97 protein-coding genes, 18 tRNA genes and 1 other annotated feature (1 of these 116 cut by a window edge) are annotated in these 96,409 nt (G+C 40.8%); of the genes, 24 read left to right on the forward strand and 91 right to left on the reverse strand.

Features of this window, described 5'->3' with window-relative positions; all coding sequences use genetic code 11:
* Together PGLA_RS02290 and PGLA_RS02295 are read right to left on the reverse strand one after the other, a co-directional pair.
* A protein-coding gene (locus tag PGLA_RS02290; protein WP_068528047.1) for a hypothetical protein crosses the window boundary here: on the reverse strand, positions 1-29 show its 5' portion. It extends 232 nt beyond the left edge of the window; only the first 29 of its 261 coding nucleotides appear in the window; the start codon lies at positions 27-29; the stop codon falls past the left edge of the window.
* 506 nt (positions 30-535) lie between these two features.
* Complete coding sequence (locus PGLA_RS02295; RefSeq protein ID WP_068528050.1) at positions 536-1,156, reverse strand: undecaprenyl-diphosphatase; 621 nt, start codon at positions 1,154-1,156, stop codon at positions 536-538.
* A gap of 409 nt (positions 1,157-1,565) precedes the next feature.
* Here PGLA_RS02295 and PGLA_RS02300 point away from each other — a divergent pair, with 409 nt between their 5' ends.
* Positions 1,566-3,113, forward strand: a complete 1,548-nt coding sequence (locus PGLA_RS02300) for a flavocytochrome c (RefSeq protein ID WP_068528053.1) — start codon at positions 1,566-1,568, stop codon at positions 3,111-3,113.
* Between the two features lie 236 nt (positions 3,114-3,349).
* Here PGLA_RS02300 and PGLA_RS02305 read toward each other — a convergent pair whose 3' ends face one another.
* Entirely contained in the window at positions 3,350-3,784 is a 435-nt protein-coding gene (locus PGLA_RS02305; RefSeq protein WP_245699663.1) for a hypothetical protein, read from the reverse strand.
* 66 nt (positions 3,785-3,850) lie between these two features.
* Between PGLA_RS02305 and PGLA_RS27810 the strand changes: the two genes are divergently transcribed.
* Positions 3,851-3,997 carry a hypothetical protein gene (locus PGLA_RS27810; RefSeq protein WP_161487824.1) on the forward strand — a complete coding sequence of 49 codons (147 nt, stop codon included), beginning with the start codon at positions 3,851-3,853 and terminating at the stop codon, positions 3,995-3,997.
* Between the two features lie 128 nt (positions 3,998-4,125).
* Here PGLA_RS27810 and PGLA_RS02310 read toward each other — a convergent pair whose 3' ends face one another.
* The 3 genes from PGLA_RS02310 to PGLA_RS02320 form a co-directional block, all read right to left on the reverse strand.
* Entirely contained in the window at positions 4,126-4,971 is an 846-nt protein-coding gene (locus tag PGLA_RS02310) for an AraC family transcriptional regulator (protein ID WP_068528056.1), read from the reverse strand.
* A 317-nt stretch (positions 4,972-5,288) separates the two neighbouring features.
* Complete coding sequence (locus PGLA_RS28720) at positions 5,289-5,987, reverse strand: CD3324 family protein (protein WP_068528058.1); 699 nt, start codon at positions 5,985-5,987, stop codon at positions 5,289-5,291.
* A gap of 11 nt (positions 5,988-5,998) precedes the next feature.
* Positions 5,999-6,706, reverse strand: a complete 708-nt coding sequence (locus PGLA_RS02320; RefSeq protein ID WP_084410664.1) for a hypothetical protein — start codon at positions 6,704-6,706, stop codon at positions 5,999-6,001.
* A gap of 368 nt (positions 6,707-7,074) precedes the next feature.
* On the opposite strand from PGLA_RS02320, the gene PGLA_RS02325 reads away from it, so the two are divergent.
* Positions 7,075-7,473, forward strand: a complete 399-nt coding sequence (locus PGLA_RS02325; protein ID WP_211269486.1) for a site-specific integrase — start codon at positions 7,075-7,077, stop codon at positions 7,471-7,473.
* A 196-nt stretch (positions 7,474-7,669) separates the two neighbouring features.
* On the opposite strand, the gene groL is transcribed toward PGLA_RS02325, so the two are convergent.
* From groL to PGLA_RS02360, 7 genes are all read right to left on the reverse strand, one after another.
* Positions 7,670-9,301 carry a chaperonin GroEL gene (groL, locus tag PGLA_RS02330; RefSeq protein ID WP_068528063.1) on the reverse strand — a complete coding sequence of 544 codons (1,632 nt, stop codon included), beginning with the start codon at positions 9,299-9,301 and terminating at the stop codon, positions 7,670-7,672.
* 53 nt (positions 9,302-9,354) lie between these two features.
* Positions 9,355-9,636 carry a co-chaperone GroES gene (groES, locus tag PGLA_RS02335; protein WP_068528071.1) on the reverse strand — a complete coding sequence of 94 codons (282 nt, stop codon included), beginning with the start codon at positions 9,634-9,636 and terminating at the stop codon, positions 9,355-9,357.
* 467 nt (positions 9,637-10,103) lie between these two features.
* Positions 10,104-10,880, reverse strand: a complete 777-nt coding sequence (tatC, locus tag PGLA_RS02340) for a twin-arginine translocase subunit TatC (RefSeq protein ID WP_068528075.1) — start codon at positions 10,878-10,880, stop codon at positions 10,104-10,106.
* Between the two features lie 91 nt (positions 10,881-10,971).
* Positions 10,972-11,196, reverse strand: coding sequence for a twin-arginine translocase TatA/TatE family subunit (gene tatA / locus PGLA_RS02345; RefSeq protein WP_145939459.1), 225 nt, complete (start codon positions 11,194-11,196; stop codon positions 10,972-10,974).
* Between the two features lie 153 nt (positions 11,197-11,349).
* Positions 11,350-11,835 carry a MogA/MoaB family molybdenum cofactor biosynthesis protein gene (locus tag PGLA_RS02350; RefSeq protein WP_068528080.1) on the reverse strand — a complete coding sequence of 162 codons (486 nt, stop codon included), beginning with the start codon at positions 11,833-11,835 and terminating at the stop codon, positions 11,350-11,352.
* Positions 11,836-11,871: 36 nt separating this feature from the next.
* The gene (gene moaC / locus PGLA_RS02355; RefSeq protein ID WP_068528083.1) at positions 11,872-12,345 is read right to left on the reverse strand and encodes a cyclic pyranopterin monophosphate synthase MoaC; all 474 of its coding nucleotides are present in this window, start codon (positions 12,343-12,345) and stop codon (positions 11,872-11,874) included.
* Positions 12,323-12,979: a 5-formyltetrahydrofolate cyclo-ligase gene (locus tag PGLA_RS02360; protein WP_145939454.1), complete on the reverse strand. Its 657-nt coding sequence runs from the start codon at positions 12,977-12,979 to the stop codon at positions 12,323-12,325. The genes moaC and PGLA_RS02360 overlap by 23 nt, the downstream gene beginning before the upstream one ends.
* Positions 12,980-13,248: 269 nt before the next feature.
* Between PGLA_RS02360 and PGLA_RS02365 the strand changes: the two genes are divergently transcribed.
* Complete coding sequence (locus PGLA_RS02365; protein WP_068528085.1) at positions 13,249-15,195, forward strand: ABC-F family ATP-binding cassette domain-containing protein; 1,947 nt, start codon at positions 13,249-13,251, stop codon at positions 15,193-15,195.
* An 856-nt stretch (positions 15,196-16,051) separates the two neighbouring features.
* On the opposite strand, the gene PGLA_RS02370 is transcribed toward PGLA_RS02365, so the two are convergent.
* The 7 genes from PGLA_RS02370 to PGLA_RS02400 all read right to left on the reverse strand — a co-directional run bounded on the left by PGLA_RS02370 (position 16,052) and on the right by PGLA_RS02400 (position 22,346).
* Positions 16,052-17,593, reverse strand: coding sequence for a 2-isopropylmalate synthase (locus PGLA_RS02370; protein ID WP_068528088.1), 1,542 nt, complete (start codon positions 17,591-17,593; stop codon positions 16,052-16,054).
* A 1,152-nt stretch (positions 17,594-18,745) separates the two neighbouring features.
* The gene (gene tsaD / locus PGLA_RS02375; protein ID WP_068528090.1) at positions 18,746-19,798 is read right to left on the reverse strand and encodes a tRNA (adenosine(37)-N6)-threonylcarbamoyltransferase complex transferase subunit TsaD; all 1,053 of its coding nucleotides are present in this window, start codon (positions 19,796-19,798) and stop codon (positions 18,746-18,748) included.
* Between the two features lie 20 nt (positions 19,799-19,818).
* Positions 19,819-20,310 (reverse strand): ribosomal protein S18-alanine N-acetyltransferase, encoded by a 492-nt coding sequence (gene rimI, locus PGLA_RS02380; protein ID WP_425415331.1) that lies wholly within the window; start codon positions 20,308-20,310, stop codon positions 19,819-19,821.
* A 19-nt stretch (positions 20,311-20,329) separates the two neighbouring features.
* Positions 20,330-21,124, reverse strand: coding sequence for a tRNA (adenosine(37)-N6)-threonylcarbamoyltransferase complex dimerization subunit type 1 TsaB (gene tsaB / locus PGLA_RS02385; RefSeq protein WP_068528095.1), 795 nt, complete (start codon positions 21,122-21,124; stop codon positions 20,330-20,332).
* Positions 21,121-21,609 (reverse strand): tRNA (adenosine(37)-N6)-threonylcarbamoyltransferase complex ATPase subunit type 1 TsaE, encoded by a 489-nt coding sequence (gene tsaE, locus PGLA_RS02390; RefSeq protein WP_068528394.1) that lies wholly within the window; start codon positions 21,607-21,609, stop codon positions 21,121-21,123. Before tsaE ends, tsaB begins: the two co-directional genes overlap by 4 nt.
* A gap of 288 nt (positions 21,610-21,897) precedes the next feature.
* On the reverse strand, positions 21,898-22,083 hold the full coding sequence (locus tag PGLA_RS02395) for an H-type small acid-soluble spore protein (protein ID WP_068528098.1): 186 nt from the start codon (positions 22,081-22,083) through the stop codon (positions 21,898-21,900).
* Between the two features lie 23 nt (positions 22,084-22,106).
* Positions 22,107-22,346 (reverse strand): hypothetical protein, encoded by a 240-nt coding sequence (locus PGLA_RS02400; protein WP_068528100.1) that lies wholly within the window; start codon positions 22,344-22,346, stop codon positions 22,107-22,109.
* Positions 22,347-22,519: 173 nt separating this feature from the next.
* Here PGLA_RS02400 and ku point away from each other — a divergent pair, with 173 nt between their 5' ends.
* On the forward strand, positions 22,520-23,416 hold the full coding sequence (gene ku, locus PGLA_RS02405; protein WP_068528103.1) for a non-homologous end joining protein Ku: 897 nt from the start codon (positions 22,520-22,522) through the stop codon (positions 23,414-23,416).
* Between the two features lie 62 nt (positions 23,417-23,478).
* Entirely contained in the window at positions 23,479-24,372 is an 894-nt protein-coding gene (gene ligD, locus PGLA_RS02410) for a non-homologous end-joining DNA ligase (protein ID WP_068528105.1), read from the forward strand.
* Between the two features lie 54 nt (positions 24,373-24,426).
* On the opposite strand, the gene PGLA_RS02415 is transcribed toward ligD, so the two are convergent.
* Complete coding sequence (locus PGLA_RS02415; RefSeq protein WP_068528397.1) at positions 24,427-25,269, reverse strand: YitT family protein; 843 nt, start codon at positions 25,267-25,269, stop codon at positions 24,427-24,429.
* A 163-nt stretch (positions 25,270-25,432) separates the two neighbouring features.
* Positions 25,433-26,863, reverse strand: coding sequence for a cardiolipin synthase (gene cls, locus PGLA_RS02420; protein ID WP_068528108.1), 1,431 nt, complete (start codon positions 26,861-26,863; stop codon positions 25,433-25,435).
* Between the two features lie 223 nt (positions 26,864-27,086).
* Between cls and PGLA_RS02425 the strand changes: the two genes are divergently transcribed.
* Positions 27,087-28,073, forward strand: a complete 987-nt coding sequence (locus tag PGLA_RS02425; RefSeq protein ID WP_068528111.1) for a M23 family metallopeptidase — start codon at positions 27,087-27,089, stop codon at positions 28,071-28,073.
* Between the two features lie 180 nt (positions 28,074-28,253).
* On the forward strand, positions 28,254-28,667 hold the full coding sequence (locus tag PGLA_RS02430; RefSeq protein WP_068528114.1) for a bactofilin family protein: 414 nt from the start codon (positions 28,254-28,256) through the stop codon (positions 28,665-28,667).
* 143 nt (positions 28,668-28,810) lie between these two features.
* On the opposite strand, the gene PGLA_RS02435 is transcribed toward PGLA_RS02430, so the two are convergent.
* The 8 genes from PGLA_RS02435 to PGLA_RS02470 all read right to left on the reverse strand — a co-directional run bounded on the left by PGLA_RS02435 (position 28,811) and on the right by PGLA_RS02470 (position 36,898).
* Positions 28,811-29,605: an ABC transporter permease gene (locus tag PGLA_RS02435; RefSeq protein WP_068528117.1), complete on the reverse strand. Its 795-nt coding sequence runs from the start codon at positions 29,603-29,605 to the stop codon at positions 28,811-28,813.
* Complete coding sequence (locus PGLA_RS02440) at positions 29,598-30,509, reverse strand: ABC transporter ATP-binding protein (RefSeq protein ID WP_068528122.1); 912 nt, start codon at positions 30,507-30,509, stop codon at positions 29,598-29,600. The genes PGLA_RS02435 and PGLA_RS02440 overlap by 8 nt, the downstream gene beginning before the upstream one ends.
* Positions 30,510-31,000: 491 nt before the next feature.
* The gene (locus PGLA_RS02445) at positions 31,001-31,459 is read right to left on the reverse strand and encodes a DUF1854 domain-containing protein (protein ID WP_068528125.1); all 459 of its coding nucleotides are present in this window, start codon (positions 31,457-31,459) and stop codon (positions 31,001-31,003) included.
* A 168-nt stretch (positions 31,460-31,627) separates the two neighbouring features.
* The gene (locus PGLA_RS02450) at positions 31,628-32,566 is read right to left on the reverse strand and encodes an LCP family glycopolymer transferase (RefSeq protein WP_068528128.1); all 939 of its coding nucleotides are present in this window, start codon (positions 32,564-32,566) and stop codon (positions 31,628-31,630) included.
* Positions 32,567-32,776: 210 nt separating this feature from the next.
* Positions 32,777-34,117 carry a UDP-glucose dehydrogenase family protein gene (locus PGLA_RS02455; protein WP_068528130.1) on the reverse strand — a complete coding sequence of 447 codons (1,341 nt, stop codon included), beginning with the start codon at positions 34,115-34,117 and terminating at the stop codon, positions 32,777-32,779.
* 79 nt (positions 34,118-34,196) lie between these two features.
* Entirely contained in the window at positions 34,197-34,895 is a 699-nt protein-coding gene (locus tag PGLA_RS02460; RefSeq protein ID WP_084410668.1) for a sugar transferase, read from the reverse strand.
* Positions 34,892-35,797: a UTP--glucose-1-phosphate uridylyltransferase GalU gene (gene galU, locus PGLA_RS02465; RefSeq protein ID WP_068528133.1), complete on the reverse strand. Its 906-nt coding sequence runs from the start codon at positions 35,795-35,797 to the stop codon at positions 34,892-34,894. Before galU ends, PGLA_RS02460 begins: the two co-directional genes overlap by 4 nt.
* A 696-nt stretch (positions 35,798-36,493) precedes the next feature.
* On the reverse strand, positions 36,494-36,898 hold the full coding sequence (locus tag PGLA_RS02470; RefSeq protein WP_068528136.1) for a hypothetical protein: 405 nt from the start codon (positions 36,896-36,898) through the stop codon (positions 36,494-36,496).
* 236 nt (positions 36,899-37,134) lie between these two features.
* On the opposite strand from PGLA_RS02470, the gene PGLA_RS02475 reads away from it, so the two are divergent.
* The gene (locus PGLA_RS02475) at positions 37,135-37,500 is read left to right on the forward strand and encodes a helix-turn-helix domain-containing protein (RefSeq protein ID WP_068528140.1); all 366 of its coding nucleotides are present in this window, start codon (positions 37,135-37,137) and stop codon (positions 37,498-37,500) included.
* A 90-nt stretch (positions 37,501-37,590) separates the two neighbouring features.
* Here the strand turns inward: PGLA_RS02475 and PGLA_RS27815 are convergent, their stop codons facing one another.
* The 4 genes from PGLA_RS27815 to PGLA_RS02490 form a co-directional block, all read right to left on the reverse strand.
* Complete coding sequence (locus PGLA_RS27815) at positions 37,591-37,737, reverse strand: hypothetical protein (protein ID WP_161487826.1); 147 nt, start codon at positions 37,735-37,737, stop codon at positions 37,591-37,593.
* 245 nt (positions 37,738-37,982) lie between these two features.
* On the reverse strand, positions 37,983-42,581 hold the full coding sequence (gene gltB / locus PGLA_RS02480) for a glutamate synthase large subunit (protein WP_068528143.1): 4,599 nt from the start codon (positions 42,579-42,581) through the stop codon (positions 37,983-37,985).
* Positions 42,582-42,923: 342 nt separating this feature from the next.
* On the reverse strand, positions 42,924-45,266 hold the full coding sequence (locus tag PGLA_RS02485; protein WP_068528146.1) for a YhgE/Pip domain-containing protein: 2,343 nt from the start codon (positions 45,264-45,266) through the stop codon (positions 42,924-42,926).
* A gap of 145 nt (positions 45,267-45,411) precedes the next feature.
* On the reverse strand, positions 45,412-46,005 hold the full coding sequence (locus PGLA_RS02490; RefSeq protein ID WP_068528149.1) for a TetR/AcrR family transcriptional regulator: 594 nt from the start codon (positions 46,003-46,005) through the stop codon (positions 45,412-45,414).
* A 319-nt stretch (positions 46,006-46,324) separates the two neighbouring features.
* On the opposite strand from PGLA_RS02490, the gene PGLA_RS02495 reads away from it, so the two are divergent.
* A complete protein-coding gene (locus tag PGLA_RS02495; RefSeq protein WP_068528152.1) occupies positions 46,325-47,485 on the forward strand; it encodes an MGDG synthase family glycosyltransferase in 1,161 nt (386 codons plus the stop codon).
* Positions 47,486-47,684: 199 nt separating this feature from the next.
* Here the strand turns inward: PGLA_RS02495 and PGLA_RS02500 are convergent, their stop codons facing one another.
* Positions 47,685-48,473: a cell wall hydrolase gene (locus PGLA_RS02500; RefSeq protein ID WP_068528155.1), complete on the reverse strand. Its 789-nt coding sequence runs from the start codon at positions 48,471-48,473 to the stop codon at positions 47,685-47,687.
* Between the two features lie 86 nt (positions 48,474-48,559).
* Positions 48,560-49,141, reverse strand: coding sequence for an RNA 2',3'-cyclic phosphodiesterase (gene thpR / locus PGLA_RS02505; protein WP_068528158.1), 582 nt, complete (start codon positions 49,139-49,141; stop codon positions 48,560-48,562).
* A 457-nt stretch (positions 49,142-49,598) separates the two neighbouring features.
* Between thpR and PGLA_RS02510 the strand changes: the two genes are divergently transcribed.
* Complete coding sequence (locus PGLA_RS02510) at positions 49,599-50,570, forward strand: D-2-hydroxyacid dehydrogenase (protein ID WP_068528161.1); 972 nt, start codon at positions 49,599-49,601, stop codon at positions 50,568-50,570.
* A gap of 67 nt (positions 50,571-50,637) precedes the next feature.
* Here the strand turns inward: PGLA_RS02510 and PGLA_RS02515 are convergent, their stop codons facing one another.
* The 3 genes from PGLA_RS02515 to PGLA_RS02525 form a co-directional block, all read right to left on the reverse strand.
* On the reverse strand, positions 50,638-52,422 hold the full coding sequence (locus PGLA_RS02515; RefSeq protein WP_068528164.1) for an ABC transporter ATP-binding protein: 1,785 nt from the start codon (positions 52,420-52,422) through the stop codon (positions 50,638-50,640).
* Between the two features lie 18 nt (positions 52,423-52,440).
* Positions 52,441-52,848 (reverse strand): hypothetical protein, encoded by a 408-nt coding sequence (locus PGLA_RS02520; RefSeq protein ID WP_068528167.1) that lies wholly within the window; start codon positions 52,846-52,848, stop codon positions 52,441-52,443.
* Between the two features lie 171 nt (positions 52,849-53,019).
* Positions 53,020-54,429 carry a deoxyguanosinetriphosphate triphosphohydrolase family protein gene (locus tag PGLA_RS02525; RefSeq protein WP_068528170.1) on the reverse strand — a complete coding sequence of 470 codons (1,410 nt, stop codon included), beginning with the start codon at positions 54,427-54,429 and terminating at the stop codon, positions 53,020-53,022.
* A 359-nt stretch (positions 54,430-54,788) separates the two neighbouring features.
* Between PGLA_RS02525 and PGLA_RS02530 the strand changes: the two genes are divergently transcribed.
* Complete coding sequence (locus PGLA_RS02530; protein ID WP_068528172.1) at positions 54,789-56,603, forward strand: 5'-nucleotidase C-terminal domain-containing protein; 1,815 nt, start codon at positions 54,789-54,791, stop codon at positions 56,601-56,603.
* Between the two features lie 94 nt (positions 56,604-56,697).
* Here PGLA_RS02530 and PGLA_RS02535 read toward each other — a convergent pair whose 3' ends face one another.
* The 5 genes from PGLA_RS02535 to PGLA_RS02555 all read right to left on the reverse strand — a co-directional run bounded on the left by PGLA_RS02535 (position 56,698) and on the right by PGLA_RS02555 (position 60,512).
* A complete protein-coding gene (locus PGLA_RS02535) occupies positions 56,698-57,000 on the reverse strand; it encodes a hypothetical protein (RefSeq protein ID WP_068528175.1) in 303 nt (100 codons plus the stop codon).
* Positions 57,001-57,031: 31 nt separating this feature from the next.
* Entirely contained in the window at positions 57,032-58,204 is a 1,173-nt protein-coding gene (locus PGLA_RS02540; protein WP_068528178.1) for an anti-sigma factor, read from the reverse strand.
* Entirely contained in the window at positions 58,197-58,706 is a 510-nt protein-coding gene (locus PGLA_RS02545) for a sigma-70 family RNA polymerase sigma factor (protein WP_068528182.1), read from the reverse strand. The genes PGLA_RS02540 and PGLA_RS02545 overlap by 8 nt, the downstream gene beginning before the upstream one ends.
* Positions 58,707-58,866: 160 nt before the next feature.
* A complete protein-coding gene (locus PGLA_RS02550; protein ID WP_068528184.1) occupies positions 58,867-60,018 on the reverse strand; it encodes a transglutaminase domain-containing protein in 1,152 nt (383 codons plus the stop codon).
* Between the two features lie 41 nt (positions 60,019-60,059).
* Complete coding sequence (locus tag PGLA_RS02555; protein WP_068528187.1) at positions 60,060-60,512, reverse strand: hypothetical protein; 453 nt, start codon at positions 60,510-60,512, stop codon at positions 60,060-60,062.
* Between the two features lie 266 nt (positions 60,513-60,778).
* Between PGLA_RS02555 and PGLA_RS02560 the strand changes: the two genes are divergently transcribed.
* A complete protein-coding gene (locus PGLA_RS02560) occupies positions 60,779-61,960 on the forward strand; it encodes an MFS transporter (RefSeq protein WP_068528190.1) in 1,182 nt (393 codons plus the stop codon).
* Positions 61,961-62,047: 87 nt separating this feature from the next.
* On the opposite strand, the gene PGLA_RS27820 is transcribed toward PGLA_RS02560, so the two are convergent.
* On the reverse strand, positions 62,048-62,194 hold the full coding sequence (locus PGLA_RS27820; protein ID WP_161487827.1) for a hypothetical protein: 147 nt from the start codon (positions 62,192-62,194) through the stop codon (positions 62,048-62,050).
* 302 nt (positions 62,195-62,496) lie between these two features.
* Here PGLA_RS27820 and PGLA_RS02565 point away from each other — a divergent pair, with 302 nt between their 5' ends.
* Complete coding sequence (locus tag PGLA_RS02565) at positions 62,497-62,844, forward strand: toprim domain-containing protein (RefSeq protein ID WP_068528193.1); 348 nt, start codon at positions 62,497-62,499, stop codon at positions 62,842-62,844.
* 111 nt (positions 62,845-62,955) lie between these two features.
* Here the strand turns inward: PGLA_RS02565 and PGLA_RS02570 are convergent, their stop codons facing one another.
* Both PGLA_RS02570 and cyoE read right to left on the reverse strand, forming a co-directional pair.
* The gene (locus PGLA_RS02570) at positions 62,956-63,573 is read right to left on the reverse strand and encodes an SCO family protein (RefSeq protein ID WP_068528195.1); all 618 of its coding nucleotides are present in this window, start codon (positions 63,571-63,573) and stop codon (positions 62,956-62,958) included.
* A gap of 60 nt (positions 63,574-63,633) precedes the next feature.
* A complete protein-coding gene (cyoE, locus tag PGLA_RS02575) occupies positions 63,634-64,569 on the reverse strand; it encodes a heme o synthase (RefSeq protein ID WP_068528198.1) in 936 nt (311 codons plus the stop codon).
* A gap of 216 nt (positions 64,570-64,785) precedes the next feature.
* Here cyoE and PGLA_RS02580 point away from each other — a divergent pair, with 216 nt between their 5' ends.
* Positions 64,786-65,775: a metal-dependent hydrolase gene (locus PGLA_RS02580; protein ID WP_068528202.1), complete on the forward strand. Its 990-nt coding sequence runs from the start codon at positions 64,786-64,788 to the stop codon at positions 65,773-65,775.
* A 177-nt stretch (positions 65,776-65,952) separates the two neighbouring features.
* Here the strand turns inward: PGLA_RS02580 and PGLA_RS02585 are convergent, their stop codons facing one another.
* On the reverse strand, positions 65,953-66,168 hold the full coding sequence (locus tag PGLA_RS02585) for an alpha/beta-type small acid-soluble spore protein (protein ID WP_068528205.1): 216 nt from the start codon (positions 66,166-66,168) through the stop codon (positions 65,953-65,955).
* A gap of 119 nt (positions 66,169-66,287) precedes the next feature.
* On the opposite strand from PGLA_RS02585, the gene PGLA_RS02590 reads away from it, so the two are divergent.
* On the forward strand, positions 66,288-66,473 hold the full coding sequence (locus PGLA_RS02590) for a hypothetical protein (RefSeq protein WP_068528207.1): 186 nt from the start codon (positions 66,288-66,290) through the stop codon (positions 66,471-66,473).
* Here PGLA_RS02590 and trpS read toward each other — a convergent pair.
* Positions 66,470-67,465: a tryptophan--tRNA ligase gene (gene trpS, locus PGLA_RS02595; protein WP_245699664.1), complete on the reverse strand. Its 996-nt coding sequence runs from the start codon at positions 67,463-67,465 to the stop codon at positions 66,470-66,472. The two genes, PGLA_RS02590 and trpS, sit on opposite strands and share 4 nt — an antisense overlap.
* A 50-nt stretch (positions 67,466-67,515) precedes the next feature.
* Positions 67,516-67,769 (reverse strand) — a binding site (T-box leader).
* A 136-nt stretch (positions 67,770-67,905) separates the two neighbouring features.
* Here trpS and PGLA_RS02600 point away from each other — a divergent pair.
* Both PGLA_RS02600 and PGLA_RS02605 read left to right on the forward strand, forming a co-directional pair.
* Positions 67,906-68,877, forward strand: a complete 972-nt coding sequence (locus tag PGLA_RS02600; RefSeq protein ID WP_068528213.1) for an aldose 1-epimerase — start codon at positions 67,906-67,908, stop codon at positions 68,875-68,877.
* A gap of 136 nt (positions 68,878-69,013) precedes the next feature.
* On the forward strand, positions 69,014-69,256 hold the full coding sequence (locus PGLA_RS02605) for an alpha/beta-type small acid-soluble spore protein (RefSeq protein WP_068528216.1): 243 nt from the start codon (positions 69,014-69,016) through the stop codon (positions 69,254-69,256).
* A gap of 96 nt (positions 69,257-69,352) precedes the next feature.
* On the opposite strand, the gene PGLA_RS02610 is transcribed toward PGLA_RS02605, so the two are convergent.
* Positions 69,353-69,757, reverse strand: coding sequence for an O-methyltransferase (locus PGLA_RS02610; RefSeq protein WP_068528403.1), 405 nt, complete (start codon positions 69,755-69,757; stop codon positions 69,353-69,355).
* 250 nt (positions 69,758-70,007) lie between these two features.
* On the reverse strand, positions 70,008-71,807 hold the full coding sequence (locus PGLA_RS02615) for a M3 family oligoendopeptidase (protein WP_068528220.1): 1,800 nt from the start codon (positions 71,805-71,807) through the stop codon (positions 70,008-70,010).
* A 122-nt stretch (positions 71,808-71,929) separates the two neighbouring features.
* Between PGLA_RS02615 and PGLA_RS26485 the strand changes: the two genes are divergently transcribed.
* Together PGLA_RS26485 and PGLA_RS28725 are read left to right on the forward strand one after the other, a co-directional pair.
* The gene (locus tag PGLA_RS26485) at positions 71,930-72,097 is read left to right on the forward strand and encodes a YycC family protein (RefSeq protein ID WP_084410670.1); all 168 of its coding nucleotides are present in this window, start codon (positions 71,930-71,932) and stop codon (positions 72,095-72,097) included.
* Positions 72,094-72,324, forward strand: a complete 231-nt coding sequence (locus PGLA_RS28725; protein ID WP_068528223.1) for a hypothetical protein — start codon at positions 72,094-72,096, stop codon at positions 72,322-72,324. The genes PGLA_RS26485 and PGLA_RS28725 overlap by 4 nt, the downstream gene beginning before the upstream one ends.
* A gap of 87 nt (positions 72,325-72,411) precedes the next feature.
* Here the strand turns inward: PGLA_RS28725 and PGLA_RS02625 are convergent, their stop codons facing one another.
* Entirely contained in the window at positions 72,412-73,119 is a 708-nt protein-coding gene (locus PGLA_RS02625; RefSeq protein WP_211269487.1) for a DUF2225 domain-containing protein, read from the reverse strand.
* 525 nt (positions 73,120-73,644) lie between these two features.
* On the opposite strand from PGLA_RS02625, the gene ylbJ reads away from it, so the two are divergent.
* The gene (ylbJ, locus tag PGLA_RS02630) at positions 73,645-74,889 is read left to right on the forward strand and encodes a sporulation integral membrane protein YlbJ (protein ID WP_068528228.1); all 1,245 of its coding nucleotides are present in this window, start codon (positions 73,645-73,647) and stop codon (positions 74,887-74,889) included.
* A gap of 80 nt (positions 74,890-74,969) precedes the next feature.
* Positions 74,970-75,773: an NAD kinase gene (locus PGLA_RS02635; protein WP_068528405.1), complete on the forward strand. Its 804-nt coding sequence runs from the start codon at positions 74,970-74,972 to the stop codon at positions 75,771-75,773.
* Between the two features lie 138 nt (positions 75,774-75,911).
* Here the strand turns inward: PGLA_RS02635 and PGLA_RS02640 are convergent, their stop codons facing one another.
* Entirely contained in the window at positions 75,912-76,223 is a 312-nt protein-coding gene (locus PGLA_RS02640) for a YutD family protein (protein ID WP_145939455.1), read from the reverse strand.
* 42 nt (positions 76,224-76,265) lie between these two features.
* Positions 76,266-77,138, reverse strand: a complete 873-nt coding sequence (lipA, locus tag PGLA_RS02645; RefSeq protein WP_145939460.1) for a lipoyl synthase — start codon at positions 77,136-77,138, stop codon at positions 76,266-76,268.
* A 198-nt stretch (positions 77,139-77,336) separates the two neighbouring features.
* Between lipA and PGLA_RS02650 the strand changes: the two genes are divergently transcribed.
* Complete coding sequence (locus tag PGLA_RS02650) at positions 77,337-78,410, forward strand: M23 family metallopeptidase (RefSeq protein ID WP_068528234.1); 1,074 nt, start codon at positions 77,337-77,339, stop codon at positions 78,408-78,410.
* A gap of 136 nt (positions 78,411-78,546) precedes the next feature.
* Here the strand turns inward: PGLA_RS02650 and yunB are convergent, their stop codons facing one another.
* From yunB to PGLA_RS02695, 9 genes are all read right to left on the reverse strand, one after another.
* Entirely contained in the window at positions 78,547-79,365 is an 819-nt protein-coding gene (yunB, locus tag PGLA_RS02655) for a sporulation protein YunB (RefSeq protein ID WP_084410672.1), read from the reverse strand.
* 106 nt (positions 79,366-79,471) lie between these two features.
* A complete protein-coding gene (locus PGLA_RS02660; protein ID WP_068528240.1) occupies positions 79,472-79,672 on the reverse strand; it encodes a hypothetical protein in 201 nt (66 codons plus the stop codon).
* Entirely contained in the window at positions 79,669-81,084 is a 1,416-nt protein-coding gene (locus PGLA_RS02665) for a sensor histidine kinase (RefSeq protein ID WP_068528243.1), read from the reverse strand. Before PGLA_RS02665 ends, PGLA_RS02660 begins: the two co-directional genes overlap by 4 nt.
* Positions 81,081-81,788 (reverse strand): response regulator transcription factor, encoded by a 708-nt coding sequence (locus PGLA_RS02670; RefSeq protein WP_068528246.1) that lies wholly within the window; start codon positions 81,786-81,788, stop codon positions 81,081-81,083. The genes PGLA_RS02665 and PGLA_RS02670 overlap by 4 nt, the downstream gene beginning before the upstream one ends.
* A 38-nt stretch (positions 81,789-81,826) precedes the next feature.
* On the reverse strand, positions 81,827-82,222 hold the full coding sequence (locus PGLA_RS02675; protein WP_245699671.1) for a prolipoprotein diacylglyceryl transferase family protein: 396 nt from the start codon (positions 82,220-82,222) through the stop codon (positions 81,827-81,829).
* Positions 82,223-82,321: 99 nt separating this feature from the next.
* Positions 82,322-82,564 (reverse strand): DUF2933 domain-containing protein, encoded by a 243-nt coding sequence (locus PGLA_RS02680; RefSeq protein ID WP_068528252.1) that lies wholly within the window; start codon positions 82,562-82,564, stop codon positions 82,322-82,324.
* Positions 82,565-82,577: 13 nt separating this feature from the next.
* On the reverse strand, positions 82,578-82,775 hold the full coding sequence (locus PGLA_RS02685) for a DUF2933 domain-containing protein (RefSeq protein WP_068528255.1): 198 nt from the start codon (positions 82,773-82,775) through the stop codon (positions 82,578-82,580).
* 208 nt (positions 82,776-82,983) lie between these two features.
* Positions 82,984-83,772 carry a TrmH family RNA methyltransferase gene (locus PGLA_RS02690; RefSeq protein WP_068528258.1) on the reverse strand — a complete coding sequence of 263 codons (789 nt, stop codon included), beginning with the start codon at positions 83,770-83,772 and terminating at the stop codon, positions 82,984-82,986.
* Between the two features lie 31 nt (positions 83,773-83,803).
* Entirely contained in the window at positions 83,804-84,466 is a 663-nt protein-coding gene (locus PGLA_RS02695; RefSeq protein WP_068528261.1) for a potassium channel family protein, read from the reverse strand.
* Between the two features lie 122 nt (positions 84,467-84,588).
* On the opposite strand from PGLA_RS02695, the gene PGLA_RS02700 reads away from it, so the two are divergent.
* On the forward strand, positions 84,589-84,822 hold the full coding sequence (locus PGLA_RS02700) for a small acid-soluble spore protein SspI (protein WP_068528273.1): 234 nt from the start codon (positions 84,589-84,591) through the stop codon (positions 84,820-84,822).
* Between the two features lie 51 nt (positions 84,823-84,873).
* Here the strand turns inward: PGLA_RS02700 and PGLA_RS02705 are convergent, their stop codons facing one another.
* The 28 genes from PGLA_RS02705 to PGLA_RS02840 form a co-directional block, all read right to left on the reverse strand.
* Positions 84,874-86,457, reverse strand: coding sequence for a peptide chain release factor 3 (locus PGLA_RS02705; RefSeq protein WP_068528409.1), 1,584 nt, complete (start codon positions 86,455-86,457; stop codon positions 84,874-84,876).
* Positions 86,458-86,571: 114 nt separating this feature from the next.
* Entirely contained in the window at positions 86,572-88,113 is a 1,542-nt protein-coding gene (gene zwf, locus PGLA_RS02710; protein WP_068528277.1) for a glucose-6-phosphate dehydrogenase, read from the reverse strand.
* 174 nt (positions 88,114-88,287) lie between these two features.
* Positions 88,288-89,046 (reverse strand): YwmB family TATA-box binding protein, encoded by a 759-nt coding sequence (locus PGLA_RS02715; protein ID WP_068528280.1) that lies wholly within the window; start codon positions 89,044-89,046, stop codon positions 88,288-88,290.
* A gap of 268 nt (positions 89,047-89,314) precedes the next feature.
* The gene (locus tag PGLA_RS02720; RefSeq protein WP_068528284.1) at positions 89,315-89,971 is read right to left on the reverse strand and encodes a response regulator transcription factor; all 657 of its coding nucleotides are present in this window, start codon (positions 89,969-89,971) and stop codon (positions 89,315-89,317) included.
* The gene (locus tag PGLA_RS02725; RefSeq protein ID WP_068528287.1) at positions 89,943-91,025 is read right to left on the reverse strand and encodes a sensor histidine kinase; all 1,083 of its coding nucleotides are present in this window, start codon (positions 91,023-91,025) and stop codon (positions 89,943-89,945) included. Before PGLA_RS02725 ends, PGLA_RS02720 begins: the two co-directional genes overlap by 29 nt.
* A 20-nt stretch (positions 91,026-91,045) precedes the next feature.
* The gene (gene liaF / locus PGLA_RS02730) at positions 91,046-91,693 is read right to left on the reverse strand and encodes a cell wall-active antibiotics response protein LiaF (protein WP_068528290.1); all 648 of its coding nucleotides are present in this window, start codon (positions 91,691-91,693) and stop codon (positions 91,046-91,048) included.
* A 131-nt stretch (positions 91,694-91,824) separates the two neighbouring features.
* Entirely contained in the window at positions 91,825-92,523 is a 699-nt protein-coding gene (locus tag PGLA_RS02735; RefSeq protein ID WP_068528293.1) for a PspA/IM30 family protein, read from the reverse strand.
* Between the two features lie 3 nt (positions 92,524-92,526).
* Positions 92,527-92,991 (reverse strand): PspC domain-containing protein, encoded by a 465-nt coding sequence (locus PGLA_RS02740; protein ID WP_068528296.1) that lies wholly within the window; start codon positions 92,989-92,991, stop codon positions 92,527-92,529.
* Between the two features lie 4 nt (positions 92,992-92,995).
* Positions 92,996-93,670: a PspA/IM30 family protein gene (locus PGLA_RS02745; protein ID WP_068528300.1), complete on the reverse strand. Its 675-nt coding sequence runs from the start codon at positions 93,668-93,670 to the stop codon at positions 92,996-92,998.
* A 49-nt stretch (positions 93,671-93,719) separates the two neighbouring features.
* Entirely contained in the window at positions 93,720-94,019 is a 300-nt protein-coding gene (locus PGLA_RS02750; RefSeq protein ID WP_068528304.1) for a LiaF transmembrane domain-containing protein, read from the reverse strand.
* Between the two features lie 442 nt (positions 94,020-94,461).
* Positions 94,462-94,543, reverse strand: a tRNA-Leu gene (locus PGLA_RS02755).
* A 9-nt stretch (positions 94,544-94,552) separates the two neighbouring features.
* Positions 94,553-94,629, reverse strand: a tRNA-Arg gene (locus tag PGLA_RS02760).
* 17 nt (positions 94,630-94,646) lie between these two features.
* A tRNA-Leu gene (locus PGLA_RS02765) sits at positions 94,647-94,735 on the reverse strand.
* A gap of 9 nt (positions 94,736-94,744) precedes the next feature.
* Positions 94,745-94,818 (reverse strand) — tRNA-Cys (locus PGLA_RS02770).
* 10 nt (positions 94,819-94,828) lie between these two features.
* Positions 94,829-94,903: transfer RNA gene (locus PGLA_RS02775), tRNA-Gly, on the reverse strand.
* Between the two features lie 7 nt (positions 94,904-94,910).
* Positions 94,911-94,985, reverse strand: a tRNA-Gln gene (locus PGLA_RS02780).
* Between the two features lie 16 nt (positions 94,986-95,001).
* Positions 95,002-95,077: transfer RNA gene (locus PGLA_RS02785), tRNA-His, on the reverse strand.
* Positions 95,078-95,115: 38 nt separating this feature from the next.
* A tRNA-His gene (locus PGLA_RS02790) sits at positions 95,116-95,191 on the reverse strand.
* A 27-nt stretch (positions 95,192-95,218) separates the two neighbouring features.
* Positions 95,219-95,292, reverse strand: a tRNA-Trp gene (locus PGLA_RS02795).
* Positions 95,293-95,303: 11 nt separating this feature from the next.
* Positions 95,304-95,388 (reverse strand) — tRNA-Tyr (locus tag PGLA_RS02800).
* A gap of 8 nt (positions 95,389-95,396) precedes the next feature.
* Positions 95,397-95,472, reverse strand: a tRNA-Thr gene (locus PGLA_RS02805).
* A gap of 28 nt (positions 95,473-95,500) precedes the next feature.
* Positions 95,501-95,576 (reverse strand) — tRNA-Phe (locus tag PGLA_RS02810).
* Positions 95,577-95,588: 12 nt separating this feature from the next.
* Positions 95,589-95,666: transfer RNA gene (locus tag PGLA_RS02815), tRNA-Asp, on the reverse strand.
* 26 nt (positions 95,667-95,692) lie between these two features.
* Positions 95,693-95,769: transfer RNA gene (locus PGLA_RS02820), tRNA-Met, on the reverse strand.
* A gap of 26 nt (positions 95,770-95,795) precedes the next feature.
* Positions 95,796-95,871: transfer RNA gene (locus tag PGLA_RS02825), tRNA-Val, on the reverse strand.
* Positions 95,872-95,943: 72 nt separating this feature from the next.
* Positions 95,944-96,018, reverse strand: a tRNA-Glu gene (locus PGLA_RS02830).
* Positions 96,019-96,032: 14 nt separating this feature from the next.
* A tRNA-Ser gene (locus PGLA_RS02835) sits at positions 96,033-96,124 on the reverse strand.
* Positions 96,125-96,127: 3 nt separating this feature from the next.
* A tRNA-Asn gene (locus PGLA_RS02840) sits at positions 96,128-96,203 on the reverse strand.
* Positions 96,204-96,409 lie beyond the last annotated feature (206 nt).

Below are 96,409 nucleotides of genomic sequence, written 5' to 3' on the forward strand. Positions count from 1 at the left end.
CCAATCACAGCTAAGACTTTCGTTTTCATGTACTGACCTCCTATTTCACTTACACATAATACTATACCCCCTACCCCTATTGTCAGTGACCTAAGGCACAACTGCCACTTGTAATTTCTTCAAATTCGAAGGAATGTAATTGTCTATTTACTTAACTGTTAACCTCTACAATTCTTTCAGTATTCGCTGTGGCTCAAGGCTATGTAAAATGATCTCTTTCTCAATCGTTATTGGGGTATCTATGGTCATATCACATTCCTTACTCCATTCACCGAGTAAGTTCATAATTGAAATAAAATAGGGGTTTTATACGATAGCACTTCAAAAAAGTTAATTCGTGGATGTTTTTTATAGTATTTCAAATGTTGTTGACCATTTAGTTAACCAAAAGGAGACATAAAATGCGAATACTCACTTTAATAAATGGTCTTCCTACTTTTTCTAGTATCAGCTTGTTCAAAATCTAGTAAATTAAAGCTTAGTACGTTCGATGAATTCAACTAACGCTCCATAAATTTTTTTATGTTATTTTCTCTTAATAATCCTTTGATCTTTTCCCCTTCGATTTAGTTAATGGAGATAGAACCCATTGTTCGCATTTCTCATAACCCCCTAATAATTTCTGAGTCAAGCTTAACTTAGGAACAACAAGATAAACAATCGAACCTGAAATGATGCTTATAATAGCTCCTGCTAGAACATCTGTTGGATAGTGGACACCGACCCAAATACGAGAAATACCAATAAGGAAAGCCAGTATAATCCATAAAAACCACCATCCTCTTTTAAACATCCAAAAGGATACACAAAATGAGAAAAACAATATTGTATGGTCGCTTGGAAAGGAATTATCAACTGCTTTTTCAATTAATTTATTAACATTTGTCAACTCAGCAAATGGTTGATTATTTGAATGAAATTCCCCTGCTATTTTCCCGATTATTTCAGCAAATACAAAAGTAATGGTTGCACAAACAACCATCATTCTACTCTTTTTATTTCGAGTAAACCAAATCACGATAACACCTAAAGCTAAGAAAAATACCATATACTCAGCAATGAAAATCATAGCAGGATTTAAGTGTGGGTATTGTTTCCCTAAGTCATTAATCATTCTAAATAAAAATAAATTAATATTCAGTTCTAAAAAACTCATTTCACACCACCCTCCCTTTCCTTTTTTCTTACATCTTAAAAGAGAGAGAGCCTAATCACCATCGATTTCCCTAACAATTGAGGGTTCCTATCTTACGATTTTGTCATGCTAATGTAAGGTGTATCTAATATTCACATAGATTATTTGATATAGAAGATAATGACTACAACTTAGTAGTATTATGTCAACAGAGGGACACCATAAATTAGATATATGTTCAACCAAAAAGGCAATTTCCTGTAGAAACCCGATGCATGATCCATGATCACTGACGAAATTTAAAACAATTGTGAAAAAATTCACTACGGTTGAGGCCGATAGTATACTATAATGATGTGAACAAAGAGGCTAATTCATTTGCTCTTTAGGTTCATCTAAATACCAACATAGAATAGCGGAGGGGTTAAACATGAAAAAGAAAGTTGCAGCAACGCTTATTCTCGTTCTCACTTTCATGCTCGTGATCGTGGGATGCGGTAACGGGAACCAGAATCAGAATCAGAATCAGAGTCAGAGTCAGAGTCAGGACAATGCAAAAAAAGAAGAGGCCAAAGAAACGGAAGCCGTTTCGGGAGCATCTCAAACCAGCTATACACCGTTCGATCAACTAAAAGATAAATATGATGTCATCATTATCGGTGCAGGCGGTGCCGGTATGACTGCTGCACTTGAAGCAAAAGGAAAAGGCATGAACCCGGTTATTTTTGAAAAAATGCCGGTTGCCGGCGGGAATACATTAAAATCATCTTCGGGAATGAATGCTTCTGAAACCAAATTTCAAAAAGAGCAAGGCATACAAGACAGCAATGATTTATTTTATGAAGAAACCTTAAAAGGCGGTCATGATACAAACGACAAGGACATGCTTCGTTACTTCGTTGACAATTCGGCAATTGCGATCGATTGGCTGGATTCCAAAGGGATTCAGTTGAACAATATCACGATTACTGGCGGCATGAAGGAAAAGCGCACACACCGTCCTGAAGACGGCTCAGCGGTAGGACAATACCTTGTCAGCGGTTTGGTGAAAAATGTACAGGAACAAGAAATTCCGCTTTTTGTAAATGCTAACGTGAAGGAAATTACGGAAAAAGACGGCAAAGTAAACGGCGTCAAAGTCATCTTCAACGAGAAAGATGAGAAAAATATTGCGGCGGATGCCGTCGTTGTGACAACAGGCGGTTACGGCGCCAATATGGATATGATCTCCGAAGTTCGATCGGATTTAAAAGGTCTCGTGACAACAAACCAAGAAGGCAGCACCGGTGACGGCATTAAGATGATTGAACAACTCGGTGGTACAACGGTGGATATGGACCAAATCCAAGTTCACCCAACGGTGCAGCAAGAGAAATCCTATCTCATTGGAGAAGCTGTTCGCGGAGAAGGAGCGATCCTCGTGTCCAGTGACGGCAAACGTTTCACCAACGAACTGAATACTCGTGACAATGTCACCGCCGCAATCAATAAACTTCCTGAAAAATCGGCTTATCTTGTATTCGATTCTGGCGTAAAATCCCGCGCGAAAGCGATCCAGCAATATGAAAAAATGGGCTTTGTCATTCAAGGGGATTCGATCGAGGCTTTAGCCAAAGAAATGGGCGTTCCGGCAGATCAGCTTACAGCCACGCTGGATACATGGAACAGCGCAGTGAAGAATAAAAAGGATGCCGAATTCGGCAGAACAACAGCAATGGACAACGACTTGTCCAGCGCACCATACTATGCAATCAGAATCGGTCCAGGGATTCACTACACCATGGGCGGCGTGAAAATCAATACGAACACAGAAGTTATAAATAAAGACGGCAAACCGATTCCGGGACTGTTCGCAGCAGGCGAAGTTACAGGCGGATTGCACGGTCAAAACCGGATTGGCGGTAACTCCGTTGCGGAGATCGTTATTTTCGGTCACCAAGCCGGGATTAAATCGGCTGAATTCGTACAAGCACAATAAGATATCAGCTTCCTCTTTTCACTCAGCAAACAACAACGCTTGGGCCCATCATAGTCCAAGCGTTTGTTGTTTTATTTGGCCGGATCGACGGACGACCAGGAGACGCATATATATGATTTAGTTGATCCTTGCACATCATATATTAAATCCTTTAAGGTTTTTCCTCCTGAAAGCCAACCCTTGATCACAGTCTCTTTTTCGTGCTGGATCAAGCTGTTTATGACTAGGGATATGCGTCACAGGGTTAATACCTCACTTGTCGCAGCAGAACGCCAGATACCACACGAATCGCTTGTACGCTTCAGTGAAATTAATCTTACCCCATAGCACAATTCAACACCTAGAGCGATATCATTAGAGTCATCCCCAAACCTATCGTTATCAGTTGGTACGTTGTATAGGACATACCATGCTTTTTCGGCTGGCTCAGGGCCTGTCCCAGTTGGTATGACTTCAAGTATCTTTTTATCATCGATAAAGACTTGAGCCGAAGCAGTTCGATCCTTAAGATTTAGAAAATAATTAAAATGATTATCTGCGGTTGCTCCTGGGTTACCTGTATCATGTGCAACAAAAAAGCCCGGTGATCCCGAAGTAAGTCGGGTACCAGGCCGAACGTTTTGACGCTTGTCGATATAGCGCCGTTCAATCTTATATTTAGTTTTGTCCAAAGTAATTACCCTCCTCCAAGTTTAATTCCTGCCCAAACCGCTGTCACAATTAATCCGGCAACTCCGGTGAGAATAGCTCCGAAACGTGAAGAAATCTATGCAGATCTAGGCGAAGATTATTTTGACAAACAGAAGCAACAATCTATTGTAAAGTACGCAGCTAAACGACTAGAAAACTTAGGATATTCTGTAACCATTGCAGAAGTCTCTTAGTTCTTCAATATACCGATATTTTTTATGGGCGCTGCGACCTTTTAAAAAATGAATGAGCCGCGTCTTCTTTACTATTGCCTTTTTTACAGTAACTGCAGATTTAATTTTCATGGGAGTTTAATACCTAATTATTTAGGATTTATAGGAACCCAAAGTTCATGTCTAGGTTTATGCTTTGGTCCGTAATAACATTCGATACATGGTAAATTAGCAAGTTCATACCCCGCCGTAGGAACCCATTCTGAATACAATCGTTTCCATGCGTCCACTACATTAGGAAATACTGCCCATGCACTCGGAGGAATAACAATTGTCTCCATATTGTTTGGAGACTCCCCGTCGTATCTCACCCCCATAAAGTAATTAAATTCTTCATCAGTTATGGCGGCTTCCTTTCCGCAAACCCCCAAAAGACCTTCAAGTGTGCATTTGGGTTTTTCCCATGACATATCAGTTAGTTTCTGCATAAATCCATCTTTTTTGGCACTGTTCCAAAGTGTAGGAATTGTTTTAAATGCTCTACTTGTTTTTACTGGCTTACTTTTTCCAATTATTCTTAATTCATAATCAATATTTTCAATTCTGTACTCCAATTCGACAACCCCTTTAATTGAAATTTGAAAGGAGATTCTAGGATAGGCTTTTAATTGTACTCCATTATTGCGGGCATCCGAAGGTTTTAATCCGTGTGTCTTTTGAAAAGCACGTGAAAACGAGTCAGCAGACACATATCCATATTTAACTGCTACATCAATAATCCGTATATCACTTTTTTGAAACTCAAATGCAGCAAGTGTTAATCGTCTACGTCTAATATATTCTGAGAGTGATATGCCTGAAATAGAAGAAAACATCCTTGAAAAATGGAACTCAGAACAATAAGCGGCTCTTGCAATCTCTTTGTAGTCTATCTCATCATCAAGATTATTTTCAATATAGTCCAATGCGTTATTCATTCTTTCTAGCCAATCCATTCGTTCACTCCTTTCAATATTTACTCTATGAAAAATGGGTGTTGTTTGTCCGACATTCCATGCACATAGAAGTCGGTAAGAACGTTCAATTATAATTTAATAATAAGTGGATACTATCTTCAACTGCTCATTTTATTGAGCATATCTGCCTGTTAGCTGAAAAGGCTGCCATGTGGCAGCCTTAATGCAATTGAACTATCGTGTCGTGCCGACCGGCTGCCGTCGTGACTTTATAGCGGAATTACTATCTCTTTTATTTATTCTACGGATCCTGCGAAGTTTTTGGCCATCCCGCAATGGATGGCCCGTTATCAAAATCATACTTTATCAACATAAAAGGATATGATTCCGTAGTATTTCATAAACCTTTTATAATCGTCATTTCCTTTCATAACGATTATGGTCGGATAAGCATTTACTTTGCGTTGTTTTAATACGTTTAATAGCTTCTTCTGAACGATGCAATGAAATTTGCCTTCTTCGTACTGAACAAGAAGCGGTGGTGGAGCGGCTGCATGGTCATCATCTTCAGCTGCATGGTATTCCCCGATCTCTATTTCGTCAAGTTGAATGAGACGCAGTGGAAACTTAACGATTCCGATATATAGATGATCTTCCTTCATGAAATCATGTAGAATAGGAATGACTTTTCGGGTAAGCAGCAGATAGCATTGAATCCATTCTTCGAACATCCCGACGTTCGCATACTGTACAGCTGACTCCAAAGTCGGGGCATATGATAAATGTCTATCGTTTTTCTTCGAATAGATGATTTTTTTTACGGAATCCAAGGATAAAAAGTATTCGTCCGCAAGTTCCGAAACCGTAACTCCATGAGCATACTTATTGCGAATCATGAGGTTGCGCTTCTGCAGTTGATCTCGGTAACCGGACGTCTCACCCCAAGCCTTTTTTTCCTCACCAGTAGGAATATAAAGAAGTTTGCCTGCCGCGTATTTCTGGACTTCTTTCAATAGCTCCTCTGGTATCACATCGCTAGCATTTTCATATTTCATATCATCACCATCTATAGGGCGTATAGTCGATCTTTCAATTCGCTGATGGATTTCATGATGGACATGCAGGATTCCGTGTCATCAATCGATGCATGCCAACGCAAGGTATCGATCCCTTTATAATAAGCCATACATAAGAATCTTTCTTTAAAATCCGGTATGACGATATCCCTTTTCTTGCAATACTCAGCTAACAATTCCGGTATCTTCAAGTAAGGCTTATTTAGGTCCATAATGGCGAAATCCAATAGGAAATCGCAAATGCCGGATCTGCTCCAGTCAGGGAAACCGACAATAGTCTTCCCATCTGTAATCATATTGACGAAAAACGTATTATTATAAACCAAATAACGATTTCCTTCACAATAACGAATTCTGCCCTCCATTTCCTTAAAGTATTTCTCGAAGAATTCACGTTCTAAAACCGTTGTTTCGAACATTTCCCTCCAATTAAACCAATACCCTTCTTTAGCTTCTGCAAATGTATCGATTAAAAATTCCCTACAGGTCCCATATTCTGTTTTACAATCATCATTAAACTCACCATAGCCTTCTACTCCCGCTATATCTGATAAACTGATCTCAAGAATCTTGTCAAAAAACAATTCGTAGCTATCTGCAAACTGTTCTGGGCTTAATTGATCTGCAACAAATCCATTAGGTGTCATACTTACCTTTTCAGAGAGCATCGCTTTAATGATATTATCCTTACCCATCATTTGATCGTCCCTTCCATTTTCAAATTGTAATAACATCAGTGCGCATCTGATATGAAAATATCATAACATTGGGATATTGCTGGGTTATAGGCAATGAATATCTTTACTTAACTTTACATATACGACGGCACAGGGGCTTGAAGCAAAAAACGCAAAAGCCCGCTTGGGGCTGTTCCGCTGAGCTTGGCCCATTCTAATCCTATCGTCAACGCGCTTTTGAAAGCTTCTGCGTACATTTTAGCATATTAAAATTAAACTATCCTCCCTCTATGAAGAAAGCATTAGCTCTCATTTCCTCCTGTTTTCTTAAGTTTTCATAGCATCATTGGTATTTGAATACTGGAATAGGGATGAATCAAAGTATAATTTTGGATATTCTAAGGAAAAACGATCCGTATATGATTCCTGTAAAGATGCTAACCGTCGAAGAAATTGAAAATACTACCTTTAAGAAGGATACTTTGAAATCAGGAGAACTGTGCGCATGGAAATGGACTGATTTAAATTTTGAAACCAATATTAGCCGGATCACCAAGACACTTTATAACCCTGATAATAATATGCGAAATGAATTGACTCCACCAAAAACCACAGCGTCGATTTGTGATTTCGACTTAGATGAAAGTGTTATGAATTTAATATTAAATCACAAGAAGAATCAAACAACATCCAAACCAATGAATAAAACCTTATTCACAGATTACCACGATAAAAACTTTGTATTTGCCCATGACAATGGATACCCGTTTATTCAAAAAATATATTAATCACCACACTAAAAATCTACACCTATGTAACCGACAAAATGAAAAAGAATGCCAGCGAAAAGATCAAAACCCATTTTGCGGACATCCTAAATTTTGAATTTTAGCAGAGAATGTGATTTTTATGTGATTTAATGAAATAAGGCTCCCTCTCGGGAGCCTTATAAACACTAGCATATCAGGTTTTTTGATGTATTAATTACATCATTCCGCCCATACCACCCATGCCGCCCATATCAGGCATTCCACCGGCTTTTTCTGGTTCTGGCTTATCAGCGATTACTGCTTCAGTAGTCAAGAACATTGCAGCTACAGATGCAGCATTTTGCAATGCGGAACGAGTTACTTTAGCAGGGTCAACGATACCAGCTTCGAACATGTTCACCCATTCGTCAGTAGCAGCATTGTAGCCGATACCGATTTTTTCTTTCTTCAAGCGTTCCACAATAACAGAACCCTCTTGACCAGCATTAGCTGCGATTGTACGGATTGGTTCTTCAAGAGCGCGCAATACGATGTTTACGCCTGTTCTTTCGTCACCAGTCACGTCTACAGCATTTACAGCACTATATACGTTCACAAGTGCAGTACCACCACCGGATACGATACCTTCTTCAACCGCAGCGCGAGTTGCGTTCAAGGCATCTTCGATGCGTAGTTTGCGTTCTTTAAGTTCTGTTTCAGTTGCAGCACCGACTTTGATAACTGCTACGCCGCCGGACAATTTAGCCAGACGCTCTTGCAATTTCTCTTTGTCGAACTCGGAAGTTGTATCTTCCAATTGTGCTTTAATTTGGCTTACACGAGCATCGATATCAGCTTTGTTTCCAGCGCCATCAACGACGATTGTGTTTTCTTTGGTTACACGCACTTGACGTGCAGTACCCAATTGCTCAATTGTAGCGGTTTTTAGGTCAAGACCCAGTTCTTCTGTAATCACTTGTCCGCCAGTCAATGCAGCGATATCTTGCAACATTGCTTTACGACGATCACCGAATCCTGGAGCTTTAACAGCAACTGCGTTGAAAGTACCACGCAATTTGTTAACGACTAGCATAGCTAGCGCTTCGCCTTCGATATCTTCAGAGATCAATACAAGTGGTCTAGCCTGTTGCACGATTTTCTCAAGCAATGGCAAGATCTCTTGTGTGCTGCTGATCTTCTTATCAGTGATTAGGATGTATGGATTCTCAAGAATAGCTTCCATTTTGTCCGTATCTGTAATCATGTATGGAGAAATGTAACCGCGGTCGAATTGCATACCTTCCACGACTTCCAATTCAGTAGCGAATCCACGGGATTCTTCAACAGTGATAACACCATCATTACCCACTTTTTCCATAGCTTCAGCGATCAATTCGCCTACTTCTTCGTCAGCAGCAGAGATCGATGCAACCTGTGCAATAGATTGTTTGCCTTCGATTGGTTTTGCGATGTTCTTAAGTTCGATTACAGCCGCTTTAACAGCCTTCTCGATCCCTTTACGAATAACCATTGGGTTAGCACCTGCAGTAACGTTCTTAAGGCCTTCACGAATCATCGCTTGAGCTAGAACTGTTGCTGTAGTAGTACCGTCACCAGCTACGTCATTCGTCTTTGTAGCCACTTCTTTAACGAGCTGTGCGCCCATGTTCTCAAAAGCGTCTTCAAGTTCGATTTCCTTAGCAATCGTTACACCATCATTGGTAATAAGCGGGCTACCGAATTTCTTCTCAAGAACTACGTTGCGACCTTTAGGTCCCAATGTTACTTTTACTGCATTTGCCAAAGCATCAACACCGCGCAGCATAGAGCGGCGAGCGTCTTCACTAAATCTAATATCTTTTGCCATGGTGATGTATTCCTCCTTAAGGATTATATATTACATACGTTCATTTATGATAATTAACCTACAATCGCATGGATGTCGCTTTCTTTCATAATCAAATATTCTTTACCTTCATATTTGATTTCTGTTCCGGCATATTTACTGAAAAGAACCTTGTCGCCTTCTTTTACTTCAAGAGCAACACGCGCTCCATCTTTTACCGCACCGCTTCCTACTGCAATAACTTTACCTTCTTGCGGCTTTTCTTTAGCGGAGTCCGGAAGGACAATTCCAAATGCTGTTGTTTCCTCTTGCTCGATTGGTTCTACCAATACGCGGTCACCTAAAGGTTTGATCATGAAAAATAGCCTCCTTATTAATATAGTATGTTGTGATACAGTAACATCTGTCGAAATATGTATTAGCACTCGACAAGCCTCAGTGCTAACAACCAATTTTTATGATACTCAACTTGGGCACATTTTTCAAGTCCTTTGACGGCTTTTTTCAAAATAAAATGTGTGAGCTCTCATCCATTCTATCCACCCCCCCGTTATATATGCCTCTAATAATATAGATTGAACTAAAGACAAAACTCCATATTCATGATCTTCTTTAGAAATGATTGAACTGGTGAGCGCAAACTTTAGTTCAATCTATTATCGTTAGGACATTTCCAAATAATTACTTTTATACAGGAATACTGTTAAAGCCGAGTGGCATGCCCCTTGTGCACTGGACAGATAGAATAACATATCTCAGCTTGTTAGCGAAGCAAACGGCTTCACTGCCCCTTATGAGGACAATAAAGCCGTTTGCTGTTTAATTATTCGGTTGGATCCGTTGGTTGCCGATATTTCGCTTCCAGCGCCTCGTCAGCTGCTAATTGTTTGCGATATATAAGTGCCGATACAAACACACTGAACTCATATAATAATAGGAGTGGGATCGTCACTAAAAAGTCAGAGATGAAATCTGGTGGTGTGATCACTACAGCTATAAATACGAGTACAAAATAAGAGATCTTTCGCATTTTGCGCAGTCGCAATGGATTCAAGATTCTAATTTTGGTTAAGAACATCACAACAAGAGGTAATTCAAAGAGAAGAGCTAACGGAATCACTAGACTAAACATAAAACTGAAGTATTGCGTAATGCCATAGGTTTCTTCTAAACCCATGCTTATGGTAACCGCAGTTGTGAAAGAAAGTGCCATCGGAAATACAATATAGTACGCAAAGGATATCCCAGCTAAGAAAAGAATCAACACAAACGGTACATATCGCAACGCTGCTTTACGTTCTTGTTCCCTTAAGCCTGGACCTACAAAGGCCCACAATTGATATGCGATCCAAGGGATGGATATAACTAGCGATACAACCATAGAAATCTTCATGTATATCCCAATGGCATCCCAGAAGGAGAAGGCGTGAAGGACAAAATCCTTGGCCGTATCCGCTTGGAGTAAATAATCATAGATAGGCTTGGCCAGAAATAGACCAATAATAAGTCCCGCAAGAAATACAATCAAAATATAAATAATTCTTTTACGCAGTTCACCCAAATGTTCAAAAATGGACATCTCATCTTGCTCTACTGACATATATGTCACCTCCTATTTTCACGCCTATTTTGGACAGAACAAAATCCCTACCCAGAGGAAGGGATTCGACTGTCAGTATGATGCTGACGTGCTATTCGGGAAGGCGTTTATTTTCCAATTCATTCTGAGAATTGTCTATTTTTTTGGATTCAGACTTCTGTGGAGCCGAATCTTCCATGATGTCACGTGCCCCATTCTTAAATTCGCGGAATGTCCGTCCTACAGCGCGTCCTAATTCAGGCAACTTATTGGGTCCGAACAGTAATAGCGCCAATATAACAAGCAAAATAATACCCGGTGTTCCAATTCCCATTATTAATTCCTCCTTCATCCTATAAATTCCTTATGAAAGATTCTCAGATGATCTATTCTTTCAACTAAAACAAATATTTAATATACGAATTATACCATAACTTATATCACATAAACACAGTGATTTTCATGGTTAATTCGCAATAAATATTGTGATCTATTGTCGATATTGACCTGTTACCATCAGGAGTGCTTCAGGTAGCTGATCCATAATCGCTGCTAGACATTCGTGTACTCCTTTGGGGGTACCTGGCAGATTCACAATAAGTGTTCGCCCTCTTATGCCACAAATACCGCGAAATAGCATGGCAGATCGATTACGTTGCATCACTGCTTCTCTCATCGCTTCTGACATTCCTGGAACCTCACGTTCAATAACCTTCCTTGTCGCCTCTGGAGTTACGTCTCGAATGGCAAGTTCCGTTCCTCCTGTCGTTAGAACGAGATCCGCCCTGAAATAATCCGTTAGTTCAATGAGTGATGCCATGATTTCATCCTGTTCATCGGGCACGATGCGGTATTCTACGATCTCTCCGCCCAATTCCTCTTCCACCAACTCCCGGATGACCTGGGCACTCGTATCTTCACGCTCGCCTCTGGCTCCTTTATCGCTGGCAGTTAAGATCGCTGTTTTCCATACCATGTGATCACCCTCCTCCTTCTCTTCTTTATTCTATCTCTATGATTTAAGTTGATAATCTCCGCTCTTTCCACCTGTCTTAGATTGTAGCAGAGTGGGTCCTATAACCATATCCTTTTGTAGTGCCTTACACATGTCATATACCGTAAGGGCAGCAGCGGACACAGCGGTCAATGCTTCCATTTCTACGCCTGTCTTTCCAGTTGTCTTGACGGTTGCTTCTATGTATAGTTCATTATGATCATTGTCTGTAAAATGAATATTTATGCCCGTGAGTGGCAAAGGGTGACACATTGGAATCCAATCGGATGTTTTCTTCGCAGCCATAATACCTGCTACTTGAGCCACTGCAAGTACATCACCTTTGCTAATCTTACCCGTCTTGATCCTCGTAAGTGTCTCTGCTTCCATTATAACCGTTGTGTGGGCAACCGCCGTACGTGCACTCACGTCCTTGTCGGACACATCCACCATACGCGCTCTACCCTGTTCATTGAAATGAGTTAATTCCATCGTTACCCTCCTTATCACAATTCACGATTGCCTTCTCTGTCACGAGAATATCTAGCATTGCATCATGCCTACCCATAGGCACCTTATTCACGACCTGCATTTCATAGCCAAGTCCAATCAAGATAGGAGCTCTTCTATGATCAACGTATGGCTGTAACCTCTCATACAATCGGTCATAATAACCTCTGCCGTATCCCAATCTTCCTCCCATCCTATCAAAAGCGAGACCTGGTACGATAATCACGTCTGGCACACATTGATGCCCAAAAGCACTTGTACGAAGGGGATTAGGTTCCTCTATACCATATGAGCCTGACGACAGTTCATCCCAATCTCGAAGTGAATAGATATCCATAGAGTAATCCTTAGGATTACATCTTGGAACAAGCACTTGTAGTCCCTTGCTCCATCCCCATTCAATTAAAGGTCTTGTATTCAGTTCAGAGCGAAATGAAATATAGACTAGAAAATTACTTATTTTCATAGATTCCAATACTTGCATCATATGATAAATAGCCTCATTAGACCACTGTTCACGTTGAATATTTGATAGTGAATTACGCTCATCATTCATATTAAAGCGCAGTTTTTTTTTGGTATCGGATAATGGGTCGTTATTCCCGTTCATTCCCATGCAGCCGCCTTCTCTATACTTACTTAGACTTATGATTTGCCTATAGTGTACCACTGTTGCTTTCTTTTCGCCAAGAATGCCTTCAAGTCCTGCTATGGAAGTCGCCTATTGTAAGCTTTTCATGTAAAATAGCTATCAAGTAGAAACGGCCGTGTTATCCTTTTTCAAGAACAGAACCCGTTTTAGCGGAAATATAAGGGATAGAGTATCAAGTGAAACTTATAATTTCTTATATTTTAAATAAGAACAAAGATGGAGGTTTCCACCGCATGTTGCTTCAAGCCACTGGTATTAAAAAATTGTACGGAGTTCATCCGGTTCTCGATGGAATTAATATACAAATTCTTGAAAAAGAGACAGTTGGACTCGTTGGTGTAAATGGTGCAGGTAAGTCTACTTTCCTACAGATTCTAGCAGGGGAAATATCCCATGATGGAGGACAAATATTCAAAGCCAAAGAAACAACGATAGGTTATCTTGCTCAGAATAGTGGTCTTCATTCAGATCGGACGCTTTGGGAAGAAATGCTGAGCGTGTTCACACCATTAATCGATGCCGAACAAGAACTGAGGTTAATGGAGAAACAAATTGCTGATCCCCTATCGATGGAGAATCCTAAGAAATATCAAGATCTATTAGATCGATATGCTCTGCGTTCGGATTGGTTCAAAGATCAAGGCGGATATGAAATGGAGACCAAAATACGAAGCGTACTTCATGGTATGGGATTTGGTGATTTCGCACCTGATACATCAATCACGGCGCTGAGTGGTGGACAGAAGACACGGCTTGCGTTAGCGCGTATTCTTCTGCTAGCTCCCGATGTACTTATGCTGGATGAACCTACGAACCACTTGGATATCGCGACTTTGACATGGTTAGAAGATTACCTACGTTCTTATTCCGGTTCATTATTAGTCGTGTCCCATGACCGTTATTTCTTAGATCGGTTAGTAACGACAATCGTTGAGATTGAACGACATCAGTCCAAACGTTACACGGGTAATTACAGTCGATATATCGAATTAAAGGCTGCTGAATACGAATCACAATTGAAACAATATGATAAACAACAAGGCGAAATTGCACGTATGGAAGACTTTGTTCAACGCAATATCGTACGTGCCTCCTCAACAAAGAGAGCACAGAGTCGCCGCAAATCCCTTGAGAAAATGGATCGACTTGATAAGCCACTCGGTGATCTGAAGAAAGCTCATTTTTCTTTTGAAGTGGAATATTCATCAGGCAAGGAAGTTTTGCATGTAAGTGAACTATCTGTCGCGTTCGATCCATTGGCGCCTCTATTCCAACATGTATCTTTTGATATGCGTCGTGGTGAAACAGTTGCCTTAATCGGACCTAACGGGATTGGGAAATCAACCTTGTTCAAATGTATGCTCAATACGCTCGAACCTGCTGCCGGGATGATCCATTGGGGTACGAAAGTGAAAATTGGGTATTATGATCAAGAGCAGACCAACTTAAATTCAGCAAATACGGTTCTTGAAGAACTGTGGAGCGAATATTCTCATATGGAAGAGGCACGTATTCGAACGGTACTTGGAAACTTTCTATTCAGTGGTGAAGATGTTCTCAAGAAAATCTCCGCACTCAGTGGGGGGGAGAAAGCTCGGGTTGCTCTAGCCAAGCTTATGTTGCTAGAAGCTAACATGCTGATTCTTGATGAACCTACCAACCATTTAGACTTATTCAGTAGAGAAGTGCTTGAATCCGCCTTAATCGATTACGAAGGGACGCTTCTTTTTATTTCACATGACCGTTATTTCTTAAACAAGATGGCAGAGCGAATTGTAGAACTTTCCCCAACTGGGACAGAGCAGTTCCTCGGTAATTATGATGATTATACAGAGAAGAAACAAGAATTAGCAGAAATACAACAAGAAGCTGCACTTGCAGCAAGAGCTACATCGAAATCAGACGTCGGTTTTGAATCTGGAGACAAACCTGGGGCTTCCTCATTTGAAGCGGATAAATTAGCTAAACGGGAAGAACGTAATCGTCAGCGTAGACTGATTACCTTAGAGGAAGAAATTCACGTTCTAGAAGAGGAAATTACAACTCTTGAAAGTAAAATGGCTTTACCTGAAATTTTTCAAGATTACATGGCCCTGCAAGAGCACCAACAAATGGTCGATTTGAAAAAAACGACGCTTGAAGGCGTTTATAGTGAATGGGAAAACCTTGCTGTAGAATAAGCAAAAAATGCTCGTAAATGCAATGATAAAAGAAATATAAAAATTAAATTTATTCAAATATTTGGAGTTATGCACAATGTTATCCCCGTAAAACGTGCATAACTCCAACCTAAAAATAGCCCTGAGGGCTATTTTTTTAGGGTTTACTGAGTTTTTTTCGAAAAACCCACTTTTATCCACTAAGTTATGCACATTATCCACAATTTTCATGAAAAAAATATCCACGGTTTCAAAATTCATTTAAAGCTATATATATTCCTATTTGAAGGGGTATATACACAATTCGACATGGATATGTGGATAACTTTGTCCACATCTTGACAAGCTAGTTTAGCCTTCTATAAAGACGGCATCTTAGAGAATTGCTGTACACGATTAGCCCTCTTTTCTATTAATCACAATCTGATGAACAATAGCTCAGCTGTTGCCCAATCGGTTCTAATCAACTTTACACTGAACGTAACAAAATACTGCGTGTCAAAAGACACGCAGTAGCTGAAAGATAAACCGAGTCGTCTATATCATCGTTAACCATGCCTTAAGGTTGTAAGTACATCGCTAGAGTGATTAGACTTGTAGATGATTCCTGTTATTCATAGCACTATGAATGGCTGCTAATGTTACGCTAAACGCTGTAATTTATGCGTGAAATTCATAATAGGTTTACTCCTTATTGTAGATATTTTAATATCATCATTTATCAATCCTATTGTAGCTCTCGAAATTCAATGGAGTATTAACCTTTAATCAACATGAAGGGCACTCTTTTATTTACCAAAGAGTGCCCTTCACTTACTATACATACCACAATAACTATCGATTACTTATTGTTGTACACACTCATTTTCCACGCTGACTAAGCTATAGAAATCTCCGAAAGTGCACTGTTACACGCGGCAACATACGCCAATCCGGCAGCCATCACGATATCCTGATGGCTTGCAGTGCCACGATAGGTCTTTCCTTCCCATTCCACCATGACGGCAGCTTCAGCATGTGCTTCTTCACCAGTGCTAAGGGAGTGCAGTTCCAAGTCACCAAAGATGATATCTGCCTCTATGCCTTGGCTTATCGCTGTAATTAAAGCTTCCAGAGGTCCTTTTCCAGTCGCTGTATGTGTGGATTCTCGATCTTCTTGCAGATGACGAAGCGTAACAGATGCAGTACGTTCCTCTGCGCTACCCGATTGTACCTGAACTTCTCCAAGTTCAAAGTTCTGCATCCTTTTTCCTGTCGCCTGACTCACCATCTTCAGCAATAGGTCATCACTGACCACTTTTAATCGATCTGCTGTTTCTTTAAAGACACCATACAGTACTTCCAACTCTTCTTCCTTCATCTGTATCCCGTACCTAACTATACGATCCTTCAGGGCATGACGACCCGAATGTTTACCCAATATAATCATATTACGTGGAATCCCTAATGATTCAGGATCCATAATTTCATAGGTACTTCGATCCTTCAGTAGTCCATCTTGATGAATGCCAGACTCATGCTGAAATGCATTACGGCCTACAATTGGTTTATTAAAAGCCATCGGGAAATGCATAGCACTACTAACAGCCCTTGATGCTCCGTATAGTTGCTCCATTGAAATCCCAGTTGAATAGTTCAGTGAATCTTTTCTCACTTCCAAAGCCATAACCAGTTCCTCTAGTGCACAATTCCCGGTTCTCTCACCTACTCCGTTCACGGTTACTTCGATCTGAGATGCACCATTCTGAATAGCAGCAAGACTATTGGCTACTGCTAGCCCCAAGTCGTTATGGCAGTGAGCGCTATATAGAACACCCGCTCCGCCTCTTGCGCCTTCACGGACTTTCCGGAACATATCCCCATACTCTTGTGGAAGTGCATATCCCACTGTATCTGGGAGATTGATCATGGTTGCTCCCTCTTCGATCACAGCCTCTACGATCTCAATCAGATCATCTATTCCTGTACGAGCTGCATCCATAGCTGTAAATTCAACTTGGTCACTGAATTGCTTAGCATAAGCTGTCATCTCCCGAGCCATAGCCACGACTTCCTTCCGACTCATACGCAATTGATACTTCAAGTGAATATCAGATGATGACAGAAAGAGGTGAATCCGACGACGCGCAGCATCCCTTGTTGCTCGAACTGCAGCATCAATATCTCCTTTTACCGCTCTAGCGAACCCACATATTTCCACTTGCTGAAACTGCCGCGATATAGCTTCTACCGCAGCGAACTCGCCTGGGCTTGAGATAGGGAAGCCAGGTTCCAACACATCTACACCAAGCTCTACAAGCTTGGCAGCAAGCTGTATCTTTTGCTCCGGTTGCAGACTTGCCCCTGGCGCCTGTTCTCCGTCGCGTAGCGTCGTATCAAATATAATAATCCTTGGTGATGTTGTTGTTATTTTTGTCATGTTAATGACCTCCTAAAAGTTTTTGAAGAGCTACGCTCTCCTGAGTAATCTTCGTTTCAAAAACTCGCATCGTAAGCATTAGCCTAGTTTTGTGGAGCGATGCTCCTTGGGTGTACTTCATAAACAAAATCTTAAGTTTTCTGGAACCCAAAAAACAGAAAAAAACCTGCCATCTCTTATTTATAAGAGACGACAGGTTTTCACCTTCCGCGGTACCACTCTTGTTGGCGCCAATAAAATAAGCACCCCACTTTGTTCTTTATGTCCGGTTGCGTTACCTTACATAAAGAGTACCCTTTAACGGTGGACAACCGAACTCGTGTACACTTCTTTATGAGGTTGTTCAAAAAGTCATCTTTTGATCACGAAGTATGCCAAGAGGCTTATTCGACATCGAATCTTGAATTCAGCAGGTCCTTCCGGTGCTCACGTAGGTACTGCCTACGCTCCGCTCCTCACTCCCTTGCTTCATCCAATCTTCTGAAGCGTTTCGAAGAAACGCAGCATCGTAAGCATCACCTCGGTGCTGAAAAGCTGACTTTTTGAACTCGCACTTTACGAAGTTCCACGAACTAAACTCCCGGGCGAGATTCAAAGGGTTTTGCCGCTGTGTTACACCAATTCCACAGCTCTCTGAAAGGCATTGTCCTTTTACTACTCCCGATCATGGTCTATATTGATATCTATTTTTGTATACAAAAAAGCCCGTCATCTCTTATATCAAGAGACGACAGGCTGTTCACCCATTCGCGGTACCACTCTTGTTGTCCCTCCTACCTATGTAATCATAGGATCATTGGAAGAACCCCTCAAACGCCTTCAGCCATGACTAACGTTAAAGAAATGGACTGACCGGCTCACCCTCTTACGGAGGCTAACGTAACGGTATACTTCCCCAGCGTGCACTACCGGGCCTGTGAAGACTTATTCTTCACAGTGTTCCACCGTTCCGCTCCCAAGCGAGTTCAGGTTTCCTTCGACTGCGTTGCACCTACCCGCAGCTCTCTAATGTCCCGGATTACCTTACTACTCTTGTTCATCACGTTTATAACAGTCTGAAATTTAAACTGATTATATCTACCCTCGATAAAATTGTCAATATGCAAATGTCCAGCATTGTATTGTATCACCACAATGAATTCATACCTTCACTCAATCTAGGGTGTTGCTACCCCAAGCTTCCAGCGAAAGCTGCGGATCTGCTTTCATATCAAGTGATGTGAAATATTGTTCACGCCATTTAAGATAGGCTGCAGCACCGATCATAGCAGCATTATCTGTACAATATTCGAATGGAGGAATAGAGAGGTCTATTCCTTCTTTGGCACATTGTCGAGTAAGTTCAGTTCGTAATCCACGGTTAGCGGCAACCCCACCACATAGTAGGAGCTGCTTCACATCATAAGCTTTCACAGCACGTATCGCTTTAGTAACAAGAACATCCACGACCGATTCTTGGAATCCACGGGCAATGGCAGCTGATATCGGAGCATCACCACGCATTTTACGCTGATTAATGACATTTAAGACGGCTGACTTTAAACCACTGAAACTGAAATCATACGATCCCGCTTCTAGCCATGCACGTGGAAGATCGATAGACTCTTCAGACTCCATTGCCATCCGGTCCACATGAGGTCCTCCAGGGTACGGGAATCCAATTGAACGTGCTACTTTATCATAAGCTTCCCCTACAGCATCATCCCTAGTCCGCCCGATGACTTCAAACTGACCTTCTTGCTTCATATATACAAGCTCTGTATGACCACCAGATACCACTAATACCATACAAGGATAATGAATTTCTCCAACTAATCGGTTAGCATAAATATGACCTGCTATATGATGTGTTCCAATTAAAGGTTTAGATATAGCGACAGAAAGACTCTTGGCTGCGACTACACCTACCAATAGGGCACCTACAAGTCCTGGTCCCTGCGTCACTGCGATCGCTGACAAATCTGTCATCTTGATTCCTGAAGCTGCTACGGCTTCATCAAGCATGAGCGTGATACTCTCTACATGCTTACGTGAAGCCACCTCTGGTACAACGCCACCAAAAGCTTTATGCGTCTCAATCTGACTTGCAATCAGATTGGACATCACTTCATGTCCATCTTTCACGACAGCCACGGCCGTTTCGTCACAACTTGTCTCGATGCTTAAGATATAACACGGTCTATCTTCATTCTTCTGTTCATTCATCAATCTATACGCTTCCTTCCCTACTCATACTCCTCGTATTGTGGCAAATCTGCCCACATGATCACAGCATCCTCATGATTATCTGAATAATAGCCTTTACGAAGTCCTGCTGACACAAATCCTTTTTTCTCATACAATCTTCGAGCAATAATATTAGAAACACGGACCTCTAATGTCATCCGAATCATGCCTATATTCGATGCAGTCTCCATCAACTCTTCCAACAGCCGATCGCCTAATTTCCGTCCACGATATGCCTCAAGTATAGCTATGTTCGTCACATGTGCTTCATCAACAATCGTCCACATGCCCGCATACCCAATAGGCTCCCCATCATTTTCCATAACCAGGTACTTTGCGAAGAGGTTGTTCATTAATTCATTACGAAAAGCCGTCTCCGACCACGGCAATGTAAATGCCTCGTGTTCAATGACCATGACATTAGGGATATCCTCAATAGTCATGGGACGAAACGAGAATCCATCATGTTCTTCATTATTCCTCTGTTCCATTAACATGGCCTAACTCCCTTCATGGCTTGCGCAGGAGATTGGCTTCCGCCTCAGCAAGCTGGGTATAATTTGGAACCAGTGAATGCATATCATCTTGTTCCCCAGTATGAAACTTCTCCGTTCCTAACACCCCAACGTAACGCCCCTCCAAATCGTATGAAACGATATGAAGAGCATCACCTAGGCGTATTCTAAGTCGTTCAGCTGTCTCCTTATGGAGATTAACGTCCCCTACAAACCAGATAGAATGTGGCTTCTTTTGCTCAAAGGTAGCCTCTATCCGATGGACTAACTCTTCTATCCATGTCTCCATTAAACGAATAGCATCCTGCTCAAGACGATATGGAGCACTTGATTCAGATGAACTAAACAGTGCTGTATACACTTGACCACGCCTAGCATCGATAAGAGGAATAATCCAATTAATCTGGCCCGATCCCACCTTATCCTCTTGTGCATTTATGGCGTGAATAAAGCCGCCATAGGCTAAAGAATGAAGGGTTGATATTCCAACCACTGGGACATTCCAAGCCCAAGCCAATGTCTTCGCTGCTGTTACGGCAATACGTGTACCCGTATAAGAACCAGGACCGATGCCAACCGCTATGCCTTGTACATCTGTATTTAACGTGGAAGATGCTTTCAACACTTCTTCTACAATCGAGAGTATACGAATGGAGTGATTTCGTTCACCAAATTCATTGATCTCATGCAGTACCTTGCCATTCTCCATAATAGCTACAGACAATGATGTTGTAGACGTATCCAATGCTAGAACCCGTTGCACGGCTGCCAACTTCTGTGGTTTGTTCATGATTTAAAGACTCCATTCTTATTCAGGTTACAACACCATTCTTCATAGGGCTCTCCAAACCCTCGGACCGTAATCTTACGCTGGTCTACGCCCGTGGTCTCAAGAAATAAATGCAAATGAGATTCTGGTAGAAGTTCACTTATGATCTGGGACCATTCCACCAAGCTTACTCCCTCGCCATAGAAATACTCATCTAATCCAAGCTCATCAGCTTCATCCATAGATAAGCGATACACATCCATATGATAAAAAGGTAATCTACCTTCGTATTCTTTTATAATTGTGAATGTTGGACTGTTAACGATACCCTTCACTCCTAAATATTTGGCGAATAGTTGTGAGAAAGCCGTCTTTCCCGCACCTAAATCACCGTCAAGCCCAATCACAGTACCTGGTATTGCAACTTCAGCAAGCCAAGCCGCCAGTGCCTCCGTGTCCTGTAATTGATTAGAGGTATATATGTATTGCTCTTTATAATGACTCATTTCCAATATAAACCCACCTTTACGGCCATTTCCATCATAACTTGACCTTTATTATATCGGTCAACGCAAGGACCCGCAAGAAGCGACATCTTCTATTTCTTAATGTTTTGCAAAGGTTACCCATCATAACCATCCTTCACTAGGCGATGTTGCACAAGCGTTGTACCATAATTTTCATAATGGATAACTTATATTCAATGACAAAAAGATCCAACCCGCTGCGCTTCCAACGGATCGGACCTTTCTGAATTATTGCTAATACTCGATCTGCTGTCTTACTGCTAATGCCTAATGCCCCTCTTCATGGAGACGATCCACACTTACCGTGTGCGTGTTGTTCGGACGTGATCCTAGCTGAACCGTAGCCATACCGTTGGCTTCATCCACTTGCTCAATCCATACGGGCTTCCCATCTAATTTAACTGCATAGTTCTCTTTATCATGGAAAATATCAACTGCTCTTTTGATATCCATTTATTATGGCTCCTTTTCATTCATTAGTCAGATAAACCAATATCCTCCGTATTTACAAACTCGTCTTCTCGCTTCATGTACAGCTCTTGTTGCGGAGTATCCCCAATATATCCATTGGATATTGTAACCTGTCCGCCACCCAGACCTTCATTCACCATTCGATCCACATCCAATAGATAAGCTTCTTCATCATTGTCCGTCTCAGGAGCTGTAACGTTGTTCCAATTCACTGTATTTGCTTCTATTTTATCTTGATCGACCATGACTTATCACTTCCTCCTGTGTAGTTCGTGATGTTTTCCAACTGGGCCCTTCTAAATATGCCCTTCAGACTATCCTGTCATGCATAGGTGGATTCGCTAAAACGAATGCTAATTGGATATACTACCTTCATAAAATTATTTCTTATTTTTTTAAAAAAAAGGAGGGATTATTCATGCATACAGTATGGAAAGGTGCAATCAGTTTCGGATTGGTTCATGTCCCTGTCAAAATGTTCTCTGCGACGGAAGATAAGGATATTTCAATGAGGTATGTCCATAAAGTATGTGGAAGTCCACTATCATACGTTAGAAAATGTCCTGTATGTGAGAAAGAAGTGGAATGGGAGGAAATATCCAAGGGATATGAATATGAGAAGGGGAAGTTCGTTCTATTTGAAAAAGAGGAACTCGAACAATTATCAGATCAAAACAATAAGAATATTACCATTTTGGATTTCGTGGATTTGACGGAGATCGATCCCATCTATTTTCAGAAAACTTACTATTTGTCTCCAGACCAAGCAGGTTCTAATGCCTATATGCTTCTTATGGAGGCCATGCGTCAATCCGGTAAAATCGGCATTGCCAAAATCTCCATCCGGTCTAAAAGTAGCTTAGCCGCCATTCGTGTCCTTGATGAGTGTTTGGCCATTGAGACGATCTTTTATCCCGATGAAATTCGTCCCGTCTCCCAAGTACCCAACCTTCCGGAACATACTGTAGTTAACGAAAAGGAAATGGATATGGCTAAGATGCTTATTGAACAGCTCTCAACCCCATTTGATCCGAACAAATATACGGACGATTATCGCGTAGCATTGCTACAACTAATTCAGAATAAAGTCGCTGGCGAAGAAGTTAAAATTGCTCCGGCAAGACAAGAGAACAATGTTATTGACCTCATGGCAGCACTTCAGGCCAGCATCGAGGCGGTGAAACCGATTGTCACGGATACTGGTAAGCCTAAACGGAAACGAAGCGGAATTACCAAACCGGAGACCGTTGGAGTTGAAAGTAGCATCAAGCCTAAACCACGTAGCACTTCAAAAAACAAAAAGACGGTATCATAGACTTTTACATCCACATGCTCCGTCAATGCTACAATTATTAAGAAAAAGAGGTTACTGTCACCATGTCGTCTGCTCGCATCAAGGGAAGCATCACCGTAGAGGGTCAACACATTACTGTGTCCAACCCCGATAAATTATTGTGGCCTGAAATGGGGATTACCAAGGCAATTTATTTACAGAAGCTTGCTTTCCTTGCTCCTTACTTACTCCCATACTGTAGAGATCGACTGTTGACAACGATCCGTTATCCCAATGGCGTGAATGGAGAATTCTTCTATCAAAAGAATGCACCTGCTCCACTTCCACCTTATGTATCCACAGTTACACATGATGATATTTCATATATTGTTCTACATGGGTTGCCTGATCTACTATGGCTAGGAAATTTAGCCGCATTGGAATTCCATCCATCTCTTCATTTTGCTCATAGCGAGTTACCTTGTGAATGGATGATTGATCTAGATCCTTCTCTTGAAATCGAACCACGGATCATGGAAGCGACTGCTCTCGTAGGGGAGGTTCTTTCCTCATTAGGAATTCAATCTATTCCCAAGACATCAGGAGCAACCGGTGTTCAGATTATTATACCTGTAGAAGGAGGAATCACTTTTGACGATCTACGGAAGATTGGGCATTTCGTGGGACGTTATATCGAGGAACGCCATCCCCAGCTATTCACGCTAGAAAGACTGAAGAAACACAGAGGCGATAAAATATACTTTGATTATTTACAGCATTATGCAGGAAAAACATTGGCCGCTCCCTATACTCCCCGTGCCAGAGCACGAGCTACTGTCTCTACACCTCTAACCTGGGAGGAAGTTCATAACAATGTCTCCCCAACAGACTTTCATCTATTGAATATTGAATCTAGGCTAATGGAAAAAGGAGATCTGCTTGGTGTTATCCCTCCCCAGCCTCTTCACCATATACTGCATCATTTAAAGCACAGATAAGCCCGGAGAAATACTCCGGGCTTATCACATATATACATGTCGTTTATTTTAGATTTAATGGATCGCTTTCTTCTTAAAGCGTCCGCCTTTGACATCATGAATATTACCGATCGCTATGAATGCGTCTTTATCCCATTCCGCAACAATCGTCTTCAATTTAGCTTCCTCAAGACGAGTAATAACAACGAAGATAACCTTCTTATTCTCGCCAGAATAGGATCCTTCACCATCCAGATAAGTTACACCACGTCCAAGACGTTGTGTTAAGGCATCACCGATATCTCGATATTGTTCACTGATGATCCATACTGATTTCGATTGATCCATACCTTCATTGGTAACGTCAATCAATTTAAAAGCAATATAATAAGCGATAAGGGAATACATTGCGTGGTCCCATCCAAAGACAAATCCTGCACTACTAAGTATGAAGACATTTATAAACATAACAACTTCACCCACAGAAAAGGGCGACTTCTTACTCAATAGAATAGCAACGATCTCTGTACCATCTGTTGATCCACCAGCACGAATAACAAGTCCAACACCAATCCCTAGAATGACACCACCAAATACGGTTCCAAGAAGAGGATCAGTCGTAAGAGGGGCAACAGGATGTAAAAAATATGTTCCTAAAGACATCACAATAATCGAGAAAAAGGTCGATATAGCGAAGGTTTTACCAATTTGCTTGTATCCAAGAAATAAAAATGGAAGGTTAAAGAGGGTTAGAAATATCCCCAGTGGCCAATCCGAAAAGAGCGAACTCATAATCGATATCCCCGTTATTCCTCCATCAATGATTCTGTTTGGTACTAGAAAAATTTCAAGAGCGACGGAGACAAGAAGTGCTCCAAAAATCATCATAATAAATCGAAGTACAATAGCTGACTTCATGACTGGTGCTTTGGGTGGAAAATTTGGTTGTTTCACAATATTACCCTCAATAATGTTTGTACTTTTACTCACAAAACTCCCCCTATTCATATTATCCATGTTTCGTCTATGTTTTATATTATACCATAGAGTTTATTATGAATAATAAAAATGAGGATTTTTTTCACAATAAAGGGGACAACATACGGCTTAATAACTCCCCTCCCTTATGTAGACGAGACCTTTTTGCAAATTCAATAGGGTCTATTTCTGAGCAATAATGTAGATCATTTTTGAAATCTCTCACAATTCGCTGGATGGCTTTCTGATCAAATAATACCGCGGTCAACTCGAAATTACAGAAGAAGCTACGCATATCCATATTTGCTGTTCCTACGGATGCTAGCAGGTCATCCACAATCAGGATTTTGGCATGTACGAAGCCTTTTCGGTATTGAAAGAACCGCACGCCAGCCTTTATCAATTCTTCTACATAAGACAAGGAAGCATAATGGACCAACTTCGAATCCGGCTTCCAAGGAATAATGATTCGTACATCCACGCCACTAACTGCAGCAGACTTAAGCCCCTCATAAATAGCTGGATCAGGGATAAAATACGGCGAAGTAATCCATACCCTTTCGTTAGCGACCGCTATTGCTGCAAAACACATCTCCTGAATAGCGTCCCATACTTGATCAGGACCACTGCTCAGAATTTGAATTTGCTGTTCTCCACGACATTCATGTGCTGGAAATAATGTAGGATCAATAATTCGCTCACTTGAAGCTAATTTCCAATCGTTAAGGAATATATTTTGTAGAAAATAAACCGCATCACCCTCCAACTGCAAGTGAGTATCCCTCCAATATCCTACTTCAGGATATAAGCCTAAATAGTCATCTCCTACATTTAGTCCTCCTACGAATCCCTTTTTACCATCTACAATTAGAATTTTACGATGATTTCTGTAATTAATACGACGATCAAGAGTAGCAATAACGGGTGGAAGGAAGAAGTGAAGCTCAACGCCCGCCTCTTTAAATCGGTTAATAAACGGTCGCTTTAAGTGATGACTCCCAACACCGTCGCAAACAATACGAACCTTAACTCCTGACTGTACCTTTCGAATCATAACGTCCTGAAATTCAGTGCCAATCATATCGTCCCTAAAAATATAAAATTCAACATGTATATGATCCTCTGCTGACTCCATCGCCTCAAGCATGGCTTGATAGGCTTCTTTCCCATCTGTCAGAACTTGACTTTCATTGCAACCCGTTATAGGACTCTCTGATATATTCGATAGCAAATTAAACAAGCGCTTTTGAGTGTGGAACTTGTGATTCTTCATCTCCTCCACATCCTCTATAATGACAGCTTCTTTCCATAATTGATCGCGGATTTCCCGAAATAATCGTGATCCTTTTGAACGAACCTTCTTTCGTTTGCTGTATTCCTGAGCTACAAAGTAATACACAATAAAGCCAACTAGTGGAAAGCAAAACAATATAAACATCCAGGCTAGCGCTTTAGCTGGATTTCGAAATTCAAGGATTAGTATCGTTGCCATTTGAAAAATAAATACAAACAATGCAATAAGGACCCACATCATACGGCTGACCTCTTTCACAAAAAAATTATTATCCCTAAATAATTCAATCCCTCTTTGTAAAGTTCATCATTGACCAACCTATCAGGGGTTTATTCAATACATAACCACGCTATAGACAAATTTAAACCATAACACCCAAATAAATTTGACATGTTTAGAGATTTCTACGAATAAATAGAATATAACCAAGCTATCCACATCCAATGCCTAGAAAGGAGTTGCCATGAAAAGTACGAAATCCAAGCAACCCATAACACTACTTGTTCTACGTGATGCACAGCATTCCGTTAAGCAAATCCAACTCTCTAAACCTTTACTTATCGCCGTACCTACTATTGCTATTCTGTCCCTTTCTGGCCTGATTATCTCCATGCAAGTACATTCTTCCCAAGTGATCTCTAAGATGGAACAGAAAATGCACCTACAGACGATGACAAACAATCAGATGGAGATAACCGTAAGTAACCGTGAAGAAGCGATTTCCAGATTACAAAATGAAATAATCAACCTTTCCTCTGACGCACAAGATATGAAGAGCAAGATGCAACGCGTGAACGATCTTGAAAAAGAATTACAAAAATTCATCAATAAAAATAACACCAGCATGATTTCTGGAAAAACAAAAACTACCGAGACATTAACTAGCGATGATCCTAAGCATGTAGGCGGCGAATTTATCGCTGTAGACACTAATGAGATTCTCGACCTTACACAAGAGACAAAGGATGACTTTGAGGAGCTTCGTAAGTTACTCGATTCCATGGAGGACAACATTCCACGTATGCTTGAGAAAGCCCAAGAGACCCAAGACATGCTAGCTGGTATTCCTAATATGTGGCCAACAACCTCTCACGTTGTTTCCTCTAGCTTCGGCTATCGAAAAGATCCCTTTACTGGAATAGCGGCCTATCACGCAGGTCTTGATATTTCTGGTAATACGGGAGATCCAGTCTACGCCGCAGGAGCAGGTACAGTGGTTGAGGCTGAACAACGTGGGGCACGTGGTCTCTATATAAAGATTGAGCATCCAGAAGGATTGCAGACGTCATACATGCATTTAAGCAAAATTAATGTAGCTGTGGGAGAATCTATTTCCAAGGGCGAACTCATTGGTAAATTGGGAAATACAGGTCGCAGTACAGGTTCCCATCTACATTTTCAAGTTGAGAAAAAGAATGAAGTCGTTAATCCACTTCCATATATTCAATAATTGAGGAAGCATCACTCCACAAAACTTAAGCTTATGCTTTCGATGCTAGTTTTTGAAACGACGCTTAGTCAGGGGAGTTTCGCTCTCCAAAAACTTTTAGCTTATGCTTCCGTTGCTAGTTTTGTTACGAAGTAATTCCAGTGAGGCATCGCTCCACAAAACTTTTAGGAGGTCACAAACATGGTAAGATCAAGAAACTCAAAAAGACGAAATTCAGGGATAGACACCCTTATTGGACAAGGTTGTGAGGTTACTGGAAAGATATCCTGCGAAGCCAACTTGCGGATTGAGGGTTCTTTTAACGGAGAGATTGAGAGCCAAGGGGATATAACAGTAGGTGAAAATGCTGTAGCTCGTTCTAACATTCAGGCAAGGGAAGTTGTGATAGCTGGCAAGGTTTACGGGGACGTTGCCACAACAGGTAAACTCACCATTACAGCAACCGGGCAGATGTTCGGAGATGTATCTGCCTCCTCTCTCATTATTATGGAAGGTGGCGCATTAAGTGGCACAAGCACGATGAGCCATCCCGAGCCTGTTTCTGAGAAGTCAAAGGATATCCATTCTCACTATTTACAACCCGAAGTAAGCTAAACATCCTCTGACAATTGCACTCTTATCTTATACTGCATGCAACCCTGTCATCCTATTCAGGTCACAATCCAATAAAGTAAAGCCCTGAAAAATAGAAGGAATTCCTATTCTTCAGGGCTTTATCATTCAAATATGAGACACTCTTATGCCGAAACATCACGTTTCTTAAATACAACCCATGACAGCAGTAAGAAACAAATATAATATGTTGCCAAGACAATTAACGAGAAAGTCAATGTTGAACCTCCTGGACCTTCCGGAGTATCTATGTAACCTCTTAAATCCATATGTGTGAATATCACATATTTCATCCACTCATATTTATCTGGATTAAGAAGAGTCAGAAATATATTTTTAGAGAATAAGATGAACAAGGTAAACATTGATAATACAATAGCAAAGGTGCTCGAACGAAATAAGGTAGAAATCATAAATGCTATCGTCGTGATCAATATAAGCTGGACATAATTACAACCAAGAAACATAAGTGTATACGACATATCACTCCAAGAACTCGAAATTATCCCTGAAACACCCAACTCATAGCTGAACCAAATATTTGCGAATAAAAAGGTACCTCCAAAAAGGACAAGGGTACTTAATATACCAAAGAGTATCACTGATATGTACTTCGACAATAGAATTTTAGAGCGACTCCATGGTCGAATGAGAAGTAGCTTAATCGTTCCCCAGGAAAATTCACTAGCTACAGAATCCGCTGCAATAACCACTGCAAATATAATATTGATAAAAAATGTAAAGGTCATCGTTAATACAGTAACTTCCCATACGTTAGGATGTTCTTGTGAGTCCACCATAAACATTACAAATGGCAAAAGAATACTTAAAATAGCTAATATACCTAGCATCACCCAAGTACGTACGCGACGATATATTTTCATATTCTCATTTAATACTAATTTAAAGAAACTAGACAATTTGTTCACTTCCCGTCATTTCTAAGAATTGATCTTCGAGCGAACGCGTAACCTCTCGAATGCCATATACTTTTAACCCTGCCTGTACGAGACGAGCGTTTATATCGGCCACTTCTTCACGTGATACCTGCATAATAAGCAGATTATTCTCCACTCGATTCACGCCTAATATAGCTGCAGCCTGTTGTGGCTGATCTACATCAAATGCTATCTCAGCAGCCGATACGGCCACCCCATCCTCATTCTTTAACTGCCGAACATCAATTAATCTGCCATTCTGAATAATAGCCACTCTATCGCACATCAATTCCATTTCAGAGAGTAGATGACTTGATACAAATACCGTAGTGCCCTCAACCCTGCAAAGATCGCGTAAATAGTCTCGTAATTCTCGGATACCTTGAGGATCCAGTCCGTTAGTAGGTTCGTCCAAGATAAGAAGTTTCGGGTTGTGTAGTATAGCCTGAGCTACTCCTAATCGTTGTCTCATCCCGAGTGAGTAGGTTTTGACTTTGTCATGAATTCGGTTATCCAGCCCGACAAGAGCAATGACCTCTTGTATTCTAAGCTTCGTAACTCCGGGCAGCATACGAGCGAAATGGTGCAAATTCTGGTATCCAGTAAGGTATTTATACATCTCCGGATTTTCAACAATTGCTCCCACATTCGCTATCGCTGCTTCAAATTGATTCTTAATGCTATGCCCACATATAACGATGTCACCTTGGCTAATCGATATCAATCCCACCATCATACGAATTGTCGTGGTCTTTCCTGCTCCATTCGGACCTAGAAATCCAAACACCTGACCTGGCGAAATCTCTAGACTCAGATTATCTATGATTGCCTTGGAGGAGATCATCTTAGAGACATTCTCCAAGCGAACAACTGGTTCCTGCTGCATTTAATACACTCCTTTAAGATAAACAATTACTATTCTCGCATCTTTTTACCTAAGTATAGGTTAATAAATGTTCAGAGTAAATTCTCAGCAATATGAGAATTTACATATGATTCATTTTGGGTTACTTCACATTCCTTACAATAACCCATCGATGTGTTATAGCGGTAAAAACAAGTTTTGAAAATAGAGCTCTCCTGATTCCCTTGTAAAATCCGCTCACAGTACACGCAATAAAATAGAAATTTCTCAGTCATACGAAAAACCTACCCCTCACAGGAATCATCATGTTATTCGACAAAATATATCAATCAGATCTTAAAAAGATACACTTTGTATCATTAACTGTAATGTACTCGACATTTATTGCAATGTCAAGAATTTCCTAAGAGAAGAGGCAAATCAAGTTTCCAATCGCTTTACCTGTAAACATATCCATAAAAATAAAAGGTAAATATTAGATTGATACGTATTGTATGAATAATAGATCTTAGCTAATTAATTTTTTCCCATTGCTTCAGACTATTCTCATCCAGTTCATGAATATTTGTAATGATATATCTACGACCTTCAATATCGCAAAGAATCCAACTCACTAAGCTTAGAGGATGTAGACTTTCGTGCATTTCGTTCATTCGAAAGTACGTTCTACCATAACTTGTATCTACAACCCATAACCACTCGCTTCCACTTCGTTTTAAAGAAACGATATTTGATATGATGTGAATCATATAATACCGCTGTAGTTCCTGCTCAGCTTCCATTCTGCTATCCTCTTCTAACAACGAAAGGTCAGCAATCATTGTGATTTCCTCATCGTTAGCTAAGCGAACAGATATATATTGATTCGGCATCGTCAATGGAAATGTTCGAATCAATTTCACACCAGTATATCTCCTTCCATCTTTCTCTATTTCTAGCACCCCATCAAGGTCTCTCAATAATTGTATCATACGTATTCCGCTATCTCCCTTGGCTCTTCATTCATTTGTTTTTTGAGTCTGTACGCAATCGCAAATCGACCCATTTCATTTTCTCTTGCGTAAATTCTTTATCACCTGAATACATTGAAGTGCTTGAACGATAATCGTCTGAACCGCAAAGAGCTCCATAATGTTTCCTCATGGATTCTCTGCCTTTTGCAAATGCTCTCTAATTAGACTATGAACTCTTTCCTTCTCTGTATCTTCTATCATGTAATAATAGATTCCGTTTATTTTCTTGCCTTGACCAATTAATTCTAATGTTTCAATTTTATTCAGATCAGATCGATAATTCACAATAAACTTCTTCATCTCATCAAAGGTAATATCTGTCTTCGCATTATTTCCGACCTCATCTAACATAGACTGGATGCGGACGATATTAGAGACCTGTAGAGCATTCTTTATCGTCTGTGTTAGTACCTCTCGCTGCCTGGCGTTACGTCCGAAATCTCCTCGCGGATCATCATACCTCATACGTGAATAAGCAAGCGCTTCAGCACCGTTTAATTTCAAATGGCCTTCTGTAAACTCATATCCTTCATATTTAAACGAGAACTGATTTTTAACTTCTACTCCACCCAACAAATCTATCATCCGGCTGAAACCTTCCATATTCACTTTTATGTAGTAATTTATTGGTATATCAAGGAGATTTTCTGCCGTTTGGATGGACATGTTAACTCCACCGAATGCATACGCATGATTGATCTTATCTGTAGTACCATGCCCTATAATTTCAGTTCGTGTATCCCTTGGAATATTGAACATCAAAATCGATCCTTTGGATGGGTTTACACTCAACACAATCATGGTGTCGGAACGGCCAACATCACCCTTTCGTTGATCCACCCCTAACACTAGTACAGTATAAGGTTCCTTTTCATCCATCTTCACAGGCCCACCACCTTTAGATTTAGGTTCTGTGCTCGTGATAACAGGCATTACTGGTTCTCTTGGTTCATAGATTGCATTAACTGTCGATTTCACAGATTCATACAAATAGATCCCCACACCTACAATAATGGAGATAAATAAGGACAGAACTATCAATGTGATTTTCATCCAACGTTTCATTTGGTACTTCCCCTTTATACTTGAATTCAGATACACAAATAGTTGCTCATAGTCAATACGAGCACCTAACATTGAATTAAATGAAGATACCAAAGATGTACTTCAATGAAATCATTTGATGTAAACCCTCTATGCCAAGATCACAGAATGTCTGTTGAAGAGTATATGGATATAATTGGAGTATGACATTTCGAGACAAATAAAAAGAAATTAATGGATGATGGATGCCATATGTGTATCGTCATCAATTGTATTCAAGTTAGGTCGACCTACCGAATAATAAATAAAGGGAGAGTTCTCTATTTCCTTCGGACCGTATACATTTCGACCATCAATCATAATTGGATGTTTCATGACAGATGCAAGATCTGTTAACTCAATTTCTGCAAACTCCGACCACTCCGTTAGTAAACAAATCGCATCACACCCCTCAGCTGCTTCCATAGCACTCTTTGACCACTTAATCTCAGAACCATCAAGCGCAAGTCTAAAGTTATCTGTAGCAATAGGATCATATGCCTGTACGTACGCTCCTCTTTTGACCAAAGCCTTGATGATATCAATTGCGGGTGCATCACGCACGTCATCTGTATTGGGTTTAAAGGCCAGTCCCCAGATCCCAATTCTTCGACCATTTAGTGTCCCTAGGGCACTCTCTAGTTTATGGATGACATTGAAACGCTGATCTTTATTCACTTCAACGACCGACTTAAGTAACTTGAACTCATAATTCACGTTCCCAGCAATTTGAATAAGTGCTTCTGTGTCTTTAGGAAAGCAGGAACCACCATATCCAATTCCGGCTTGAAGAAAAGAATGACCAATTCGTTTGTCATATCCCATGCCTTCCGCTACCTTCGTCACATCTGCTCCTACCTTTTCACATATATTAGCAATTTCATTAATAAATGAAATTTTAGTAGCTAAAAAGGCATTTGATGCATATTTGATCATTTCGCTTGAGCGAATATCTGTAATGACGATGTTATCCGTTAAAGATCTATGAAGATCTAACAGAGGTTCTATTACCCTCGGGTTATCTATTCCAATGACCACTCGGTCAGGGAATAATGTATCCTTGACTGCTGTACCTTCCCGGAGAAATTCAGGAATAGACACGATATCGAAGGAATGATCCGTCAATTCGCTAATCCATTCTTTCACTTTATAGTTGGTCCCGACTGGAACGGTACTCTTCGTCACTACGATCTTGTATCCAACCATCACAGTCCCTATTTCTTTGGCAACTTGCTCAATATAACTCAAATTGGCTTCTCCATTAGGCAAGGAAGGAGTTCCAACAGCGATAATAATTATTTCTGAATTCCTTACAGCTTTACCAATGTCCGTTGTGAAGGATAACATACCTTTCGCAGCATTGTTTTTTACCAACGCTTGGAGTCCAGGTTCATAGATTGGGATCTCTCCGTTTCGGAGCATATCTACTTTACTTGGATCATTATCAACACATATCACTTGGTTGCCAATTTCCGAGAAGCACACTCCAGACACCAGACCTACATATCCTGTACCTATAACTGCAATTTTCAATTAAAATCACTCCTCATCTACACACAATTCACCATAATATCAGACCATTTAAAACCTCTACTTCATCCTTTTTCACATTTTAGAATGCATCCTTCGCTCCAAATAACATTCTTATGGTCTTCAAAATAATCTTGATATCATATGAAATACTTCTACGATCTATATATCGAATGTCCAACTCAACCATTTCTTTAAAACCTACGCTATTGCGTCCGCTCACTTGCCAAAGACCTGTACAACCTGGTATTACGAGAAGTCTTTGTTTCTCATAAGAGGTATACTCTGCAACCTCTCGCACGAGTGGTGGTCTAGGTCCCACCATACTCATATCGCCACGGAGAACATTCCATAGCTGAGGCAATTCATCCACGCTTGTTTTTCGAATGAATCTTCCAATCCTTGTTATACGCGGATCATTCTTAATCTTAAACATAGCACCACTAACTTCATTCTGATCAAGTAATTGATCTAACAAATCCTCAGCATTTGAGACCATTGACCGAAATTTAAACATTTTAAATTCTTTTTCGTTCTTACCTATACGAATTTGATGAAAGAATACAGGTCCTCTAGGGTCCTCTAATTTAATAAATATCGCTACAACTGCAAATACAGGAGACAATAAGAGCAGACCAAATAATGCTCCCATTACATCCATTATTCTCTTTATGAATAGATACAGTTTATCGGATCGCGTATGATTGGGTACGACATGTGGGTACGGCAAATGTTTCTCCAGGAATAATTCACCCTTGTTCCTTCGAGTTGTTGGTATCATTTATATTTCCCCCCACCGATCAGCAATTGTTTTGCTTGTTTCTCTATTAACTCTTCTAGTGCAGCAAGCATTGGGAGCCTTAATTCGTTATTCTGAAGAGCGAAATCCAAGGTAGTTAAGATAAATCCTAGCTTCTCTCCTACATCGTAACGGATGCCTTTAAAATCATAAGCATATACCCCTTGTTGTTCATTCAGTAGTTGGATCGCATCAGTTAACTGAATTTCTCCACCAGCACCAATTATTTGTTCTCCTAAATATTGAAATATATCCGGTGACAATACATATCTCCCCATAATAGCAAGGTTAGAAGGTGCCTTACCTTGCGCAGGTTTCTCAACAAATCGATGAACCGAGCTCAGTCTACCTTCCGCACTTCGAGGATCTATAATTCCATATCGATGCGTCTGATCCGGTAATACTGTCTGTACCCCAACAATGGATCGTCCCGTGATCTCATACTGCTCAATCATCTGTCTCGTACACGGTACATCCGCAACAACAATATCATCACCTAATAATACGGCGAATGGCTCATCACCAATGAAGTTCCTTGCACACCACACTGCATGACCTAGTCCTTTAGCTTCCTTCTGTCTAATATAGTGAATGTCTACATTAGAAGACTTGCGAACTTCTTCTAGCAATTCTAACTTTCCTTGCTCAATCAATGTTTGTTCGAGTTCAAATGCATTATCGAAGTGATCTTCAATAGCCCTCTTTCCTTTGCCAGTTACAATGATAATGTCTTCAATACCAGAAGCGATGGCTTCTTCCACGATGTATTGAATCGTGGGCTTATCAACAATCGGTAACATTTCCTTCGGCATTGCCTTGGTGGCGGGCAAGAAACGGGTACCTAGACCTGCTGCAGGGATAATCGCCTTTCTTACTTTTTTCATCACTTACCACCCTATCCTTCTATCTATTTTTTATTTAAAATAAGCATTTGCTTGAAAACAAGAGTTGAATCAGTTTGTAAATGAATGAAACCATTACAAATCTCACTTTCAATTTCCAAAAAAAAAGACATTCAACCCATCCATACTTTACACTCTCGACGATTCATCTCTAAGGTCACGAGAGACCCACAGTATGGCCGAGTATCTGCAATGATAGAGGAGTATAGTAGACATTTACCTGTAGTCACATTACAACAAGTTTTTTCACTTTTCTGAAATTCACGACAAGTATGACCCCATCGCACAATGAACTCACAAATAAAGCATCCGGTAGGATGGTCACTTTGATTGGACAAAACGTTCGTCAATAGAGGAGTAGAGAATATTGGTTCGAAGCGTTCGATAAGCTCTGCTATCGGAGATTTAGGATTTCCTTGAGGTAATTAGATTGTGACTCTCATTGATTGAGCGGGGCATATTTCAATACTGCACCCACTGGATTGATAGGTAGGTGCAGTATTGAACATTCTCTTCACCGCCGAAAGAATTCAAGCTACGTCAACAATAGCGATATTCACATGTTCTTCCTAAATGATATTTATATATCCCTTAGTTATTGGGTTATTAGAACTATGCATTTCGTAGGAATATATAGTAGAATGAATGTATATGTATTCATTAAGAATACGTTCCTATTCAGATAAGTTGGTTGATATTCCTACGCATTCCTATCTTGCTTTTGGAGATCATGAAGTAATTCAAATTATTCAACATTGTTCTCAGAAGACTTGTATGATAGATCTGATGTTCCTTTAAGTTATGTAATTTGACGCGATATTGAAACATTTCTTCATATATACCTTTCGTTTCAATCTTTCCTAGAAGCGTCACTTGTGATTTGGAATCCTCAATATCGAAACCAAACACAACATTCTGTAATGTTGGGATATCCAAATCGCTTAAGAAACAAATTGCGTTATTACTTATCTCCATTAAAAATATAGGACGCCGTTTGCTCTTTATCTTATTGCCTCTTACTTCTCTAATATAGATATGTGCATTTAGAGCAAGATTGGCCCAATGATCAATATTGGGATGCATAGCCTCATTCCTTCGAAAGAGAATATAATGCATAAATTACAATAAATTGGATAGGATAATTAACGATACAATACGTATCATTAATTATCGGCTCCAGATACAAAATGTATCTTATACTTCCAATTTACGATACAAACTGTATCGTGTCAAGCATAAAGATAATTTTGACATCTTTTTTTGTTGCACATTTATTAACTGAACTGACAGATCTAGATAGTAGACAAGGAGGATACTACATGAATCACGGGAATCGTATAGCAGAATTACGTGAGGTACGTGGATGGACACAAGAAGAGCTCTCCCACTCAATTGGTATTACGAGAGCTTCCCTTTCCCATTACGAGAAAAATCGGCGTAAGCCTGATTTTGAGATATTAACCAAACTGGCAGATGTGTTCGATGTCTCTATTGATTTCCTCATAGGTCGAACCACCCACCGGGAAGTCGTTATGGATGAAGATGTAAGAAACTTTGTGGATGATTTAGAACTATCTGATAAGAAGCTCTTGGAACGCTTTAATCTTACGATTGATGGCCGTAGCCTAACGGAAGAAGAAGCGAAACGATTTATTGCTTTTGTTCGGATGGAACGAATGATTTAATAGATTCCTCACTATCAAAAATACCTTAGTCTCCAAAGTGTTTCTTTTGGAGACTAAGGTATTTTTATTTTCATCATTTTTACAGATACATTATTTCGATTGCACTCTTATGTAGTCGTTCCATCTTTCGGGATGAATACCGCATTGTTGCATAATTTTAAGAATGTCCACATTTTCCTTATCCGGCAACTCACGATTTGGCCGGGTTTCAGTACCTAATTCTTTTGTTTCCTTCATCGAAGATAACCTCACTCTATTTTTCTTTGTTAATATTCATCCCGCACAACTACTTTGCTTGTTCTATAGTATTATATATTAGCTCTTTTTTTTATGTTGTCGTCTTATGGAATTTTTTTATAATATTAGGGTTCTTATTTTGTCGAAAAAAAACTTACTTACAAGGCCCTCCAATAGTGCCAAGTAAGTAAGTCCTATTCACAATCCGTTATACATTTTCTAGAGTTCAATAATGATAGTTACAATTAGTTCCCACCGGAACGTGCAAGTTCACGCATATTTGCTTCGAATGCTGCTAGAAGTGCAACTTCACCCGTCAATCCACTCGCATGAACCTTCTCGATCTGCTGCGTCATCTTTTTATAGTCTTTCGGAATAACGCGTACGAACCTACCCAGACTCTCTGTCCAATGATCTAATACCCATTGTCCTATCGTACTTTGTGTATGGGATACATGACTCCGAATCATCCCGCGTAGATCTTCCACCTCTGCTGTGTCTTCTACACGTTCAAGTAATACCATTTCTAAATTACAGCGATCAATAAATGACCCATCATGGTCGTATACATAAGCAATACCACCTGACATCCCCGCTGCAAAGTTACGTCCAGTTTCACCAAGTACAACGACACGTCCACCCGTCATATACTCACAGCCATGATCGCCCACACCTTCTACGACCACTTTAACGCCAGAGTTACGTACAGCGAATCTCTCACCCGCGATCCCACGAATATAAGCCTCACCACTAGTTGCACCATAGAATGCTGTATTACCGATAATAATGTTCTCTTCAGCTTTAAACGTAGACTTCGCCGAAGGCTTCACAATCAATTTACCTCCAGAGAGACCTTTACCAACGTAATCATTCGAGTCGCCTTCTACGATTAAGGTTACGCCCTTCGGCACAAATGCTCCAAAACTTTGGCCTGCTGTTCCTAAGAATGTAAATTGGATAGAATCATCTAGTAGACCAGAAGCTCCATATTTACGTGTAATTTCACTTCCCAATATCGTTCCAACTGCGCGATTAACATTGGTAATCGGAAGAATACCTTGTACTGCAGTTCCGTTCTCCAAAGCTGGTGCAGCAAGATCTAACAACTGCTGAATATCTAGTGTTTCATCTAATCCATGGTTCTGCTGTTTACTATTAAATCGAGTACTACCTTCTGGCAATGTAGGGGAATGGAGTAGAACAGACAAATCTATTCCTTCCTTCTTCCAATGACCGGTTGCTTTAACAGCATCCAGACAATCTGTACGGCCAACCATCTCTTGGATTGTACGGAAGCCAAGACCTGCCATGATCTCACGTAGATCTTGAGCTACGAAGGTCATAAAGTTAACGACATGTGCAGGGTCTCCTGTGAAATTCTTACGTAAATCTGGGTTCTGCGTAGCGACCCCAACTGGACATGTATCCATTTGACATACACGCATCATAATACAACCAAGAGCTACCAACGGTGCTGTAGCGAATCCGTATTCTTCTGCTCCTAAGAGCACAGCAACAGCTAAATCGCGTCCATTTAGCATTTTACCGTCTGTTTCAAGAACAACACGATCACGTAAATTATTGAGAATAAGTGTCTGATGTGTCTCTGCAAGTCCAAGCTCCCACGGGAGTCCAGCATGACGAATTGAACCTTGTGGAGATGCACCGGTCCCTCCATCATATCCACTAACAAGGATAATATCCGCACGTCCTTTAGCAACACCTGCAGCAATCGTTCCGACACCAACTTCAGATACCAACTTCACATTAATGTTCGCACGAGGGTTAGCATTCTTTAGATCATAGATTAATTCAGCTAAATCTTCGATCGAGTAAATGTCATGATGGGGAGGTGGAGAAATCAGGCCTACACCTGGTGTCGATCCACGAACTTCCGCTACCCAAGGATATACCTTACGACCTGGAAGCTGTCCGCCTTCTCCTGGCTTAGCTCCTTGAGCCATCTTAATCTGAATCTCATCCGCATTAACAAGATAATTGGACGTTACACCGAATCGTCCTGATGCAACCTGTTTTATAGCACTACGACGAGAATCTCCATTCGTATCTGGAATATAACGAGCCGGATCCTCTCCGCCTTCTCCCGTGTTGCTCTTTCCACCGATACGATTCATCGCAATGGCCAAACTTTCATGCGCTTCTTTACTAATCGAACCGAATGACATTGCCCCTGTCTTGAAACGTTTCATGATAGACTCTACCGATTCCACTTCATCAATAGATATTGCATCACCTACGGGCTTCAACTCGAGCAGTGAACGAATGGTCATACGCTGTTCATTCTCACCTTGAACTAAATGCGCGTATTTTTTATAAAGACCGTAATCATTCGTACGAACGGATTGTTGTAACAAATGTATGGTCTGAGGATTGAATAGATGCTCTTCTCCATCTTTACGCCATTGATATTCCCCACCAGAATCTAGTTCTTTATCATTGCCATCTTTATCCGTAAATGCACGATTATGATGGATTAGTGTCTCTTTAGCTACCTCTTCTAGACCGATACCCTCGATCCGTGAAGGTGTCCGTGTAAAGTACTTATCTACAAACTCCGAATTCAATCCGACGGCTTCAAAGATCTGTGCACCGCGATAAGATTGAATCGTCGAGATACCCATTTTGGATAATACCTTAACGACACTCTTCGTTGCAGCTTTTATATAATTCTTCACAGCTTTCTCATGTGAAATGCCACGTAACATCCCTTGCCCGATCATATCATCCAAGCTCTCGAATGCAAGATATGGATTAACAGCGCTGACACCATATCCTAATAGGAGCGCGTAATGATGTACTTCACGAGGCTCACCGGATTCCAATAGAATACTAACCATCGTCCGCGTACCTTGGCGGATCAGATGATGATGCAGACAAGATACCGCAAGGAGTGCCGGAAGTGCTGCATTATCTTTGTCGACACCTCGGTCGGAAAGAATAAGAATATTATGACCTTTATCAATAACACGATCTGCCGCTTGGCATAGTACCTCTAGTGCCTCACGCATACCTTCTGCTCCATCAGCAGCAGCAAAAAGAGTCGGGATGGTCATTGATTTGAATCCTGGACGGTGCACATGACGGATCTTCCCGAAATCTTCATTCGATAATACCGGTGTATCTAGACGTATCTGACGACAACTCTCCGGTTCTGGATGTAACATGTTGCGTTCCGGTCCAATCGTTGTTCCAGTAGCTGTAATGATCTCTTCACGAATTGCATCAATAGGAGGGTTCGTTACTTGCGCAAACATTTGTTTGAAATAATTATACAGACGTTGAGGGCGTTCCGAGAATACAGCCAATGGGGCATCGTAACCCATCGAGGCAATCGCCTCAGCTCCTGTGGAAGCCATGGGTTCTAGAACTTTACGTAGCTCTTCAAAAGTATAGCCAAAAGACTGCTGTAATTGCTGAACATTATCATGCTTAGGATTCGGAAGCTCTGGTGCATCTGGTAATTCATCCAGATTAATCAAGTGCTCATCCAACCACGCACGATAAGGTTTCTCTGTAGCAATTTCAGCTTTCACTTCCTCATCAGAAATAATTCTCCCTTGCTTCGTATCTACCAACAACATACGTCCTGGACGTAACCGATCTTTGTAGAGAATATCTTCTGCTGGAATCTCTAATACGCCTGCTTCAGACGATAGTACGATCAGATCATTCTTCGTTACATAATATCGAGCTGGGCGCAGTCCGTTTCGATCGAGAATAGCACCAATCTGAATACCATCGGAGAAGCCCATTGCTGCTGGTCCATCCCAAGGCTCCATAAGCGTACTGTGATATTCATAGAATGCTTTTCTTGTATCATCCATGGTCTCGTGGTTATTCCAAGGTTCAGGCACCATCATCATGGCTACATGCGGTAGCGAGCGTCCGCTCAAATATAAGAACTCAAACGTATTATCAAACATAGCCGTATCTGAACCGTCGGGATTGATAACAGGTTTCACTTTCTCCAGATCATCACCGAATACTTCGCTTGCAAAAAGGGACTGTCGTGCATGCATCCAATTCACATTACCACGAAGTGTATTAATCTCTCCGTTGTGAATCATATAACGATAAGGGTGAGCGCGTTCCCAACTCGGGAACGTATTTGTACTGAATCGAGAATGGATAAGTGCGATGGCTGATTCAAACGATTCATCCTGTAGATCCACATAAAATTGACCAACTTGAATCGTCGTTAACATACCCTTATATACAATTTTGCGGCAAGAAATACTGGTAAGATAGAAACTTTCTCCTTCTTCAATACCACTATAACGAGTAACTAACTCGATTCGCCTTCCAATCACATACAGCTTTCGTTCAAATGCCATCTCATCTTGTAACGCACTATTCCGTTCAATAAACACCTGACGTACAAAGGGTTTGGCCTCCTTTGCAGATTTGCCAAGCGTATCATCTACTGTGGGTACATCACGGAAACCCAGACAAATCTGGCCTTCCTCAGCAATAATATCCTTCAGTTTATTCTCATGAGCTTCTCGGATCAACGGATCTTGTGAGAGGAAGATCATCCCTACGCCATAATGACCCGGTTCCGGAAGTTTAAATCCTAATTTTGTTGCTTCTTTCGTGAAAAAACGATGTGGAATTTGCAGCATAATACCAGCTCCGTCGCCGGAATTCGGTTCACTTCCCTGTCCACCACGGTGTTCCATGTTGACCAACATCGTCAAAGCCTGGCTTACAATCTCGTGAGAAGTTATTCCTTTAATATTAGCTACAAATCCCATTCCACATGCATCTTTCTCATGTTGTGGATCGTAGAGTCCCTGTTTCGGTGGGAGTGTTGTATGTCTCATGATTAGCAACCTTTCTATATATAATATGAATTCACAAGTAAACAAAATTGATCGTCTCTAAGCATGAAATATGCAACTTACATTAGAACGTACTAATTTGGTTATGTTATTTTATCACCTTGCTAATCTCTACACCATTTAAACTTTTTTATAATAGTGATAACTATTGTTTTACACAAACGCTTTACTTTACTGAAGCTTTTTTAAATAATTCTGCATAAATTGAGTAGGTTCAATATTCACTTGAATGGTTTTTCAAAAACTGCAGACAACAAAAAAAGGACCTGATCCCAAAGTCAAAATTCAGACTTTTGGGACCATTCCTTTTATAGTATTCCTACATTACAAGCTTAGGCTTTGTTCTTGTAGGAGGTTCTTTGGTTGGCGTATGAAATAAGCGAATGTACCAAGCAGGAAAATACCTGCAAATACAGCTAGAACACCTGAATCAGACCACATAGCACCGAAATTACCGGTAGAAATAACTGCTTTGTATCCTTCTACGCTATAAGTCATCGGGAACCATGGGTTGAGCACTTTCAACCAACCTGGAATCAATTCTTTAGGGAACGTTCCTGCACTTGTTGTAAGTTGTAGAATAAGAATCACAATAACTGCGAAACGTCCTGGTTGATCGAACCAAGTTACAAACGCCTGCACTAAGAACATGAAGGTAAAGCTTGTGAGTAATGTGAATAAGTAGAACAGTGGTACACTTTGAACTTCAAGACCTAATCCATATAGCGTTACCGTTGCTGCAAGAATCGATTGAATGATCCCTATGCTGCAGAATGCAAATGTCCGACTTACAAATTTATTGAAACCTGTAGCATTCGGTACACTAGATTCTCTACTTGGTAATACGATCGTTGAAATAAGCGCCCCTACAAATAATCCTAAGGATAAGAAATATGGAGCAAACCCTGTACCGTAGTTAGGTACTTTGTTTATTTTTTCTTCTTGGACTGTTACTGGCTCAGCAAACATACTATACGTTGCTTCAGTTCCTTTTACTTCTCCTGTTGTATCCGCTGCTTCATTTAATTTAGAAGCAAGCTCATTAGAACCGTCTTTCAACTTCACAAGACCACTTTCTAATTCCCCAGCCCCATCACTTAACTTCTTAGATCCATCAGTAATGGTCCCAACACCGCCGCCTAGTTGACTCATACCACCAGACAATTGTGCTGATCCTGTAGCGATCTTCTCAGCCCCACCTGCCAATTGTTTACTTCCTGTTACAGCATCACCCATCTTGCTACCAAACATTTGAAGACCCTCAGCCAATTTCGTCTGGCCTGATTCTAATTTTGTCGCACCTTGAACAAGCTTCTCTTGTCCTGCATGTAACTCGGTGCTACCTTGTAACAATTGTTGTGCACCTTGATTCAATGCACTTGCACCACCATGAAGTTTCTGTGCACCTTCATGCAGCTGAGTAGCACCTTGTGACAGTTGTGTCTGTCCTTGGTGCAATTGAGTAGCACCTTGAACTAATTGTTGCTGCCCTTGATTCAACTTATCACTACCCTGAGCAACGGCTTGACTCGCTGCTAGCAATTTCTGAACATCTGCGTTAGCTGCAAGTTCAGGGTTAGATTCTGCTAATTGCTTCAACCCTTGAGCTACACCCGCTGAACCAGTCGCTACTTGTTGGCTACCAGTGACAGCATCTTTTAAGCCTTGTTCTAACTTGGCACTCCCGTCTACGGAAGACTCAAGCCCACTTTCCAATTTGGCTGATCCATCGACAGTCGATTGAAGTCCAGCTTCCAGTTGAGCAGTTCCATCCACCGATGATTGTAGACCCGCTACAATTTTAGCACTTCCCTGTTCAGATGATGCTAGACCCTTTTGCAATTGAGTAGTCCCCTGATGGGCTTGCACTGCACCCGTCTCCAACTGTTTCTGTGCTGCTTGTAATTGCGTGAGTCCACCTGCAAGCGATGAAGAACCTTCCTTCAATTGTGTCGCACCTACTCCAAGATCATTAACACCTTGGGTAAGAGGCTGAATTCCATCTTGCAACTTCATAGATCCGTCAACCAACTTAACTAAATTATCTTTCAGTAAAGTGGCGCCTTCGTCCAATTTACCTGCACCTTCATTAATATCGCCAGCTCCATCACCTGCTTCTTTAAAGCCTGTGGAGACCGTTTTAATCTGATCAAATAATGTTTCTGTGTATACTTCAGTTACTTTCGCAGATACTTGTGCTCTGATCCGTTCTACTGCAGTACTACCAATCTGTCCTGCCAAGAAATTATATCCTTCATTAGGCTTAAATATGATTTGAGCAGGTTCTGGTTGCTCATTCAATAACGTCGTAGCTTTAGAAGAGAAATCCTCTGGGATGAGAATAGTCATATAATATTTATTATCGCTCATTCCAGCTTCTGCTTCTTTCATCGACACGAACTCCCATTTGAACCCTTCCGTCGTTTCCAGTTCTTTCATTAAATCATCACCGGCGTGAAGTGACACACCTTCATAATTAGCACCTAGATCCGTGTTAACTACAGCTACAGGCAGATCAACCATTTTGCCATACGGGTCCCAAAAAGCTCCTAAGAACATACCACTATACATAACGGGGATAAACAGAATAGCAATCATACTAACCAACAATTTACGGTCTTTGATGGCCGATCCTGCATCTTTCAAAAATACAGATATTGACTTCATAATCATTTTCTCTCCTTAAAGTTACAAAAATACGATGTGACTATTTTAATCATACGGTCATTTTTCGACCTGGAAAACCTCTCTACGAATTCGATGCCTTTCTCTATTTTCTACGCACCGCTTCCACAGGAAGTTTATTTCTTAATTATTTATTTAATTCTCGTACTTCTGCCAACCCTTCTGAGAGAAACAAGCGAAAGTAATGCTTAATCTGTTCCTTATTCAATGCCTCAGAAGACTTTCTAGATTCTGTAGTTAATGTAATATACAATCTTAATATGACATTCGCAACGATTTGAGGATCACACGGTTTTATTTCTTTGTTATCCAAAGCGATTTTTAATTCCCGCTCCATATACTCCAAAATGACATTCTCTACTTTATCGAGAGCTTCAAGCGCTTGTGGAGTTCCAAAATCCCGCACCTCATGCGATAACTTAATGAATAACTCATGTTCTCTACGAAACTCCAGTAAACGATCAAGAACTCTATATAAGTTATTAAAAAATTCCCTGTCTCGACTAATTTCCCGCTCCGCAATCTTCTTCATATCTAAGATGGCCCCATAGAGTATCTCATCAAAGAGTTCTTCCTTATTCGCAAAGAAAGTGTAGATCGTTCCTTTACCTACGTTAGCTATCTTTGCTACTTGATCCATGGTTGTTGCTTTGTATCCAAATGTTGCAAAGGACTGGGCCGCAGAAGTTAACACTTGCTTACGACGATCCGTCACAGCCATTACATCCCCTCCTTCAATTAATATGTTGTTCATTTTTGGAAAGTGACTGTATTTCACTTACGGTCACTTGGTCATGAAGTATTCTAACATGCTCATATTTAAATATCAACATCAATTTTAAATTTATTATTTTTTAAACAATCCGATTATCTTGTCCATATATACAATAAATCATCCCCGCCCAAAGTCTAGGAACAAAAACCGCCTTCAGTCTATTCCGAAAAGGTTGCATCTGATTTATAATAAATACATAATTACATAACAATGATCTATTTTCTGTAAGTGTAAGTTTTAGAAAGATAAAGAAATAGGTGATCTCATGACAAAAAAGAGAGTATTACTGTTATCCGAAGGATTTGGAACAGGACATACGCAAGCTGCTCATGCCTTGGCCAACGGAATGAAGTTGATTCATCCACATTTACAATGCAGGGTAATTGAGCTTGGTAATTTTTTAAATCCAACTATAGGGCCTTGGATATTATCTGCGTACCGCAAAACGATTAATACATCGCCAGCGATAATAGGTATGTTCTACAGAAATAAATATGACAAATCTTTGAATAGGCTCACTCAACTTGCTCTTCATCGTATTTTTTATACACATGCTGCTCAAGTCATTTCACAGCTCAAACCTGACGTCATTATATGTACTCACCCTATCCCTAACAACGTCATTGCGAGATTAAGAAAACAAGGGATTGATGTTCCACTCATTACACTGATCACCGATTATGATGTTCACGGGGCATGGATTAGTCCGGAAGTCAGTCACTATTTAGCATCCTCACCAGGGGTCAAAAATCTACTGATTGAACGTGGTGTTCAACCCAATAAAATTCAAACCACAGGTATCCCTGTGCATCCCGATTTCTGGAAGATAGGCGATAAAAACCAACTTCGTAAGGAATTGAAGCTAAAAAGCATGCCAACTGTACTAATCATGAGTGGCGGCTGGGGTCTCACACTGAAGCCAGAATTGTTGCGACAGTTAGCTTCATGGGCAGACCGAATCCAGCTCATTTTTTGCACGGGAAGTAATATGAAGCTTCAAGAAAAAATGGAAGAGAATTCGATGTTTGACCACCCAAATATCACAATTCTTGGATATACTCTTGAGATTAACAAACTCATGGATGTGTCTGATCTATTGATTACGAAACCGGGTGGTATGACTTGTACAGAAGGACTCGCTAAAGGAATTCAGATGTTGTTCCACGAAGCCATTCCAGGACAAGAAGAGCAGAATAGCCTTTTCTTTGTAAATCAGGGATTTGCTGAAACGATTCATTCTCCAGACGTTATTGAAAAATGGTTTCACCTAATCACAGATCACTATGAACAGTTTGAAGCTCGTAGACAGCAACCAAAACGAATTGAACCCTACCTACAACCTGATTACTGTGCTCAGACCGTCATAAATATGGTTCTCGATCAACCCTATACCCCGACCGCTTGGACAACAGTAGTTAACCCTTAGGATAAGCAAAATAACTCCCCACTAAACTTAAGTGGGGAGTTATTTTGCTTATAACATCCACACGACTGACCGTTCGAGTGAAAATAACACATAACAAAATACACCTTCGTAGATACTAAAGATTGAGCAAGAACGAAATATAGTTACAATATAAATCAAGGCTCATCAAATAAGGACTAAGAAATTTAAGCCAATCTATCTATTTATAGAATGAATGATTGCCAATCGTTTTACTGAATGTACGCGTGTTGTGAACTGTCAAATCATCAGCTAACTTTAGGGATAGAAAATAATACGTATCATCACTAACTGCCTTATGTCCATTTAAAGCCTCATTAACCGCATGAATGGTATCGTCGCTGGGCTTAACACGATCCAGTCGTCCATTAGCCACAGGGCTGAACTGATATTTCTGATAGATTACTTTATGAATGGTTTTTGGGAAATTGGCTGACCGCAGCCGGTTTAGGACAACATTGGCAACTGCCACTTTGCCTTGGTACGGTTCACCTTCCGCTTCTGCCATCACGATTTTACGGAGCAGAAGCAGTTCTTTATCCGAAACAGTGTATTGCCAAGTCGAATGTTCTTTCTCATTCTGACTTAACATCTGGGTCCGAGTAAAGAATAATGCTTTGGGGGGGTTGAGCCGAGAGTTAACCTCGGTCGATTTGTTTATTTGCTCAACTTTTTCCGTTACCACTTTCTTACTATCAATTGATTTAACCGAAGTGCTAGCCACTTCTTGTTGCTTAGTAACCAATTGTTGATTGTTACCCAAAACATGAAATGGTCTCTCATCTTCTATCGTATACATTAACAAAGGTTTAAAACTATGAATCTCTGTTCCATTGATACCCACCTGTTTGTACAATTTCCCTATAGCTTGTTTTTCTTCTATCTGCAACAGCAGACATATCGCAGAGAAACACACTAGAATAACACCGATCAAGAGTGCAACCCAGCGGTTTTGTCTAATTAAATTCATATTTACCTCCCAAAATTCCGGCACTTCCTTACAATGTCACCGAAAATATAGGTTTTAAATAACCATTCTAGCCATTTTCGAAACATTCATAAGGAAAATTTATCCACTACTTCATACATAGGTTGAGAACCCATCTTAGTGGAGAATAGTACAAATTCACTGATATACCAAGGTGATGACTCCAAGGACGGTATAGACGACAATAATGCTTGTCCTTGAAATGTAGATACCCCTTCGTATTTACGTGCCAAAGTGATATGGGGCCGGTACTCACGTGTTTCCTTTTGAAATCCATGTATTGCTGTATATTCAGTTACTGTTTGCTGGAGACGTTCAAGTAGATCTAGCTGACCTGTAACACTTGCCCACAGCACTCTTGGTGCTTCAGACAAGCCAAAGGTCGACCAAGGTCCAATTCCGAGGGTAAATGGAGCAGCTTGCGATGCACTTTGTCTTAAAGACTCACATAGCGCTGGAATCCTCTCTGACTCTACATCACCTAGAAATTGTAGTGTAATATGATAATCCTCCGGATATGTCCATTTACGAAAAGGTAGATGTTCTTTCCAACCACTACACTGTTCCTCTAACATCCCTCGGAGTGTCTCCGATAATCTTACAGCTACAAACAACCTTTGCGAGTTATCTTTCTTTGGATATGTTCTCATATCATTGGGGCTCCTATGCTATGTTTTTTCCCCGAAACATCCCTAATTCAAGTAATGAACATCAACCATTTAATCAACAAAAGATGACCGTCATTTGTAATTATAGCTGTTTCAGTTCCAATGCTCAAGCGGACTATTTACTTGATGACTATAAAAATCACGGGGTGATAACACTTACATTATCTATCCAATATATTACATTTTCTAATGAAATCCAATAGAGTCAAGGCTTCAGAGTGTTCGTATAATTTAATATTTATCCATTTTTATGTCATCTTTTAGAATATATTGGACTGTTCAAATTATTTTTATTTCTCATTTCTTTTGCTTCTTACGACTATTAATTCCCATAAAATTCTATATTCATCCCGAAAAATACCATATTCCATGCACTCTTAGGTTCAATCTGTTATGCTTTTCAAATCATGTTCATGATCTATTCTAGGAGGTTGAAATCATGCATCAAATCATCAGTCTGCATAAGTTATCACCTCAGCAACTGAAGACAATCCAAGAGATTGCTCCGGGGTACACTGTTACGGTAGGAAAAAGCAAAGATTTGGATCCAGTACTTTTAAGGAAAGCAGAAATATTAATAGGGTGGTCTAAAGTAATCGAACAAGATGTTCTCCGAGTAGACTCTCCATTAAAGTGGATTCAATCTTGGTCTGCTGGGGTAGATAAAATGCCTTTGGATCAATTCTCAGAACAAGGGATCTTATTGACGACTTCGAGTGGCGTACATGCTGTCCCTATTTCGGAATCCATCTTTGCCATGATTTTAGCCTTCTCCCGAGGTATCCAACAATCGATTCTGAACCAACAAGCTAATCAGTGGGACTCAAAGGTAGGACCTGACGGTTCACCCACATTGACAGAATTACGTGGGAAGACCATCGTCATTGTCGGCGTTGGCGAGATCGGAGGTGAGACCGCAAGAATTGCGAAGGCATTTGGTATGAATGTACTCGGCGTAAGACGTTCCGGCAAGTCTGATCCCCACGTTGATACGATGTATACCATGGAATCGTTACACGAAGCGCTACAACAAAGTGATTACATTATTGATATTCTTCCCCTGACCAAGGAGACTTATCATATGTTTGATGAAACGGCATTTATCAGCGTTAAACCAGGTGCTTGCTTCATTAATGTGGGACGTGGGCCTACTGTGAGTACAGATGCTCTTTTGGAAGCGTTGGAAAAAGGAATCATTCGTTACGCTGGTCTGGATGTTTTTGAAGAAGAACCTTTGCCAATAGATCATCCCTTGTGGAGTATGAAACAAGTCATTATAACATCGCATATTTCGGGAAGCACCGAGCATTACGATGAACGTGTCATTGATATTTTTATAGATAATTTAAAGGCTTATATAGAAGGAAAAGATCTCCCGCGAAATCTAGTGAATTACAATTTAAAATACTAAGACCTGAAATTTGAAACATAAGAAGAGCCGAAGGGAGATATCTCCCCTCGGCTCTAAGTATATGGTTTCACGATGAGAATGAGCTTTCCTTATTAATCGCTCTGACCTCATCATGACTTATTTCCTTCTGCAATTGAGCTGTATAGAGCTGATAGTATCTTTCTCCCTGTCGCATGAGCTCTGTATGATTGCCATTCTCCACAATCTGGCCGTTCTCCATCACAAGAATTCGATCTGCATGCGTGATGGTAGACAACCTATGCGCAATAACCAACGTCGTACGCCCCGCCATCAGCTTCAATAGGGCATCCTGGACAAGACGCTCACTTTCATTATCTAGCGCAGCTGTGGCTTCATCAAGTAATAACACTGGTGCATTCCTCAATATGGCACGCGCAATGGAAATTCTCTGCCGCTGTCCACCTGACAGACGTGTTCCCCGCTCTCCGATTTCCGTATCCAGTCCTTCCTCCATTTCCATAATGAAGTTATAGGCATTGGCACTCTGAGCTGCGGATATAATCTCATCCTCCGAAGCATCTACCTTCCCATCAGCAATATTATCTCGTATTGTGCCCGTGAAGAGATGGTTCTCTTGAGGAACATAGGCGAAGTAACCCCTTAATTCATGTAAAGACATATCCGCAATATTGTTACCATCAATAGAAATCTTTCCATTGGTTATCGGATAGAATCCCAGTAATAATTTGAATAATGTCGACTTCCCCCCTCCGCTTGCTCCCACAACCGCAACAATCTCTCCGCCTGTGGCATGAAAACTAACAGAATCAAGGACAAGCTGACCAGAACTTGAATATTGGAAGGTAACATCACTCATTGTTAAACTGTTGAATGTATTATTTGCGTGTCTTTCCTCGGGTAGAGTCTCAACCTCCGTTGGTGCATCCATTAAGGAGAATATGCGATCTGCACTCCCTAATGAGCCTTGAAAAGAAGCCCATTGCCCTGGCAATTGCATAAACGGTCCCACTAAATAATTCATCAATTGAATGAATGCTAACATCGCACCGACCTCTAGGGAACCTTTAGCGACCCAAAAAGCTGCAACTAAAATAGCAATCAGAAAGGTCAGATTACCAAATACGCCCGAGACTGAATTCGCTGCACCTTCAATCTTACCTCCACTTGTTTCCAAATGAACCAGCGTGGCGTTTTGTCGACTAAATCTACTTAGCAATTTCCGCTCTAAACCAAACGTTTTCACAACTGACGTTCCCCCAAGAACATCCTGAAGAAAAGCTGACATACGGCCTAACGTTTCCTGTAGTTTCCCTGTGTTCGATCTCATCAACTTGCCGAATACGCCACCGATTAATACCGTCAATGGACCAATAGCTAGACAGATCAATGCTAACTGCCAATGAATTAGAATCAGATATACGAATGAAGCTATAATTAGAATAGGATTCTTGATTAACGACATGAGCGTATCCCCACATCCGTTACCAACCGCTTGATTATCTGTTGTTATACGAGATAATAATTCACCTGAATGGTTATCATCCCGATACGGAACACTCACCTTAAGCAATTGCTCCATGGTGTCGTTCCGCATATCCTTTCGGATATTCACGGAAACTTTCGTTCTCCAATAATGATCCAAGTAAGTATTCAATCCTATCAAGAGCAGAACGATAGCCGCTAACATAATAAAGAATGGCCACCTCTGCATTTCTCCTTCCGACGCAGCATTGGTCACAGTCGATAAGAACCAAGCCACCCATAAATCTAAAGCAACACCTAGCAACATCGTAAATGTCAGACCCGCATACAGTAGCCGTTGTCTTTTCATATAAAAGAAAAGCCTATGCATCGTCTTAGCTTGACTCATTCTCGAATCCCTCTTTTCTTAGGAAAGATCGCGCAATGTCTGCAAGTAGTTCTTGATGTCTGGTCGCGCTTTAATAATTCCGAATACTTTAACACTCTTGAATGTTTCTTGCACTAACGCAAGGGGTACATTCTCAGCGATGATTAGTGTACCGATCACCTTCAATTCCAATGTCTTATTTCCTTTTTGTAACACTTCTAGATCATCCAAAGAATATTTAGAGACTCCTAACACACTATATTTGTACGTTGATGTTTGCTTTATCTCTGCAGAATGAACGATCAGCTGTTGCCGTATCGACTGACGGATAAAATCGGTACGGTTAGAATAAAACCCCTCATCTACTAATAAATCAATCTGCCCTAAATCTACTGCCCCTAAGTTGATCGTGACTTTTTCTAATTCCGAAATAATACTCTCCTCCATTCATTTATCATCCATATATCATCCATTCGCCATCCTTATGGATGTTATTGTAATATAGTTTTCCTTAAATATCCATTATTTTATTTAAAAAAAGAACATATAAAAAAGAATACTGCCCTTCTATCGGACAATATCCCTTTTTCGCTTACAAATATGAGATCCATCACTTTATTAATCTAAGTCGTAGATCGAACCAACCTTCAACCCATACAATTCATTATATATCTTTTCTGCAAAGGCATCTGTCATCCCAGCGATGTAATCAATGACCATATGCTCCCATGTCCACATCGGTTTATCTTTCAATTGGTCTTTCTCATAACGTTGTAACCAGTCTGATGGAATAATCGACTTAGACACTTCAGGATCTAAGAATGCATCCCAGAGTCGCTTAATGATCCATTCGCTTCTTTTCTGTAGCCGTTGTACTCGTAAGTCCTTAATCATCGTGACCCATGCGAAACTCTTTAGCACACTTACGGTTCGAAGCATGTCCTCATTCTCTGCATTGTCTTTCACAAACGTGACTTTCTTCCAATCACCATCCGAGATTACGCCTAGATTGCTCACGAATAAACTTACCCAGTACGCTTTCACTTCACGTCTTGCACGTGAATAATCATTCTCACATAGCGGCATCTTCTCTTTCCATACTTGTAGAAAAGACGACAACACTTCTTGCACCTTGGGCTGAATTTGTTCTTTCTCCCATCCATCCCAAAAAGCATCCTCAAGTGTCGTAATCTTCTCCACGATCAACCGATTAATATAAGGGTCAAATAGGAAATGCTCATGCACCTCTATTTTCCCCGCTTTAATCCCATCCTCTAAGTCATGGGACGAATATGCAATATCATCACATAGATCCATCAATTGTGCTTCTAGCGTTTTCTTGCCATATGGAATTCCCCAACTTTTGCGAATTTGTGAAATGTACTCCCATTCATGCTTATAGAGTCCCTTTTTCACTTCTGTACCAGGATACGGGTATTTGTTAATGCCCAGTAATATAGCATCCGATAGATTTAAACCGTCCACGTTCTCTCTTTTCTCCAAGAACATAATTAACCGAAAATTATGAGCATTCCCCTCGAAATGTTCATATTTGTCTCTTAGACCATCACGGACTTTCATAAGATGTTCTGGTGAGACTTGTCCCCCCTTGGTTATTGCCTTAAGTTTCTCATCGATTAAACGTTCGAGAATGCCATCCAGCACCTCTTCACCTTTATGTCCAAACGGAGGATGTCCAAAGTCATGTGCAATGGATGCACATTCAACCACTTCAGGGTCGATAATAAGTCCTGGATTCTCTGCCATTTCAAGCGTCACTTCCGGATAGGAACGCAACAGACTCCTTGAGGCTTCGCGAGCAATTTGTGCCACTTCAAGTGAATGAGTCAACCTCGTTCTATAGTAATCACCCGTTCCCGCGCCAAACACTTGTGATTTCCCTTGAAGTCTTCGAAACGTCGGAGAGTGTATGAGTCTTGAATAATCTCGTTCATAGGCAGCACGTGAAGCATCTACCTTCGTTTGTTCGGGATATTGCCGATGTTCTCTTTTCTCTTTGAGTGTCATAGTCAGTCTCTCCTTACTCCATCATCCATTTCGTATTTGTTATATATCATTATAATGCTCTATTATAGGCGTTTTTTTGCAGTGTGCATAAAAATATACCAAGTATTTATTTTATTTGTCATAATATGACGAAAGAAAAAAAGAAATATTTAACTTTTTTATATCCCTAATATATAATAATACATGGGAGCTAAGTCATATAATACAACCCTACAAGACCCCACAAAGTGCTATTTTTTGAATACTCTGATAGAAATGGAGGCTGATATTCGTTTCATAGTTTTACACTCTTAGCATGTTTTTGTTCATATTTATTTGCAATAATCATTACAAATATTTTTAGGAGGATGATTCATTACATGAACACCAAAAAATGGCTAACATCGCTATCCCTTACGTTCAGTTTGCTCCTGGGTTCAATTGGAACAGTTGCTGCAGCTGATACTACAATTACTCCTAATACAACTCCAACGGGTAAGCATATAACAATCCTACATACGAATGACATGCACGCACGAGCGGTAGAAGCTTCTCCAGCTATGGGTTTTGCAAAGCTCGCAGGAATTATAGATAGTTATCGTACTAAGAATCCGAATACACTCCTATTGGATGCTGGTGATGCTGTTCACGGTACGACCTTTGCTACCTTAGTCGAAGGTGAGAGCGTTGCCAATGTGATGAAAGAAATGGGATATCAAGCGATGGCTCCCGGTAATCATGAATTTAATTATGGATATAAAAGACTAGTAGAACTATCCAAGATCATGGGGTTCCCTATGCTCAGTGCTAACATAAAAACAGAAGACGGAAGTAACCTTTTTGATCCTTATTTAATTAAAGAAGTCGATGGCGTGAAAGTAGGTATTATTGCGCTAACGACTCCAGAAACAGCTTATAAGACTAATCCAAAAAATGTGAATGGTTTGAAATTCACAAATCCTGCGGCTGAAGCTAAGGTATTCGTTGATAAGTTACGTGATAAGGTCGACGTGATTGTCGTGATTGGTCACCTTGGACAAGATGAATCCAGTACAGATACCAGCTTCAAAGTAGTAAAAGAAGTTCCTGGTATTGATGTATTCATTGACGGACACAGCCATACTGTATTAGAGAACGGATTGCTCTCAGACAACAATACGCTCATTGCAAGCACTGGTGAATATACAGAACATTTAGGTGTTATTGATTTATGGGTAGATGGTGGTAAGGTAACAAAGAAAACGGCCACGCTCATTGATGAGAAAGAAGCTGTAAACGTGAAACCAAATGCGAAGGTCGCTACCTTGGTAGACTCCATCTTGGCTAAACAAGCACCTCTCCTTAAAGAAGAAGTTGGAACTACACCTGTGAAATTGGAAGGTGCTCGTGAGAAGGTTCGTGCTGGTGAAACGAATCTAGGTGATCTCATTACAGATGCTATGCGCGATATCAGTAGCGCTGATGTTGCTATCACGAATGGTGGCGGAATCCGTGCCTCCATTGATGCAGGTACGATCACTAAAGGCGGTGTGATTACCGTCCTTCCATTCGGAAATCAGATCGTAACTCTCAATGTAAAAGGAGCTGATATAAAGGCTGCTCTTGAGAATGGTGTCTCTGATTATCCAGAACCAAAAGGGGCTTTCCCGCAAGTATCTGGTCTGAAATTCCAAATTGATCCATCACAACCTAAAGGTAGCCGTGTCCATTCTGTCATCGTTGGAGATAAAGCATTGGATCTAACAGCTACTTACAGCCTGGCAACCAATGACTTCATGTCTGTTGGCGGTGACGAATATAAGATGTTCAGTAAATATCCACAAGCCGGAATGTACGGTTCGTTGGATGAAGCATTGATCAAACTCATTAAGAAACGTAACACGATTAGTGCAGAATCGGGAAATCGTATCGTAGAAGGTAAACTGCCTGTTCTAAAACCAGCACCTACGACTAAACCCGCAGAACCGGTCACACCTGATCCGAAGCCGGAAGTTAAGCCCGTTCCTACTCCCAAACCTGAAGTTAAACCTGCTCCCGTTAAGGATACTAAGGTATATGTGGTAAAAACCGGAGATACACTTTACAGCATTTCTAAGAAATACAACACATCATGGCAAGTGTTACGTGATCTGAACCACTTGAACAATGCCCAGTTGATTCATCCGGGTCAAAAGATCACACTTCCAGCAGCTTAAATATTATAGCTACATCCATTTAACCCCAAACAACCACGAACACTCTTACGAGTTCGTGGTTGTTTTATTTATGTTCTAAACGTAGGATTGTAAATTAATTGCGTTTATACTTCTCTTTACGTCGCGATAGTGAAATACCACCAAATCCACTTATAATAGCGATATAAAATCCTAGGTCATACCACCAACCATTATTATAGATTTCATAGATGCGAATATCCTCCTTAAAGAACCCCACAATTAATGAAATGGGTGCAATCCATCCATGCCATACCCCCCAGAAAAACCCTGCAGGATTGTCAATGGAATTATCCCCATCTCCAGGAGCACAGCCCGTTAAGGATATTATCAGAATTAACATTAACGCTAAGAGAAGCCATGGTTTTTTATTCTTCATCTAAGACACCTCCTCATTTCTAAACTTATTTCTAGTTCCAATCCCACAGTGTAACTTTACCTATACGTATGCTAGATACAAGAGGATCATCCTTTAACTTTAACAATTCTTTCGTAGGGCCAGTGACGACAGCACCGTATAATCTCACGCCATGCTCTTCAACATATGATATCGCACCATCAATATCATGAAAAGGTGCCAATCTCTTCGTAATGGATGGATATTGTTGAATTAACTTTAATGTTTTCATGAAATTAGCGTTACGAAGATCACCGTCCCCATTCGTGTCGACAGATGGAACAGTTGCTGAGCGCATCGTTACCTTCATGCCCCACCCTTTCTTACTCTCTGAGATATTCGTAACCGTCATATCATCCGAATGCCAAATAGGACTGCTGGGAAATCCAATTGGCTCGGTAATAACTCCGGTGTCTTGATTTAATTTGCTATTCTGCCCGCTATCAACAGCAAACCATACCGCATCCATATTCTTATCCTTGAACATCGCCAATAACTCATCTGTTGTGAAGAATTTACGATAGGACACATAGACTTCAGCCACCGTCCCCTCAGGTAGCTTCTTCAATCTCTTCCAGTCAGCGTCACTATCGAAGCCTTCAGATTCAGGTAGCTGAAATATCGCGTTACTATATTGCCCCTGCTCATTCCAAGCAAAATCATATGTGCGTAAAAAATTGAAAAAGAATGAACCTGAGAACTCCCCCACACTAAGTCGAGCTGCACCAACCTGCTTCCTAATCTCTCCTGTAAGATTCATACCCACATAAGGTCCCGCATTACTGCTTAAATTCACTTCAATATTCGGCTGGGTAACTTTCACTGTAGAGCTAACCACATCTCTATATTGTTCCCCACGATCAGGTTCACCCCATTGATAAAACACCATTGTACCTATGGATGTAAACACCGTAAAGAGCAGAAACATACTGATTACAATGAGGGCCGAGCTCAATCGTGCTTTCCATTTACCTTTTCGTAGAATCCTCGCTTCATTCAAACGGGGTGAATCCAACTTCCATTGTAGAGGTTTTATTTCATCCGTTCCCCCTTCTTGCATCATTTCTTCCATATAAGATTGGTAGAGCTCCATCTTCTCTAGTTCCTTCTCCATCTCGTTACGCTCCTCTTCAGGCAGCGTACCCTCCATATAACTTTTCATCTTTTGCTTAAATTCCTCACTCATATGCATCGCTCCTTTCACGACTTCTCCTCATACCTTGTCTAGCCCGAAATAGTAGTATTTTAAAATGGGATAAGGTGACGCCCATGATATTCGCAGCCTCCTGATAACTAAGATGGTTCATATCATATAATAGGAGTGCCTGTTGTTGTAGCTCAGGTAAGGTAGCAATCCATTCTCTAACCTCTTCCATTACTTCCTTACGCAGAACCTCTGCATCTGGGCGTAATACCGATGGAGCTGCTATTCCATGAAAACATTCAGAATTGCGCACCACACTGCGATTCTCTTTTCGCTTCATATCGATAAATGTGTTATACGCTACTTTGAATAACCATGGTTTTACTCTTTCCTCTTGATAATTCTCCAAATGGATATAAGCACGATAAAAGGTTTCCTGTACCAAATCCTCTGCAGTGGCATCATCCCTGCAAAGTAAGCGTAAGTAGCGATAAACATCCATCATATGTGTTCTATACAGTTGATCTAGAGTATTGGGTTTCATAACATCTCCCCTCACCCCTAACAACGTATGAAATTTGGAAAAGTTACACAATAAGTGCCTCTGGCTTATTTTAGTTTTAATATGACTAAACACAAATAAAGCGAAGTCCCCTGAATGGGACATTCGCTTTATTCTTGTAATCTTAATATTGATCATATGATTATATCGTTTGTTCCTTAACATGCGTCTCCGCAAATCGAGGAGGATTAAACCAATTCCCGCTTTTAGCCCATGTAGGATCAAGAGGAATCCATTTGTTCTCATTACTTAAAAAAACTTCATTCCATGCGTGAGGTCCATAACCACCTCGTCCATTATATCCAAGTCCAGTGACCACTTTGACTTTGAGGCCTTGTGATCGTGCCATGACAGCATATAATCTGGCGTAGTCTATACATACACCAAGTTTCGTATCAAAGGTATTCTGTGGTGTCTGTTCATGCCATATGCCCTTTTGTTCATAATCATCCACTTTACGGTTATCATAGGTCACACGTGATCCTACCCATTCATATAAAAGCCGCGCCTTCTCTTCTTCACTATTGGCTTGTCCAGCAATACTCTCAGCAGCTTGCTCTATATCAGCCGGAATAGACCGGTCAATAATGTCATACTTACGCTGAAGAATACCACCCAGCTCTTTCTCTACTGCCTTCGTAAAAACTGGAAGTTTTTCTTTGACCAGATTCCCCGATAGAGGTTCAATAATCATTTGGGCGCCATCTTGATAGATTGGTGAATCCTCAACATAGTGACTAAAGGTCTGGTTTGGATATAGCGTGACGAATATAAATAGAACAGCGACCACTAAAATACAACGAGCCGTACCCATTATTCCGCCAATCGCTAGACCCGCCAGACGACTCAGTAGATTCGATGATCTCCCTTTATTTCTGGAGAACAAAGACATCCTTCTACCAAATATCAAAGAGATGAGTACACTGAAGCATAATCGGATTAATGAATAGATAACTATGAACAACACTGCAAACCGCATTAATGGAAAATCCGCCATGGACGTCATAAACGTATAGTAGGCCTGTGCCCACCCACTCAAGTCCCTATTTGGCAACTTAGTAGCATAGTCTGCTAGCCATTGCTGTACCTGAGAGGATAGCCATAACGTAAACGGAACAGATATCGCTAATCCAAGAAGCGTAAGAATAACTCCACTTAGCAATGTAAACAACCTACCAGCTGAATTGGAAGCTCCCCTACGCCAGCCTTGGAATAAAGATGTCACTAGAATAAACAGTAGGATTATCGTGACGATATTGAAATCCTGTAAACTTTGAAACCATGTGTAGAACACGCCATTGATCTCCCCTTTATTTATATACAGGGATGGACTAATTACTTCGAAGTGTTTGATGCGTTGCTCCTAACACCCTCAATGAAGTTAATCATCGTATCATTTACTTCCCATTCTCCCAAAGATACTCCTTTGAAAGTAACCTCCACAATCCCTGTTCCAATCTCACCATTCAAACTTACATTAGGCGTCGTAATTGTGTACATTTTTTCATCATTTTGTGTATACTTTGCATCCTTAGTTTCTTTTAACATCATATTGATAGCTTCACTTTTAACTGTATCTACAGTTTCATCTTTTAACGTTGTAACCGCTTCTCCTACTTTTTCAAGTGAGATACCACTATAAATAAGCAGTCCAGCAACAATCACAATCGCAAGTACCCATTTCACCATGGTCTTGACCAGATTGAGAACGACAAAGAGTACAACGAGGGCGATGACAATCACTAGCCAATTTTGCTGCAAAAAATCAGTCCATACCTGTACGTTCATTAATTCATAACACTCCCATCGACTAAACTTAACTTATGACCATCTCTTCAATCTATTCAGTAGAAGGTCATTCCCTAATTATACATGATTCCCTGATTACCTGTAACCCTAACCCTACTTACACAAAAAAAGGTATATGCGAGTCTGTTTCAACGTACAAGTAGTAGACAGGGATAAACGTCCAACCGTGTCATTAACACCGATCGTTTGTCTCTGAGATATCAAAGTTATGTAAGAAGAACACTAATGCAGAAAGGAGTGATGATGTGAAAACGGCTTTTTGGCTCTACCTATTTTTATTTTTGGCTTTTTTCGATCTACATGCCCAGTATCCCATTCTTACCCCATTTGCCGTTTCTCTTGGAGCAGCTCCTGTCTTCATTGGATGGATGATGGGTATTTATGCACTCACGCATCTCCCTGGTAATATCATCGCAGGGAAAGTAATTGATCGCCATGGGAGCCGTCGTTACATCATTTTCAGTCTTCTGTCCGCAGGAGTTATACTCCTCCTCCAATCATATGTTCAGTTTCCGTGGCAATTGCTAGTATTACGCTCCCTCAGCGGTTTCGTATTGGCATTTCTGTCACCTGCTTGTTTAGCTCTATTAGCGTCACTATCTCAAGATCCAATCACTCAAGGGAAGTATATGTCGGGACATGGTGTGATTCATACCCTAGCCTCCGTCATCTCACCAGCTGCAGGAGCATTTATTGTCGCTAATGCAGGATATTCTGGGACGTTTCAGAGTCTTGGTTGGTTGCTAATTGCTACTGGCGTGATGGCCTTTTTCATGGTACCTTCATCGGCATCCGTATTAAAGTCTGCACCCTTAGAGGTAATAAGGGATAATACTCTTCCTACGGATCCACTCACTCAGTCACAACCCGCTCCGATCTCATGGCGTTTCTTCACGCTTCCATTCGTCGTAGCTTGCGCACAAGGAATCCTTTTCTTTGAGCTTCCCCTCCGAAATACAGGGATATCAGGAATCATGTCCACAGGTATTCTTTTTTCAGTAATTAGCGTAGGCGCACTCTTCACGCTTTGTCTATTCTTCCTAAATCGCTACTCACCTGTAAAACGAGTAGTTGGTGGTATTATGATGATGGCTTGTTGTTTCTTCGGTTTAGCAGCATTGCCAGCAATCCCTTTAGTCTATATCCTTTTCGTGTTAGGAGCATCGAAAGGTCTTATCTTCCCCGCCATGGCCTCATTATTTATCAAACTTAGCGGTGGGGGTCGATTAGGCAGAGTATTCTCATTCCAGTCCATCGCCATGTCCCTAGGGTCATTCATAGGACCCGTAGCAGCAGGACAAATTCGAGGCCATCTTTCGCCTTACTTTATCGCATTTCTACTGTTGATGATTGGATTAATGATGCTACCGATTCCCCGTCAGACCGTAGCAACACTTTATCCACATAGCAACCCTGATGTTCTATAGGCAGCAACACAAACAACATGCCATAGGCCTTGGCACAATCCTTTAGCCCTCCAACACATAAGATACGGTGTGGCAAACAACTAACAACTACGAAGGAAAGCGAGGTGAAATATAGATGAGCCATTTCAATCCATGTTGCCCTCCAGTACCACAACCACTTCCAATCGCTGTCTCTCCTTGTGTTGGAGGCGGAACTACAGGCATGATTCTAGTTCTCTTTGTTTTATTAGTCATTATTCTACGCACTTTTCCAATCTTTTGTTAATCATTCAATAGTAAGTATTTAAAGGGTCCGCCATATAATGGGGGACCTATGTTCAAATATAAGAAAGTTTAAGTTTCACTTGATACTCTATTCCTTATATTTCTGCTGAAACGGGTGCCGTCTTTGGAAAAGGACCGCATAACCGTTTCTACTTGTTTGTTTTGCATGTTATCCCGAAAAAAAGCTACACTAGCATTACCCGAACGATTCTTTCTAACATTTCCCGGGGAATTCTGAGGAATCTCTCCTCTTGTCATGAGGTGAACCATCTATGTCCATATACATTATTGTCGAAGGAAAAAACGATCGCAGTAAGCTGCGACGTCTACTTATGCCTGATGTAACCATTCTCTGTACATTCGGTACATTGAACTCCATTAAGGTGGAGTCCTTACTTAAAAAGGTAAAGGACGATGAAGTATATCTATTTATGGACAACGACAGCTCAGGTAAGAAAATACGAGGTGTGTTGCGCGATTCTTTTCCTGACGCTGAGCACATGTATACACGCCGTGGTTATGCAGGTGTTGAGGGCACACCTGATGAATATCTGATTGCGCAATTGGAAAAAGTTGATCTTCATGAATTCATCATCTATCCCATCGCGACCGATAGTTAATGACGGAGACATCCTTTCCAACATAAATAACCCAACTTTTAATAATCAACATACAAAAGAATCCTCTTCCCTACTCAGGGTAAGAGGATTCCAATTTAAGTATATGTTCATTTACTCCTTCGCAAGCTCCTTGATATCCTTAACGAGCATATCCACCGATACTTCTTCCGGGTCATTCGCGTTATACAAGTTACGAACTTGATTATTCCGATCCACTAATGCAATCAAATTAGAATGCGAAAAGTTACCTTCCTTATCGCCTATAATCATCGTTTTAAATGATTTCTCTGCTAAATCCCAAACCTTTTGCTTGTCTCCCCGTAAGAAGTACCAACCATTATAATCAACTTTGAACTTATCCCCGAATGCCTTAATCTTCTCTACCGTGTCCACTTCAGGATCAAATGAAATGGAGACAAACTCAACATCTTTACCAAACGTTCCATCATCCATCAGCTTCTTCTGTGTTTGGCTAAGCATAAAAGTTGTGACCGGACATACATCTGGACAACTGGTAAAGAAGAAATAGAACAACCGAACCTTACCTTTCGTATCATCAAGTGTGACGGTTGTCTTATCTACATTTTCCAATGAAAAGTCCTGAACTTGTGAAATAACCGGCAATTTATCTTTACCTAGCCCTAATGAAGAAATCGTTAGGTATGCTGCGAAGATCAAAATGATAATGATAGAAATCCATGTCCATTTATAACGCTTTAACGTTTGCATAAGAAACACAAAACCTCTCTTTCGCCCAAATCATAATTTACTAGGTAATCAACTCACACTCTAATGTGTTGTATTAATAATTAGCACAATAAGACTCAAGGTTAAATAGTTAATAGAGAATAGGAATACTTTCTTAGCCCAAACCTCATCATTTTTCGCTTTGAAGCCTCTTAAAGAAAGATACAGCCAAACCAAGGACAATGCCAATGAAATAATCATGTAATAAATACCCGCGTATCCGTACACATACATTAGAATTGGCACTGGTATCAGGGCTATAAGATAAGGAATCATTTGGATCTTAGTGCGTTTAATCCCTTTCACTACGGGGAGTAACGGATAGCCCGCAGCTCGATATTCTTCCACACGACGAATCCCTAGTGCCCAAAAGTGCGGAGGCTGCCATAAGAATAACATTGCAAATAATAGCCAAGCTCCCATATCTACTACTCCTGTAACGGCGACATACCCGATAACAGGTGGCATAGCCCCTGATATTGCACCTACAGATGTACTCCAAGTCGATGAACGTTTAAGCCAAAGAGTGTAAATTAACACATAGACGGCCATACCTACAATACCGAACAACCCCGCAAGAGCTCCTGAGAAGGAAAATAGTACGGCTAGTCCTAAGACTCCTAATATGATCGCATACCACAGTACAACTATCGGTTTTAATCGACCCGTTGGTAAGGATCTCTCTCTCGTCCGTTCCATCTTCAAATCCAGTTCCCGGTCGAAATAATTATTAAACACACAGGAGGATGCCATTACTAAAATGGTACCCAACAGGGTCATAATCATCTTTCCATATTGTAAATCCCATTGGGATGCTACCCAGAATCCTGCAAAAGCAGCAATTAAGTTAGAACGAATAATTCCTGGTTTCGTTATATGAACAAAATCTCTCCATGTTCCTGATTCGCTAGGCGGCGTCTTACTTACGGAAAACGCTGCTGAATCTGAAGGAGCCTGATAACTCATATGATTATCCACGCCTGAAGTTCCTCCTCTTTTCTGTGTTAAAGAGAATACAATAAAATCCTCTGCTATAAAGTTTATCATATACGAAGTGAAAAGTGTTCGACAATCAGCGCTATTTAACCTTCAATTTGACAATTTGATGACTTTTGTCACAGTAGTATCCTATAGAATGACTAAGAGTTGGGTATTTACTATATAGTAAGGTTAACACAAAGGAGAGAGAAGCTTATGGATACAGGCACACATTTAGTTATGGGATTTACCCTCGCAGGCTTAGCACATATTGATCCTGTCGTGGCAGCAAGTCCTTCTCTTGCAATAGCTGTAGCTTTTGGAACCGTCATTGCATCACAAGCTCCGGATATCGATGGGGTCCTTCGTCTGAAGAATAATGCTGTATATATCCGTAATCACAGGGGTATTACACATTCCCTTCCTTTCTTACTTATATGGACTGTGCTCATCACTATGGCAATCACATTGGTATTTCGCGATGTATCCGTACTCCACTTAGCATTGTGGACTGGTATTGCTGTATGTGTTCATGTCTTCAGTGATATGTTTAATACGTATGGTACACAGGCGTTTCGGCCCTTTACAGAACGGTGGATTTCGTGGAACATTATTCACATCTTTGATCCATTTATATTCGGAACTCACTTAGTAGCAATTTTGCTATGGGTTCTGGGGATGGTACAACCTGCTCCTCTATTTACGATTCTGTATAGTGTGACCATCTGTTACTATGCTTGGAGAACCATCGTTCATTTCCTAAAAACAGCGGAAGTTGCACGAATGGACCCCAGTTATCTTGAAGGTGATAAATATTATGTACTCCCTACGGTTTATCTGCGGCAATGGCATCTGGTCAAATTACGAGCTGACGGAAGTTATGACATTGGAAGAGTAAACCATAACGATCTACAATGGAGTCAACAAAATGTAATCTCTTCACATCATGTGGCGGTTGAGCATTCTAAAAGCCATGATAACGTGAAAGCTTTCCTTTATTTCACTTCCTTTGCTGTAGCGGATGTAGAAATAATCATGAATGGTTATGTCGTTCGATGGGCGGATGTACGTTATCTTCACCGAACGCAGTATCCTTTTGTAGCTGTAGTCGTTATGGACAAACATTTCATGCCGATCAGTTCATATATTGGTTGGCTTAGCGAAGAAAAGATGAATGAACGCTTATCCATTGATTATTCTTCTTGACAAGAGGAATGCACCCTAGTCTAATATACAAGTAGAAGGACTTTACCGCCTGTAACATAGGCGGTATCCTTTTCCCACAAAGATTATTTATTTTTTGTATTTCAAAAAACCTAGAGCAAGCGCTCTAGGCTTTCACAATGGTATTCATATATCAATCGATCCGAATACGGTGTGCAATTATTTACCTGATAGAGATTGTTCAGCCAATTGGACTAAGCGTTTCGTAATATATCCTCCGAGAGAACCTACTTCTCGTGAAGTATAGTTACCATAATAGCCATCCTGCGGAATCGTAACACCGAGTTCTTGAGCAGCCTCCATCTTAAGCTGTTGTATCGCTGCTCTTGCCTGAGGGACCACGAGATTGTTGGAGCTTGATTGTCCTTGTGCCATAGTAATAATCTCCTTTCACTTCTGTTTCTGTAATGAAGTGCAAGCTTGCAAGCTTAGTATGGCTACATCGTAGGACATTATTCTTTAATTAACTAATTAAACACTGGAGGTTTTTGACAATGAATAAAGCTCTCTCATTATGGTTCGCAGCTTCCTCAATCATCATTCTAGCCGTAGCCGCTATCGCTATTAGTTATTCGGGTTGGATCGCCTTACTTTTAACTGTAATAGGCATTTGCAATATTGGATGGGGATTTGTCATCAAAGCCAAACAAAGAAGGGCATCTCTTAAGAGTCCTAACTAGTGCTTTCTTGAAGGTAGAAAACCCATGCGTTGTTTAACTTCATCCAACGTTTGCGTAGCAAGTTTACTAGCATTCTCTGCCCCTTGAGCTAGGATGTCTTGAATTTCTCCAGTGGATCGAATTTCATAATAGCGATTCTGTAATGGCTCTAGGGTAGCAACGATGACTTCTGCTAGATCCTTTTTAAAACCACCATACATTTTACCTTCATACTTCACTCGAATATCTTCTAGAGACAGATCCGAGCATTGAGAGTAAATACTCATCAGATTGCTAACCTCAGGTTTTGTCGCAACATCGTACCTTACTTCTGCACCAGAATCCGTTGTAGCTCTGCTGATCTTTTTACGAATCACATCAGGTGCATCCAATAGTGCAATATAACTTGCGGGAACTGCACTACTCTTGCTCATCTTTTTACTAACGTCATCGAGAGACATGATCCGTGCTCCGACCTCTGGGATGTAAGGTTCAGGAATCGTAAAGCATTTTCCAAAGCGGTTATTGAAACGCCCCGCAAGATCACGTGTCAATTCCAAATGCTGCTTCTGATCTTCACCTACCGGAACTAGATCTGTGTTATATATGAGAATATCTGCAGCCATGAGTGACGGATATACAAATAAGCCTGCTCCAACTGATTCTTTACCTTCCGACTTATCTTTAAACTGGGTCATTCTCTCTAATTCACCCATCGATGTCAACGTAGTTAACAACCAACCTAGCTCTGCATGCTGAGATACAGCTGATTGTAAATAAACATTAGACTTCGAAGGATCAATTCCTGCAGCAATATATAATGCTGCATTTGCTTCTGATCGCTCACGAAGATCTTCTGGTTCTTGGGGTACTGTAATTGCATGTAGATCAGCCACCATGTAATTACATTGATAAAGATCCTGCAGTTTCACGTAATTCTTCATAGCACCGATATAATTTCCCAGAGTTAGTCTCCCACTAGGTGTTATGCCTGATAATACTGTTTTTTTCAATTTAACCCCTCCTAGATAATAAATAAAACAACAGAAAAAGGCCCACATCCGCAAGGGACGTGAGACCGTGGTGCCACCCTTATTTATCGTAAAAAAGCTGATTGTTTCAACGAAAAAACAATACATTTACGACCTTAAATTCCCGTAACGTGGAAAATACGGCCTGTCTATTAAGGAACTTAACATCCCTGTTCAACTCGGCACTCAAGGGTCCATTCGGCACGTCGGCTCCACCGGTTCGCATCAACCACCGGCTTTCTGAAGGTCATCCGTCTAGCTTACTTGTCCCTATCATCGTGTTCATGATCTTCGTAATATACTTAAATGCAATGATAAGACCGATGGCCTATAATTGTCAAACTCATTTTTACCAAACCATGATTAATCTGTTATGATAAAAATAGATTGTTTAGATTATAACAGGTAAAGGAGCTTACTTTATGAAACAAATGACCAAAGGGACGTGGAACGGTTACGACACGTATATCCTTCATAGCAACGATCTTCAAATCACTTTACTTCCGAGACTTGGTAACAACGTTATTGCAATCTGGGATAAACACGAAGAGCGACATATTCTCAGAGAGCCTGATGAACATGATCTAGATTTCTATTTGCTGAAACCTTACCATTTCGGGATTCCTTTACTGTTCCCTCCAGGTAGGCTCCGTAATGGGCAATTTAATTATGATGGCGTGGATTATCAATTCAATCGTAACACAGCAGGAGATCATCATATTCACGGCTTGCATAAGACTCAAAGCTGGTGCGTGAGTGACATTGAAGAGGATGAGGATGGATGTTCGATCACAACTGAATTCTTATCAAGTGATGATAGTCAATGGATGGCTCAATCACCTAGCCCACTTAAGTTCCAAGTCATTTTCAAACTACAGGGTTCGCGTTTTACTCAGCAATTTAAAGTGACCAATCTAGGAGAACATGCTTTCCCTGTAGGTCTTGGATTTCATTCGTGGTTCTTACTGAATGGACAACCTCAAGATTGGACTTTGAAGGTTCCTGTTGAATCCATATACGAACTCGATGAAGCATTAATTCCATCAGGAGGACTAGCTCCCTTAGGTTCTCTAGAAAATCTCAACGTGGGTCTTAATTTAGCAGGCACTAATCTTGATACGATACTTCGAATCGGAGAAGGACAACCTGTGGAAGCTATCTTGTCTCATAAAGATGGTTACGGACTTAGATATGTTGCAGATGATCAATATTTCAAACATTGGGTTCTCTACACGAAGGGAGAAGCAGATGAATTCTTGTGCATAGAACCATACACTTGGTTACCTAATGCTCCTAATCTTGAACAAGGGCCAGAATTCACAGGATTAATCCGCCTAGAACCGCAACAAACCTTTGAAACACAACTTTATCTGGAGTCGATACATCGTCCTTAGCTTGAGATGATTAGATTTCATAAAAGGTAGCTCATCTTAAAGTAATAATTACCACTTGTAGACTACTTGTTTTCCTGTATGATTTTAATTGTTTCGATCCATAATAACCTCATTAAGTACAAAGGAGGTGAAACACATGGGTCAAGCAGGTCAACAAGGTCGTGGTGGTAGTCGTTCCAACAACTTGGTAGTTCCTCAAGCGACAGCTGCTCTACATCAATTGAAAATGGAAGCAGCACAAGAGCTAGGCGTTCAAATTCCTCAAGATGGATATTATGGTAATTACACTTCCCGTGAAACTGGTTCTTTGGGTGGGTATATCACTAAACGTCTAGTACAATTGGCTGAGCAACAATTATCAGGTCGTTCCAACTCTTAATCTTGCTCTTTCAAATGATATTCCAACTAATGATTAAAAAGGCGGCCTTTCTCACAAGGTCGCCTTTCTTTGTTGTTAAACAAATTAATATTATTATTATAAGTCCGATGAAACTTCATGATATGTTTGTCGAGGATAACGGATCATTAAATTTGCCATGTTATAATTGGATTCGAGAATAGCGTCTACCACGATAATTCCTTGACGTACCATGAAATCATAAGTAATCTCACCATGTGTCCAATGATGCTTATATTTCAAACTTTCTATTGCCATGTTTCGAAAGGATAGTTGGTGTACAGCAGATAGACCTTCTTCGGTGAAAGTAAATTGCCCATTGCGCCCTGCAATAGGATTGTGACGAATTCCAAATTTGCCAACTGCATTGTTACGTATTTGTACAAACAACGTACCCGCAGTTAATCCAGCCAATTCTTGTTCCACCTCTTTAAATACAATGTCCATCTGCCTCGCCAACGATAATTGATCAATTTTTATCATTAGACCTTCTCCCCCTAATTTCACCCATGACATAGGGCTTATGACTCATTATAATTCCTCCTTAAGTAGGCATCAACATAATCAGTCACAATTGGGTATATATTACTATTTTTGCGCAATTCCCAACCCTTAATTTTCTAATATATGCTAAAATACTTCCAAATACGACAAAATTTCCTCTTTATTCTTCAACAAAAAAGATCCCCGTTTCGGGAATCTTCATCTTTTTTCTACTTTAAATTCATTTTTATTACACCAAATATTTCGTTAATTCCATAAACTCTTGCACATCGGCAACACACAAATCCATTGCACTCTGCCAGAATTCAGGACCCTTCAAATCTACGCCGAGATGCTTAAGCGCCAAATCTTCTACGGTCATTACACCTGTATCTTGTAATAAATGGTCATATTTATCCGCAAACGTTGCACCTTCTTGTTGTGCACGCACATAGAGCCCCGTACTAAACATATATCCGAACGTGTAAGGGAAGTTATAGAATGGAACACTTGTGATATAGAAATGAAGCTTGGCAGCCCAGAAATGGGGGTGATACGATGAAAGTGCTCCACAGAAAGCTTCCTGTTGTGCTTCTTCCATAAGTTTGCTTAATTCCTGAGCACTCACAAGCCCACTTTTACGTTGCTCATAAAAGCGAGTCTCAAACAAGAACCTCGCATGTATATTCATAAAGAATGCAATACTGTTCTGAATTTTCTCTTCTAGTAAAGCAAGTTTCTCCTGTGGATCTGTGCACGCTTTAACCAAAGCATCTGCTACGATCATTTCAGCAAATGTGGAAGCCGTCTCTGCCACGTTCATAGCATAATTTTGATTAAACATGTGCAGATCTTTCATAAGATGCTGGTGGTACCCGTGACCAAGTTCATGAGCTAGCGTCGATACGTTGGAAGCAGTCCCACCGAAAGTCATGAAGATTCGTGTTTCTTTACTCACAGAAAGTGAGGTACAGAATCCACCTGGACGTTTACCAGAACGATCTTCCGCTTCAATCCACTCTTTATCAAAAGCCATCTCTGTGAATTCAGCCAACTTAGGACTGAACGTACGGAACTGCTTCACGATATTTTCTGCAGCATCTTGATAAGAAATTTTCCCTGACACGCTACCTATTGGTGCTTCAACATCAGCCCAGCTTAACTTGTCTACACCAAGAATTTTAGCTTTGCGATTCAAGTACTCTACAAAAACCGCCTTATTATCAATAATAACATTCCACATCGCATCTAATGTCTGTTCCGACATTCGATTAATCGCTAGTGGTTCTTTAAGAATTCCATCCCAACCTCGACGGTCATACAATTTAAGTCGGAACCCTGCCAAGTGATTCAATGTGTCTGCACAATAATCCTCTGCCTCGGTCCACGTATCTTCCCATTTCGTAAACATGGTCTCTCTCGTCTCACGATTCGGGTCATGAAGTTTGTTCGAAGCTTGTCCTGCGGATAACATCACAGTTGAACCCTGTTCTTCAAATGGGATTTGAACATGACTCACAATCGTATCATAGAAGTCTCCCCAGCCATGATATCCATCAACCGCCAAATCAAGCGCCAGACTTTCAAGTTCAGGGCTTAATTTCTCCCGCGCACGATCACGACTCTCACTTAAGACAAAGGCTAGATCACGAACTTCTTCACGATCCATCCATAAATTCCAGATCTCGTCGTCTGTACTACGAAGTAAATGTTCGAACTCAGCATCAACGCTCATCAATTGTGCTTGTAAATTCGTTACTTTACCTGATAATTGAACTGCCTTCTTATCTTGCTGATCTTGTGCTCCTAAACAAGAGACAAAAGAACTAGCCTCCGATATCCTCTCGATACAACTTGCTAATTCTGTGATAAATCCATCAAATGCCTTAGAACTCTCAACATTAGTAGGAGCTATCGCATCCTTCATATGTTGTTGAACACGCTTAATATCTTCTTCTAACGTTTGCAAAAAGGTAGCTAGTTCTTTAGAGGATGACCCTCCTGGAAAGATCGACTCCAAATTCCATGTTAACGATAAATTGGATTTCAATTCATAAATCCCCTTTCATATTCGCATTTATTTGTATTATGATTTGAATTGGACTTCCATAAACGATATAACTATAATATACGATTGTATTAGACCATACTTAAATAGGAGGAAACCTAACCATGCGACCATTACAAATCTCACCGGAGACGGCCATTACTTTATCCAAAAAACTAGGCGTTCCTATTGAACACCTTATGCATATGCCACAACATATTCTATTGCAAAAAATTGCTGAGCTCAGTAAAGAAGAACCAACAAACCCTGCTACCGAGAATGATCCATCATGATTCCATTTCAGAATACTTGGCCCTACGACATTATAATGGGTGATATTTATGTACATCATTGTCCTTATTGCGCACAAGCAAATGTTCTCATTCCTATGAAACCACACGAGATCGTCAGCATCCATGAGGGAAAGAAGAAACTACTTGTCTTTCCTTGTTGTCATAACAAGATAACGATCGTAGATACTGATCCAGATTACTTATTGTGTGATCAACCAGTGCGTTAACACACACGTCATTATATGAGAATCACAACGTTTATTGATGAACGGACAGGCCCGTCCATGTCTCCGTTCATCTCTGTGCGTATTGAATTATTTAAGATCTTTCATTTCTTCAGGCAATTCCATTTGTTTCGCATTCATTTGCTCTCTCAATACAGACCATTGTTCTCTTGAAGCGCGAATCATAGCCGCATCTATAATTTTTTTGTCATTAATAACACGTGAGAACCATTGAACAGCTTCATTATAATTTCCTACTCTTCGGTTAAGTTCCCCTATTAAGTATAATAATTTGGCATTATTAGCGCCTACGCCTTCCTTCTCATATACCTGTATGTAAGACTCTAAACAGAACTTCAAGAAGCGTTGTTCCTGTTCATGCTCTCCCTTATAACGATACAACCATGCAATATGCTGAAGAAAGCTTGCAATAATCCGTTCCGAATCACCAATCGTCTGTGCACAAATTAGCGCCAACTTATATGTCTCTAGCGCCGTTTCCCATTCGCGTTGCCCTCCGAAATCACGTTCAATCCACCGTACATTAATTTGTTCCTTAAAAACGGCTTTTTGTTTGTCTGATAACTTCAGAGCGGAATTTTCAGTAGAAGAAAATCCACATTTCGGGCATACCCTCACCACATAGAAATCAGGATTTTCATTCTTATAATAAGCACAAAAGTCAGCATCCGTACGTACAGCCTTCTTGAAGCTTGGTCGCACGCGTGAAGTCATAAATTCATGTTCACAGTTTAAGCAAGTTACTTTGATAGAGTAAAGCGGTTCCAAAGTACTCAATATTCTGACTTCCCTTCATTTGTGAGCTAAATTCGAAATACTGTTGCCGCCTAAGACGTATTAACAAAATGATCAATGTAAGGTTTGTTCTCCCCCAAGATTATCATAGATACTCTAATTAGGATTCATATGGTCGCCAACTTTCATCTCGATAAATAGGATCCCTTATATTATAACAAAAAACAAAAAAAGGCGCTAAACGGATGTTACCGTTTAGCACCTGAAATCATTTTAGTAGGTTTTCCAATCCTCTTCACCTGAACGAATTAACGAAGCGCGAATGACATACACGAAAGCGCAGACGAGAATACCGGCAACAACACTCATGATCTCATCACTCCATCCATATCATATATACTCAGAAAAGATAAGCGTCAATATATTTATACTAACACAATATCCATAAAAAAACACCCTAGAATGTAAACGCTTACCACTTTTTTTTGTACTGTTTGTCCTACATAGATCATACAACTATGACAGAAGGATTATTCCGAAGTTGGAACAGGATTGGAGGTGCAATTCATGACATTAAAATCTTTCGCTATTCCAACATTCATAATCGTACTCATGGGATTATGTCTACTTATGTTTGTCTATCCTGTTGCATACTTAGCTGCAGCCTTACGTGGATTGGCCATTTGGTGGGACGTATTATTCCCTTCTCTCTTCCCCTTTTTTATCATATCCGAAGTTCTATTGGGATTTGGTATCGTTCATTTGATTGGAACATTACTTGATCCCTTTATGAAGCCTATCTTTCGCATTCCGGGGAGTGGCGGCTTCGTTGCGGCTATGGGCTACGTATCTGGCTATCCTATAGGCGCCAAATTAACAGCGAAATTGTGGGAACAAAAAATGGTGACACGCGATGAAGGGGAACGTTTAGTAGCGTTCACCACATCCTCTGACCCTATTTTCCTCATTGGTGCTGTTTCTATAGGTTTTTTTCACAATCCCGAAATTGTTCCTATATTAGCCATTGCGCACTACGGAGGAGGTTTTCTTGTCGGGGTACTTATGCGATATCACGGGTCTAGAACATCACAAGTTGTACCCCAATCCACTTCTAAACCTCGCCATAACCGTCTTAGAGATGCATTAAGGGCGATGCATCAAGCTCGTATAGAAGATGGAAGAAACCTAGGACAACTCATTCAGGATGCCATACAGTCCTCATTAAAACTTGTTATTGTCGTTGGAGGACTTGTCGTCTTTTTTTCTGTGTTTCTGGAGCTACTCACTCAAGCAAATATAATGACGGGGTTATATTTCATTATTGAGCAAGTGCTCTCTTTTATGGGTATGCCTCCTGCATTATCCAAGTCATTAGTCGGAGGGATATTCGAAGTTACCTTAGGTGCACGTTACGCTGGAGAGTCGGCTACTTCTATTCCCCTGTCTTTCAAAGTTGCTGCTGCGGCCTTTATACTTTCATGGGGAGGTTTATCTGTTCATGCTCAAATTGCAAGTATCCTCCATTCCACAAATCTCCGTTACTGGCCCTTTATGATGGCACGGTTTATTCATGGCATACTAGCTGCATGTCTGGTGCTGGTGTTATGGAAATCGGTAGCAGGAGGGTTAGACTCACAGAGTACTTTGGTATCTTTTGACATATCTACCCAATCCAACCTTCATTCAACTCAAGGATTTCTAAACAACCTTTTCATATTTATTATTCTGCTCATTGCCATAACCATATTATCGATTATTTGCAATACGATGATGTCCTTATGGATACGTGTTCGACACTCTTCCGACAAATGAAACGTTGTGTTCTGCTTCGATATTGATTATGATCGATATAAACTCATCAAAAAGGAGCCTTATCACCCTTGAGACCACCCTTGAGATATTATGTTCTGGACCGTGGGGACCAGTTATCGGTTGACTTAGCAGAACAATTCCACAAACTTGCAGCACAGCATCATTTTGAATTGGATGCGAAATCACCCAATATTGTCATTTCCATTGGCGGAGACGGCACCATGCTGCACGCTTTTCATACGTTTATTGACCATATTCCTGATATTGCATTTGTAGGGGTACACACGGGCCATTTAGGATTCTATTCTGATTGGAAAGCAGACGAGCTACGCGAATTGGTTGAACTTATGAGTAATAGTCTTCTATCAGAAGATAAGCCACGTATCGTAAAATACCCGCTCCTAGAGCTTACTATTCATAAGAAATCAGGGACTACCTCTCATATCGCACTTAATGAATTCACACTTAAGGGTGTTGATGGCACACTCGTGGCACAAATCGATATCAATGACCAACCTTTCGAAATGTTTAGAGGCGATGGCATTTGTATTTCAACACCTTCAGGTAGTACAGCTTATAATAAAAGCCTCGGGGGGGCGATGGTTCATCCTACCATTGAAGCCATACAGATCGCAGAAATTGCTTCTATAAACAATCGTATTTACCGTACGATGGGGTCCCCATTGTTGCTCCCTAAACACCATCATTCCGATATTTATTCTCGCAAAGAGCAACGCCTTTTATTAACTGTCGACCATAAAAATTTCACGATCGACGATTTGATATCCGTTAGCTGTCAGGTCTCTAAACAAAAAATTAGTTTCGCAAGATATCGACCTTACCCTTTCTGGAATCGGGTTAGATCCGCTTTCCTAGAAGAATAAGGGTTCCATACACACACAAGTAGAAACGGGTGCCATCCTTCTCCAAGGACGGCACCCGTTTCAGCGGAAATATAAAGAATAGAGTATCAAGTGAAACTTATACTTTCTTATATTTTTTAAAAAAGCAGCCCCTGTTAATCAGGAACTGCTTTTTTCCATTTCTTTCGGTTGCTGTGATTCCCGGGTCTTCTGAAGAACAAAATAAGCACACCCGAAATTACAGTATTCATTTATATAGTCCACCATACTTGATATAGCCGATTCTTTCGTAGCTTTAGGATGGTTGTCACGATAGAAGCCCTTCAACCGCAGCTGACTATATCCCCAATCACCGATAATGTAATCGTATCTCTCCAAAACATCGCTGTAACGATCACGGAAAGCCTCGGGATTCCAGCCATCTTTATGATCTTTCAATATTTCATAGTTTTTTCCACCTGCTAGAATCAAGCGCCATTCCCCTGCCTTTCCTAATAAGAAACCTCAATTGAATTATATATTGTTGGCGGCTGACTTCACCTGTGCATGTGCATTATAAGAACTCCGAACAAGCGGCGCCGATTCAACGTGACTAAAGCCCCTCTTCAATCCTTCTTCTTTCAGAATAGCAAAATCAGCGGGTGGATAATATTTCTCCACATCCAAATGCTTCGGTGAAGGCTGTAAGTACTGACCCAAGGTTAGAATATTACAATCAACTGCACGTAAATCATCCATTGTTTGTAGAATTTCGTCCCATTCTTCTCCAACCCCAAGCATAATACTTGATTTCGTTGGAATCGTTGGTTGCAGCACTTTCGCATTATGCAATAGTTCCATAGACCGTGTATATTTAGCCTTGGCACGAACACGATCGGACAAGCGTTCTACCGTCTCGATGTTGTGATTCAGAATATCCGGCTTAGCATCCATTACAACCTTCAGAGCATCGTTATTTCCCAAGAAATCCGGAATAAGTACTTCTACACTACAGAGGGGTAGACGCTTACGTACAGCATGAATACTTGCTGCAAAAATAGATGCGCCTCCATCTTGCAAATCATCACGCGCTACGCTTGTAATGACGCAGTGCTGAAGATTCATGCTTTCAGCTGCATCAGCAACACGTTCTGGCTCTTCTAGATCAAGTTCTGTTGGTTTACCTGTATTGACCGCACAAAAACGACAAGCACGTGTACAAATATCGCCTAAAATCATAAATGTTGCGGTGCGATTAGCCCAACATTCATAAATGTTTGGACAACGCGCCTCTTCACATACTGTATGTAGAGTCTTAGAGCGCATCATGCTCTTGATCTCCTGATAGTTATCGTCAGTCGTTAATTTAATTCGAATCCAATCTGGCTTAGGTAACTTCGTGGTAATTCTCGACAATTAAATATACCACCTTTCATACATGTTTTTACATCATTTAATCCATATTATATCACGAACGCAAGGAGATTACCTCACATTCAGACTTAGAATAAACAGTTTGGATAAAATCATCCATCTTGATTCACCCTAAGCATACTAACTCATGATGATTACAATTCAACGGCAGGTAAATAAGGAGGTACATTCATGATTCACCTTCGCCCTAACAGAAATATACGACTTTGCAGATGGATTTGTGCCTCAGTTACTGTTATTCTGACATTGTCTTATTGTACACCTTTGGAAGCTTCTAAAGTCCCCAAAGTATTAAAAGCAAGCGAAACCGTGAAACAAGATGATGTTTATACATCAAGAAAATTACTCTATGAGAAGATCAGTACAGTCACTCAGATTCCTTGGTATCGAATAGCAGCGATTGATCAATATGAACGAACTTTAACTAAGGCACATCCTAAAGACCGTGCTCATCCGCCTCGTCTTACAGCTATTTTTATGGCTCCACCCACTTGGTTTGGTGCGCTAAATCCTGATCAGCAAGATACAAATCCTTTGTCAATTTCTATTTTTGAAGGATTAGGTAGGGATGGCACAGGAGATAATCTAGCCGATGCCAATAACGATATCGATGTACTCTACAGTATCGCTAATCACTTACTGCATTACGGGCAATCGCTGAATGATTTCAACATTGCCCTTTGGGAATATTACAACAATAGCCGTGCTGTGCAACGAATCCAACAATTCTCCAAATTATATGAGAAGTTTAGTCAAACAGAATTAACCCAGCACGCCTTCCCGCTTCCTCTAAATAGCATTTATTCTTACCGAAGCACTTGGGGGACAGGTCGCAATTGGGGAGGGTTTCGTATTCATGAGGGAACTGATCTCTTCGCAGGTTACGGCGTTCCGATCCGCAGTACCTGTTATGGAGTCATTGAAATGAAGGGTTGGAATGCATTCGGGGGATGGCGGATTGGCATTCGTGATATCAATAGCCATTACCATTATTACGCACATCTTCAGGGCTTTGAAAAAGGAATCAAAGTTGGAGATGTTGTCACAGCTGGAAAGGTCATTGGTTATGTAGGAAGTTCCGGATATGGTAAACCAGGCACTCAGGGTAAATTCCCTCCACATCTTCATTATGGTATTTATCGTGACAGCGGTTTGGTCGAATGGTCCTTTGATCCATATCCGCTACTTCACCAATGGGAACAGGCAGAACGGAAATCACTTAAGCATGCAAGAAGAAACGGCTGAACCGCCCCTTAAGGACGGGTATCCGTCTCTTCGGAAATATAAGAAGTAGCGTATCAAATGAACCTTATACGATCTTATATTTGCAAAAAGAGTACCTCATGATCATGAGCGTACTCTTTTTATTATGATATTTACATTATGGATTTATCTCATGATTCTGATCTTGCTGACTACTTGTGCCAGGCTTCTGGGTATTATTTATATCCGTGCCGTTCGTTTCATTAGTAGAAGTCCCTTTGGTTCCAAAGGGTATTGAAATATTGGGGGCTTCTCCCCCATTCCCGCCAACAGGCTCACCTTTTGAATTGTAATAATACATCGGAACATCCCCTACAACAAGCAGGTACGATATTGGGATTTCTGTCTTCACATGTTCATTTTCCATATCAAAAGGAATAACCACAGCAACGTCCACACTTACATTAATAAATACCTCTACCAAGATCATATTGATCCCCGCATCTCGCTGTCTCGTTGTTAACTCTACCTTAGCTGCTCCTTGTGGTTCTATTTTCACCGGAATCCCCGGACCGAATGAAGCTAGTACAGGACTTCCTAATGCCATCCCCACAGGAATATGTTCTGATAATTGATTCACATCATTTAACGCAGCTTGAACGACCTTGAACGTATTGGATGTTATTTTCATTTGTTCCGAATAATTCATCATAAACCCAGATACTTTGCCCGATGTGTCCATCTTCCAGTTTACGAGCTTATCGAAATCTTGTTCTTGTGCAACCTGTGCTGTAATGGCTTCATTGATAGCTTCAGTAGCAACCTGTTTAACTCTAATTTTAGCCAAATTCATGATAGGTGGCTTCAAATTCCGATCTACGTAAGCAAATCCCTGAAACATTATGATTAAAAAAACAAGAAAGCCTACGAGCCACAACTTTCGTCTGCTCCTAGGTCCACTGTTTCGTTGGCTATGCCACCTTGCTTTTCTTATCATGGATAACCCCCCTAACGCCCGATTCTATACAAGCATATGATGAGGTTGACCAAATAAGAAGAAAATCGTAATTCACAATTCCACAAAGGAGTTAAAAGCACCTAATTCACGGCTTACGCTTATGCTTTAAAAAAATATATATTAATCCGATCATTAGCAATAATCCGGCGAACCAAATACAGAATGTCCCCACGGATTGTCCAAGCTGAAGAAATGACATGCCACGAAATGAGGTTGCCGAGACCATCATGCATATGATTCCCATAACCATAATGAAGATTGCAATGAGCCATTCAACCTTTTTCATCTCGTATCCTCCTGTTTTTCTTTATGCTTAAACCTAATTTCAAATTTAGTACCTACCCCTATTACACTGCTAACGTGCAGTTCTCCTTCCAGCAACTCAATGAACTTTTTAGCGATAGATAATCCTAAACCCGTACCTCCATATTGTCGTGATCTAGATTTCTCCACACGGTAAAAACGCTCAAAAATATTCGGAAGCTCACTCTCAAGAATGCCTATTCCTGTGTCTACCACTGTTAGATACACAAAGGATGGGTCTTGGCTTAGGTAGACGTTAATTTCACCTGTTTCTGTATACCGAACCGCATTCTCCAACAGATTCAAAAGAACCTGTTCCAAACGTAGCCCATCTCCATAAATCAAAGGAATATGATCGCCTAGATGCGTTTTTAGCTGTAATCCTTTGTCGTTCGCCTTTAGCTTAATTTTCCTGACGCTGTTGTCAGTGATCTCTGCTAGATCAATCCACTCCATGGATAGACTGATCGTTCCTTCTTCCATTTTAGATAATTCAAACAAATCATTCACCATATGCTGCAGACGCTGTGCTTCTATATGGATAATATCCAAATATTGATTTTTCTCTTCTTCTGTTTCATACAGCCGATCCTTGATCACCTTGCTATACCCTTCTAAATAAGTGATAGGCGTCCGAAGCTCATGAGAAATATTTGCGAAAAATTCCTGACGGTTATCCCGATATCGTTGAAGATCTTCAGCCAGATTGTTGATCGCATCGGCCAGATCAGAAACTTCATCCTTGGTTGTGATATTCAATCTTGTTTCCAGCTCACCAACCGCTATTCTCCGTGTTGCCTCTTTCATTTGCAATAGTGGTCTTGATAGAATTTGTGCAATAATCCATGTGATCCCAAGTGCCAATAAGAATGCACCCATACCCGAAAGAACTAATAACTTCCGTATAGCAGAAATCGATTCATCCATATGGCTCGTAGATGCCATTACATAAATTGCAGATGTGATACTATTATCACTTTCTTGTAATATGGGCTTTCCTGCCACGAAATACCGATTTCTATCCGTGTCATAATACTCAAAATTCACCATTGTTCCGGAAAAAAGCGCCTCTACATCACTTTTATGAATAAATGATCGATCCTTTGATTTAAAATCCCCAGAATGAATAAGAATGTTACCCAACTCATCTATATTAAAAATATTTACATTTGAAAAGTCGGCGAAAGCAAGCAACTTTTGCTCCATAGAAAGATCAGGTGACTCTATCATCGTCGCAAAGTGCGTTGTCAGTTCTTCAACCTCTGTTCTCATTTCAGTATTATAAAAATTAGTAAACATACGATCGACTGCCAATCCAAGCGCGGATAAGACGATAACAAATACCGATAAGATGACTAGCCCAAGTTTAAGTCCAATCTTATTGGACCTCCTCATATCGATTCACCCGTTGCATTAAACTTGTAGCCTACCCCCCATACGGTTTGAATCGGGTTGTAGAGAAGCCCTGACTTTCGCGTCTTATCTCGAATATTCTTCACATGGGTATCCACAACTCGGAAATCCCCATCATAATCATAACCCCACAATAGATCTAGCAATTCTCCCCTATCAAAAGCACGTTGCTGATTTCTAGCCAAGGAAACAAACAAATCGAATTCCTTTTGCGTAAAATCTACTGGTAGGTCGTGAATATAGATTTCACGACCTTCAGGGTAAATCATCAAACCTTGGAACGAAAGCGTAGACTCTTGTTGAACAGAAGCTTGTGTAATCGCCGATCGCCGAATTAGCGAGTAGACACGCGCAAGTAATTCTTCTGGCTCAAATGGCTTCGTTAAATAATCATCAGCTCCTATTCCAAGACCTAAGACTTTATCTTTCGTCTCTGAACGCGCTGTTAGCATGAGTATCGCAACATTTTCTGTCTCTCGAATCTCTTTACATACATGCCAACCATCCATATCCGGCATCATGACATCTAGAAGAATAATATCAAAGGAATGCCTTTTAACCATGGACAAAGCCTCTCGTCCGTTAGAGGCCTCTTTAACGTCAAACCCTTCCCTCGTTAAATAAATGCGAAGCAAATTCCGCATATTCCATTCGTCATCCACGATAAGGACTTGTAGCCTCGACATCATGATCACCTTCCTTTGAACTAACTTAACCAACTATCTTAACCCATAAGTGCTATTGGCTTAACTTTTCGAGAACGCACGATGAAATATAATATAAGTATCACGGATATCCCTATGCAGAGATACTCGCCCATTGTCCAGCCGTCCATTGAAAAGCGAACAATCGAATATAATACATTATAGGATAAAAACAAGACGCCCACAGGGAGCTCTATATTCTTCATGACAATAAGTATACCAAAAACAACAATATCCAACTGTCCTTCCCAAATCTCGGCTGGCCACAATGGCACAGAACCATAGCGTTCAAACGCAATGGTTCCTTCTGGATACACGATTCCAAACCCTGAATCCGTCGGAGCCCCAAAAGCATCACCATTTAGAAAACAAGCAATTCTTCCGATGGCTTGACCTAAAATAATAGCCGGAGCCACCCATTTCAAATAAAATAACTCTCAAATTAACGGTCCCTCCTTTAAGCTACTTTATGTATATCCAACGTCTATCCAACGCTACGCTTGTCAAACCTGTAGTCATTGTTTCCTTTTCATAAAAGGCATCATTAAGACATGTGACAGCGGACATATCAGCAGTAAAATATAAAGTAACGGATTCGTAGATGATCCTGTGTACGCATTAACCAGTAATAAAACAACAGTCAGTACGATAGGTAACCCACAGCATACGATCATCATCCAGTTAAGCTTTTTCGAAGCATGGGAATGATGCATATTCCCTTTGTCTTGATCACGATCATGATTTCCGCAGCAACTCATCTCTTTCCCCTCCTCATTTTTCTTTTAAATTTTGAATTTCTTTTCTCATTTGCTCATTTTGGGCTTTCAGTTCACCAATCTCATGATGGATCGCTTGTTCGGATTGCGTTTGATCCTTTTTAGAACCATGTTTATGCATTCCTCCCATTCCAAACATCATAAATATCATCATTATCGGACAAGCCAGCAGCAGTAACCAGTTCCAATCCATAGCTCATACCTCCCACTTCATTTTCAAGACACTAACTTCTTGATATTTTTATTGTAAAGGGAGAGTTTGTAGAAATGATGTAGAAACAGCAAAACCAATCTGAATGAAGCTTTTTAAATGGAATTTTAGGCACACCTCAAATCGTAAACAAAAGAGACGCAAGCGACAATTCGCTTGCGTCTCCTAAATTATTCATCATTCAAAATGATTACTTTGCATAATGTCTCTGCCTCATAGCCTCAAAGATTAACACAGAAGAAGCCATACCCACGTTCAGTGACTCCGCTTGTCCACGCATAGGGATAATTAAGGTATCGTCTACTAACTGCTGTACACGCTCTGACACGCCTTTTGCCTCGTTACCAACCAGTAACCAAGTAGAACCCGAGAATGGATACTCATAACAGGTATAATCTGCTTGCAGGCTAGTGCTAACCAACCGAGCTCCGCTCTGCTTTGCTTGTGGCAAAATATCGAGTAAATCCCCCTCCACCACAGGCAAATGGAAAAACGATCCCATCGTAGAACGAATGGTCTTAGGATTGTAAAGATCTACACAGCCATGACCCAATATAACGCCATGCGCCCCTGCTGCATCCGCACTACGTATGATCGTACCCACATTCCCTGGATCTTGCACACCATCAAGTACCATCACCAGACTATTCTGTATAGAAAGCAACTGAGCAAGATCAACAGATCGTTTGCGAACAATGGCGAATACCGGTTGAGGAGTAACCGTATCCGTACATTTTGCTATGATCGCTTCCGAGACACCAATCCATTGCGCATCATTCAAACGTAAATGCTTCAGTTCTGCAGGAATTCCCTTGTCCATATCGTAAGCTACACATTCAATATCTGCTTCAGATTGAAAAGCTTCCTGCACTAAGTGAACGCCTTCTACAACAAATTTCTCACTTCTATCTCGATGTTTTTTCTCTAACAATTGCGTCCATTCTTTCACCCGCGCATTTTGTAGGGATGTAATATCCATCTTAAACCCATCCTTATCTTGGTATCCCTATTTATTTAGAAAATTCCAGTTCTAATTTAACTAAATCATCTTTCTGGCCTAAAATAACGAGAACGTCGTCTTTATCCAAAGGATCATTCGCATTCGGTGAAATATTCATCTTCGCTCCCGTCTTAATGGCCATGACGTTGCATCCAAATCGAGCTCTCACATCAAGATCCTTAAGATTCTTACCAATCATTCTATCTGAGGTTTTCATTTCCACAATACTATAATCATCAGACAGCTCAATATAATCTAGAATGTTAGGCGAGGTTAAATGGTGAGCTACACGAAGTCCCATATCTCGTTCAGGGAATATGACTTTATCTGCACCTATTTTATGAAGTACTTTCCCATGAAGTTCATTCTGCGCCTTAACAATAAGTGTCGGAATACCCAAGTCCTTTAATATCAATGTTGTTAAGATACTTGATTGTATATCTTGTCCAATGGCCACAACGACAACTTCGAAATTACGAATACCAAGTGCACGCATGGCTTCTTCATCTGTAGAATTTGCTGATACCGCATGAGTCACAATGTTGGATATTTCTTGAATTCGTTGTTCATTAGAGTCAATTGCCAAGACATCAAAACCCATATCTGTTAGTGCAGTTGCTACACTAGATCCAAATCTACCCATTCCAATGATGGCGTACTGTCGCTTTGCCATTGTTCAACCTCCGATTGTTCAAATATATTCAATGATTATATCATATCGGTACCCAAACTTGAATTACAGCCAGATAAGAGGGGAATATTAAACGATGATTCAACGAATTAGGAGGGGAAACAATGCCGATTGTACTCGACTTACGTCAAGCGATTGTACACAAGGTTCACAATAAGACCGATGCAGATCTACGCGACATGATTGAAGGTTCAGTTGATGGTCCAGAAGCAGCTTTACCCGGACTTGGCGCCATATTCGAAATGATATGGAAAAATATTGAGTCCAAGCAACAGGATGAACTGATTCAAGTAGCTCAAAAACACCTTCAATCCGTTACCCCGACGCCACTATCCTAAATCAAGAAAATCCCTCTCCCATATGGGGTGGAGGGATTTCTCTATTAGTTATTATGGTGCAATTTCAAGGAACTTAGCATTCGGATTTTTTTCCATTGCAGTCCTCATCGCATATTCATTCTCAAACAACACCACATAATTTCCTTTTTTATCTTTTACCAGGGTCGAGTTAATTCGGAATTTACTTGCATCAATGTTATCATCAATAATCCATCTAGCGAATTGATATTGCATCCGCTGAAGCTGCACATCTACGCCGTACTCACCCTTCATTCGGTATTCAAACACTTCGAATTGAAGTTGGCCAACAACGCCAAGAATCGTATCATCAAAGCTTACGGTTTTGAATACTTGAATGGTACCCTCCTCCGTTAACTGGTCAATCCCCTTCTGGTACTGCTTGTGTTTAAGGGCATTCTTGACGGTAACCTTTGCAAATATCTCAGGTGAGAATGTCGGAAGTTCTTCGAAGACCATGTCACTTTCCTGACTCAAGGAATCCCCAATTCTAAAAATACCGGGATCAAATAACCCTATAATATCTCCAGGGAATGCCTCTTCCACAATATCACGGTCCTGAGCAAGGAATTGCTGCGGCTGGGACAATTTGATGTCCTTTCCTACACGGATATGCTTAACGCTCATACCACGATGGAATTTACCCGAGACGATACGAAGGAAAGCAATTCTATCACGGTGGGCAGGATTCATATTGGCTTGAATTTTGAATACATATCCAGAGAATTTTTCGTTTGTTGGATTTACAAGACCACCAACACTTTGTCGAGGTTCTGGTTTAGGCGCAAGTTGCAAGAAATTTTCTAGGAATGTTTGAACCCCGAAGTTATTAATCGCACTTCCGAAAAATAAAGGTGTTAGTTCTCCCTTATTTACCTTCTCTAGATCAAATGGATCTCCCGCAACATCAAGCAACTCCAAATCCTGACACAGTTGATCATGCAAGTATTCGCCCGCCATCTCGCGAATAATTGGATCACGGTAATCCGTCACCTTCTGTACTTTAATTGTAGAGTGATCATTACCCTGGAATAGCTCCACTTGATTCTTCATCCGATCGTACACGCCACATAAATCGCGCCCTGTACCAATAGGCCAATTCATAGGAACTGAACGAATACCCAGTACCTCTTCTAATTCTTCCATGAGTTCAAAAGGTGTACGTCCTTCACGATCTAGTTTATTTACGAATGTAAATATTGGAATGCCTCTTTGTGCGCATACTTGAAACAGTTTAACTGTCTGCTTCTCCACACCTTTGGCAACGTCAATCAACATCACTGCGCTATCTGCTGCTGTCAGCGTCCGATAGGTATCCTCACTAAAGTCTTGGTGACCAGGAGTATCCAGAATGTTAACCCGATGTCCACTATAATCAAATTGCATAACTGAAGACGTAACCGAGATTCCCCGTTGCTTCTCAATCTCCATCCAGTCACTCGTAGCATGTTTACTAGCCTTACGGGCTTTAACTGTACCCGCCAGACGAATGGCACCACCGAATAGGAGTAGTTTCTCCGTTAATGTTGTTTTACCAGCATCCGGGTGGGAAATAATCGCAAAGGTTCTGCGCTTATCCACTTCCTTCTGCAACGTTGGGTCTAATACTTCGCTCATTTCACATTTCCCTTCATCACTAAAGTCATGTCTATTATTGTACCACATTCTATACGCAAATCATCCTCATACGCTTAGGCATGAGGACGATTTATTAAGGATTTTTCATTTTATTTATTTCCACACGACGTTATCTTCATCTTGACCGTTAACAGGCCACCAATGGAATCCGTCTTTTTCCAATAGCTCGTCTGCTTCTGTCGGACCCCATGATCCAGCAGGATATGTTGAAAGCTTGCTTGGATCTTCAGCCCATGCCTCAGCAATTCGATCAACAAAGGACCAAGCGGAAGCTACTTCATCCCACCGTGTGAAGTAAGTAGACTCACCGCGTGCTGCATCATGTAGAAGGCGTTCATAAGCTTCAGGAGAGTTGATGCCAACCATACAACTTTGACAGAAATCCATCGCTACCGGTTGAATAGCACTCTCGGAGCCTGGTTTCTTCGCATTAATCTTAACGTAAATCCCTTCCATTGGATTCACTCTAATCACCAATAAGTTAGGCTCAAGATTATGTTTCTGACCTAAATATACATTCGTAGGCATGCTACGGAATTCAACGACAATCTCAGTTGTTTTAACTGGAAGTCTTTTACCTGTACGAATATAGAATGGAACCCCTGCCCAGCGGAAGTTATCCACGAATAATTTCGTTGCGAAGTAAGTCTCCGTATTCGAATTCGGATCAACCTTGTCCTCATCACGATACGCTGGCAATTCCTTGCCATTACTACTTCCCTGTATATATTGTCCCCGAATCACATTCTTCTCAACTTCTTCAGCATTACTATATGGACGCAATGAACGAAGAACTTTAACCTTCTCATCACGAATATCCTCCGGTAACAAGCGACTCGGTGGCTCCATAGCAATCATGGTCAGCATCTGAAGCATATGGTTCTGTCCCATATCCTTCAACGCTCCTGCATGATCATAATAGCCTCCACGCTCTTCAACACCAACGGTTTCACTTAGCGTGATCTGAATGTTGGCGATATGCATGTTATTCCACAATGGCTCAAAGAATGCATTCGCAAAACGGATGACTTCGATGTTTTGTACCATTTCTTTACCCAAATAATGATCAATACGATATATCTCTTCTTCTTTGAATACTTGACGAATTTGTTCATTGAGCGTTTCTGCTGACTTCAAGTCATATCCGAAAGGCTTCTCAATAACAAGACGTTTCCAGCCTGGACCTTCCAGCATGCCGCCCTTTTCTAAATTGAATGACACATTACCAAACAATTCTGGTGCCAAAGCCAAATAGAACATACGGTTACCAGGTACATGATAGCGTTCTTCAATTTTCTCAGTTTGTTCCTTTAATTCACGGAATCCATTAACATCGTTAATGTCTAAAGATTTATATTCAAAATGCTGAGCAAATGATTTCCACTCTTCGTTGTCTTCAGCCTTATAACGACAAAACTCTTGAATGGATTGATACACATCTTCCCTGAATTCTTCTTGCGTACGTGGTCGACGTGCAACGCCAATCACTGCAAAATCATCTGCTAATTTCCCTTCACGATATAAACTATAAATTGCAGGGAACAGCTTTCTTCTTGCCAAATCTCCGGTAGCACCGAAAAGGAAAAAAACCGAACTTGGGGTCTGTAATTCTTCAAGATTTAAGTTTTCAGTCATGGCTCCTCATTCTTTCTCTATGTAATATAGTGTATTTTTATGCATTATAGCATTTACAACTTCTTGATAGAAGCATAAAATGATGTGATGTTATTTTAGCATATTGTACTTCATCATGCCATCCTATTCCTGACAAAAATACTCAGATATATCTAACAATAATATACTATACATTTAATATTCAACAGTGATGATAGGAAACCCCAGAGAAACCCTACTCATACCAGTCATTTCATCCAGATGCACAGCGATTTGAAGATCCATATTATGGTCCCCACTGACTAGATCAAAACCAAGGGAAGGAGCTTCATAGGAACGACTTATGGTCATTTCATCTGTATAACTTTCTACCTGATTAAATTCAAGATGAGTCTGTAATTGAGTCTCTACGTCCTTCATTGTTGCTGTTACAGCTTGTCTTTCTTTAACATTCCCCTGAACTGTAGCATTCCATGCAGCATCAATATTCATAATATCTAGCTGAGTAAGATACATGTCCTGTAACCGTAGAAGCGTAGAATGTGTAACTGCGTCAGTCGATTCCATCGTTACAATCATATAATTCTTATCTTCTGATAGGACTTGCCAATTGAAGCTAACTCTAATACCGTCAATCGAAGTGATTGACCGATAGGTTTCATGATCTATACTAGATACCACTTGAGGTATCGGTAGGTCCATATTTATTGCAAGTTGTTGCGCTGCTTCTAAAGAAGTTAACTTCCCTTCATTTGTCCATTGCCCTTGCCATTTAACCACGACTTTAAGAGGCGTATCTACCAACTCTTGACCCCATTGAATTAAATTCTCGAGTCTCTTGTCTTCTTTATTTACCTTTTGATCTGCGAATGTATTCCATCCAAATCCGATAAATACAATAATTATAGATATTAGAACAAGTCCGATCCTTCTGATCCCTCTTTGGTTACTCATTATGAATTCCTACCTTTCAACTCGAAATCTATGAATCTACTAAATAGGATGACCGTTTTACTATTTTTTTATACCTAACATATGTATATCAATCAAACATAAACATCGCTGTGCCGTCCTTTGGCGGCATAGCGACGTTTAGCGTTGAAATATAATCATTAGTATACAAGTGAAACTATACTTTCTTTTCTAATATTTAAACAAGAACCCGTGAAACACCATCAAATGGGCTTCACGGGTTCTACTATAATATTTAGCTACATCTACCTTACTCAGTTAGTCCATTCTTATAGGCATAGATAGCGGCTTGTGTCCTATCATCTACATTTAGTTTAGATAATATATTCGTCACATGAAACTTAACTGTCTTAATCCCTATAATAAGGTCATCAGCGATTTCCTGATTAGCCTTACCCTGCGCCATCAGTCGTAATACTTCCATCTCTCTCTCAGTTAATTCTTTATGAGCAGCCTCCTCAGCCTGAGGCTGACGTAAACGATTCATCATTTTAGATGCTACTTGGGATTCTAAGACAGATTGGCCACGGGCCGCCGCACGAATCGCCTCTGCAATCTCACTTGCTCGTGATGTCTTAAGTAGATAACTAAATGCCCCGGCCTCAATAACTGGATACATCTTTTCATCATCTAAGTAACTCGTAAGTACAATCACTTTGCAATCAGGATAGAGCTTCAATAGTTCACGCGTAGCTTCTATGCCGTCCATACCATCCATAACGAGATCCATAAGGACCACATCAGGGTTGTACTCTATAGCTAGTCTAATTCCTTCTTCTCCACTGCCAGCTTCTCCAACCACCTCTATACCATCTTCCGTACCTAATACTGCAGCCAAACCTATTCGTACCATTTCATGATCGTCCACAAGTAATACTTTAATCTGCGATTCGTTCTCGTTCTCCATACATCTCTTCCCCCATATCTTCTTGCACAATTGGAATTGTGATTTCAATACGTGTACCTTTATTTATTGCTGTAATAAACTGAAGTGATCCACCAATCTCCGTCACACGTTCGTTCATATTAGATAGGCCATAGGATGTCTGCTTCTTATCATCTAATTCAAATCCGACTCCATCATCATGAATCATAACCCTCACTGTCTCTTGTCTGAGATGGATACGAATCTCCAGCTTATTTGCCTTAGAATGACGTAGAGCATTAGACATCGCTTCTTGCACAATTCGAAACAAATGATTCTCGATACCTTTCAACAAATAGATACCCTTATCCATCTCAAATACAATCTCCATAGGAACCTTCAGCTTTAATTCATTCACTAACTCCATTAGACCTTGTTCTAGCGGTTTTCCTTCCAAATAAACAGGTCGTAGATGAAGTAAAAGCGCACGCATCTCAGATTGAGCTACAGCAGCCATTTCCTCTATTAATGCCACTTGCCTCTGTGCTTTGTCAAAATCCTTATCTAATGTCCTGCCAACTGCCGTAGCTGTCATTGAAATCGCGAATAACTGTTGTGACACAGCATCATGTAGCTCGCGTGCTAGTCGCTGTCGCTCCTCTATGATGGCAGATACTCTTGCTTGTTCTGCTAATTGTGCGTTATGGGTAGATAAACGTTGCAGTGATGTGACCTGATCCTCCCATTTCTTGCTAATGCGTCTAAGTTGCACTCCAAGACGTCCTAATTCATCTTCTCCCAAAGCAGGCATAGAACGGGCCACAATCCCCTTTTCCCATGAAAGCAATGTTTCACGTAAAAGGACCAGTTTTCGTTTCATACGGTAGCTTTGGTAGAAGCCACTTACCGCACCCAATCCAATAGGAATTAGCACAAGAGTGGCAACCGTTTGCAATCCTATTCTCCACGATTCAAATGGAGCCAAGTAACCGTATGTATACAACAAGTAAAGAATAACAAGAAGCAAGACAAAGGAAAGAAGGGCTCCTTCGCCCATGCTTCTAGCTAGCATGTTGACAGACTTTTTTGTCTTCACTAAGGGAACCCCTCCTATTGTTATATTAATCGTATGTCTATATCTCCAACGATATATGACACAATCACTTTCACTTTATAATCAGCATCATCATAATTCGCTGATCTCCATGTCAATCGATTCATCATGCCGCTGTCTTTTTTGCCATCGAAATCAATAGATCCAAAGAGAACGAATGCTTCAATCTCAACCCCATAATAATCAGGGATATCTACATCTATATCACCCATAACGCCATGAAAGACGATCACGGTCTCTCGTTCTTCTGGCATCCCAAGGGATAAATCTAAGTCACTCTCGCCAAGAACATGCCATACGCTTATACTCTTCATCACCCAAGGTGATTGATCCCAATCAAAATTAGACATAAAACTCATCTTTTGTATGAATCCCTCATTAGGCTGCATTTTTCTCGATTTACCATAAAACAACCCTAATGAGATCAGGCTAATCGCTACGACGAGGATCAAGTTGTCCAAAAGAATCAGAACAGCTCCAATTCCAAGAAATGTGTATCCTTTTTTAATATCACCATTACGAATTTTATAAATTCCCAATAGCAGTAGGAGGAGAGCAACAAGAGTAAAAAAGCTGACCCACTCGCCGGAGAGCATAAGCATACCAATGCATATCAATCCAATAGCTATGATTCGATTCCTTTTTCCCATGACGTTGCCCTCCTTTGATCAAGTAAATTTCATAAGTTGTGGAGTTGGAAAAACCATAGCAGTGTGGAATTCCACACTGTATGGCTTCGACTATCATAATATATCATATCAACTGTTATTACGAATACATATTATTTAGTTTCACTCTTTGTTACTGCAGGTCCATTCATCTTACTCTTCAAAGCCTTTAGTTGTTCTTCTACCTTAAGGGATTTCTCAGCGTCGACAGAACTAACAAACCCTGCATGAGCTGAGCGATAAGGTACTTGCATCACATCTGCTTCAGCTTCTAATTGCATAATCTTCTCTTCCATACGATGGAATCCAAGTGAAGCACTTCCACTTTCGATACTATGAATACTGTTCACTTGAGACATCTGTTTTTTCGCTTTAGCCATTTGGGCACGAGATACTAATTCATTACGCTTATTGCGCATTTTGTAGAATTCATCTTTCATTTCGTGCAACTGTTGTACCAATTCCTTCGCTTGAGACTCCGATTGAAGGTGTACTCCTTGATACTCAGTATATTTTTGGTCGAAATAAATTTTCTCTTCCAACAGTTTGCGTGCAACCTCTTCCTGGCCATTCATCAAAGCTTGCTCAGCTTGAGCTTCGCGTTGCCCACCCATCTTCGCAGCTTCATCAACACGTTGTTTCATCCGACGTTCGTTCGCCATTTGCTTAGCTACGGTAACCTCTGCTTCGTGAATTTCAGCCTCCATATCACGTAAATACTGGTTCAACATCACGATTGGATCTTCTACTTTATCTAATACCTCATTAACTGATGCTTTTGTCATATCTTTCAATCTTTTGAATACTCCCATATCTTACACTTCTCCCTTCTCATACTTAGATAGTTTAATTTTTAATTCTTCTACTTCTTTTTTCAAAGCTTTCTTCTCAATATCTTTCATCATGTCATCCAGTTCAGACTTTTGAGCGTTATTATAACCACCTGAATTTGAATTGGAGTTAGAGTTGTTAAATTCTGAACCATATCCTGCATTGTAGTTCTTGTAATGGTCTGCGTTATTATAGTGATTATTGTTATAGTGACCACCAGCGCCATGATTGGAATTTCCATTCCCATATGAGTTAAATGGGGGAACAGCTTCCTTTGGAATAACCATTGATGCTACAAGATATATGAACACTGTAGTAAACCCACTAAAGGGAATACTAATCGCTACAAGAACCCTAAGTATAGTGGCATCAATTCCAAACGTTTCCGCCAGTCCACCACATAATCCAGTGACCATTTTATTCCGTGATGAACGGTACAATCTACTCATGAGGTTACTCCTTCCCGCTGTTGTTCAGCTTTTCTTTCAGTCGAGCCATTTCCTTTTCCAAAACACTAGATACGGAAGCTCCAGCTTGATCAAGATAATCTTGACCCGCACGACGTAATTCACGTAGGCTCCGTGTTTCCAGTTCCCAATCTGTAATGCGATCTTCTAGTTGATTGAACATCTTCGGAACATCTTTCCCGCCAAATTCGCCCATGCGTTGGTTCATTCGCTGTTGTAACCGTATGTTCTCCATTCGAGCTGAATAATATTGACGCTTACTATATACCGTCTGATATTCGAGTTTCAGATCATTCATCTGATTCTCTAGTTCACGAAGGGACAATCTACTGTCTTCGAACAAGCCACCGTATTGTTCTAACTTTTCTTCATAAATAATCTTCTCTTGAAGCGCTAGCTTAGCTAGATGATCCTCACCTGCTTTGAGAGCCAATATCGCCTGCTCTTCACGCTTATCCTTCATCGAAGACGCTTGATCTACCTGCTGCTTCAATTGCCGCGTATGTGATGCATACTGTTGAAATAATTTCTCAACCTCAGTAATATCGTCTCGTGTAGCCCTCAGGAATTGATCAATCAACTTAACTGGATCCTGACTCTGCTCCAGACGTTCGTTCAATGTTGCTACGGTTATATCTCTCATCCGCCGAAAAACACTCATACTTTTATACTCCCTCCTTAAGCAACCTGTCTTCACTATTTAGTTCACATTAGTAATTACTTCTCTTGTTCTTAAGTAGCGATATTCCAAATAGAAGTACCGCGATCCCTAGAATTGGTCCAATTAACCAGGAAAGCTTAGCAATTAATGATAAAATTCCGATTGCTAAGATAATCCATCCAATTAGTACTTTTCCACGACGGACTCCATAATAACCAAGAGCGATTAATATGATCGGGAATATTAATCCAAATAATTTCCCCATCAGGGGTCCGAATATTCCTAGTATCATCAGTGCTCCGACAGCTATTAACACAATTGCTAAGCCATTACCTTTTTTTAAATTCATGTATTATCACCGCCTTTCATCTCATCACCTTATGTACTTATTGTAGGTTAATCGGAGATCTTTCAAAACAGACCTGAGACGGTTTTTGTTCCTAGACCTTAGTCGGGGAGAACCATAGTCTTAAGGATGGTGGGGATACAAGACCTTGCTTGTTCCAACTTCCTATGTCTAAACAGCAGTTAGGTAACATCATTCGATAAACTACAATAGAACAACAAAATGACGAACCAGGAAGTTATCCTTTATCCGCCATTTGCTCAGTACACACTTGGTTTAATACATATACTCACGGCTGTACCTTCCTTTGACGGCATACCGATGTTTAGCGTTGACATATAAGCGTTAGTATAAGAGTGAAACATATACTTTCATATATTTTAAAACAGAAAAAAGGTTTATAAGTTCGCTTAGATAAGCAATCTTATAAACCTTTTCTACTGTATACCGATGGCCGGACTCGAACCGGCAAGCCTCGCGGCACCGCATTTTGAGTGCGGCGTGTCTGCCAATTCCACCACATCGGCAAAAATTAATGGTGCGCCCTAAGAGATTCGAACTCCTGGCCTTTTGATTCGTAGTCAAACGCTCTATCCAGCTGAGCTAAGGGCGCAAACATTTTAAAAAACTTGGTGCGGAAGACCAGACTTGAACTGGTACGATAGTCACCTACCGCAGGATTTTAAGTCCTGTGCGTCTGCCGATTCCGCCACTCCCGCATAAAATATTGGAGGCGCCACCCAGATTTGAACTGGGGATAAAGCTTTTGCAGAGCTGTGCCTTACCACTTGGCTATGGCGCCATGATAACAATGGAGCGGACGACGGGAATCGAACCCGCGACCCTCGCCTTGGCAAGGCGATGCTCTACCGCTGAGCCACGTCCGCATAAAAATGGCTGGGAATATAGGATTTGAACCTATGCATGACGGAGTCAAAGTCCGTTGCCTTACCGCTTGGCTAATTCCCAACAACTTAATTAAAAATGGGGCGACTGATGGGACTTGAACCCACGAATGCCGGAACCACAATCCGGTGCGTTAACCCCTTCGCCACAATCGCCATAACAATTCTAATTTCAAACATGTACTCAATAAAAATGGGGCGACCGATGGGTTTCGAACCCACGAGTGCCGGAACCACAATCCGGTGCGTTAACCCCTTCGCCACGATCGCCATACTAATGAGTAACAATTTTCTTTTTGGCAGGGGCAGCAGGAATTGAACCCACACTAACGGTTTTGGAGACCGTTGTTCTACCCTTAAACTATGCCCCTAAAAAAAGAAATGGTGGAGGATGATGGATTCGAACCACCGAACTCGTAGAGAGCAGATTTACAGTCTGCCGTGTTTAGCCACTTCACTAATCCTCCAAATTACATGGTGCCGTCGAGAGGACTTGAACCCCCAACCTACTGATTACAAGTCAGTTGCTCTACCAGTTGAGCTACAACGGCGCACCTATAAAACTTACTGTAAAATCAATGGTGGCTCGGAACGGAATCGAACCGCCGACACAAGGATTTTCAGTCCTTTGCTCTACCGACTGAGCTACCGAGCCATAAGGTATAAATGGCGGAACCGACGGGATTCGAACCCGCGATCTCCTGCGTGACAGGCAGGCATGTTAGGCCAACTACACCACGGTTCCATGTAACAATTCCATTAAGGAATAATTGGTTGCGGGGGCAGGATTTGAACCTGCGGCCTTCGGGTTATGAGCCCGACGAGCTACCGGGCTGCTCCACCCCGCGTCATTACTAAGCATATTAAATTTAAATGGTGGAGGCTGAGGGGATCGAACCCCCGACCCTCTGCTTGTAAGGCAGATGCTCTCCCAGCTGAGCTAAGCCTCCAAGAGAAAGACTTTATTATTATAACATATATATTTGTGTAAAACAAGTACTTACATAATATATTTAGATAAATGGTGACCCGTAGGGGAATCGAACCCCTGTTACCTCCGTGAAAGGGAGGTGTCTTAACCGCTTGACCAACGGGCCTTACAAAAGTATTATGGCGGAGAGAGAGGGATTCGAACCCTCGAGACGCTTTTGGCGCCTACACGATTTCCAATCGTGCTCCTTCGGCCAGCTCGGACACCTCTCCATATGGCTCCCCGAACAGGACTCGAACCTGTGACAACTCGATTAACAGTCGAGTGCTCTACCAACTGAGCTATCAGGGAATAAAATCAGTACAAGGTTTAATCCTTGAAAACTAGATACGAATGAATTTGCAGTTTTCGAAACTTACATTTGCTTCTGAAGCCTAAACTTCAGAATACGCATATGCTTACGAAGTAGTTTTACTTCGTAAAACTTGTAGGATAAGCCCTCGACCGATTAGTATTGGTCAGCTCCATGCATTGCTGCACTTCCACCTCCAACCCTT

Origin of the sequence: Paenibacillus glacialis, from assembly GCF_001637205.1 — a bacterium.
Lineage (GTDB): Bacteria > Bacillota > Bacilli > Paenibacillales > Paenibacillaceae > Paenibacillus_AQ > Paenibacillus_AQ glacialis.

Bases quoted from the DNA above. Each gene is read 5' to 3' on its own strand.
- ligD (WP_068528105.1), top strand. From the start codon at position 23,479: ATGTCGTCTGCTCGCATCAAGGGAAGCATCACCGTAGAGGGTCAACAC.
- PGLA_RS02495 (WP_068528152.1), top strand. From the start codon at position 46,325: ATGACAAAAAAGAGAGTATTACTGTTATCCGAAGGATTTGGAACAGGA.
- PGLA_RS02485 (WP_068528146.1), bottom strand. From the start codon at position 45,266: ATGAAGTCAATATCTGTATTTTTGAAAGATGCAGGATCGGCCATCAAA.
- PGLA_RS28725 (WP_068528223.1), top strand. From the start codon at position 72,094: ATGATTCCATTTCAGAATACTTGGCCCTACGACATTATAATGGGTGAT.
- tsaD (WP_068528090.1), bottom strand. From the start codon at position 19,798: ATGAATGAACAGAAGAATGAAGATAGACCGTGTTATATCTTAAGCATC.
- PGLA_RS02705 (WP_068528409.1), bottom strand. From the start codon at position 86,457: ATGAGCGAAGTATTAGACCCAACGTTGCAGAAGGAAGTGGATAAGCGC.
- tatC (WP_068528075.1), bottom strand. From the start codon at position 10,880: ATGTCAGTAGAGCAAGATGAGATGTCCATTTTTGAACATTTGGGTGAA.
- PGLA_RS02660 (WP_068528240.1), bottom strand. From the start codon at position 79,672: ATGAAAAAGGTTGAATGGCTCATTGCAATCTTCATTATGGTTATGGGA.
- PGLA_RS02320 (WP_084410664.1), bottom strand. From the start codon at position 6,706: ATGATGGGTAAGGATAATATCATTAAAGCGATGCTCTCTGAAAAGGTA.
- PGLA_RS02535 (WP_068528175.1), bottom strand. From the start codon at position 57,000: ATGAAGAATAAAAAACCATGGCTTCTCTTAGCGTTAATGTTAATTCTG.
- PGLA_RS02605 (WP_068528216.1), top strand. From the start codon at position 69,014: ATGGGTCAAGCAGGTCAACAAGGTCGTGGTGGTAGTCGTTCCAACAAC.
- PGLA_RS02475 (WP_068528140.1), top strand. From the start codon at position 37,135: ATGAATCACGGGAATCGTATAGCAGAATTACGTGAGGTACGTGGATGG.
- groL (WP_068528063.1), bottom strand. From the start codon at position 9,301: ATGGCAAAAGATATTAGATTTAGTGAAGACGCTCGCCGCTCTATGCTG.
- PGLA_RS02570 (WP_068528195.1), bottom strand. From the start codon at position 63,573: ATGCAAACGTTAAAGCGTTATAAATGGACATGGATTTCTATCATTATC.
- PGLA_RS02740 (WP_068528296.1), bottom strand. From the start codon at position 92,991: ATGAGTAGATTGTACCGTTCATCACGGAATAAAATGGTCACTGGATTA.
- PGLA_RS02720 (WP_068528284.1), bottom strand. From the start codon at position 89,971: ATGGAGAACGAGAACGAATCGCAGATTAAAGTATTACTTGTGGACGAT.
- PGLA_RS02610 (WP_068528403.1), bottom strand. From the start codon at position 69,757: ATGATAAAAATTGATCAATTATCGTTGGCGAGGCAGATGGACATTGTA.
- PGLA_RS02460 (WP_084410668.1), bottom strand. From the start codon at position 34,895: ATGATACCAACAACTCGAAGGAACAAGGGTGAATTATTCCTGGAGAAA.
- PGLA_RS02295 (WP_068528050.1), bottom strand. From the start codon at position 1,156: ATGAGTTTTTTAGAACTGAATATTAATTTATTTTTATTTAGAATGATT.
- PGLA_RS02450 (WP_068528128.1), bottom strand. From the start codon at position 32,566: ATGAAACGTTGGATGAAAATCACATTGATAGTTCTGTCCTTATTTATC.
- PGLA_RS02670 (WP_068528246.1), bottom strand. From the start codon at position 81,788: ATGTCGAGGCTACAAGTCCTTATCGTGGATGACGAATGGAATATGCGG.
- PGLA_RS02590 (WP_068528207.1), top strand. From the start codon at position 66,288: ATGAATAAAGCTCTCTCATTATGGTTCGCAGCTTCCTCAATCATCATT.
- PGLA_RS28720 (WP_068528058.1), bottom strand. From the start codon at position 5,987: ATGAAATATGAAAATGCTAGCGATGTGATACCAGAGGAGCTATTGAAA.
- yunB (WP_084410672.1), bottom strand. From the start codon at position 79,365: ATGATAAGAAAAGCAAGGTGGCATAGCCAACGAAACAGTGGACCTAGG.
- PGLA_RS02700 (WP_068528273.1), top strand. From the start codon at position 84,589: ATGCCGATTGTACTCGACTTACGTCAAGCGATTGTACACAAGGTTCAC.
- PGLA_RS02300 (WP_068528053.1), top strand. From the start codon at position 1,566: ATGAAAAAGAAAGTTGCAGCAACGCTTATTCTCGTTCTCACTTTCATG.
- ylbJ (WP_068528228.1), top strand. From the start codon at position 73,645: ATGACATTAAAATCTTTCGCTATTCCAACATTCATAATCGTACTCATG.
- PGLA_RS02555 (WP_068528187.1), bottom strand. From the start codon at position 60,512: ATGAACGTACAGGTATGGACTGATTTTTTGCAGCAAAATTGGCTAGTG.
- zwf (WP_068528277.1), bottom strand. From the start codon at position 88,113: ATGACTGAAAACTTAAATCTTGAAGAATTACAGACCCCAAGTTCGGTT.
- PGLA_RS02370 (WP_068528088.1), bottom strand. From the start codon at position 17,593: ATGACAAAAATAACAACAACATCACCAAGGATTATTATATTTGATACG.
- gltB (WP_068528143.1), bottom strand. From the start codon at position 42,581: ATGAGACATACAACACTCCCACCGAAACAGGGACTCTACGATCCACAA.
- PGLA_RS02680 (WP_068528252.1), bottom strand. From the start codon at position 82,564: ATGAGTTGCTGCGGAAATCATGATCGTGATCAAGACAAAGGGAATATG.
- groES (WP_068528071.1), bottom strand. From the start codon at position 9,636: ATGATCAAACCTTTAGGTGACCGCGTATTGGTAGAACCAATCGAGCAA.
- tsaE (WP_068528394.1), bottom strand. From the start codon at position 21,609: ATGAGTCATTATAAAGAGCAATACATATATACCTCTAATCAATTACAG.
- PGLA_RS02400 (WP_068528100.1), bottom strand. From the start codon at position 22,346: ATGGTCGATCAAGATAAAATAGAAGCAAATACAGTGAATTGGAACAAC.
- PGLA_RS02600 (WP_068528213.1), top strand. From the start codon at position 67,906: ATGAAACAAATGACCAAAGGGACGTGGAACGGTTACGACACGTATATC.
- PGLA_RS02430 (WP_068528114.1), top strand. From the start codon at position 28,254: ATGGTAAGATCAAGAAACTCAAAAAGACGAAATTCAGGGATAGACACC.
- PGLA_RS02690 (WP_068528258.1), bottom strand. From the start codon at position 83,772: ATGGATATTACATCCCTACAAAATGCGCGGGTGAAAGAATGGACGCAA.
- PGLA_RS02510 (WP_068528161.1), top strand. From the start codon at position 49,599: ATGCATCAAATCATCAGTCTGCATAAGTTATCACCTCAGCAACTGAAG.
- PGLA_RS02545 (WP_068528182.1), bottom strand. From the start codon at position 58,706: ATGAAACCCAATACTCTAGATCAACTGTATAGAACACATATGATGGAT.
- PGLA_RS02585 (WP_068528205.1), bottom strand. From the start codon at position 66,168: ATGGCACAAGGACAATCAAGCTCCAACAATCTCGTGGTCCCTCAGGCA.
- PGLA_RS02360 (WP_145939454.1), bottom strand. From the start codon at position 12,979: ATGGGAATGAACGGGAATAACGACCCATTATCCGATACCAAAAAAAAA.
- PGLA_RS02500 (WP_068528155.1), bottom strand. From the start codon at position 48,473: ATGAATTTAATTAGACAAAACCGCTGGGTTGCACTCTTGATCGGTGTT.
- PGLA_RS02520 (WP_068528167.1), bottom strand. From the start codon at position 52,848: ATGGAGGAGAGTATTATTTCGGAATTAGAAAAAGTCACGATCAACTTA.
- moaC (WP_068528083.1), bottom strand. From the start codon at position 12,345: ATGGAATTAACTCATTTCAATGAACAGGGTAGAGCGCGTATGGTGGAT.
- liaF (WP_068528290.1), bottom strand. From the start codon at position 91,693: ATGGGAAAAAGGAATCGAATCATAGCTATTGGATTGATATGCATTGGT.
- PGLA_RS02415 (WP_068528397.1), bottom strand. From the start codon at position 25,269: ATGAAGTCAGCTATTGTACTTCGATTTATTATGATGATTTTTGGAGCA.
- PGLA_RS02395 (WP_068528098.1), bottom strand. From the start codon at position 22,083: ATGGATATCAAAAGAGCAGTTGATATTTTCCATGATAAAGAGAACTAT.
- PGLA_RS02715 (WP_068528280.1), bottom strand. From the start codon at position 89,046: ATGAGTAACCAAAGAGGGATCAGAAGGATCGGACTTGTTCTAATATCT.
- PGLA_RS02515 (WP_068528164.1), bottom strand. From the start codon at position 52,422: ATGAGTCAAGCTAAGACGATGCATAGGCTTTTCTTTTATATGAAAAGA.
- PGLA_RS02425 (WP_068528111.1), top strand. From the start codon at position 27,087: ATGAAAAGTACGAAATCCAAGCAACCCATAACACTACTTGTTCTACGT.
- PGLA_RS27820 (WP_161487827.1), bottom strand. From the start codon at position 62,194: ATGACTAATAAAACAAAGAGAACTAGAATCATGCCTGTAGTTCCGCCT.
- PGLA_RS02580 (WP_068528202.1), top strand. From the start codon at position 64,786: ATGGATACAGGCACACATTTAGTTATGGGATTTACCCTCGCAGGCTTA.
- PGLA_RS02490 (WP_068528149.1), bottom strand. From the start codon at position 46,005: ATGGCTGTGACGGATCGTCGTAAGCAAGTGTTAACTTCTGCGGCCCAG.
- PGLA_RS02695 (WP_068528261.1), bottom strand. From the start codon at position 84,466: ATGGCAAAGCGACAGTACGCCATCATTGGAATGGGTAGATTTGGATCT.
- rimI (WP_425415331.1), bottom strand. From the start codon at position 20,310: ATGGAACAGAGGAATAATGAAGAACATGATGGATTCTCGTTTCGTCCC.
- thpR (WP_068528158.1), bottom strand. From the start codon at position 49,141: ATGAGAACATATCCAAAGAAAGATAACTCGCAAAGGTTGTTTGTAGCT.
- PGLA_RS02745 (WP_068528300.1), bottom strand. From the start codon at position 93,670: ATGAGTGTTTTTCGGCGGATGAGAGATATAACCGTAGCAACATTGAAC.
- tsaB (WP_068528095.1), bottom strand. From the start codon at position 21,124: ATGAACAAACCACAGAAGTTGGCAGCCGTGCAACGGGTTCTAGCATTG.
- PGLA_RS02685 (WP_068528255.1), bottom strand. From the start codon at position 82,775: ATGGATTGGAACTGGTTACTGCTGCTGGCTTGTCCGATAATGATGATA.
- PGLA_RS02750 (WP_068528304.1), bottom strand. From the start codon at position 94,019: ATGAATTTAAAAAAAGGTAATGGCTTAGCAATTGTGTTAATAGCTGTC.
- ku (WP_068528103.1), top strand. From the start codon at position 22,520: ATGCATACAGTATGGAAAGGTGCAATCAGTTTCGGATTGGTTCATGTC.
- PGLA_RS02565 (WP_068528193.1), top strand. From the start codon at position 62,497: ATGTCCATATACATTATTGTCGAAGGAAAAAACGATCGCAGTAAGCTG.
- PGLA_RS02525 (WP_068528170.1), bottom strand. From the start codon at position 54,429: ATGACACTCAAAGAGAAAAGAGAACATCGGCAATATCCCGAACAAACG.
- cls (WP_068528108.1), bottom strand. From the start codon at position 26,863: ATGATGTGGGTCCTTATTGCATTGTTTGTATTTATTTTTCAAATGGCA.
- PGLA_RS02530 (WP_068528172.1), top strand. From the start codon at position 54,789: ATGAACACCAAAAAATGGCTAACATCGCTATCCCTTACGTTCAGTTTG.
- PGLA_RS02650 (WP_068528234.1), top strand. From the start codon at position 77,337: ATGATTCACCTTCGCCCTAACAGAAATATACGACTTTGCAGATGGATT.
- PGLA_RS02350 (WP_068528080.1), bottom strand. From the start codon at position 11,835: ATGGTATGGAAAACAGCGATCTTAACTGCCAGCGATAAAGGAGCCAGA.
- PGLA_RS02735 (WP_068528293.1), bottom strand. From the start codon at position 92,523: ATGGGAGTATTCAAAAGATTGAAAGATATGACAAAAGCATCAGTTAAT.
- PGLA_RS02540 (WP_068528178.1), bottom strand. From the start codon at position 58,204: ATGAGTGAGGAATTTAAGCAAAAGATGAAAAGTTATATGGAGGGTACG.
- PGLA_RS02310 (WP_068528056.1), bottom strand. From the start codon at position 4,971: ATGGATTGGCTAGAAAGAATGAATAACGCATTGGACTATATTGAAAAT.
- PGLA_RS02665 (WP_068528243.1), bottom strand. From the start codon at position 81,084: ATGAGGAGGTCCAATAAGATTGGACTTAAACTTGGGCTAGTCATCTTA.
- PGLA_RS02365 (WP_068528085.1), top strand. From the start codon at position 13,249: ATGTTGCTTCAAGCCACTGGTATTAAAAAATTGTACGGAGTTCATCCG.
- PGLA_RS02470 (WP_068528136.1), bottom strand. From the start codon at position 36,898: ATGCATCCCAATATTGATCATTGGGCCAATCTTGCTCTAAATGCACAT.
- galU (WP_068528133.1), bottom strand. From the start codon at position 35,797: ATGAAAAAAGTAAGAAAGGCGATTATCCCTGCAGCAGGTCTAGGTACC.
- PGLA_RS26485 (WP_084410670.1), top strand. From the start codon at position 71,930: ATGCGACCATTACAAATCTCACCGGAGACGGCCATTACTTTATCCAAA.
- PGLA_RS02440 (WP_068528122.1), bottom strand. From the start codon at position 30,509: ATGCAGCAGGAACCAGTTGTTCGCTTGGAGAATGTCTCTAAGATGATC.
- PGLA_RS27815 (WP_161487826.1), bottom strand. From the start codon at position 37,737: ATGAAGGAAACAAAAGAATTAGGTACTGAAACCCGGCCAAATCGTGAG.
- PGLA_RS02445 (WP_068528125.1), bottom strand. From the start codon at position 31,459: ATGATACAATTATTGAGAGACCTTGATGGGGTGCTAGAAATAGAGAAA.